At 67.2% G+C, this 112,005-nt stretch carries 101 protein-coding genes and 1 tRNA gene; 64 read left to right on the top strand and 38 right to left on the bottom strand.

Annotated features, from left to right (window positions below; all coding sequences use genetic code 11):
- Window positions 1-92: 92 nt before the first annotated feature.
- Together AC3WR5_RS15110 and AC3WR5_RS15105 are read left to right on the top strand one after the other, a co-directional pair.
- On the top strand, window positions 93-3,176 hold the full coding sequence (locus AC3WR5_RS15110) for a sensor histidine kinase (protein ID WP_492485576.1): 3,084 nt from the start codon (window positions 93-95) through the stop codon (window positions 3,174-3,176).
- Between the two features lie 366 nt (window positions 3,177-3,542).
- On the top strand, window positions 3,543-4,193 hold the full coding sequence (locus AC3WR5_RS15105) for a response regulator (protein ID WP_492485575.1): 651 nt from the start codon (window positions 3,543-3,545) through the stop codon (window positions 4,191-4,193).
- 539 nt (window positions 4,194-4,732) lie between these two features.
- Here AC3WR5_RS15105 and AC3WR5_RS15100 read toward each other — a convergent pair.
- A tRNA-Met gene (locus tag AC3WR5_RS15100) sits at window positions 4,733-4,809 on the bottom strand.
- A 163-nt stretch (window positions 4,810-4,972) separates the two neighbouring features.
- Between AC3WR5_RS15100 and ftsY the strand changes: the two genes are divergently transcribed.
- Window positions 4,973-6,208 (top strand): signal recognition particle-docking protein FtsY, encoded by a 1,236-nt coding sequence (gene ftsY / locus AC3WR5_RS15095; RefSeq protein WP_492485574.1) that lies wholly within the window; start codon window positions 4,973-4,975, stop codon window positions 6,206-6,208.
- Window positions 6,209-6,239: 31 nt separating this feature from the next.
- Here ftsY and AC3WR5_RS15090 read toward each other — a convergent pair whose 3' ends face one another.
- Complete coding sequence (locus tag AC3WR5_RS15090; RefSeq protein ID WP_492485573.1) at window positions 6,240-6,560, bottom strand: thioredoxin family protein; 321 nt, start codon at window positions 6,558-6,560, stop codon at window positions 6,240-6,242.
- Window positions 6,561-6,626: 66 nt separating this feature from the next.
- The gene (gene ffh / locus AC3WR5_RS15085; protein WP_492485572.1) at window positions 6,627-8,036 is read right to left on the bottom strand and encodes a signal recognition particle protein; all 1,410 of its coding nucleotides are present in this window, start codon (window positions 8,034-8,036) and stop codon (window positions 6,627-6,629) included.
- Between the two features lie 71 nt (window positions 8,037-8,107).
- Between ffh and AC3WR5_RS15080 the strand changes: the two genes are divergently transcribed.
- From AC3WR5_RS15080 to AC3WR5_RS15045, 8 genes are all read left to right on the top strand, one after another.
- Window positions 8,108-8,920 carry a cytochrome C assembly family protein gene (locus AC3WR5_RS15080; protein ID WP_492485571.1) on the top strand — a complete coding sequence of 271 codons (813 nt, stop codon included), beginning with the start codon at window positions 8,108-8,110 and terminating at the stop codon, window positions 8,918-8,920.
- 15 nt (window positions 8,921-8,935) lie between these two features.
- Window positions 8,936-9,196: a PP0621 family protein gene (locus tag AC3WR5_RS15075; RefSeq protein WP_492485570.1), complete on the top strand. Its 261-nt coding sequence runs from the start codon at window positions 8,936-8,938 to the stop codon at window positions 9,194-9,196.
- The gene (locus tag AC3WR5_RS15070) at window positions 9,193-11,076 is read left to right on the top strand and encodes a sensor histidine kinase (RefSeq protein WP_492485569.1); all 1,884 of its coding nucleotides are present in this window, start codon (window positions 9,193-9,195) and stop codon (window positions 11,074-11,076) included. Before AC3WR5_RS15075 ends, AC3WR5_RS15070 begins: the two co-directional genes overlap by 4 nt.
- The gene (locus AC3WR5_RS15065; RefSeq protein ID WP_492485568.1) at window positions 11,073-12,581 is read left to right on the top strand and encodes a sigma-54-dependent transcriptional regulator; all 1,509 of its coding nucleotides are present in this window, start codon (window positions 11,073-11,075) and stop codon (window positions 12,579-12,581) included. Before AC3WR5_RS15070 ends, AC3WR5_RS15065 begins: the two co-directional genes overlap by 4 nt.
- A 23-nt stretch (window positions 12,582-12,604) precedes the next feature.
- Window positions 12,605-13,165, top strand: a complete 561-nt coding sequence (ampD, locus tag AC3WR5_RS15060) for a 1,6-anhydro-N-acetylmuramyl-L-alanine amidase AmpD (RefSeq protein WP_492485567.1) — start codon at window positions 12,605-12,607, stop codon at window positions 13,163-13,165.
- Between the two features lie 438 nt (window positions 13,166-13,603).
- Window positions 13,604-16,546: a ribonucleoside-diphosphate reductase subunit alpha gene (locus AC3WR5_RS15055; RefSeq protein ID WP_492485566.1), complete on the top strand. Its 2,943-nt coding sequence runs from the start codon at window positions 13,604-13,606 to the stop codon at window positions 16,544-16,546.
- A gap of 214 nt (window positions 16,547-16,760) precedes the next feature.
- Window positions 16,761-17,999, top strand: coding sequence for a ribonucleotide-diphosphate reductase subunit beta (locus AC3WR5_RS15050; protein WP_492485565.1), 1,239 nt, complete (start codon window positions 16,761-16,763; stop codon window positions 17,997-17,999).
- Between the two features lie 259 nt (window positions 18,000-18,258).
- Entirely contained in the window at window positions 18,259-18,864 is a 606-nt protein-coding gene (locus AC3WR5_RS15045) for a hypothetical protein (protein WP_492485564.1), read from the top strand.
- Between the two features lie 176 nt (window positions 18,865-19,040).
- Here the strand turns inward: AC3WR5_RS15045 and AC3WR5_RS15040 are convergent, their stop codons facing one another.
- The 12 genes from AC3WR5_RS15040 to AC3WR5_RS14985 form a co-directional block, all read right to left on the bottom strand.
- Entirely contained in the window at window positions 19,041-19,949 is a 909-nt protein-coding gene (locus AC3WR5_RS15040) for a carbohydrate kinase family protein (RefSeq protein WP_492485563.1), read from the bottom strand.
- A gap of 73 nt (window positions 19,950-20,022) precedes the next feature.
- Window positions 20,023-21,183 carry a zinc-ribbon and DUF3426 domain-containing protein gene (locus AC3WR5_RS15035; RefSeq protein ID WP_492485562.1) on the bottom strand — a complete coding sequence of 387 codons (1,161 nt, stop codon included), beginning with the start codon at window positions 21,181-21,183 and terminating at the stop codon, window positions 20,023-20,025.
- A 127-nt stretch (window positions 21,184-21,310) separates the two neighbouring features.
- Window positions 21,311-22,210 (bottom strand): 50S ribosomal protein L11 methyltransferase, encoded by a 900-nt coding sequence (prmA, locus tag AC3WR5_RS15030; protein ID WP_492485894.1) that lies wholly within the window; start codon window positions 22,208-22,210, stop codon window positions 21,311-21,313.
- A 97-nt stretch (window positions 22,211-22,307) separates the two neighbouring features.
- Entirely contained in the window at window positions 22,308-23,657 is a 1,350-nt protein-coding gene (gene accC, locus AC3WR5_RS15025; RefSeq protein ID WP_141288006.1) for an acetyl-CoA carboxylase biotin carboxylase subunit, read from the bottom strand.
- A 7-nt stretch (window positions 23,658-23,664) separates the two neighbouring features.
- Entirely contained in the window at window positions 23,665-24,120 is a 456-nt protein-coding gene (gene accB, locus AC3WR5_RS15020) for an acetyl-CoA carboxylase biotin carboxyl carrier protein (RefSeq protein WP_141288007.1), read from the bottom strand.
- 310 nt (window positions 24,121-24,430) lie between these two features.
- On the bottom strand, window positions 24,431-25,018 hold the full coding sequence (locus AC3WR5_RS15015; protein WP_492485561.1) for a TlpA family protein disulfide reductase: 588 nt from the start codon (window positions 25,016-25,018) through the stop codon (window positions 24,431-24,433).
- Complete coding sequence (locus AC3WR5_RS15010; protein ID WP_492485560.1) at window positions 25,008-25,625, bottom strand: hypothetical protein; 618 nt, start codon at window positions 25,623-25,625, stop codon at window positions 25,008-25,010. Before AC3WR5_RS15010 ends, AC3WR5_RS15015 begins: the two co-directional genes overlap by 11 nt.
- A gap of 49 nt (window positions 25,626-25,674) precedes the next feature.
- Window positions 25,675-26,457: a transglycosylase domain-containing protein gene (locus AC3WR5_RS15005; protein WP_492485559.1), complete on the bottom strand. Its 783-nt coding sequence runs from the start codon at window positions 26,455-26,457 to the stop codon at window positions 25,675-25,677.
- Between the two features lie 25 nt (window positions 26,458-26,482).
- On the bottom strand, window positions 26,483-27,331 hold the full coding sequence (gene aroE / locus AC3WR5_RS15000) for a shikimate dehydrogenase (RefSeq protein WP_492485558.1): 849 nt from the start codon (window positions 27,329-27,331) through the stop codon (window positions 26,483-26,485).
- A 23-nt stretch (window positions 27,332-27,354) separates the two neighbouring features.
- Complete coding sequence (locus AC3WR5_RS14995; protein WP_141289916.1) at window positions 27,355-28,251, bottom strand: energy transducer TonB family protein; 897 nt, start codon at window positions 28,249-28,251, stop codon at window positions 27,355-27,357.
- A 51-nt stretch (window positions 28,252-28,302) separates the two neighbouring features.
- On the bottom strand, window positions 28,303-30,351 hold the full coding sequence (locus AC3WR5_RS14990) for a ribonuclease catalytic domain-containing protein (RefSeq protein ID WP_492485557.1): 2,049 nt from the start codon (window positions 30,349-30,351) through the stop codon (window positions 28,303-28,305).
- Window positions 30,348-30,983: a YqiA/YcfP family alpha/beta fold hydrolase gene (locus tag AC3WR5_RS14985; protein ID WP_492485556.1), complete on the bottom strand. Its 636-nt coding sequence runs from the start codon at window positions 30,981-30,983 to the stop codon at window positions 30,348-30,350. The genes AC3WR5_RS14990 and AC3WR5_RS14985 overlap by 4 nt, the downstream gene beginning before the upstream one ends.
- A 235-nt stretch (window positions 30,984-31,218) precedes the next feature.
- Here AC3WR5_RS14985 and AC3WR5_RS14980 point away from each other — a divergent pair, with 235 nt between their 5' ends.
- A complete protein-coding gene (locus AC3WR5_RS14980) occupies window positions 31,219-33,933 on the top strand; it encodes a zinc-dependent metalloprotease (RefSeq protein ID WP_492485555.1) in 2,715 nt (904 codons plus the stop codon).
- A gap of 18 nt (window positions 33,934-33,951) precedes the next feature.
- On the opposite strand, the gene mpl is transcribed toward AC3WR5_RS14980, so the two are convergent.
- From mpl to thiD, 4 genes are read right to left on the bottom strand one after another with little or no spacing between them, the layout of a single operon-like run.
- A complete protein-coding gene (gene mpl / locus AC3WR5_RS14975; protein ID WP_492485554.1) occupies window positions 33,952-35,319 on the bottom strand; it encodes a UDP-N-acetylmuramate:L-alanyl-gamma-D-glutamyl-meso-diaminopimelate ligase in 1,368 nt (455 codons plus the stop codon).
- 50 nt (window positions 35,320-35,369) lie between these two features.
- Window positions 35,370-36,233 carry a D-hexose-6-phosphate mutarotase gene (locus AC3WR5_RS14970; RefSeq protein ID WP_492485553.1) on the bottom strand — a complete coding sequence of 288 codons (864 nt, stop codon included), beginning with the start codon at window positions 36,231-36,233 and terminating at the stop codon, window positions 35,370-35,372.
- On the bottom strand, window positions 36,230-37,546 hold the full coding sequence (hemL, locus tag AC3WR5_RS14965; RefSeq protein WP_492485552.1) for a glutamate-1-semialdehyde 2,1-aminomutase: 1,317 nt from the start codon (window positions 37,544-37,546) through the stop codon (window positions 36,230-36,232). The genes AC3WR5_RS14970 and hemL overlap by 4 nt, the downstream gene beginning before the upstream one ends.
- On the bottom strand, window positions 37,536-38,495 hold the full coding sequence (thiD, locus tag AC3WR5_RS14960; protein WP_492485551.1) for a bifunctional hydroxymethylpyrimidine kinase/phosphomethylpyrimidine kinase: 960 nt from the start codon (window positions 38,493-38,495) through the stop codon (window positions 37,536-37,538). The genes hemL and thiD overlap by 11 nt, the downstream gene beginning before the upstream one ends.
- A 197-nt stretch (window positions 38,496-38,692) precedes the next feature.
- Between thiD and AC3WR5_RS14955 the strand changes: the two genes are divergently transcribed.
- From AC3WR5_RS14955 to AC3WR5_RS14925, 7 genes are all read left to right on the top strand, one after another.
- Window positions 38,693-38,845 carry a rubredoxin gene (locus tag AC3WR5_RS14955; protein WP_492485893.1) on the top strand — a complete coding sequence of 51 codons (153 nt, stop codon included), beginning with the start codon at window positions 38,693-38,695 and terminating at the stop codon, window positions 38,843-38,845.
- A 22-nt stretch (window positions 38,846-38,867) separates the two neighbouring features.
- A complete protein-coding gene (locus AC3WR5_RS14950; RefSeq protein WP_310733327.1) occupies window positions 38,868-39,338 on the top strand; it encodes a response regulator in 471 nt (156 codons plus the stop codon).
- 63 nt (window positions 39,339-39,401) lie between these two features.
- Complete coding sequence (locus AC3WR5_RS14945; RefSeq protein WP_141287808.1) at window positions 39,402-39,767, top strand: response regulator transcription factor; 366 nt, start codon at window positions 39,402-39,404, stop codon at window positions 39,765-39,767.
- Between the two features lie 24 nt (window positions 39,768-39,791).
- Window positions 39,792-40,319, top strand: coding sequence for a chemotaxis protein CheW (locus AC3WR5_RS14940; RefSeq protein ID WP_141287807.1), 528 nt, complete (start codon window positions 39,792-39,794; stop codon window positions 40,317-40,319).
- Between the two features lie 51 nt (window positions 40,320-40,370).
- On the top strand, window positions 40,371-42,731 hold the full coding sequence (locus AC3WR5_RS14935; RefSeq protein WP_231010231.1) for a methyl-accepting chemotaxis protein: 2,361 nt from the start codon (window positions 40,371-40,373) through the stop codon (window positions 42,729-42,731).
- 144 nt (window positions 42,732-42,875) lie between these two features.
- Complete coding sequence (locus AC3WR5_RS14930) at window positions 42,876-49,400, top strand: hybrid sensor histidine kinase/response regulator (protein WP_492485550.1); 6,525 nt, start codon at window positions 42,876-42,878, stop codon at window positions 49,398-49,400.
- A gap of 59 nt (window positions 49,401-49,459) precedes the next feature.
- Window positions 49,460-50,497, top strand: a complete 1,038-nt coding sequence (locus AC3WR5_RS14925) for a GGDEF domain-containing protein (protein ID WP_492485549.1) — start codon at window positions 49,460-49,462, stop codon at window positions 50,495-50,497.
- Window positions 50,498-50,530: 33 nt separating this feature from the next.
- Here the strand turns inward: AC3WR5_RS14925 and AC3WR5_RS14920 are convergent, their stop codons facing one another.
- Window positions 50,531-52,075 carry a cryptochrome/photolyase family protein gene (locus tag AC3WR5_RS14920; protein ID WP_141289476.1) on the bottom strand — a complete coding sequence of 515 codons (1,545 nt, stop codon included), beginning with the start codon at window positions 52,073-52,075 and terminating at the stop codon, window positions 50,531-50,533.
- A gap of 75 nt (window positions 52,076-52,150) precedes the next feature.
- Here AC3WR5_RS14920 and AC3WR5_RS14915 point away from each other — a divergent pair, with 75 nt between their 5' ends.
- The 6 genes from AC3WR5_RS14915 to AC3WR5_RS14890 are packed head-to-tail and all read left to right on the top strand — an operon-like array spanning window position 52,151 to window position 56,699.
- Window positions 52,151-52,729, top strand: coding sequence for a YqgE/AlgH family protein (locus tag AC3WR5_RS14915; protein WP_492485548.1), 579 nt, complete (start codon window positions 52,151-52,153; stop codon window positions 52,727-52,729).
- On the top strand, window positions 52,726-53,139 hold the full coding sequence (gene ruvX / locus AC3WR5_RS14910) for a Holliday junction resolvase RuvX (protein WP_231010232.1): 414 nt from the start codon (window positions 52,726-52,728) through the stop codon (window positions 53,137-53,139). The genes AC3WR5_RS14915 and ruvX overlap by 4 nt, the downstream gene beginning before the upstream one ends.
- Window positions 53,136-53,639 (top strand): bifunctional pyr operon transcriptional regulator/uracil phosphoribosyltransferase PyrR, encoded by a 504-nt coding sequence (gene pyrR, locus AC3WR5_RS14905; protein ID WP_492485547.1) that lies wholly within the window; start codon window positions 53,136-53,138, stop codon window positions 53,637-53,639. Before ruvX ends, pyrR begins: the two co-directional genes overlap by 4 nt.
- Complete coding sequence (locus AC3WR5_RS14900; RefSeq protein ID WP_492485546.1) at window positions 53,639-54,601, top strand: aspartate carbamoyltransferase catalytic subunit; 963 nt, start codon at window positions 53,639-53,641, stop codon at window positions 54,599-54,601. The genes pyrR and AC3WR5_RS14900 overlap by 1 nt, the downstream gene beginning before the upstream one ends.
- Complete coding sequence (locus AC3WR5_RS14895) at window positions 54,598-55,914, top strand: dihydroorotase (protein ID WP_492485545.1); 1,317 nt, start codon at window positions 54,598-54,600, stop codon at window positions 55,912-55,914. Before AC3WR5_RS14900 ends, AC3WR5_RS14895 begins: the two co-directional genes overlap by 4 nt.
- The gene (locus AC3WR5_RS14890; RefSeq protein ID WP_492485544.1) at window positions 55,914-56,699 is read left to right on the top strand and encodes a lysophospholipid acyltransferase family protein; all 786 of its coding nucleotides are present in this window, start codon (window positions 55,914-55,916) and stop codon (window positions 56,697-56,699) included. Before AC3WR5_RS14895 ends, AC3WR5_RS14890 begins: the two co-directional genes overlap by 1 nt.
- Window positions 56,700-56,728: 29 nt before the next feature.
- Here the strand turns inward: AC3WR5_RS14890 and gpmA are convergent, their stop codons facing one another.
- Entirely contained in the window at window positions 56,729-57,475 is a 747-nt protein-coding gene (gene gpmA, locus AC3WR5_RS14885; protein ID WP_492485543.1) for a 2,3-diphosphoglycerate-dependent phosphoglycerate mutase, read from the bottom strand.
- A 103-nt stretch (window positions 57,476-57,578) separates the two neighbouring features.
- On the opposite strand from gpmA, the gene AC3WR5_RS14880 reads away from it, so the two are divergent.
- The 4 genes from AC3WR5_RS14880 to AC3WR5_RS14865 all read left to right on the top strand — a co-directional run bounded on the left by AC3WR5_RS14880 (window position 57,579) and on the right by AC3WR5_RS14865 (window position 60,027).
- A complete protein-coding gene (locus tag AC3WR5_RS14880; RefSeq protein ID WP_141288504.1) occupies window positions 57,579-58,007 on the top strand; it encodes a rhodanese-like domain-containing protein in 429 nt (142 codons plus the stop codon).
- A gap of 122 nt (window positions 58,008-58,129) precedes the next feature.
- On the top strand, window positions 58,130-58,390 hold the full coding sequence (gene grxC / locus AC3WR5_RS14875; protein ID WP_141288503.1) for a glutaredoxin 3: 261 nt from the start codon (window positions 58,130-58,132) through the stop codon (window positions 58,388-58,390).
- 156 nt (window positions 58,391-58,546) lie between these two features.
- Window positions 58,547-59,014, top strand: a complete 468-nt coding sequence (gene secB, locus AC3WR5_RS14870; protein WP_492485542.1) for a protein-export chaperone SecB — start codon at window positions 58,547-58,549, stop codon at window positions 59,012-59,014.
- 26 nt (window positions 59,015-59,040) lie between these two features.
- The gene (locus AC3WR5_RS14865) at window positions 59,041-60,027 is read left to right on the top strand and encodes an NAD(P)H-dependent glycerol-3-phosphate dehydrogenase (RefSeq protein WP_492485892.1); all 987 of its coding nucleotides are present in this window, start codon (window positions 59,041-59,043) and stop codon (window positions 60,025-60,027) included.
- Here the strand turns inward: AC3WR5_RS14865 and trmL are convergent.
- Entirely contained in the window at window positions 60,024-60,494 is a 471-nt protein-coding gene (gene trmL, locus AC3WR5_RS14860; protein WP_492485541.1) for a tRNA (uridine(34)/cytosine(34)/5-carboxymethylaminomethyluridine(34)-2'-O)-methyltransferase TrmL, read from the bottom strand. The two genes, AC3WR5_RS14865 and trmL, sit on opposite strands and share 4 nt — an antisense overlap.
- 28 nt (window positions 60,495-60,522) lie before the next feature.
- A complete protein-coding gene (locus AC3WR5_RS14855) occupies window positions 60,523-61,266 on the bottom strand; it encodes a ComF family protein (protein WP_492485540.1) in 744 nt (247 codons plus the stop codon).
- Window positions 61,267-61,322: 56 nt separating this feature from the next.
- On the opposite strand from AC3WR5_RS14855, the gene AC3WR5_RS14850 reads away from it, so the two are divergent.
- From AC3WR5_RS14850 to AC3WR5_RS14820, 7 genes are all read left to right on the top strand, one after another.
- Window positions 61,323-62,219 (top strand): methyltransferase domain-containing protein, encoded by an 897-nt coding sequence (locus tag AC3WR5_RS14850; protein ID WP_492485539.1) that lies wholly within the window; start codon window positions 61,323-61,325, stop codon window positions 62,217-62,219.
- Between the two features lie 363 nt (window positions 62,220-62,582).
- Window positions 62,583-63,752, top strand: coding sequence for a cytochrome c oxidase subunit II (coxB, locus tag AC3WR5_RS14845; protein ID WP_492485891.1), 1,170 nt, complete (start codon window positions 62,583-62,585; stop codon window positions 63,750-63,752).
- A gap of 29 nt (window positions 63,753-63,781) precedes the next feature.
- Entirely contained in the window at window positions 63,782-65,404 is a 1,623-nt protein-coding gene (gene ctaD, locus AC3WR5_RS14840) for a cytochrome c oxidase subunit I (RefSeq protein ID WP_141288519.1), read from the top strand.
- A 30-nt stretch (window positions 65,405-65,434) separates the two neighbouring features.
- Complete coding sequence (locus AC3WR5_RS14835; RefSeq protein ID WP_425551828.1) at window positions 65,435-65,548, top strand: cytochrome oxidase small assembly protein; 114 nt, start codon at window positions 65,435-65,437, stop codon at window positions 65,546-65,548.
- A gap of 44 nt (window positions 65,549-65,592) precedes the next feature.
- Window positions 65,593-66,219: a cytochrome c oxidase assembly protein gene (locus AC3WR5_RS14830; protein WP_492485538.1), complete on the top strand. Its 627-nt coding sequence runs from the start codon at window positions 65,593-65,595 to the stop codon at window positions 66,217-66,219.
- 109 nt (window positions 66,220-66,328) lie between these two features.
- Window positions 66,329-66,574: a DUF2970 domain-containing protein gene (locus AC3WR5_RS14825; protein WP_141288517.1), complete on the top strand. Its 246-nt coding sequence runs from the start codon at window positions 66,329-66,331 to the stop codon at window positions 66,572-66,574.
- A gap of 40 nt (window positions 66,575-66,614) precedes the next feature.
- Window positions 66,615-67,511 carry a cytochrome c oxidase subunit 3 gene (locus AC3WR5_RS14820; protein ID WP_492485537.1) on the top strand — a complete coding sequence of 299 codons (897 nt, stop codon included), beginning with the start codon at window positions 66,615-66,617 and terminating at the stop codon, window positions 67,509-67,511.
- Between the two features lie 55 nt (window positions 67,512-67,566).
- Here AC3WR5_RS14820 and AC3WR5_RS14815 read toward each other — a convergent pair whose 3' ends face one another.
- A complete protein-coding gene (locus tag AC3WR5_RS14815) occupies window positions 67,567-67,788 on the bottom strand; it encodes a twin transmembrane helix small protein (protein WP_211361429.1) in 222 nt (73 codons plus the stop codon).
- Window positions 67,789-67,839: 51 nt separating this feature from the next.
- Here AC3WR5_RS14815 and AC3WR5_RS14810 point away from each other — a divergent pair, with 51 nt between their 5' ends.
- From AC3WR5_RS14810 to AC3WR5_RS14790, 5 genes are read left to right on the top strand one after another with little or no spacing between them, the layout of a single operon-like run.
- Complete coding sequence (locus AC3WR5_RS14810) at window positions 67,840-68,583, top strand: SURF1 family protein (RefSeq protein ID WP_492485536.1); 744 nt, start codon at window positions 67,840-67,842, stop codon at window positions 68,581-68,583.
- A complete protein-coding gene (locus AC3WR5_RS14805; protein WP_492485535.1) occupies window positions 68,570-69,241 on the top strand; it encodes an SCO family protein in 672 nt (223 codons plus the stop codon). Before AC3WR5_RS14810 ends, AC3WR5_RS14805 begins: the two co-directional genes overlap by 14 nt.
- Window positions 69,241-70,386: a COX15/CtaA family protein gene (locus tag AC3WR5_RS14800; RefSeq protein ID WP_492485534.1), complete on the top strand. Its 1,146-nt coding sequence runs from the start codon at window positions 69,241-69,243 to the stop codon at window positions 70,384-70,386. Before AC3WR5_RS14805 ends, AC3WR5_RS14800 begins: the two co-directional genes overlap by 1 nt.
- Window positions 70,383-71,312 (top strand): heme o synthase, encoded by a 930-nt coding sequence (cyoE, locus tag AC3WR5_RS14795; RefSeq protein ID WP_170200979.1) that lies wholly within the window; start codon window positions 70,383-70,385, stop codon window positions 71,310-71,312. Before AC3WR5_RS14800 ends, cyoE begins: the two co-directional genes overlap by 4 nt.
- Before the next feature lie 31 nt (window positions 71,313-71,343).
- Window positions 71,344-71,955, top strand: a complete 612-nt coding sequence (locus AC3WR5_RS14790) for an SCO family protein (RefSeq protein ID WP_492485533.1) — start codon at window positions 71,344-71,346, stop codon at window positions 71,953-71,955.
- A 66-nt stretch (window positions 71,956-72,021) separates the two neighbouring features.
- Here the strand turns inward: AC3WR5_RS14790 and rpoH are convergent, their stop codons facing one another.
- Window positions 72,022-72,939 (bottom strand): RNA polymerase sigma factor RpoH, encoded by a 918-nt coding sequence (rpoH, locus tag AC3WR5_RS14785; protein ID WP_141289501.1) that lies wholly within the window; start codon window positions 72,937-72,939, stop codon window positions 72,022-72,024.
- A 312-nt stretch (window positions 72,940-73,251) separates the two neighbouring features.
- On the opposite strand from rpoH, the gene AC3WR5_RS14780 reads away from it, so the two are divergent.
- Together AC3WR5_RS14780 and AC3WR5_RS14775 are read left to right on the top strand one after the other, a co-directional pair.
- Window positions 73,252-74,370, top strand: a complete 1,119-nt coding sequence (locus AC3WR5_RS14780) for a hypothetical protein (protein ID WP_492485532.1) — start codon at window positions 73,252-73,254, stop codon at window positions 74,368-74,370.
- A gap of 148 nt (window positions 74,371-74,518) precedes the next feature.
- Window positions 74,519-75,817, top strand: a complete 1,299-nt coding sequence (locus tag AC3WR5_RS14775) for a hypothetical protein (protein ID WP_492485531.1) — start codon at window positions 74,519-74,521, stop codon at window positions 75,815-75,817.
- Here AC3WR5_RS14775 and AC3WR5_RS14770 read toward each other — a convergent pair.
- Window positions 75,814-76,788 (bottom strand): hypothetical protein, encoded by a 975-nt coding sequence (locus AC3WR5_RS14770; RefSeq protein WP_492485530.1) that lies wholly within the window; start codon window positions 76,786-76,788, stop codon window positions 75,814-75,816. The two genes, AC3WR5_RS14775 and AC3WR5_RS14770, sit on opposite strands and share 4 nt — an antisense overlap.
- Before the next feature lie 220 nt (window positions 76,789-77,008).
- Between AC3WR5_RS14770 and AC3WR5_RS14765 the strand changes: the two genes are divergently transcribed.
- Complete coding sequence (locus tag AC3WR5_RS14765; RefSeq protein ID WP_492485529.1) at window positions 77,009-78,133, top strand: hypothetical protein; 1,125 nt, start codon at window positions 77,009-77,011, stop codon at window positions 78,131-78,133.
- A gap of 60 nt (window positions 78,134-78,193) precedes the next feature.
- Here AC3WR5_RS14765 and AC3WR5_RS14760 read toward each other — a convergent pair whose 3' ends face one another.
- The 3 genes from AC3WR5_RS14760 to ychF all read right to left on the bottom strand — a co-directional run bounded on the left by AC3WR5_RS14760 (window position 78,194) and on the right by ychF (window position 81,048).
- Complete coding sequence (locus tag AC3WR5_RS14760) at window positions 78,194-78,916, bottom strand: site-2 protease family protein (RefSeq protein WP_141289296.1); 723 nt, start codon at window positions 78,914-78,916, stop codon at window positions 78,194-78,196.
- Window positions 78,917-78,935: 19 nt separating this feature from the next.
- A complete protein-coding gene (locus AC3WR5_RS14755) occupies window positions 78,936-79,853 on the bottom strand; it encodes a DUF2167 domain-containing protein (RefSeq protein WP_492485528.1) in 918 nt (305 codons plus the stop codon).
- A 103-nt stretch (window positions 79,854-79,956) separates the two neighbouring features.
- Entirely contained in the window at window positions 79,957-81,048 is a 1,092-nt protein-coding gene (gene ychF, locus AC3WR5_RS14750) for a redox-regulated ATPase YchF (RefSeq protein WP_492485527.1), read from the bottom strand.
- Between the two features lie 121 nt (window positions 81,049-81,169).
- Here ychF and AC3WR5_RS14745 point away from each other — a divergent pair, with 121 nt between their 5' ends.
- From AC3WR5_RS14745 to AC3WR5_RS14715, 7 genes are all read left to right on the top strand, one after another.
- Window positions 81,170-82,285: an FAD-dependent monooxygenase gene (locus AC3WR5_RS14745; RefSeq protein ID WP_492485526.1), complete on the top strand. Its 1,116-nt coding sequence runs from the start codon at window positions 81,170-81,172 to the stop codon at window positions 82,283-82,285.
- 18 nt (window positions 82,286-82,303) lie between these two features.
- A complete protein-coding gene (locus AC3WR5_RS14740; protein ID WP_492485525.1) occupies window positions 82,304-83,050 on the top strand; it encodes a DsbC family protein in 747 nt (248 codons plus the stop codon).
- A 113-nt stretch (window positions 83,051-83,163) separates the two neighbouring features.
- On the top strand, window positions 83,164-83,637 hold the full coding sequence (locus AC3WR5_RS14735; protein ID WP_492485524.1) for a DUF3429 domain-containing protein: 474 nt from the start codon (window positions 83,164-83,166) through the stop codon (window positions 83,635-83,637).
- Window positions 83,638-83,673: 36 nt separating this feature from the next.
- Complete coding sequence (locus AC3WR5_RS14730) at window positions 83,674-85,401, top strand: M61 family metallopeptidase (RefSeq protein ID WP_492485523.1); 1,728 nt, start codon at window positions 83,674-83,676, stop codon at window positions 85,399-85,401.
- Between the two features lie 89 nt (window positions 85,402-85,490).
- Entirely contained in the window at window positions 85,491-86,609 is a 1,119-nt protein-coding gene (locus AC3WR5_RS14725) for a DUF3108 domain-containing protein (RefSeq protein ID WP_492485522.1), read from the top strand.
- A gap of 175 nt (window positions 86,610-86,784) precedes the next feature.
- A complete protein-coding gene (locus AC3WR5_RS14720) occupies window positions 86,785-87,573 on the top strand; it encodes an enoyl-CoA hydratase (RefSeq protein WP_141287012.1) in 789 nt (262 codons plus the stop codon).
- Between the two features lie 116 nt (window positions 87,574-87,689).
- Window positions 87,690-88,277 (top strand): protein phosphatase CheZ, encoded by a 588-nt coding sequence (locus AC3WR5_RS14715; protein ID WP_492485521.1) that lies wholly within the window; start codon window positions 87,690-87,692, stop codon window positions 88,275-88,277.
- Window positions 88,278-88,304: 27 nt separating this feature from the next.
- Here AC3WR5_RS14715 and AC3WR5_RS14710 read toward each other — a convergent pair whose 3' ends face one another.
- Together AC3WR5_RS14710 and lysS are read right to left on the bottom strand one after the other, a co-directional pair.
- Window positions 88,305-88,961, bottom strand: coding sequence for a pyridoxamine 5'-phosphate oxidase family protein (locus AC3WR5_RS14710; protein WP_141287016.1), 657 nt, complete (start codon window positions 88,959-88,961; stop codon window positions 88,305-88,307).
- Between the two features lie 86 nt (window positions 88,962-89,047).
- Complete coding sequence (gene lysS, locus AC3WR5_RS14705; RefSeq protein ID WP_492485520.1) at window positions 89,048-90,568, bottom strand: lysine--tRNA ligase; 1,521 nt, start codon at window positions 90,566-90,568, stop codon at window positions 89,048-89,050.
- A gap of 188 nt (window positions 90,569-90,756) precedes the next feature.
- Here lysS and AC3WR5_RS14700 point away from each other — a divergent pair, with 188 nt between their 5' ends.
- The 3 genes from AC3WR5_RS14700 to AC3WR5_RS14690 all read left to right on the top strand — a co-directional run bounded on the left by AC3WR5_RS14700 (window position 90,757) and on the right by AC3WR5_RS14690 (window position 93,741).
- Window positions 90,757-92,040 (top strand): nucleotide sugar dehydrogenase, encoded by a 1,284-nt coding sequence (locus tag AC3WR5_RS14700; RefSeq protein WP_492485519.1) that lies wholly within the window; start codon window positions 90,757-90,759, stop codon window positions 92,038-92,040.
- A 163-nt stretch (window positions 92,041-92,203) separates the two neighbouring features.
- Window positions 92,204-93,148, top strand: coding sequence for a Gfo/Idh/MocA family protein (locus AC3WR5_RS14695; RefSeq protein ID WP_492485518.1), 945 nt, complete (start codon window positions 92,204-92,206; stop codon window positions 93,146-93,148).
- On the top strand, window positions 93,145-93,741 hold the full coding sequence (locus AC3WR5_RS14690; RefSeq protein WP_492485517.1) for an acyltransferase: 597 nt from the start codon (window positions 93,145-93,147) through the stop codon (window positions 93,739-93,741). Before AC3WR5_RS14695 ends, AC3WR5_RS14690 begins: the two co-directional genes overlap by 4 nt.
- Here the strand turns inward: AC3WR5_RS14690 and AC3WR5_RS14685 are convergent, their stop codons facing one another.
- From AC3WR5_RS14685 to AC3WR5_RS14675, 3 genes are all read right to left on the bottom strand, one after another.
- Complete coding sequence (locus tag AC3WR5_RS14685; RefSeq protein WP_492485516.1) at window positions 93,742-94,830, bottom strand: S41 family peptidase; 1,089 nt, start codon at window positions 94,828-94,830, stop codon at window positions 93,742-93,744.
- A 69-nt stretch (window positions 94,831-94,899) separates the two neighbouring features.
- Entirely contained in the window at window positions 94,900-95,604 is a 705-nt protein-coding gene (locus AC3WR5_RS14680) for a response regulator (protein WP_492485515.1), read from the bottom strand.
- On the bottom strand, window positions 95,605-96,978 hold the full coding sequence (locus AC3WR5_RS14675) for an ATP-binding protein (protein ID WP_492485514.1): 1,374 nt from the start codon (window positions 96,976-96,978) through the stop codon (window positions 95,605-95,607).
- 74 nt (window positions 96,979-97,052) lie between these two features.
- Here AC3WR5_RS14675 and AC3WR5_RS14670 point away from each other — a divergent pair, with 74 nt between their 5' ends.
- The 10 genes from AC3WR5_RS14670 to AC3WR5_RS14625 all read left to right on the top strand — a co-directional run bounded on the left by AC3WR5_RS14670 (window position 97,053) and on the right by AC3WR5_RS14625 (window position 108,121).
- Window positions 97,053-98,147 carry a DegT/DnrJ/EryC1/StrS family aminotransferase gene (locus tag AC3WR5_RS14670; protein ID WP_492485513.1) on the top strand — a complete coding sequence of 365 codons (1,095 nt, stop codon included), beginning with the start codon at window positions 97,053-97,055 and terminating at the stop codon, window positions 98,145-98,147.
- A 10-nt stretch (window positions 98,148-98,157) separates the two neighbouring features.
- Complete coding sequence (locus AC3WR5_RS14665) at window positions 98,158-99,414, top strand: lipopolysaccharide biosynthesis protein (protein WP_492485512.1); 1,257 nt, start codon at window positions 98,158-98,160, stop codon at window positions 99,412-99,414.
- On the top strand, window positions 99,411-100,010 hold the full coding sequence (locus AC3WR5_RS14660; protein WP_141288545.1) for an acyltransferase: 600 nt from the start codon (window positions 99,411-99,413) through the stop codon (window positions 100,008-100,010). Before AC3WR5_RS14665 ends, AC3WR5_RS14660 begins: the two co-directional genes overlap by 4 nt.
- A complete protein-coding gene (locus tag AC3WR5_RS14655) occupies window positions 100,007-101,101 on the top strand; it encodes a glycosyltransferase (RefSeq protein WP_492485511.1) in 1,095 nt (364 codons plus the stop codon). Before AC3WR5_RS14660 ends, AC3WR5_RS14655 begins: the two co-directional genes overlap by 4 nt.
- Window positions 101,098-102,414: a glycosyltransferase family 4 protein gene (locus tag AC3WR5_RS14650; protein ID WP_492485510.1), complete on the top strand. Its 1,317-nt coding sequence runs from the start codon at window positions 101,098-101,100 to the stop codon at window positions 102,412-102,414. The genes AC3WR5_RS14655 and AC3WR5_RS14650 overlap by 4 nt, the downstream gene beginning before the upstream one ends.
- Window positions 102,411-103,580 (top strand): DegT/DnrJ/EryC1/StrS family aminotransferase, encoded by a 1,170-nt coding sequence (locus tag AC3WR5_RS14645; protein WP_492485509.1) that lies wholly within the window; start codon window positions 102,411-102,413, stop codon window positions 103,578-103,580. Before AC3WR5_RS14650 ends, AC3WR5_RS14645 begins: the two co-directional genes overlap by 4 nt.
- A gap of 13 nt (window positions 103,581-103,593) precedes the next feature.
- Window positions 103,594-104,187, top strand: a complete 594-nt coding sequence (locus tag AC3WR5_RS14640) for a sugar transferase (RefSeq protein ID WP_492485508.1) — start codon at window positions 103,594-103,596, stop codon at window positions 104,185-104,187.
- A 22-nt stretch (window positions 104,188-104,209) separates the two neighbouring features.
- Window positions 104,210-105,340 carry a glycosyl hydrolase family 18 protein gene (locus tag AC3WR5_RS14635; protein WP_492485507.1) on the top strand — a complete coding sequence of 377 codons (1,131 nt, stop codon included), beginning with the start codon at window positions 104,210-104,212 and terminating at the stop codon, window positions 105,338-105,340.
- 22 nt (window positions 105,341-105,362) lie between these two features.
- Window positions 105,363-107,240, top strand: coding sequence for a polysaccharide biosynthesis protein (locus AC3WR5_RS14630; RefSeq protein WP_492485506.1), 1,878 nt, complete (start codon window positions 105,363-105,365; stop codon window positions 107,238-107,240).
- A 146-nt stretch (window positions 107,241-107,386) separates the two neighbouring features.
- On the top strand, window positions 107,387-108,121 hold the full coding sequence (locus tag AC3WR5_RS14625; RefSeq protein WP_492485505.1) for a sugar transferase: 735 nt from the start codon (window positions 107,387-107,389) through the stop codon (window positions 108,119-108,121).
- 224 nt (window positions 108,122-108,345) lie between these two features.
- Here the strand turns inward: AC3WR5_RS14625 and AC3WR5_RS14620 are convergent, their stop codons facing one another.
- The 4 genes from AC3WR5_RS14620 to AC3WR5_RS14605 form a co-directional block, all read right to left on the bottom strand.
- A complete protein-coding gene (locus tag AC3WR5_RS14620) occupies window positions 108,346-109,404 on the bottom strand; it encodes a sulfotransferase family protein (RefSeq protein ID WP_492485504.1) in 1,059 nt (352 codons plus the stop codon).
- Window positions 109,401-111,416: a sulfatase gene (locus AC3WR5_RS14615; RefSeq protein ID WP_492485502.1), complete on the bottom strand. Its 2,016-nt coding sequence runs from the start codon at window positions 111,414-111,416 to the stop codon at window positions 109,401-109,403. The genes AC3WR5_RS14620 and AC3WR5_RS14615 overlap by 4 nt, the downstream gene beginning before the upstream one ends.
- Entirely contained in the window at window positions 111,413-111,688 is a 276-nt protein-coding gene (locus tag AC3WR5_RS14610) for a hypothetical protein (RefSeq protein WP_492485500.1), read from the bottom strand. Before AC3WR5_RS14610 ends, AC3WR5_RS14615 begins: the two co-directional genes overlap by 4 nt.
- A partial coding sequence (locus AC3WR5_RS14605) for a hypothetical protein (RefSeq protein WP_492485498.1) occupies window positions 111,688-112,005 on the bottom strand: 318 nt, incomplete at its 5' end. The genes AC3WR5_RS14610 and AC3WR5_RS14605, both read right to left, overlap by 1 nt.

The raw sequence follows: 112,005 nt of genomic DNA, 5'->3' as shown, positions 1-112,005 counted from the left end.
GAATTGACGGCGGCGGCTCGATTCATGCTTGTTCTCTCCCCCGCCCTGAATCCTCGTCCGCGCCGCCAATGGGAAGAAATCTCGTCCGAGTTTTGCTGGTTGGAATTTTTTGGCTTGGACCCATTCCGGTCTTGGCAGACCCATCTCCCATTCCACTCATCAGGCAGTTCCAACACTCAGCTTGGCGCCAAGCCGACGGGGCTCCGTCGAGCATTGCTGGCATCACGGAGGACCGTGAGGGCTTCCTCTGGCTGGGCGCCAAAAGTGGCCTCTACCGTTTCGACGGAGCGACGTTCGAACGCTTCAATTCCCTGGGCGGAGTTCGCCTTCCCGCCAACAGTGTCCAATCCGTGCGCGCGTTCCCTGACGGGCGCTTGTTCATCGGATATCAGATGGGCGGCGTGAGCGTGTTCAAGGACGGGGCGCTGAAGACATACGGGCCTGCCGAGGGACTGCCTACCGGCACGGTCCAATTTTTTCGTCAGGCGCCCGACGGCGCAATTTGGGCTGGCTGTGGGCAGGGCATCGCGCGCTTCGACGGGAAAAGGTGGCAGCGGACCGAACGAAAGGACAAGGGGCACTTTGGCCTCCTGCTGGAGATAGACGCGCGCGGCACCATCTTCACTGACGACGCCAAAGGCGTTTGGTATAGGCGAGTCAACGACGAAGACTTCGTTTTCCTGCCGGGGTCTGAGGGTGAGCTCGCGATGGTCATGGCCGGCGCGGATGGTCGTCTATGGATGATGACGGCTGACAAGCGCAAGTTGCGCGAGGTCATGTACGGAGACGGCTCGTACAAGGTCGGCCAGTCTCAACTCGCACTGCCGGCTTCGGCGTACTCGGACCGACTGGTCGTTGATGCCGACGGGGCGGGGTGGATTCTTTCCGACGAAGGGGTGACCAGAGTCGTTGACCGTTCTGGAGCCGGCGACCTTACACAAGGGACTTTTGAGAGCTTTCCACAGGCGCAGGGCATGTCAGGCGGCACGACGACCTACATGTTCGAGGATTCGAAGAGAAACATGTGGATTGCAACGACGGGAGGGCTGGACCGCTTTCGGCGCGGAGCGGTGCAGATGCAGTTCCCGGTTGCGAACATGCAGTACCCAGTGGTGGCTCGGTCCCAAGCCGGCGGCGCTTGGGTCGGCACTTCAGACCACGGACTGCTCAGGCTGAACAAGGAGAAGGCCGAATTTTTGAAAATCGGCCCGAAGGAGGAAATCTTCGCCATCGCATCGGCGAACGATGGGGGAGCTTGGGCGGCCTCGTATGACCGGCTTTGGCACGTCACCGACGGTCAACGACTCGAGCTCATGCCGCCTGACGGCGTTGGGCCAAGACGAGGCGGCGCGAATCACGACCGCTATCAGGCGATAGTCGAGGATGCTCAAGGGATTCTCTGGGCCTCAATCACCCGCGCGGGCGTGTTCCGGCGAGTGGGAGACCAGTGGCGTCATGCGTCAGAGTTCCAGGGCGTGCCCAAAGGCACGGCGATAGCCATGGCGGCGGAGACGGGCGGCGGCGTTTGGTTGACCTACATGGCGGGGCGGGCACGGCGTGTGGGCGCTGACGGGCAAGTTTTATCCGTAGAGGAAGAAGACGGCTTGACGGTCGGGAACGTCCTTTCCGTCCACGCAAGCAGCGCTGGAACCTGGTTTGGGGGGGAGCGAGGCCTGGTCCTGCGAACGCCCGATGGACACATGTTGCCAATTCGCCTGGAAGCGGCGCAGCCGGAGCTCTCGGGCGTGACCGGCATCGCGCTGTCTCCTTCGGGCGACCTGTGGCTCGCCGAGGTCAACGGCGTCGTCAGAATCTCTCAGGCCGAATGGATGCGTGCAGCGACAGAGAAGAACTACGCCGTGAAGGCGCGTCGCTACGACTTCAGGGATGGATTGGAAGGTGCCATCCCGCAGTTGCAGAAGACGCCGACGCTGGTCGTATCGAATGACGGGGTGGTCTGGGTTGCCACCCAGGCGGGACTGGGCCGCATCGACCCCGCCGAGGGGCTTGCATCGAACCAGGCTCCGAAGGCATTTGTCCGGCAGGTTCTCGCCGACGATGCCGAATTGATTCGGCAGCCCGGCCTGCAGGCCCCGGCGGGCGTCTCGCTGCTCCAAATTGGCTACACGGCACCTCAGCTGTCAGACGCAACTCGTCTGCGCTTTGCCTACCGTTTGGTCGGCTACGACAATGACTGGCACGAGGCAGGCAATCGACGTCAGGCCATCTATACGCATCTGCCCCCAGGCAACTACGAGTTCCTGGTGAGGACCACAACGAATGAAGGTTTGGAGGCGGCAGAGCCAGCTTCGCTGAAGATATCCGTGCTTCCGTTCTATTGGCAGACGCGATGGTTCTACGTCTTGGCTGGTGCTGCGCTTTTGGCCTTGCTGCATCTTGCGTATCGACTGCGGCTGCGTGCCGTGGCCTCTTCAGTTCGAGCGAACATCGAAGCGCGGACCATCGAACGGGAGCGCATTGCGCGCGACCTGCACGATACGGTGCTGCAGGGTGTCACCGCGCTCACTCTGCAGGTGAGGGCGGCCGCGGAGCAGCTTCCAACCGAGAACCCGACAAAAGCTCGGCTGGAGGCGGCACTTCAAGGGGCACGCTCAGTGATGCGAGAGGGGCGCGAACGTTTGGAAGGCTTGCGTGGGGCGCCGAACCTGGAGCGCCTGGCCTCGGGCGCGCTTTCTGAGGCTGTGGCCGAAGCATGTGTCGAACTGGGCCGCCTGCATGTTGAGGCCTCTTATCAAGTCGCGGTTGAAGGCGACGAAGTGGGCATGGAGTTCGACAGGGCCGTTGAGGTCTACAGCATCGCGCGGGAGGCGTTGACCAACGCGTTCCGGCATTCGTCTGCGACACGCATTGAGGCTTTGCTCCTGTACACCCCGGGCGCCTTGCGATTGACGGTAAGCGACAACGGCATCGGACTGCCTTCCGACAGAGCAGATGAAGCACTGAAGGCTGGCCATTTCGGCCTCGTCGGCATGCGCGAGCGCGCCAAATCTCTGGGAGGTGCGCTTGAGATCTTGGGCGGCAGCCCTGGTACGACCGTGCAGCTCACCCTCCCTGTGGCTGAACGCTTGCACAAGCCGAGCCAGTTGGTTCAGCGCCGGCGCCGCATCGAAACCACAACAATCCTTCGGGCGGAGCGCCATGCGTCTACAGAGTAGCGACCGGGGCCGGTCAATGCCAACGCTGCGGCCACACAGCCTGAGAGAACGATGGCGTGGAACGGGGAGGCTTCGGTGTACCAAGCAACCGATAGGACAACTGTTGCAGTCACTGCTGCAGCGCGCGTTCGGTAACCTACCAACAGCAGAATCGCGGATAAAAAGCCGAAGAGTCCAACGACTTGACCATCGCTCAGCTTCACCACAATCCAGATCAGGCAGCAGAACAGCGTGGCTCGTAGCACCAAAAGTCCAAGACTTTTCTCAGCGCCGAAGATGAGGAGGGACGGATGGGACATCCAAAGAGTATCTGCAACCAGGGCGGTACGCGCATGCCTATTGATAGGCAAGAAATAGAGAGACCAAATGGTGATGCCCACTGATGACCGGGGCCATGTTTCCGCAATCGCACTGTTGGCCGTCGACGACCACCTGCTCATCCTGAATGGCATTGAGGCCGTGGTGCAACAAAGCCCGGACATCCGCTTCGTAGGTGGAGCGACGACGGCGACAGAAGCGGTGGAGCAGCATCGGAAACTGCGCCCTGACGTGACCTTGATGGACGTGAGTCTGCCCGACATCAATGGAATCGAGGCGCTGAAGCGCATACGCGAAGCGGATCCGCAGGCCAAGGTCATCATCCTCACGACTTATCGCGGTGACATGTTGGCAGTCCAGGCGCTCAAGGCTGGCGCATCAGGATTCATCTTGAAAAGTGCTTTGGAGATGGAGCTGGTGGACGCAGTGCGTCGAGTCCACGCCGGCGAGAAATTCATCTCCGCCGAAGTGGCTCGCGATATCGCACTTCGTGTGGACGAGCCTGGCCTGTCCGCGCGCGAAGTCGATGTCCTCAAGCGCGTCGCCGCGGGCGGTTCGAACAAGGCCATCGGACGTCAGCTCGAGATCTCCGAGCAAACTGTCAAGGGCCATCTCTGCCGCATCCTCGCGAAGTTGGGGGCCGCCGACCGTGCCCACGCCGTGGCAATTGCCGTGCAGAGAGGTGTTTTGTGCCTATAGCAAACGCTCTCCCGGCACGTCGCTTTCCTTCGTCTTCGCTGCGGCCTTTCACAGCGCCCTGAAATCTTCTTCGTCAGCGTGCGCGGCGGCGCCGCCTCGTTGGTGGCTGCCCCGTCCGTGTCGGTCACCCTGGACACCGAGTCCAGGAAGCGCGAAAGGTGGTGCGCGCCAATGTCATGAACGCGGAGATGCCGCCTGGTCCGATGGTCCGGGTGCGGATGTTGTTACCCCGGGGTCTGAGAATTTCGTCGCGGTCGCTCATCGTGAGAGCCAGCGCCAACCTTGTGTTGGCCCAGGCCGTGATGGCGCGTGCCTGGCCGGGATTCCTGGTCCGCAACGAGCAGCGGACCTCACGACGTTTTCGGCTGGCCTGGCCTGGGCCTGAAGGCCAGGCGCTCAAGAGGACGCGAAGAAAGTCGGTGCCGCGCGGTTTGCGGTACAGCCCTGGTGTCGAAATGGAGCCCAAGTGGCACCCTCAAATGGCACCCCTAGAAAAGAAAAAGGCTTGTAAGTCGTCGACTCACAAGCCTTCCAGATTTTGGTGGCGCTTCAGGGATTCGAACCCCGGACCTGCGGATTATGATTCCGTCGCTCTAACCGGCTGAGCTAAAGCGCCAACAGCCTTCTATTCTAGGGTGGGAAAAGCGAATTGGGCAAGACTTTTGGGAAAAAAGTTTGCCGGGCGGGTTGGCGCTGGGCGCGCTGCAGCGGCGCAGCCTGGGGCCGTGGAAGGGGGAGGGAAGTGCGAGTCTGTTGTGGTGACCGGTGACAATAGGCGGATGTTCAGTTTTTTCCGCAAGAAGCCGGCCGCGCAAGATGCCGCCTCGCCGGCCGAGGCCAGCGCCCCTGCCGCTCCGGCGCCTGCCGTTGAAGCGCCGCCAGCGCCATCGGCACCGTCTGCCTGGAACACCTTGACCTCGTGGGTCACCGGAGCGCCGGTCAAGGCGCCGGAGCCTGTGGTGCCACCGCCTGTGCCGGCGCGAGAGGCGGTCGCGCCGCCGCCTGCCGCGCCGCGTCCTGTGCCCATCATTGCGAAGGCGCCTGTGGTGCCAGCTGCCGTGCCGGCGCCGCCGCCGGTCGCTGCCCTGGCACCGGCGACACCGCCGACCGAGCCCACGCGGGCCAACTGGCTGAAGAAGCTCACGCAAGGGCTGTCGCGCACCGGCTCCAGCATTGCCCAGGTCTTCACCGGCACGCGCATTGACGACGAGCTCTACGAAGAACTGGAAGCGGCGCTGCTGATGGCCGACACGGGCGTGAAGGCGACCGAGGCCTTGCTGCTGGACCTGAAGCGGCGCGTGAAGGACGCGAAGGCGACCGAGCCGTCGCAGGTCAAGGCGCTGTTGGCCGAGGCGGTGACGGCGCTGCTGAAGCCGCTGGAAGGCGCGCTGGTGGTGGGCGAGCACCAGCCGACCGTGATCATGGTGGTGGGCGTCAACGGTGCTGGCAAGACGACCAGCATTGGCAAGCTGACACGCCACCTGGCGGATGCCGACCAGAAGGTGCTGCTGGCCGCGGCCGACACCTTCCGGGCGGCGGCGCGTGAGCAGCTGGCGGTGTGGGCCGACCGCACGAAGGTCGAAATCATCAGCCAGGAAAGTGGCGACCCTTCGGCGGTGACTTTCGATGCCGTCAGCGCGGGCAGGGCGCGTGGCTGCGATGTGGTGATTGCCGACACGGCCGGTCGGCTGCCCACGCAGCTGCACCTGATGGAAGAGCTGAGGAAGATCAAGCGCGTGATCGGCAAGGCCCAGCCGGACGCGCCGCACGAGGTGCTGCTGGTGGTGGATGGCAACACCGGCCAGAACGCGCTGACCCAGGTCAAGGCCTTTGACGATGCGCTGGGGCTGACCGGGCTGATCGTCACCAAGCTGGACGGCACGGCCAAGGGCGGCGTGCTGGCGGCGATTGCCCGCGAACGGCCGCTGCCTGTCTACTTCATCGGCGTGGGCGAGAAGCTGGAAGACCTGCAGATGTTCCGCGCGAGCGAGTTCGCGCAGGCTTTGCTCAGCTGAGCTGACACGGCGCCGCCCGGGAGGGCTGGCGCTACAGCAGGGCCAGCGCCTCGGCGATGGCGTCTTGCCCGCCGGGCCGCACCACGCGGGCGAGTTCCTGGCCGTCGCGCAGCAAGATCAGCGTGGGCCAGAGCTTGACCTTGAACGAGCGGCCCAGCGCACGGCCCGGGCCGTCCTCGATCTTCAGGTGGCGCAGGCCGGGACGGGCCGCCAAGGCTGCATCGATGAAGGGCTGTGCGCCGCGGCACCAGCCGCACCAGTCGGTGCCGAACTCCAGCAGCGTGGCGCCGCTCAGCGCATCGACTTCGGCCCGACTGGGCGCTTCGGGTTCATAGGGCACGGAGGTGGGCATGGCGAGGTCTCCAGGCAGTGTTCACGTCATGGATGGACCCTGGAGACGCGCCAGGGTTCAGCGGGTTCAGAAACCCATGCCACCGCCCATGCCGCCCATGCCACCGGGGCCACCCATGCCTTTCATGCCGCCCATGCGCTTCATCATCTTCATCAGGCCGCCGCCCTTCATCTTTTTCATCATGCCCTGCATCTGGTCGAACTGATTCAGCAGGCGGTTGACGTCCTGGATCTGCACGCCGGCGCCGGTGGCAATGCGGCGCTTGCGGCTGGCCTTGCTCTTGCCATCCATCAGCAGGCTGGGTTGGCGGCGCTCCTTGGCGGTCATCGCGTTGAGGATGCCTTCCATGCGCTTCATGTCGCGCTCGGCCTTGTCCATGTCGGGCTGGCCGGCCTTGGCGGTCATCTGCGTGGGCAGCTTGTCCATCAGGCTGGACAGGCCACCCATCTTCTTCATCTGGCTGATCTGGGCCAGGAAGTCGTTCAGGTCGAAGCCGCTGCCGCTCTTGAGCTTTTCAGCGAGCTTCTGCGCGGCCTCGACGTCTACGCCCTTCTGCACTTCCTCGACCAGCGCGACGATGTCGCCCATGCCGAGGATTCGGCCGGCGTGGCGCTGCGCGTCGAAGACTTCCAGGCCGTCGATCTTCTCGGAGGTGCCGGCGAACTTGATCGGCGCGCCGGTGATCTGCCGCACTGACAAAGCCGCGCCGCCGCGCGAATCGCCGTCCAGCTTGGTCAGCACGATGCCGGTCAGCGGCAGTGCTTCCTTGAAGGCCTTGGCGGTGTTGATCGCGTCCTGGCCCTGCATCGCGTCGACGACGAACAGCGTCTCGACCGGGTTCAGCGTGGCATGCAGGTCGCGGATCTCGGCCATCAGCGCTTCGTCGATCGCCAGCCGACCGGCGGTGTCGACCAGCAGCACGTCGAAGTAATGGCGCTTGGCGTAGTCGATCGCGGCCAGCGCGATGTCATGCGGCTTCTGGTTCGGCTCGGACGGGAACCATTCGGCGCCGGCCTGCTTGGTGACCATCTTCAGCTGCTCGATGGCGGCCGGGCGGTAGACGTCTGCCGAGACGGTCAGCACCTTCTTCTTGCGCTTCTCGATCAGGTGCTTGGCCAGCTTGCCGGTGGTGGTGGTCTTGCCGGCGCCCTGCAGGCCGGCCATCAGGATGACGGCGGGCGGTTGCGCGTTCAGGTTGATGTCGGCCACGCCTTCGCCCATGGTCGCGGCGAGTTCCTTGTTGACCACCGAAACCAGCACCTGGCCTGGGTTCAGCGAGCCGACCACTTCCTGGCCCAGCGCCTTTTCCTTCACGCGGGCGATGAAGTCGCGCACCACGGGCAGCGCGACGTCGGCTTCCAGCAAGGCCATGCGCACTTCGCGCATCATCTCCTGTACGTTGTCTTCGGTGATGCGGGCCTGGCCGCGCATGGTCTTGACCAGGCGTGACAGGCGATCGGTGAGGGTAGTGGCCATGCGTGCGGGGCAGTGCGCTCCTTTGCGCCAGCACGGAGGGGCTGGCCGCAGGGCGCCGGTAAACTGTGTGGATGATTTTATCCGCCGCCCCCGCTGACCCCCTGGCCTGGTTGGCCATCGTCGGCTACCTGGCGGCGGCCTGGCCCGCGGCGCCGGGTCAGCGCTGGCCGCTGCGGGTGTTGGTGGCGGCATGGTGCCTGCATGCGCTGGCCCTGGTGGCCGGCACCGGCATCTGGGCGCCCGACGTGCCGGGCGAGCCGGAGCGAGGCCTCTTGATCGGCTTTGCGCCGGTGCTGTCGTTCACGCTGTGGCTGGTGCTGGCGGTGCACGTGATCGAGAGCCGCCTGTTGCCGGTGGTGGGCATGCGGCGTGTGCTGGCCTTGTTCAGCGCGGCTGCAATGCTGCTTGCCTGGCTGTTCCCCGGTGAGCTGCGCGCGGTGGCGCATTCGCGCTGGGCGCCGCTGCATTGGGTGCTGGGCCTGGCGTCCTACGGTCTGTTTGGCACCGCGGTACTGCACGGCATGATGCTGGACTCGGCCGAGCAGCGGCTGCGCAGCGGCGGGCCGGCGACCGCCGCTTTTGGCATGCCGCTGCTGCGACTGGAGCGGCTGACCTTCCGCTTCGTCGAGGCCGGCTTTGCGGTGCTGACGCTGGCGCTTGCGCTGGGCCTGAGTTTTCCAGGCTACTGGCGCTGGGACCACAAGACGGTGCTGTCGCTGCTCGGCTGGGCCACGTTTGCGGCGCTGATTGCCGGCCGGCAGTGGCGCGGCTGGCGCGGCCGGCAGGCCACGCGCTGGCTGTATGCCGGGGCTTTGCTGCTGCTGCTGGCTTACGTGGGTTCGCGCTTCGTGATGGAAGTGGTCCTGCAGCGCCAGCTGACCTGAAGGCCGCGGAGTGCCATGTCACGTGTCGTGTTGCTGATCTTGTTGGTGCTGGCGGCGATCTGGTGGGTCGGGCGTCGGCGCCGCCCGCCGCCCGATGCCGGTCAGGCGCCTGTCGCGCCGCCGGTTACCCCGCCTGTCGCCACCGCCAAACCCATGCTGCGCTGCGCGCAGTGTGGGCTGCACCTGCCGCAGGACGACGTGGTGACTGACTCGCAAGGCCTGGCTTATTGCAGCGAGGCGCACCGCACGCTGGGCCCGGCGGGCCATTCGTCATGAGTCTCTGGTCCCAGGGCGCGGACCGGCGCGCCAAGCCCCGCAACGATGAGAAGCATGACGGCGGCTCGTGGTTCGGCGGGCTGGGGGGCGACCACAGCAGCCTGGACAGCACCGGTGGCGTGGCCACCAGCCTGGGCGGGCGCTGGGGCGACACGCATTCGGCGTCGGAAGACAGCCATTTCCTGACCCGCCAGGTGCAGCGCCTGCTGCAGAGCGGCGACACCACGCACCGCCGTATCTTCCTCACCTACCTGCTGGTGCGTGCCGGCCTGGGCTTTGCGCTGGTGCTGGCGCAGGCGGTGATGGGCTGGCTGGCCGGCCGCGGGCCGAGCTGGATGCTGATCGTCTGCAGCGTGCATGCCACGCAGGCCATCATCTGGTGGCTGTGGCTGGGCCGTGCAGCAGCGCGCGCGCCGCGGCTGTCGACCCTGCACTGGTGGGCGACCATTGGCTTCGACGTGGCGGCCTTTGGTGCCATGCACTGGCTGGACACTTCGGCAGCGCTGAACTATGGCGCGCTGCTGGTGCTGCCGGTGCTGATGTCCGGCGTGCTCAGTGCCCGTGTGCCGGCGCTGGCCACCGCGGCCGCCGTCACGCTGCTGCTGCTGGCCACCGCGGTGCACAAGATCCTGCTGGGCGGCGACATGGGCAACCTGCTGTCGCAGGCCGGCATGGCAGGCGCGGGCGTGTTCGTAATTGCGCTGGTGGCCGGGCAGATGGCGGGCCGGCTGGCGCGCGAGGAGCGCGCTGCGCGTGGCAGCCTGGCGCTGGCGCACCAGCAGGCCGAGCTGAACCGGCTGGTGATCGACGAGATGGGCGACGGCGTGCTGGTGGTGGACCGGCGCGGCCGCGTGCGCGCGGCGAACCCGGCCGCGCGCCAGCTGCTGGCCGAAGATGGCAGCTGCCCGAAAGCGCCGTTCCACCTGGGCGAACAGCCGGGCTGGCGCAGCCTGCTGGACCTGGTGACGCAGGCCTTCGAGACCGGCGAATGGCCAGGCGGCACGCAGGACCTGACCATCAGCGCCAATGGCGAGGTGCCGCGTTCGATCCGCCTGCGGGCTCGTTTCACGCGTGGCGCGCGGCTGCTGGTGGCCGGCCAGGTGCGGGGCCGGCAGGAAGTGCTGGCGGTGCTGTTTGCCGAAGAGCTGCGCACGGTGCTGGCGCGCCAGCGGCAGGAGCGGCTGGTGGCCATGGGCCGCATCTCGGCCGGCATCGCGCACGAGATCCGCAACCCGCTGGCCGCCGTGGCGCAGGCCAATGCGCTGCTGCAGGAAGACGTGCTGCGGCCCGACCAGCAGCGGCTGGTGGGCATCGTGGCCGACAACGTCGAGCGGCTCAAGCGCATCGTCAATGACGTGCTGGAAGCCGCCCCCGGTGGCAGCGCGCCGTCGCGCACGCTGGACGGCAGTGCCGAGGTCGGCGCCATCATTGCCGACTGGGCCCAGACCGAGCGCTTGCCGCTGGGCGCCGGCAGCCGGTTGCAGGTGCAGTTGCCGGCCGAGACGCTGGGCGTGTCTTTCGACGTGGACCACCTGCGCCGCGTGCTGGTGAACCTGCTGGACAACGCGCTGCGCCATGCCACCGACCAAGCCGGCGCGGTGGTGGTCACGCTGGAGGCGCTGGAAGGTGCGTTTGCGCGGCTGGCCGTGGCCAGTGACGGTGAGCTGATCGCGCCCGAGGTCGAGCCGCACCTGTTCGAGCCGTTTCACTCGACGCGCAGCCGCGGCACCGGGCTGGGCTTGTACATTTGCCGCGAGCTGTGCGCGCGCCATGGGGCCATCATCGACTATGTGCGCCATGAAGGCGTGCGCCACGGCAATGTGTTCCTGATCGTGATGCGCCGCGACAGCCTCGCGGCGGAAGGCCGGCTGCACCTATGAATGAATCGCTGAGCGCCGGGAATGGCGTGCTGGTCGTCGACGACGAACCGGACCTGCTGACCCTGTATGAGCTGACCCTGCTGCGCGAGGGCCTGGAGGTTGAGACCGCGGCCAGCGTGGCCGAGGCCTGGGCGCTGCTGCAGCAGCGCGTGTTCCGCCTGGTCATCACCGACATGCGGCTGCCCGACGGCTTTGGCATGACGCTGCTGCACAGGCTGGAAGAGCAGAACCGTAGCGAGAAGGTCATCGTCATCACCGCTTATGGCTCGGCCGAGAACGCGGTGGAGGCGCTGAAGGCTGGCGCGTTCGACTACCTGACCAAGCCGGTCGACCTGAAGCAGTTCCGCGGTGTGGTGGCTGCGGCAATGGGCCGGGTGGTGCCGCAACCCGCGGTGGCAGCGCCGGGCGCGGTGGCGCCGCCGGTGTCGGCCGCGCCGCTGGCCAAACTGGTCGGTCGCTCGGATGCGATGCTGCAGGTGCGCAACCTGATCGAGAAGGTCGCGCGCAGCATGGCGCCGGTGCTGGTCGAAGGCGAATCCGGCACCGGCAAGGAGCTGGTCGCGCGGGCCATCCATGAGGTCAGCGCGCGTGCGGGCCAGCCCTTCATTGCGGTCAACTGCGGCGCCATTCCGGAGAACCTGCTGGAGTCCGAATTCTTCGGCTACAAGAAAGGCGCGTTCACCGGTGCCAACGAGGACCGCAGCGGCTTCTTCCAGGCGGCCAATGGCGGCACCTTGTTCCTGGACGAGATTGGCGAGCTGCCGCTGGCCATGCAGTCCAAGCTGTTGCGCGTGGTGCAGGAGCGCGCGGTGCGGCCCATCGGCGCGGTCAACGAACTGCCGCTGAACGTGCGCATCGTCAGCGCCACGCACAAGGACCTGGCCGCGGAAGTGGCGGCCAGCCGCTTCCGGCAGGACTTGTATTACCGGCTCAACGTGATCCGCATTCCGGTGCCGCCGCTGCGCGAGCGGCTGGACGACCTGGACAGCATCAGCAGCGCCTTGCTGGACCGCATCACGCGGGACGCGGGCGTCTCGCCGGTGCCGAGGTTGTCGGCCGGCGCCAGGCGCCTGCTGGCGGCCTACAGCTTCCCGGGCAATGTGCGCGAGCTGGAGAACCTGCTGCACCGCGCGCTGGCGATGAGCAGCAGCGAGCTGATCGAGGCGGCCGACCTGGGCCTGCCGGACACGCTCTTCGAGGACAGCGCGGGCGACGAGGAGCCTGCCGACAAGGCTGCGGCGCTGGCGGTCGAAAGCTTGGTGCCGGTCGAAGCGCTGGCGGCGCCCCGCGTTGCCAGCGGCCCGCCGCCGTTGCCGGATGACCTGGCGCTGTACCTGGATGAGGTCGAGCGCGGCATCCTGGTGCGGGCGCTGCAGCAGCACAACTTCAACCGCACGGCGGCCGGCGCGCGCATGGGCCTGTCGCTGCGGCAGATGCGCTACCGCATGGCGCGTCTGGGCATCACCGAGGCGGCGCAGGACGCTGGCGGTGACGACCTGTCGTGAGCGTCCCGCAAACGGGTGACGCAATGTGGCGTGACGGTTGGTGGTCCGGTGCGCGGGCTGTGCCGTCCCCCAACTTCGGTCCTCGCCCGGCGGGCACGTGCATCGACCTGGCGCTGATCCATTCGATCAGCCTGCCCCCAGGCCAATACGGTGGTGACGAGATCGAGCGCCTGTTCACCAACACGCTGGACTGGGATGCGCACCCGTATTTCCAGGGCATCCGCGGCTTGAAAGTCTCAGCCCATTTTCTGATCCGGCGGACTGGCGAGCCGCTGCAATTCGTCTCGTGTGACCAGCGGGCCTGGCATGCTGGCCGTTCGGCCTGGCGGGGCCGCGAGGGCTGCAACGATTTTTCGATCGGCATCGAGCTGGAAGGCCTGGAAGGCGAGACCTTCGAGCAGGCCCAGTACGACACGCTGGCGGGCTTGCTGCCGGCCCTGGCGGCGGCCTATCCGCTGCAGGGAGTGGTCGGCCACGAGCATGTGGCACCGGGCCGCAAGCAGGACCCAGGCCCCGGCTTCGACTGGGCCGCATTGCGCGTCCGGCTGGGCTGGCCGGTGAGCTGTTTTCCCGCGGCCGGCTGAGCCGCACAGCCCTTCCGAGCAGCTCGCGGCTTGCGCATTTCCGAAGGCGAGTCAAGCCCTTCCGGGCTTGGCGTGGTTGAAAAATAGACGCTACCGGTAGTGTCTGACAGGGTTTCCCAGCCTACATCTAGCGTCCGCTGTGATAACCTCGGGTTTCGGAAATTCGCCATGTTCAAGCACGTCGACATGCCTTTGCTTGACCCCGCCAGCCATGTGTTGGCGGGCTGCCAGCAGCACCTCTTCGCTTCTCCCTGGGGGTGGAGATGCAGCAGTCGACGAACGCCAGGCGCCGCGCCCACCTCAGGGCCGTGACGCCTGGCGATTGCCTTGCCACAGCCGGCCACGTCTGACCTGACGTTTGGCCTGACAGGCGCGGACCCGAAGCGGCCGCAGCGCCCGCACATCTTTCGTCTTCACCGAATCCACACAGGGGAATCCATGCAAGCTGTTTCCAGCACCGTCGACGCCGCCATTGCGCGTCCCAGCGCCGCCTCCACTGCCAGCGCCGCCGCGCCGGCCAGTGCCTTCCACGCCTACCAGATCATTCGCCGCAACGGCGCGGTCGTCTCGTTCGAGCCGAACAAGATCGCCGTCGCGCTGATGAAGGCCTTCCTGGCGGTGCATGGCACGCAAGGCGCGGCCTCGGCCAGCGTGCGCGAGACGGTCGACGTGCTGACCGAGAGCGTGGTTCGTGCGCTGATGCGCTCGCGTCCGGGCGGCGGCACCTTCCACATCGAAGACGTGCAGGACCAGGTCGAGCTGGGCCTGATGCGCGGCAGCCACCATGAAGTGGCGCGTGCCTATGTGCTCTACCGCGAGCGCCGGTCGCAGGAGCGTGCGCGCCAGGGCGTGGAGGCGGCGCCGGTGGCCGTGACCACCCTGACGGTGATCGACAAGGGCCAGCGCGTGCCGCTGGACGAGGCCAAGCTGCAGGCCCTGATCGTGTCGGCCTGTGCCGACCTGGGTGCTGACGTGAAGCCGGACCCGATCCTGGCCGAGACCCGCCGCAACCTGTACGACGGCGTGCCGATCGACGAGGTCTACAAGGCCGCGATCCTGGCCTCGCGCACGCTGATCGAGAGCGACCCCGGCTACACCCGCGCCACCGCCCGCCTGCTGCTGCACACGATCCGCCGCGAGATCCTCGGCGAGGAGCTGACGCAGGCCGACATGCACACCCGCTATGCCGAGTACTTCCCGAAGTTCATCAAGAAGGGCGTTCAGGCCGAGTTGCTGGACGAGAAGCTGCTGCAGTTCGACCTGGCCAAGCTGGGCGCCGCACTGAAGGCCGACCGCGACTTCCAGTTCGACTACCTGGGCCTGCAGACCCTGTTCGACCGCTACTTCCTGCACATCGAAGAGCAGCGCATCGAAATGCCGCAGGCGTTTTTCATGCGCGTGGCCATGGGCCTGGCGCTGAACGAGATCAACCGCGAAGCGCGCGCCATCGAGTTCTACAACGTGTTGTCGAGCTTTGACTTCATGTCCTCGACCCCCACGCTGTTCAACGCCGGCACCCGCCGCTCGCAGCTCTCGTCCTGCTACCTGACGACGGTGGCCGACGACCTGGACGGCATCTATGAAGCGCTGAAGGAAAACGCGCTGCTGTCGAAGTTTGCCGGCGGCCTGGGCAATGACTGGACCAACGTGCGTGCGCTGGGTTCCTACATCAAGGGCACCAACGGCAAGTCGCAAGGCGTGGTGCCGTTCCTGAAGGTGGTCAACGACACGGCCGTGGCGGTCAACCAGGGCGGCAAGCGCAAGGGCGCCGTCTGCGCCTACCTGGAAACCTGGCACCTGGACATCGAAGAGTTCCTGGAACTGCGCAAGAACACCGGCGACGACCGCCGCCGCACGCACGACATGAACACCGCGAACTGGGTGCCTGACCTGTTCATGCGCCGCGTGATGGACGGTGGCGACTGGACGCTGTTCAGCCCGTCGACCTGCCCGGACCTGCACGACCTGTTTGGCACCGCCTTCGAGAAGGCCTATGTGGCCTACGAGGCCAAGGCCGACCGCGGCGAGATCAAGCTCTTCAAGCGCATGGCCGCCCGCGACCTGTGGCGCAAGATGCTCTCGATGCTGTTCGAGACCGGCCACCCCTGGATCACCTTCAAGGACGCCTGCAACGTGCGCTCGCCGCAGCAGCACGTGGGCGTGGTGCACTCGTCCAACCTGTGCACCGAGATCACGCTGAACACCAATGAAGACGAGATCGCCGTCTGCAACCTGGGCTCGGTCAACCTGGCCCAGCACTTGAAGGATGGCAAGGTCGACCAGGAGAAGCTGAAGAGGACCGTGTCGACGGCGATGCGCATGCTCGACAACGTCATCGACATCAACTACTACGCGGTCAAGAAGGCGCGTGACTCCAACCTGCGTCACCGCCCGGTCGGCCTGGGCCTGATGGGCTTCCAGGACGCGCTGTACGAACTGCGCCTGCCCTACGCCAGCCAGGAAGCGGTCGAGTTTGCCGACCAGTCGATGGAAGCCATCTGCTACCACGCCTATTGGGCGTCGACCGACCTGGCGGCGGAGCGTGGCCGCTACTCGACCTACCACGGCTCGCTGTGGGACCGGGGCATCCTGCCGCTGGACTCGCTGAACCTGCTGGCCGAGCAGCGTGGCGGCTACGTCGAAGTGGACCGCAGCATGACGCTGGACTGGGACGCGCTGCGCCAGCGCATTGCCACCCACGGCATGCGCAACAGCAACTGCGTGGCCATCGCACCGACCGCGACCATCTCCAACATCATTGGCGTGGACGCGTCGATCGAGCCTTGCTTCGGCAACCTGTCGGTCAAGTCCAACCTGTCGGGCGAGTTCACCGTGGTCAACGAGTACCTGGTGCGCGACCTGAAGCAGCTCGGCCTGTGGGACAACGTGATGGTCATGGACCTCAAGCACTACGACGGTTCGCTGCGCCGCATCGACCGCGTGCCCGAGGACATCAAGCGCCTCTATGCCACCGCCTTCGAAGTGGAAACGCAGTGGCTGGTCGAGGCCGCGGCGCGTCGCCAGAAGTGGATCGACCAGGCCCAGTCGCTGAACATCTACATCGCCGGCGCATCGGGCAAGAAGCTGGACGACACCTACAAGCTCGCATGGTTGCGTGGCCTCAAGACCACCTACTACCTGCGCACCGTGGGTGCCACGCACGCAGAGAAGAGCACGGTCGCGGCGGGTGCGATGAACAGCGTGCCCTCGTCCGGCGGCATCGGTGGTTCGCATGCAGCGAGCCATGCCGCGCCAGCGATGTCGGCGCTCGACGCAGCGGCCGCACAAGCCCAGGCCATGATGGCCGCGCAGCAGGCCACGCCTGCGACTGACATCAAGTTCTGCGGCGTCGACGACCCGACCTGCGAAGCCTGCCAGTGAGCTTGAAGTGAACGTGAAGCGCACCGCATGCAAGGCCTGCGATGCGCTTCTCTTCATCGGCTCATCGAGTGTTCACACCACGCGCTGCGTGAAGCCTGCCGCATCGCTCGCATCGAGACGATGTTGAGAGGCAACACGCAGGCGTTTGCGCTGTCAAGAAGTGCTTGGTGTTTGAACACAACACTCTGATAATTCCACCCCAAGGAAACACGCCATGCTGGTCTGGGAAGACGACGCTCGTACCCCGCCGAATCCTGTTCAACGTACCGCGCCCGAGCCGACTGCCGGCGCACGGACAGCCGACCTGTCGCCGTCTGCGTTGACCCCCTCTTCATCGTCCGCTGCGTCGGCGATGTCCACTGCGCAAGCCACTGTCCAAGCTGCCGCCGCTCGCGCTGCGGTGGTCACGGCCTCGCATGCGGCCCCTGCATCCAGTGGCCGCGTCAACGCTGCCGACAAGCGCATCATCAACGGCCAGACCGACGTCAACCAGCTGGTGCCGTTCAAGTACAAGTGGGCCTGGGAGAAATACCTCGCCACCTGTGCAAACCACTGGATGCCGCAAGAGGTCAACATGTCGCGCGACATCGCGACCTGGAAGGATCCCAACGGCCTGACCGAAGACGAGCGCCGCATCGTCAAGCGCAACCTCGGCTTCTTCGTCACTGCCGACTCGCTGGCCGCCAACAACATCGTGCTGGGAACCTACCGCCACATCACGGCGCCCGAGGCTCGCCAGTTCCTGTTGCGTCAGGCCTTCGAAGAAGCGATCCACACCCACGCCTACCAGTACATCGTCGAGTCGCTGGGCCTGGATGAATCGGAGATCTTCAACGCCTACAACGAGGTCAAGTCCATCCGCGACAAGGACGAGTTCCTGATCCCGTTCATCGGCGCGATCATGGACCCGAACTTCAAGACCGGCACGCTGGAAAACGACCGCACGCTGCTGAAGAGCCTGATCGTTTTTGCCTGCCTGATGGAAGGCCTGTTCTTCTACGTCGGCTTCACGCAGATCCTTGCACTGGGCCGCCAGAACAAGATGACCGGTGCCGCAGAGCAGTACCAGTACATCCTGCGCGACGAGTCCATGCACTGCAACTTCGGCATCGACCTGATCAACCAGATCAAGCTCGAGAACCCGCAGCTGTGGACCGCGGACTTCAAGGCCGAGATCACCGCGCTGTTCCTGAAGGCGGTGGACCTGGAGTACGCCTATGCCGAAGACACCATGCCGCGTGGTGTGCTGGGCATGAACGCTTCGATGTTCAAGGGCTACCTGCGCTACATCGCCAACCGGCGGGCCACGCAGATCGGCCTGGATGCGCTCTTCCCGAACGAGGAAAACCCGTTCCCGTGGATGAGCGAAATGATTGACCTGAAAAAGGAACGCAACTTTTTTGAAACCCGCGTCATCGAGTATCAATCCGGTGGCGCATTGAGCTGGGATTGAAGGTGAACAAGAGGCCGGTCCTGTACCGGCCTCTTGTCGCATTCAAGAGGCTTGCCAGAGAGCAGTCCTTCCCAGCATGTTGAGAGATCAAGATCCGCGACGCGTGCAGCACGGACATCAGAAACCGTGCGGCGAGTCGTCTCCCCATTCACCGCACCGAGGGGGCACCCGGCTTTGGCCGGGACAACACCGCGGGCGGTGAATTGCCGGGCTGTATCGAGCGGCCCGGTATTTTTGCAACTTGATCAAGGAGTTTGAAATGGCAACTGCGAAGAAGGCCGCTCCGGCCAAAAAGGCGGCTCCGGCCAAGAAGGCTGCAGCTCCGGCAAAGAAGGCCGCTCCGGCCAAGAAGGCGGCAGCACCGGCGAAGAAGGCCGCTGCACCGGCGAAGAAGGCTGCGCCGGCCAAGAAGGCAGCAGCTCCGGCGAAGAAGGCTGCACCGGCCAAGAAGGCGGCAGCTCCGGCGAAGAAGGCTGCACCGGCCAAGAAGGCGGCGGCTCCGGCGAAGAAGGCTGCACCGGCCAAGAAGGCGGCAGCTCCGGCGAAGAAGGCTCCGGCCAAGAAGACGCTTGCACCGGTGAAGCCGGCAACCAAGGCCGTGGCGCCAGTGAAGCCGGCGACCAAGTCGGTGTCTTCGAAGCCTGCGGCCAAGAAGGCTGCGCCCGCCAAGAAGGTCGCCGACGCGCCTGCGAAGACCGCCACGGCCAAGGCCCCCGCCAAGAAGGCTGCAAAGAAGGCCGCTGCCAAGAAGGCTGCGCCCACCCCTGCGCCTGCGCCTGCGGCTTCTGCCCCCGCCGCGCCTGCAGCCAAAACTGCGCTGAGCCCCGCGGCCGCCTGGCCGTTCCCTACGGGCAACAAGCCCTGAGCCTTTGGGCCGGCGTGAAGCCGGCCCTTGGCTCAACTCCCAAAGCCCGGCCTTGCGCCGGGCTTTTCTTTGGGTGCCCTGCCGGCCCTGTGCCGGGCTTTTCTTTAAGTGTCCTGCCGGCCCTGCGCCGGGCTTTTTTCCTCGATCGGGCGTCGCCGCTCTGGCGTCCCCCGTCGTCAGCCGAGGCCGAGCGCCGTGCGGTCCACCACGTGGTTCTGGCCGCCTCGCTGCGCGATCTTCAGCGCGCCCATCTGGTTGCCCAGTGCCACGCAACGTGCCAGCGGCCAGCCCTGCTCCAGGCCGAACAGCAGCGCGGCGCGGAAGGCGTCGCCGCAGCCGGTCGGGTCCACCACTTCGGTGGCCTTCACGCCTGGCACCAGCGTGCGCTCGCCCTGGATCCACAGCTCGCAGCCCTCTGCGGCCAGCGTCACGATGATGCCGGCCAGGTGCGAGCGCGACATCTCTGCCAGGCTTTGCCCGGTGCGCTCGCTGAGCATGCGGCCTTCGTAGTCGTTGACGGCCACCCAGGTGGCTTGCGCGACGAAGGCGCGCAGCTCTTCGCCGTTGAACATGGGCAGGCCCTGGCCCGGGTCGAACACGAACGGGATGCCGGCGGCATGCAGGTCTCGGGCGCGGCGCAGCATCGCGTCGCGGCCGTCCGGGCCGATCAGTGCCAGCTTGATGTCGCCGCGCGCCGGCAGGCCGATCTCGTGCGCCTGCTGCATCGCGCCGGGGTGGAAGGCGGTGATCTGGTTGTTGTCCCGGTCGGTGATGATGATGGCCTGGGCGGTGTAGTTGTCAGGCACCTGCAGCAGGCTGCTGGTGTCGATGCCCAGTTGCTGGAAGCGCGCCAGGTAGTCGCCGCCGTCATTGCCCAGCGCGGCCAGCACGACAGGCTCGCCGCCAAGGGCCTTCAGCGTGTAGGCGATGTTGCCGGCGCAGCCGCCGTATTCGCGCCGCAGCGTGGGCACCAGGAACGAGACGTTCAGGATGTGGACCTGCTCGGGCAGGATCTGCTCGGCGAAGCGGCCGGGGAAGGTGGTGATGGTGTCGAAGGCGAGGGAACCGCAGACGAGGCTGGCCATGGTGTGTTGTCGGATGGAGGAAGGGCGGCGCAGCGGCTTGGGGCCGGCGCCGGGCATCAGGAAACGATGGGGCTCAGGGGTAGAAGACTTCCAGCGTGTAGCCGGCCACGTGCAGCTCGCCAATGTCCAGCCGCAGGTCCAGGTGCCAGGCGCCGTCGGCTTCCAGCGTGTCGCCGTGGCCCAGCTCGGCTGGCAGCAGCACCTTGCGCAACAGCACGCTGCCGCTGTCAGAAGAAATGCTCAACTCCAGCGCCGGAGTGCGCACCGGGTGCTCGGCGCGATTGTGCAGGTCGGCGTCCAGCCGCAGCACGCCAGGCTTGTCGGTGGCGCTGAGGTGGCTGGCATCCAGCACGATCTGGTCGAGCGCGTAAGGGCTGGCCACGCGGCAGCGCAGGGTCTGGCAGGCGGCGTTGAGGGCGGGCCGGAGACTGGGCCAGCGGGCGGCCAGCACGTCGCGCTGGTAGAGCGCCAGTTGGCCCAGCAGCAGCAGGCCCAGCAGGCCGCATGCGCTGGCCAGCACCGCGCGCACGGCAGGATGCCGCCAGCGGGCCGCGCGCTCGGCCTGGCGAATGAACTCGGGCTGGCGCGGCAGGTGCGGGTCGCGCTGCCGGCCGGGTGCAAAGCTGCTGTCCGGGGTCTCGCTGGCGTCGAAAGGTGCGGCCAGGGCGTCGGTGTCCAGCAACCTCGCTTCGTCTTCCAGGGCGGACGGGCTTTCCGCGACGAAGGACGAAACCGGCTCTGTGGCGACGGGGGGAACTGGCGGCGGCGGCGGTGGCAGCGCCTCGGCCGCTTCGCGTTCGGAGGGGCTGCGCGTGAAGGTGAAGTCGGGCCGCTCGCCGCGTGTTGGGCGTTCGGACAGGGCATCCAGCGCGGCCGGCTCGGTGGCTTCGAAGGCACGTTGCGCGGCCTCGTCGTCGTCCAGGTCGGAAAACACCACCGAGGACGATTGCGGCATCGGCGCCTGGGCGCTTGTTGCGCTGGCGGTGTTGACAGCCTGTGTCGCCGCGGAGGTGGCGCCGAATGTCGACCGGTCGACGATGGACGGCCCGAAGCCGTGCGCCGGCACGGGCGGTGGCGCGACGGGTTGCTGTGGAGGCAGCTCGAACAGCCCCTCCAGCGCGTTGAAGACCTCGTGGCACTGGCCGCAGCGCACCCAGCCCTGCGAGACCTTCAACTGGTCTTGCACCACACGGAAAACCGTGCCACAGGCAGGACAACGGGTGGCCAGACTCATGCGGGGAATGATGCCATGACGGCAGGGGGATTCCGGGCCGTGGCCGGTTGAGCAGTGCCCATCGCGGTGGCCCGTGCGGCGACGGCACAACGCGTTGCGCAGCCGCGCTGCGCAAGGTCTGGGCGGGTCACAAGCGCTGGCCGCCCATCAGGATCCATCCGTCGTCCTGGTTCAGCACTTCCAGCTTGACCCAGGGTGCGTAGGCGGCCTGCAACTCGGCGGCCTGTCGGTCCAGGATGCCGGCCAGCACCAGGTGCGCGCCGGGGGCCAGGTGGGCGCTGAGCAGCGGTGCCAGCAGCTTCAGCGGCGTGGCCAGGATGTTGGCCAGCACCAGCGGGTATTTGCCCTGCGCGAGTTCCGGCAGGCCACAGCGCAGCGTCACGCCATTGGCTGCCGCGTTGTGCTCGGACGAGGTCACCGCGGCCGGGTCGATGTCGACCGCGTCGACCTGCTTCGCGCCATGCAGCGCCGCGCCGATGGCCAGGATGCCGGAGCCGCAGCCGTAGTCCAGCACCCTGTCCCAACTGGCCGACAGCGCCGGTGCGTGCTCGGCGATCCAGCGCAGGCACATGCGGGTGGTCGGGTGGGTGCCGGTGCCAAACGCCAGGCCCGGATCCAGGCGGATCACCCGACTCGCCGCAGCGGGGGGTTCATGCCAGCTCGGCACGATCCAGAACGCCGGCGTGATCTCGACCGGCTCGAACTGCGACTGCGTCAGCCGCACCCAGTCCTGTTCGGGCACTTCACCCAGGCTTTTCACGCCCAGGCCGGCGGCCCAGTCCTGGGCCAGCAGCAGCGTGCTGGCCTGCACGGCGAGGTCCTCGGTGTCGAACAAGGCCTTCAGCGTGGAGCGGTCCCAGCCGGGCTTGGGCGCCGGCATGCCCGGTTCGCCAAACAGCGCATGCTCGGCTTCGGTGTTCGCGTCGGCATCCTCGACCGACACGGCCAGGGCGTCCAGCTCGTTCATCAAGGCCTCGGACACCGGTTCGACCAAAGTCTGCGGCGCGCTCAGCACCAACTCGAACAAAGCCACTTCGGCATTCCTTTTTTCCAAGGGGCAACGGCCAGGCGTGCGGGTGCGCGCCTGGCCGTTGTCGGGGTCACAAGAAGGTGGCGCCGCGCCTTTAGCGCGTGTGCTCGCTCATCCAGTGTTCCAGGTAGTGGATGCTGGTGCCACCCTGGATGAACTTGGCATCGGCCATCAACTCGCGGTGCAGCGGGATGTTGGTCTGGATGCCTTCGACCACCATCTCGCTCAGGGCGGTGCGCATGCGGGCCAGCGCCTGCTCGCGGGTGTCGCCGTGCACGATGATCTTGCCGATCATCGAGTCGTAGTTCGGCGGCACGTAATAGTTGGTGTACGCATGCGAATCCACGCGCACGCCCGGGCCGCCCGGCGGATGCCACATCGTGATGCGGCCTGGCGACGGCGTGAACTTGTACGCGTCCTCGGCATTGATGCGGCATTCGATGGCATGGCCGCGCATCTCGATCTGACGCTGCAGGAAAGGCAGCTTCTCGCCAGCGGCCACGCGGATCTGCATCTGCACGATGTCGATGCCGGTGACCAGTTCCGTCACCGGATGCTCCACCTGCACGCGGGTGTTCATCTCGATGAAATAGAACTCGCCGTTCTCGAACAGGAACTCGAAAGTGCCTGCGCCGCGGTAGCCCATCTTCTTGCAGGCCGCTGCGCAGCGGTCGCCGATCTTTTCGATCACGCGGCGTGGAATGCCTGGTGCCGGCGCTTCCTCGATGATCTTCTGGTGGCGGCGCTGCATCGAGCAGTCGCGCTCGCCCAGCCAGACGGCGTTCTTGTGCTCGTCGGCCAGGATCTGGATTTCCACATGGCGTGGGTTCTCCAGGAACTTCTCCATGTAGACCTGCGGATTGCCGAAGGCCGCGCCCGCTTCTGTGCGCGTCATCTGCACGGCGTTCACCAGCGCTGCTTCGGTGTGCACCACGCGCATGCCGCGGCCACCGCCGCCGCCTGCTGCCTTGATGATGACCGGATAGCCCACGGTGCGGGCGATCTTGATGATCTCCTTCGGGTCTTCAGGCAGCGCGCCTTCCGAGCCCGGCACGCAAGGCACACCGGCCTTGATCATGGCCTGCTTGGCCGAGACCTTGTCGCCCATCAGGCGGATCGATTCGGGCGTCGGGCCAATGAAGACAAAACCGCTTTGCTGCACCCGCTCGGCGAAGTCGGCGTTTTCCGACAGGAAGCCGTAGCCTGGGTGGATTGCTTCGGCATCGGTCACTTCCGCGGTGGAAATGATGGCCGGCATGTTCAGGTAGCTCAGCGACGAGGCCGCCGGGCCGATGCAGACGGCTTCCTCAGCCAGCCTGACGTACTTGGCGTCGCGGTCGGCCTCGGAATAGACCACCACCGCCTTGATGCCCATTTCCCTGCACGCGCGCTGGATGCGCAGCGCGATTTCGCCTCGATTGGCGATCAGTATTTTTTTGAACATGGTGCGATCACTCGACCATGAACATCGGCTGGCCGAATTCGACAGCCTGGCCGTTCTGCACCAGCACCTGGGTCACCGTGCCGGTGATTTCGGCTTCGATCTCGTTCATGATCTTCATCGCTTCGATGATGCAGACCGGCTGACCGAGCTTGATGACGCTGCCCACTTCGACCAGGGGCTTGCCACCCGGGGTGGACGAAGCGTAGAAAGTGCCGACCATTGGCGACTTGATGGCCACGCCGGTCGCGGCAGCCGGCGCAACCGGTGCGGCGTCGGCGGCTGGCAGCGCCGGGGCAGGCGCCATGGGGGCGCTGGCCATCGGCATCGGCATCATCGGCGCAGCAAAGGCGGCGCCGCCCGATTTCACGATGCGCACCTTGCCTTCGTTCTCGGTGATTTCCAGCTCGGCGATGTTCGACTCTGACACCAGATCGATCAGGGTCTTGAGTTTGCGCAGGTCCATGGGAATTTTTTCTCCTGTCAGGAAGAAGGAAAGGGCCCCGGTCACGGCCGGGTGGCACGTCTTGGAAGGTGCTGGCACATGCAAGCGCCGTGCCGTCACCAAATCGACTGCACGCTACGTGCAGCAAAGCGCTGGATTATGCGGAATCTGGCGCTAACTGGAAGTTACGCCCCCTATCTTTAGGAGGCATCTTGCTCGCTCCAGCAGCTGTCAGGCCACGCTGGCTTGACTGAGGAAGCGCGGACTTTACGCGCTTTGGTCGGTTTTTGCGATGAATTGGACCAAAATAATGTAGATGAGCGCTTGGTCCTCAGCGCTTGCGCAGCGCAGCTGCCCAGCCGAGCAGCTCAGCTTCCGTGGTCGCTCCCAACTTTCGGCCGTGCACTTCACCTTCGGCGGAGATGAGCACAGTAAAGGGCAGGCCGCCGGCGCTGTTGCCCAGATCCCGCACCAGATTCAGGCCTGTGGCGCCGGCCAGCGCAATCGGGAAGCTTACAGGAGTTTGCGTCAGAAAATGCTTGACGGGCTCCGCCTGATCGATGGCCAGGCCCAGCACCTGACCGCCCTGCGGCTGCCAGGTCGCCGCAAAACGGTCCAGCTCCGGCATTTCGGCCACGCAGGGCTTGCACCAGGCAGCCCAGAAATTGACCAGCAAAGGCCGGCCCTGGAAGGCCCGCAAGGCCAGTGGCGGACCGGCCGGCGTCGGCAATTCGAGCTGCCACAGCCGTGCCAGCGCGGCGGCGGTGGGGTCTGGCGACGAGCCCCAGCGCTGCCAGCCCACGCCAGCGCCCAGCGCGCCCACGGCGGCCAGGCCCAGCAGCCAGCGGCGCGAGGTGGCGTCGCGAACCGTTCCGTCTTTGGCGTCCGCGCCAGCCGTGGCTTCGGCTTCAGTGCGCATGGTCTTGCGCCTCGCTGGCCAGCAGGCGGCGCAAGGCGTTGGCGTCGCCGCGCCAGCTGCGGCCGTGGGTATCGGGTTTCAGCGCGCCGCGCAGTGCCAGGTACTCGTGCACGACAAAGTGCAGTGTCACCGGCTCGGCCAGCCCGGGCGTGCGGTCGACGGTGCTCAGCACCAGCGCTTCGTGTTCGCCTGCGCCGCCGCTGTCGAAATCCAGGCCGGCGTTCAGGAAGGCAATTTCGGCGGCTTTTTCATCGTCGCAATACAGGTCGAGGATGAGGTTGGACAGCCGGGTGGCCGTGCCGCGCCAAACGGCGCCGCCCAGGTGCGGGCGGAATTCGCCAAGCTGGTCCAGCCGTGTCATCCAGCGCAAAGCCAATTCGCGCAGCGCACGCAACTCGGCCGGCTGGGTGTCGGCGCAGAACAGCGCGAGGTAGTCGCGCACCTCGTCTTCGACCTGTTCGTTGGACGGCAGCTCGCCCTGGCGGCTGCTGCGGCGGCCCAGGTCACGCGCCGCCTTGCGCTTGGCGGCGCTGTATTCCATCCCTTCTTCGACCACCAGCCTGGCGGCGGTCGCGGCAATCTGGGCAGTGGCTTCCGTTTGGCTCATGCAGCGCTCCTGGGCAAAGGGTTCACGGCGGCGCGGCCGCAGGCGCCGATCAGGGCAGCTCGACCGCGCCCATGCGGGCGACGATGGTGCCCGATCGGCCGAGCACATACGCCGAGCCGGGTTGTTTCTCGAAGCGCTTGGGGGCTGGCAGCATCACCGCCAGCCGGGCTGCTGCCGGCGCCGACAGCTTGCTGGCGTCCACATGGAAGTAGTGGCGCGCGGCAGCCTCGGCGCCAAACACGCCTTCGCCCCACTCGACGCTGTTGAGATAGATGGCCAGGATGCGGCGCTTGCCCAGCAGGCCTTCGAGCATGAAGGTGATGACGAACTCCTGCGCCTTGCGCAGCGTCGTGCGTTCGCCTGAGAGGAACAGGTTCTTGGCCAACTGCTGGGAGATGGTCGAGCCGCCGACGACCTTGGGCACCGCACGTGTGGGCGGCTTGGCGGGTGCCGTCTTGCGCGTGGCCTCGCGCTGCTCGATGCGCTCGTTGACCTTCTCGGCCCGCACCTCGGCTTTCTGGTTGCGGTCCCAGGCCTTCTCGATCGCATCCCACTCCACGCCCGCATGTTCGACAAAGCCGGCGTCTTCGCTGGCGATCACCGCACGCTTGAGATTGGGCGAAATCTCTTCATCGGCCACCCAGTCCTGCGACCAGCTCAGCTGGTGCGTCTCGCGCAGCAGCCGCCAGGCTTCGCTGCGCTGGAAGCTGGTGGACTGCGGGTCTATTACCAGCATCAGCGCCACGCGCAGCAGGAAATACAGCTGCAGCGCGGCCGTGCTCAGCACCAGCAGTGCGAGCAAGCGGGCGAGCTGGCCCCAAGCGGCCTTCATGCCGCGCTTCTCGATCCGGCGGTTTTCATGCCGCTGCATCCACCTCGGCGCGCAGCCGGGCCAGCACGTCGCCAGTCTCGGGTCGCATGCCGCGCCACAGCGCAAACGCTTCGGCTGCCTGTTCGACCAGCATGCCCAAGCCGTCGCGGCCACGCGCGCCGTGCTGGGCCGCCCAACCGAGGAAGGGTCGCGCGGCGGGGCCGTACATCAGGTCGACCGCCAGGCAATCCGAGCCCAGCACCTTGGCTGGCACCGGCGAGGCCTGGCCGGCCAGGCTGCTGGCGCTGGCGTTCAGCACCAGGTCAAACGCGCTGCCTGGCTCGTCCAGGCCGTCGGCCTGCAGCGCCACGCCGTGTTCGGCTGCCAGCGCACGGTGGCTTGCCGCCAGGCGCAGCGCCTTGTCCGGGCTGCGGTTGACGATGCGCAGCTCGGCCGGCGCTTCGGCCAGCAGCGGTCCCAGTACGCCGGCTGCGGCACCGCCGGCGCCGATCAGCAGCACGCGGCTGCCGGCAATGGTTTGCTGCGCGTTGCGCACCAGGTCGCGCACCAGGCCGGCACCGTCGGTGTTGTCGGCCCACCAGCCCTGGCCTTCTCGACGCAGGAAATTGGCAGCACCGGCCAGGCGGGCGCGTGGCGAAGCCTGGTGCGCCAGCGCAAAAGCCTCGAACTTGAACGGCACCGTGACATTGCAGCCCAGGCCGCCAGCGTCGGCAAAAGCCTGCAGCGATGCGGCAAAGCCATCCACCGGCGCCAGCAGCGCTTCGTAGCGCAGCGCCTGGCCGGTGGCCTCGGCGAACCAGCCGTGGATGCGCGGCGAGCGGCTGTGCGAGATCGGATTGCCGAAGACGGCGTAGCGGGCCAAGGATTCGGGCATCGGTGCAAAGGCGGTCGGGGAAGTCACTGGCGAATCGTCGCTTCGGCAGTCGCTTCCAGCCCGTCGGTGCGGGTGAAGCGAAAGCGGGAGGTGACGACGATCTGGTCGGCCTGGCGGCGCATCGCATCGGTGAACTTGCCGAAGGGCCCGGCGGCATGCACGATGGCCACCGCGCGGCGGTTCAGCTCGGCTGACTTCGAGGGGCGCACCACGTCGGCGTCTATCACCTGGCCGGCGGCGTCAATGGTCAGGTTCATCGTCAGCTCGCCGTACAGTTTCTGGCCCTTGTACTGCGGGAAGTCGCGCGTGCCGCGTTCCTCGATCTTGCGGCGCAGGCTGTCGTAGTAGATCGCGTAGACCTCCTCGCGCGTGGCCGGGCTGATGTAGCGCTTCTTCGGCCGCGCGTTTTCTTCGTTGATGCGCTTTTCGATCTCGGCGAGCGTTCTCAGCATCTGCCGCCGACGCTCTTCGCGCTCGGCTTCTTCGCGCGACATCACCGGCTTGCTGGGGTCCGGTGGCGGCAGCAGTGCGAGTTCACGGCGGATGTCGGCCAGCAGCTGTTGCTGCACGTCCTGCATCTGCTTGATCTGGCGCTGCGCATCATCCAGCGCTTCGCCGGGCAGCGAGAAAGGCGAGGGCGGCAGCGGCGAGGTGGCGCGGCCGGTTTCGGCTTCGCCACCACCGGCCAGGCTGGCCTGGGCGATCGCCTGCGCCTTCTCAGGCCGCTCATCGCTGCGCGCATTGACCAGCACCACCTCCAGCGGCGTGTCCTCGAAGATGCGGTTGAAGCGCTCCGGGTCCACGAAGCGCAGGCTCAGCAGCACGGCATGCACCGCGACCGAGACCAGCAGCGCGGTCTGCAGCACCGAGGGGCGCCATGAAGTGCGGGGCGGTGGGGCGGCGGCGGCAGGCGAACTCATCGTCGGCAGGCGAGGTGGGCGGTGGCGGGGTGGAACTGCGGAAGGTCGGGCTCAGCCGGCGTCGGCAGCCGGCGCCGGTGGCGCAGCATCGCCATCGCTGAGGTCGATGGCCAGCGTCAGGCCACCAGTGGCCGGCGCCTCGTCCTGGTCGTCCATGGGCTCGTCGGCGCCTTCGGTCGGTGCTGCACCTGGGTCGTCCAGGCGCACCAGCAGGTTGGCGTGCAGGTCCAGCGTCAGCAGGTCCAGGCCGGTGATGCGCACGCGCACGCGGGCATTGCGCGGCATGGCCTCGGTGCCCAGCGCGCGGAAGACCAGCGGCAGCGTCTCGGCCCGTACCAGGCCGTCCTTCATCACGCCGGCATCCAGCTCGGTCACCTCGTTCTGCTCCAGCCAGCGCAGCGTCCAGAAACGCTCGATGGCCTGCTGGAAACCGTTGTACGCGCTGTAGGCGCCGTCGAAGGCCGAGATGACCGAGAACAGCGTGGCGTCCTTGGGCTTGAACGGCGCGACCAGTGCGGCGGTGCGGCCATGGCGCGCGCAGGCAATGATCTGCCACTGGTTCACCAGGTCCACATAGCGGCGCAGCGGCGAGGTGGCCCAGCTGTACTGCGCCACGCCCATGCCGGCATGCGGCGCGGGGCGCACGCCCATGCGCACTTTCACGCCCGGCGCCATGCTGGCCTGGCTGCGGTAGATGCCGGGCACGCCCACATCGCCCATCAGTCCGCCCCAGGTGCTGTTGGCCAGGATCATCGCCTCGGAGACGATCAGGTCCAGCGGCGCACCGCGCTTGCGCTCGGTGATGATGACCTTCTCACTGCCGGCGGGCTCGCTGCCGCTGCCGTCGAGCTTGAAGTTGTAGTCGGGGCGGTTGAAGTTCTCCGGCTTGCCGCGCACCACTTCGCGCGCCGCCTTCAGGTGCCGCGCCAGGCGGAAGCAGAAGGCCAGCTCGGGCGCAAACGCATAGTCGGCCGGCGCCTCGCCGGTCAGCGAGGCTTCGGTGATCACCGCGTCCAGCTGGTCGTGGCGCAGGTTGGCCCCAATCGGCACGCGCTCCAGCCTGGTCTCGGTGCTTTTCACTTCCAGCGTGGCTTCGTCGAAGCGCACGTACAGGCTCACCGCCGGGCAGTCGCGGCCTTCGATCAGCGTGTAGGCCTGCACCACCTCGTCGGGCAGCATGGTCAGCTTCCAGCCCGGCATGTAGACGGTGGACAGGCGCTCGCGGGCCACTTTGTCGACCGGGGAATCGGGTTGAATGGCCAGGCCGGGTGCGGCGATGTGCACGCCGAAGGTGATCTCGCCCGAGCCCAGGCCGGTGACGGACAGCGCGTCGTCGATCTCGGTGGTCTGCGAATCGTCGATGGAGAAGGCCTGCACGGCGGCCAGCGGCAGTTCGTCGGCAATCTGCGGCGCCTGCAGTGCGGGGAAGCCGGTGCCTTTGGGGAACTGCTCGAACAGGAAGCGCTGCCAGTGGAACTGGTAGGGGCTGTTGATCGCGCCAGCCTCCTTCAGCAGGTCCAGCGGCGCCCGCTGGCTGCGCTTGGCGGCCTCGACCACGGCCTTGTACTCGGGCGCGTTCTTGTCCGGCTTGAAGAGGATCTTGTAGAGCTGATCGCGGATCGGCGCGGGCGTGCTCCCTGCCGCCAGTTCGGCCGCCCAGGTGTCGATCTGCGCGGCCTGCTGGGCCTTGCGCTCGATGGCCAGCAGCGCGGCCTTGACGATTTCTTCCGGCGCCTTCTTGAACTGGCCCTTGCCGGCGCGGCGGAAGTAGTGCGGCGCCTCGAACAGGCGGAACAGCGCGGCGGCCTGCAGTTCGAGGCCGGCCTGGGCCGAGAAATAGTCCTTCGCGAACTCGGCAAAGCCGAACTCGCCTTCGGGCGCAAATTCCCAGGCCAGGTCCAGGTCGATCTCGGCGGCCTTGGCCTGCGCGGATGCGATCAGTTCTGCCGGCTGCGGCTTCTCGAAGCGCAGCAGCACATTGGCGGTTTTCACTTTGACGCGCTTGCCCGATTCCAGCTCGATCTGCATCGAACTGTCGGCCTCGGACATCACACGGCCGGCGAGGAATTTGCCAGCATCATCAAACAGGGCGTAAGTCACCGGCGGATTGTCGCTGAAGGCATGGGACCCGCCGCTGGCGCGTCCAACAAGCCCAGAAAGTCCAGCACAAAGGCCAGCGGGCCGGCGAATTCGCTCAGTGCATGGTCACTGCCTTCCAGCAGCAGGGTGCTGGCACCTGCGTGGCGGGCGCTCATTTCCTGCCAGTCCAGTACCTCGTCGCCTTTGGCGATCACCGCCGCGTAGCGCTCGGGCCGGGTCAGTGAGACTGGCTTCATCGCCTCCAGCTCCGGGATGAACTCGGCGCGGAAGTAGAAGCGTTGCTCCGGCGTCTGCCAGGTGCTTTGTTCGCCAATGTGCTTGGCCAGGTCGCGCGCCGGGTTGACCGCAGGGTTCAGCAGCACCGCCGGGCAGCCCAGCCGCTCGGCCAGCACGCTGGCGTAGAAGCCGCCCAGTGAGCTGCCGATGATGGCCATGCGCGCCTTCGGCCAGTCGGCCACGCCCTGCAGCGCCAGCGTGATGGCCTCGGCCGGCGAGGGCGGCAGCTGCGGGCACCAGAACTGCAGCTCGGGCCGGTGCTCGGCCAGCCAGCGGCCCACCACCTGGGCCTTCATCGACTGCGGGGAAGAGCGGAAACCGTGCAGGTAGAGCAAATGGCTGGGCGGGGCGGGCATCACGCCAGTGTAGGTGGCGGCCCTGGGCATGGGCCTTGCTGAGGAAACTCGGCATTGACGGCGTTGGCCGGCCCCTACAAAGTGCGCGGTTTTGCAACCGGGCGGGCCAGCAGGCTGCCGACTTGCCGGAACTTGACTTCAGGCCAACGGTCCACAAGATCGCGGCCTCCTTTTGGCGGTTGTTCCGCCTTTCTTCCTGCCAGCCAGAACCCGGCTGGCTTCGTTCATCGCCTTCATGCCCATCCAACACCTTGCCTTGTCCCGCCGGCTGCGCCCGGCGCGTTCTGTTCTGACCGTGGCCGCGCTGCTGGCGCTGAACGGTGCCGCGCTGGCCATGGTGCCGCCACAAGCCGTGGCCCAGGCGGCCTCCGGCGCCGCAGCCACGCCGCCGGCTGCCGCTGCCAGCGCGCCAGCCGGCGCCAAGCCTGTGGACCCGGCGGCGCCCAAGCCCTTTGCCGACGTCAGCCGTGACGCCACCCGCACCGACGGCTTCCTGCCGTTCTGGCGCAAGGAGGAGAAGGTCTGGCTGGAAATCGCCCCCGAGCAGCTGAACAAGCCCTTCCTGCTGACGGCCAACATCGCCCAGTCGGTTGGCGAGCGTGGCCTGTATGCCAGCCAGATGGGGCCGGACTGGATGGTCGAGTGGCGGCGCATCGGCAACCTGGTGCAATTGGTGGCGCTGAACAATGAATTCCGCCCGGGCGCCGACACTGCCTCGCGCGAAAGCGTGCGCCAGGCCTTCTCCGAAAGCCTGATCGGCTCGGCGGCGGTGGCCAGCGCGCCGCACCCCGAACGCAAGAGCTTCCTGATCGACGCCAGCTTCCTGCTGGCCGACATGGTGGGCTATTCCACCCGGCTGGAGGCCGCCTTCCGCCTGCCTTATGGCCTGGACCGCGGCAATTCCTCGTTCGACCAGTTGCGCGCCGATGCCAGCCTGACCTCGCTGAGCGCCAAGCTGCACTTCAGTACCCCGCGCCTGCCGGCCCCGCCGATGACGCCGCCGCCGGTACCGATGCCGCCGCCGCCGACCACCACGCCGGACCCGCGCAGCCTGTTCGTCACGGTGGTCTACAGCATGGCCAAGCTGCCCGAGCAGCCGATGGCCGCGCGCCTGGCCGATCCGCGGCTGGGTCACTTCACCGAAGACTTCACCGACTTCAGCGGCGACTTCAAGCCCAACCAGCGGGTGCACTACATCACCCGCTGGCGGCTGGAGAAGAAGGATCCGAACGCGGCGCTGTCCGAGCCGGTCAAGCCCATCACCTACTGGCTGGACCGCAACATTCCCGAGCGCTACCGCGGCGCGGTCACGGCTGGCATCCTGGAGTGGAACAAGGCCTTCGAGAAGATTGGCTACAAGGACGCCGTGGTTGTCAAGCAGCAGCCGGACGATGCCGACTTCGACACGATGGATGCCGAGCATGCGTCCATCCGCTGGTTTGTCGGCTCCGACGTGGGCTTTGCCATTGGCCCGAGCAAGCACGACCCGCGCAGTGGCGAGATCCTGGACGCCGACATTGGCATGAGCGATGTGTTCGGCCGCGGTGCGCGCCGCCTGATCGTCGAAGACCTGGGTGGCAGCAGCGCGAACAGTGCCGCGCGCGCTTCCGTGCTGTCAGCCCGTGAAGCCGCCGAGCGTTGCGACTACGAACACGAGTCTGCCGCCGAAATGAGCTTCGCGATGGACCTGCTGGAATCGCGTGGCGACATCGCACCCGACAGCCCAGAGGCCGACGCCTTCGTGCAGGCCGTGATCAAGGACACCATCATGCACGAGGTGGGTCACACGCTGGGCCTGAAGCACAACTTCAAGGCCTCCACCACCATCAGCCAGGCGCAGCTGAAGGACAAGGCCTGGACCGAGGCGCATGGCGTCTCTGGCTCGGTGATGGACTACAACGCCTACAACCTGCCGCTGCGAGGCGAGACCGCGGCCGCACCGAACAACAGCACGCTGGGCCCGTACGACTACTGGGCCATCGAATACGCCTACAAGCCAATCGCGCCCGAGCAGGAGGCGGTCGAGCTGGGCCGCATTGCCGGCCGCAGCACCGAGCCGGCACTGGCCTACGCCGACGATGCCGATGCCGAAGGCGGCCCCATCGGCGGGCTGGACCCGCTGGCCAACCGCTTCGACCTGGGCGATGACCCGCTGGCGTACTACAAGAAGCGGCTCACGCTGTCCAGGGAGCTGTGGGAGCGCGTGCAGGCCCGCACGCCGCATGCCGGCGACGACCCGCTGCGCGCGCGCCGTTCGCTGGCCAGCGGGTTCCGCCAGCTGCGCAACCTGCCGGAGATGACGGCCAAGTACGTGGGTGGCATGGAAACCGTGCGCGACCTGCCCGGCACCACCGGCCGGCCGGCCTACAAGCCGGTGGCCCCGGCGCGCCAGCGCGAGGCGCTGAAGTTCCTGGCCGACGGCGTGTTCAGCGTCGACAGCTTCCAGTTCCGCCCCGAGTTCCTGGCCTCGCTGAGCCCGGACTACACCGAGTGGGAACGCGACAAGCCGGTGCCCATCCCGGCCATCGTGCTGGCGCTGCAAAGCCAGGCGCTGGACCGGCTGATGGCTGCCAGCACCGCGCAGCGTGTGCTGGACCTGCCGGCCTACCTGAGCCCGGCAGAACGCAAGGGCACGCTGACGCTGGACGAGGTCTACGGCACGCTGCAGTCTGCCGTGTGGAGCGAGCTCAAGAGCGGCAAGGAGATCGACAGCATGCGCCGCAACCTGCAGCGCGAGCACCTGAAGCGGGTGGTCACCGTGCTGACGCGCGGCGGCGCCGGCTTGCCGGCGGATGCGGTCAGCCTGGTGCGCTGGCAGGCCGTCAAGCTGCAGACCGAGCTGCGCACGGCGGCCAACAAGCCGACGCTGTCGGTCGACAGCCGCGCCCACCTGGCCGAAAGCCTGTCCAGCCTGAACGAGGCGCTGAAGGCCACGATGAACCGAAGCTGAGCCGCAGTCCTGGGTCTTTCAGGCCCTGACGGCCAGCGCGGCGAGCAGCTTCTCGTGCACGCCGCCAAAGCCGCCGTTGCTCATGCACAGCACATGGTCGCCCGGTTTGACCGCGGCCACCACGGCCTTGACGGTGGCTTCGATGGTCGGGCAGACGACGGCCTGCTCGCCCATTGGCGCCAGCGCCTCGGCGGCGTCCCAGCCCAGGCCGCCGCTGTGGCAGAAGGCCAGGTCGGCTTCTTCCAGTGCCCAGGGCAGCTGGGCCTTCATCGAACCGAGCTTCATGGTGTTCGAGCGCGGCTCGAAGACGGCCAGGATGCGGTCCAGGCCGACCTTGCGGCGCAGGCCGTTGATGGTGGTGCGGATGGCGGTGGGGTGGTGCGCGAAGTCGTCGTAGACCTGCACGCCGCCGGCCTCGCCGCGCAGCTCCAGCCGGCGGCGCACGTTCTGGAAGCTGCTCAGGGCTGATGCGGCGGCTTCGGGCGCCACGCCCACATGTTCGGCTGCGGCAATCGTCGCCAGCGCGTTGAGCTGGTTGTGCTCGCCCAGCAGCGGCCATTCGACGTGGGCGATCTTCATCGAGCCGCGCAGCACATCGAAACTCTGCGGCTCGCCGCGCGCGCGCAGCGTGCCGGGCTCTTCCTTGCGCGCGCCAAAGCGCTGCACCGTGCTCCAGAAGCCTCGCTCCAGCACACGCTGCAGCGCGTCTTCACGCGCGTTGACCACCAGCCGACCCTGGGCCGGCACGGTGCGCACCAGGTGGTGGAACTGGGTTTCGATGGCGGTCAGGTCGGCAAAGATGTCAGCGTGGTCGAACTCGAGGTTGTTCAGGATTGCGGTGCGCGGCCGGTAATGCACGAACTTGCTGCGCTTGTCGAAAAACGCGGTGTCGTATTCGTCCGCCTCGATGACAAACGGCGCGCTGGGCGCGGTGCTGCCCAGTCGGGCCGAGAGGCCGAAGTTCTGCGGCACGCCGCCGACCAGAAAGCCTGGCTCAAGCCCGGCCTGCTCCAGCACCCAGGCCAGCATCGAGGTGGTGGTGGTCTTGCCATGTGTGCCGGCCACGGCCAGCACATGCCGGCCCTGCAGCACGTTTTCGGCCAGCCATTGCGGGCCGCTGGTGTAGGCCGCCCCGGCGTCGAGGATGGCTTCTATCAGCGGATTGCCACGGGTCACGACGTTGCCGATGACGAACATGTCGGGCTTCAGCGCCAGCTGCTCTGCGCCATAGCCTTCGATCAGCTCGATGCCCAGTGCGCGCAGCTGGTCGCTCATTGGCGGGTAGACGTTGGCGTCGCAGCCGGTCACGCGGTGGCCGGCCTCGCGCGCCAGTGCCGCCAGGCCACCCATGAAGGTGCCGCAGATGCCGAGGATGTGGAGGTGCATGTTGGAGAGGGGCAGGGCCGAGGCGTCATCGCCTCGGCCAGGCGGAAATCTTAGGCGCGCAAATGCTGCATGCCGGCCCATTCTTCACCGGGCGCCAGTTGCACCGGCTCGGCAATGCGGGCGGCCTCGATGCAGAGGAAATGCTGCCAGTCGTCGTCCGGCAGGTCCGCGATCTTCGCAGCACCGCTCTCGCCGGGGTTCCAGATGACCACGTCGTCGAAACCCTGCATCGCAATCGAGGCCTTGCGGCCGATCTCGCGCAGCGTCAGCGCCCGGTTCACCTGGCGGTAGACGCGGTCGATGGGGCCGGCGAGCGTCAGCACGTCGCCCCATTGCTGGCCGGTCTTGTGGGTGGCGTCGGGCGCGTTGTCTTCGAAGTCGCAGCCTTGCAGGCCTTCGACCTGCAGCTTGGTGGGGTCGATGCAGCGCAGGTAGGTGTGCAGCGCGGCCTGGAAGCTGAAGGGCTTGTCGCCGGTGTTGGTCACCGCCAGCTCCAGGTCCAGTTCCTTGCCGGCCAGGCTCACCGTGAGTTCCAGCTCGAAGCGGTACGGCCAGTGCACGCGGGTTGCGATGTCGTCGGTGAAGCGCAGCACGCCGATGGCATGGCCGGCACGGACCACCGATTCGGTGGCCTGCCACGAACGTGTGCGCACCAGGCCGTGGCGCGGCAGCGGCCCACGCTCATTGAACTGCGGGAAGATCACAGGCACGCCGCCGCGGATCGCGGCCCCGGCGCCGTAGTTGGCGCTGGGCGACAGGTAGAGCTGCTCCTCGCCGCCGGCCGGGATCCACGAAGCCACGTGGCCGCCGTGCAGCAGCACCGTGGCGCTGGCCCCGTCCGGCGAGCGCAGTCGCAGCGCGGGCTGGCCGAGGAAGCTGCCGAGCACGACCGCAGGATTCAGGTCTTCACTCATGCTGGGGCAAACGCGCTGCGGGCTGCGGTCACGGTGTCGGCCAGGTCGGCTTCGCTGTGGGCGGCGCTGACAAAGCCGGCCTCGTACAGCGCAGGCGCGAAGTACACGCCGTGGTCCAGCATCTGGTGGAAGAAGCGGTTGAAGCGGGGCTGGTCGGTGGCCAGCACTTCGGGATAGTTCTGCGGCAGCTGGCTGCCGAAGAAGAAGCCGAACATGCCACCTTCGCTGTCCACCGCAAACGGCACGCCGGCCGCTTCGGCCGCGCCGGCCAGGCCTCGTACCAGGCGCTGGGTCTTGTCGGCCAGCGCTTCGTAGAAGCCGGGCTTGGCAATTTCCTTCAGCGTGGCCAGGCCGCAGGCGGTGGCCACCGGGTTGCCGCTCAAGGTGCCGGCCTGGTAGACCGGGCCCAGTGGCGCGAGCTGCTGCATGACCTTGCGGCTGGCGCCAAACGCGGCCAGCGGCATGCCGCCGCCAATGACCTTGCCAAACACCGAGATGTCCGGCCGGAAGCCGGGGATGGCCTTGGCGTACAGGCTTTGCGCCGAGCCGAGGGCCACGCGGAAGCCGGTCATCACCTCGTCGAACACGAACAGCGCGCCGTACTGATCGCACAGTTCGCGGATGCGCTTCACAAACGGCACGCTGGCGCGCACGAAATTCATGTTGCCGGCGATGGGCTCGATCATCACGCAGGCGATCTCGTTGCCCTGCGTGCGGAAGGCTTCCTCGATCTGCGCGACGTCGTTGTAGGCCAGCACGAGGGTGTGCTGCACCACTTCCTGCGGCACGCCGGCGGAGGTCGGGTGGCCGAAGGTGGCCAGGCCCGAGCCGGCCTTGACCAACAGCGCGTCGGCATGGCCGTGGTAACAGCCTTCGAACTTGACGATCTTGCTGCGGCCGGTGGCGCCACGTGCCAGGCGGATCGCGCTCATGCCGGCCTCGGTGCCGGAGCTGACCAGGCGCACCTGCTCGATGCTGGGCACGTGGCGGATGATTTCCTCGGCCAGCTCGACCTCGCGCTCGGTCGGCGCGCCGAAGCTGAAGCCGTCATGCGCGGCCTTCAGCACGGCGTCCAGCACGGCCGGGTGGCCATGACCCAGGATCATCGGGCCCCAGGAGCCGATGTAGTCGATGTAGCGCGTGCCCTCGGCGTCCCACATGTAGGCGCCTTCGGCCCGGGCGATGAAGCGCGGTGTGCCGCCGACGGCGCGGAAGGCGCGCACCGGCGAATTGACGCCGCCGGGAATGGATTGCTGGGCGCGCTCGAACAGGCTGGCGTTGCGGCGGTTTTGGCTGGGATTCTCAGTGGACACGGCGCGAGCCTCCCGGCGGCAGTGTGGCATCGTCCGGCGTCACGGCGCCAGGCTCGCCTGGCAGCACGGGCGGCTCTTCCTCGTCGGGCGGCAAGGCCCAGAAGAAGCGGTCCGGCACCACATGGCCCATGCCGGGGCGGAAACCCGCGTCCAGGCTCTGGTCCAGGAACTGCAGTGCTTCGCCGACGGCCGCCTGCAGTTCGCTGTTGACCGCCAGCAGCGAGGCCAGCGCGGCGGACAAGGTGTCGCCAGCACCGACAAACGAGACTTCGAACAGCTCGAACTTCTCGCCGGTCAGGGCGCCCTGGGCCGAAGCCAGAACGTTGTCGATGAACTGACCTGCCTTGGCCGGCAGCATCACGCCGGTCACCAGCACGAAGCGCGTGCCGTGTTCGGCCGCGGCCACGGCCAGCTCGCGCGGCGAGGCCGGCCGCTCGTTGTCCCATTCGGGCAGCAGGAAGTCGGTCAGGGTCTTGTGGTTGCCCACCAGCACCTCGGTGGCCGGCAGGATCAGCTCGCGGAAGGCGTCCAGGTAGCTCTGCTGCTCGTCCTCGTCGACCCAGGACAGGTTGGGCAGGTAGGAAACCAGCGGCACCTCGGCATAGTCGGACAGGATCTCGGCCACGGCGCTGACGTTTTCGGCCGAACCGAGGAAGCCGACCTTGAAGCCGGTGACGGTCACGTCTTCCAGGATGCTGCGGGCCTGCTCGACGATGGCGTCGCCCTCGATCACGTGCTGGTCGAAGATCTCGGCGGTGTCGCGCATGATGATGGTGGTCACCACCGGCAGTGCGTGGGCGCCCATCGCGGCGATGGTGGCGATGTCGCCGCCCAGGCCGCTGGCGCCGCTGGGGTCGCTGGCGTTGAAGCTCATCACGCAGGCCGGCGACGGCGCTTCCTGCAAGGCGTCGTCGGCGGCGCCGGCGTCGGAGGGAATGTCTGTGGTCATGGTGATGGCCTGGCGCAAGGCGTTCGGCGGAAGGCGCGAACCGGCGGGCCGGCACGATGTGTGGATTGTTGGAGCTTTGTTTGAGCTGTGTTGTGTATGTGCCGACAAACCCTTGGGATTTCGCCTCGGGCCGTCGCTATACTCCGGGCCGATTGTAGTGATCTGGCATCGAACCCGTGAGCGAAAACCGAACCTGGATGTGCCTCATCTGCGGATGGCTTTATGACGAGGCGACCGGGGATCCTGAGCACGGCCTCGCCCCTGGCACCGCATGGGCCGATGTGCCCATGAACTGGACCTGCCCGGAGTGCGGCGCACGCAAGGAAGATTTCGAAATGGTTCAGATCTGAAGACCGCGCACATGCATGCTGCATGGCACGACGCGGGCTCGCCAGGCGCACAAAGACGCTATTCGTTGAGGGGCGCAAGGTGACCACATTAGGTCTGACGGAAACGCCGTCGGCAGTGACCAAGGTATTGGTCATCGATGACAGCAACACGATTCGCCGCAGCGCGGAGATTTTCCTGCGCCAGGGCGGCTATGAAGTCTTGCTGGCAGAGGACGGCTTCGATGCGCTCGCGAAGGTCAATGACCACGAGCCGCACATCATCTTCTGCGACATCCTGATGCCGCGGCTCGATGGCTACCAGACCTGCGCCATCATCAAGCGCAACCCCCGTTTTGCCGATGTGCCGGTGATCATGCTGTCCTCGAAGGATGGCGTGTTCGACAAGGCGCGTGGCCGGATGGTGGGTTCCGACGATTACCTCACCAAGCCTTTCACCAAGGATCAACTGCTGCAGGCAGTGGCGCAGTTCCGCGCCCTCGCCACGCAGCGTTGAAACCGTGGCGGGCCCGCCTCTTGCTGGCGGGTATCCGCGGCCGCCTGCTTTTTGGGTAGTCCCATGACCATTCAGAACATTCTCCTCGTTGACGACTCGAAGACCGAGTTGCACTTCCTGACCGAGCTTTTGACCAAGCGCGGCTTCTCGGTGCGCACTGCCGAGAGTGGTGAAGAGGCCATGCGTCGGCTGGCCGAGGCCAAGCCGGACCTGATCCTGATGGACGTCGTGATGCCCGGCACCAACGGCTTTCAGCTGACGCGGGCCATCACCCGCGATCCGCGCTTCTCCGACGTGCCGGTGATCATGTGCACCAGCAAGGGGCAGGAGACCGACCGGGTCTGGGGCCTGCGCCAAGGCGCACGCGATTACGTCGTCAAGCCGGTGAATGCCGATGACTTGATGGCCAAGATCCAGGCCCTGGGCTGAGCCCCCGGCCCGCTCGCGACAACGATGTCCAACAAGGAAGCCCTCAGGGAATTGCAACTCCGGCTTGCCAGCCGCTTGCAGGCGGCGCGTGAGCAGCCGCGTGAAGCCGGGTGGCTGGCGGTGGAATGCGGCTCCGCTGGCCTGCTGCTGCCGCTGGGCCAGGCGGGCGAGATCCAGTCCGCCAGCGTCGTGACGCCGGTGCCGCATGCGGTGCCCTGGCTGGCCGGCGTGGCGAATGTGCGCGGCCAGCTGCATGCCGTGCTGGACCTGGCCGTCTTCCTGGGCCTGCGCGAGCCGCAGCCGGGTGTCGCGCCGCGTACCGGCGGCCAGCTGGTGGTGCTGAACCAGTCGATGCGCGTGAACTGCGCGCTGTTGATCGACCGTCTGGCGGGCTTGCGTGACAGCGAACAGCTGCAGCGCCTGCCGGAGGGCGACACGCCGAGGCCGGCCTTTGCGCCGCGCCAGTGGCGGGGCGCTCAAGACCGTGTGTGGGATGAGCTGGACCTGTCTGCGCTGGTCCACGATCCGTTGTTTCTGGATGTGGCCGCCTGACGATGGCGGTCCCCTGCTGCCGCTTGCTGCGGCAACCCCTGTGAGGAAGACATGAGCCTGCTCGATCAGTTCAAGGACAAGTTTGGTGCCCGCCCGACCGAGGAGGAGACGTCCCGAGCCGAGTCCGTGCCTCAGCCGGCCGCAACGCCTGCCGTGGCTGCCCATGCCGACCAGGAAGTCGACCTGCTGCTGAGCCAGATCGACCAGCGCCTGGGCCAGCAGGCCCAGGCGGCGATCGAGCCCGATGTTGCACTGGCCGCGGCCGCTGCTCCGGCTGCGCCCGTTGCCGAGGTGAGCGAAGAAGAGGCTGCCGCTTCGCGCCTGGCGCCCGAGCTGTCGACCTTCGGCGAGGCCAGCACTGGCTTGCCGTTGATCGGCCGGCGTCCGGCGCTGGAGCAGCAGCGGCTGCTGCTGGGCTTGATCGGCGGTGGTGCGGCGGTGTTCGTGATCACCGGCGCGCTGGCGCTGGGCGCCGCGAACCGCCAGGCCAGCCAGCTGTCCGCCACCGGCCAGGCGCTGATGCAGTCGCAGCGGCTCGCGAAATCGGTCTCGCAGGCGCTGATCGGCAGCCCTGCGGCCTTCCCCGAAGTGCGCGAGAGCGGCGAGGTGCTGGCGCGCAACGTGCGCGGCCTGAGCGCCGGCAGCGAAACGCTGGCCGCCGCGCCCGCGGCCACGCAGGAAGTGGTCTCGCCGCTGCTGCCGCTGGTGGACCGCGCCGAGAAGAACGCCGGCATCGTGCTGGCCCAGCAGACGGTGCTGACGCAGGTCGGCCAGGCGTTGCGCCTGATCAACCGCCAGTCGTCCGACCTGCTGGAAACCGCTGAAACGGTGTCCTCGCTGAAGCTGCAGACCAACGCTTCGGCGGCCGAGCTGTCCGCCGTCGGCCAGTTGGTGATGTTGACCCAGCGGATCGGCAAGAGCGCCAACGAATTCCTGACGCTGGAGGGCGTGAGCCCCGAGGCCGTGTTCCTGCTCGGCAAGGACTTGAATTCGTTCCGCGAAATCGCCGACGGCCTGTTGCACGGCAACCCCGAGCTGCGCCTGCCTGGCACCAAGGACCCGCAGACCAAGGAACGGCTGGAACAGCTGGTCGCCCAGTACGAGCAGACGCGGGCGCAGGCCAGCGCCATTCTTGGCAACCTGCAAGGCCTGGTCTCGGCACGTGAAGCCCAGACCGTGATCGTGGCCGACTCCGAGCCGCTGCGAAAAGGCCTGGAACAGGTCCAGTCCAGCCTGGAAGGCCAGGGCGGCCTGAGCGCTGGCTACCTGCTGGCCTTGCTGCTGTCGGCAGCGGCCATCATTGCCGGCGGTGTCGGCTTCCTGCGCTTGTATGTGCGCAACCAGGCCTTGCGTGCCCAGCAGGCCGAAGGCCAGCGTCTCGCGGCCGAGGAGCAGGAGCGTGAAGCCAAGCGCGTCAACGATGCGAACCAGGCCGCGATTTTGCGTTTGATGAACGAACTGCAGACGGTGGCTGAAGGCGACCTGACGCAGCAGGCCACGGTGACGGAAGACATCACCGGCGCCATCGCCGACTCGGTGAACTACACGGTGGAAGAACTGCGCAGCCTGGTGGCTTCGGTGCAGGGCACTGCGGCCCGGGTGACGGACACCACGCAGCAGGTTGAACAGACCTCGACCGAGCTGCTGGCCGCCTCGACCGAACAGTTGCGCGAGATTCGTGAAACCGGCGAGTCGGTGCTGCAGATGGCATCCCGGATTAACCAGGTGTCTGCGCAGGCGCAGGAGACCGCGGCGGTGGCGCGCCAGTCGCTGGACGCGGCGACCACCGGCCGCAAGGCGGTGGCCGACACGATTGGCGGCATGAACACGCTGCGCGAACAGATCCAGGAAACCTCCAAGCGCATCAAGCGGCTGGGTGAGTCCTCGCAGGAGATTGGCGAAATCACCGAGCTGATTTCCGACATTACCGAGCAGACCAACGTGCTGGCCCTGAACGCCGCCATCCAGGCCGCTTCGGCCGGTGAAGCGGGCCGGGGCTTCTCGGTGGTTGCCGAAGAAGTGCAGCGGCTGGCCGAACGCTCGGCTGATGCGACGCGGCAGATCGCAGCGCTGGTGAAGACCATTCAGACCGACACCCAGGACGCCGTGGCCGCCATGGAACAGTCCACGCAAGGTGTGGTGCAGAACGCCCAGTTGTCCGACGCGGCCGGTAGCGCACTGACCGACATCGACCGTGTGACGCGCGAACTGTCGTCGCTGATTGAAGGCATTTCCAGCGAAGCGCGCAGCGAAGCTGAGTCCGCCAACGTGGTGGCCGCCAACATCCAGCACATTTTCGCGGTGACCGAGCAGACCGGCGAGGGCACGCGCTCGACCGCTCAGATGGTCCATGACCTGTCGCGTTCGGCGGACGAATTGCGCCAGTCTGTGGACCGGTTCAAGATCGCCTGATGGATGCGCTGCACGGCCTGTTGGGGGTCGTGTTTTCGCGGGTCGGCGGTGCCGACGCGGTGACTCAAAGCCAGAGCCGGGCCTGACGCGAACACGCGGCGGGTCCGGCGGGCTCATTTCATGGACAGGAATTCCGGCAACACCATGGACCAAGCACAAGACCACGAACTGCCGGGTGACCTGAGCGCGCTGGCCTGGGTTCAGGATGAACTCCGCCGCACGCTGGACAACGCGCACAAGGCCTTGCGCCGCCATCTGCGCAGTCTTGAAAGCACGGCGGGCGACGAAGGCGGCAGCGCCCCGACCGCCTTGCTGCAGGCCCGCAGCCTGATCCACCAGGGCGTGGGCGCACTGGAACTGATCGGCGTGGCCGCACCGGCCCGCTTGCTGCGCGGCAGCGAGCAGGCCCTGCAACGGCTGAGCCTTGGTCAGGCGACCTTCGACCTGGCAGCGGTGCAGACGCTGGAGCGTGTCTCGTTTGCGGTGCTGGACTACCTGCGCCGCCAACTGGCCGGCAAGCCGGCCTCCGAGCTGAGCCTGTTCCCGCAGTACCGTGACGTGCTGGTGCTGGCCGGTGCCGAGCGGGTGCACCCGGCCGACCTGTGGAGCGACACGCCTGCGCTGCCGCTGCCTTCGGACAATGCGCCTTCGGCTCTGCCCGAGGCGCAGATCCGCCAGGCCATCGAGGCCAGGCTGCTGAAGTATTTCCGTGGCGATGCCGCAGCCTCGCGCCGCATTGGCGAGCGCTTTGGCCAGTTGGCGGATGCCGGCCACGGCCGGCTGGCCCAGCTGTGGGCGCTGGCCGCCGCTTTCTTCGAAGCCCAGGCCCAGGGCCTGCTGCCGGCCGACCTGTACGCCAAGCGCATGGCCTCGCGCCTGCTGGCCCAGCTGCGCGCTGCCGAGCGTGGCCAGACCGAAGTGCCGGATCGCCTGCTGCAGGACCTGCTGTTCTTCTGCGCCCGCGCCAAGCCGGCGGTCAATGCGCCGCGCCTGGCCGCGGTGGTCAATGGCCACCAGCTGCAGCCACTGCCCGAGGTGGACTACGAGCAGAGCCCGCTGGGCCGCTTCGACCCGGCGCTGGTGCCGGTGGCGCGCCGCCGCGTGGCCGCGCTGAAGGAAACCTGGTCGGCCGTGGCTGCGGGCGAGCTGGCGGCGATGCCCGGCATCCCGGAGCAGTCCACGCTGGTTGCCGACTCGATCCACCAGATCTACCCCGACGGCGCACGCCTCGCGCAGGCGCTGCAATCGGCGCTCGAAAGCACCGTGCGCCGTGGCGAGGCGCCGCGGCCCGAGCTGGCGATGGAAGTTGCCACCACGCTGCTGTGCCTGGACGCTTCGCTGGACGAAGTGGACCCTGACCAGCCCGAGCTGCAGCACCGCATCCAGCGCCTGGCCGACCGGCTGGAGGCCGCGTCCAAGGGCTTGCCGGCCGCGCCGCTGGAACCCTGGGTCGAAGACCTGTACCGCGACGTGTCGGACCGCCAGTCCATGGGCAGCGTGGTGCAGGAGCTGCGCGCCTCGCTGGCCGAGATCGAGCAGCAGCTGGACCGCTTCAACCGCGAGCCCGAACAGCGCGACGTGCTGCTGGGTGTGCCCGGCCAGTTGGGTGCGATGCGCGGCGTGCTGTCGGTGCTGGGCCTGGACCAGGCCGCGCAGGCGGTGCAGCGCATGCGCGACGACGTGCATGCCGTCATCGACCAGCATGCAGATGCCGCCAAGGCCACCGAAGAACTGGCCGACAACCTCGGCGCCTTGTCCTTCCTGATCGACATGCTGGGCGTTCAGCCGCAGCTGGCCAAGTCGCTGTTCCGCTTCGACGCCGACACCGGCCGCTTCTCGGCGCTGATGGGCCGGGCCCGCAGCGCCGCTGCCGAGCCGGCCGTCGAGCCGCGCCTGGCCGACCAGCTGCAGACCCTGGCCCGCGACGCGGCCAAGGACGAGCTGTCCAACGAGGACCTGGGCCGCCACCTCGAAGGCCTGGCCGACCAGGCCGTGGCTGCCGACCAGCCTTCGCTGGCCGTGGCCGCCACGCAGGCGCGCCAGGCCTTGGCCAAGGCCCAGGACGCGGTGGAGGAAGAGGCCGCACGGGCCGACGTGGTGCAAGCCTTGTCGGACCTGGCAGCTGCCAGCCAGCCGCCGGCCGAAGCGTCGGCCTCCAAGCAGATGCCGCTGGACGATGACGACGACATGCAGGCCGTCTTCATCGAAGAGGCACAGGAAGTCATCGAGCAGGCCGGCGAAGCGCTGGCCCGGCTGGCGCGCGAGCCGCAGGACCTCGAAGCGATGACGGCCGTGCGCCGCGCCTTCCACACCCTCAAGGGCAGCTCGCGCATGGTCGGGCTGAAGGCGTATGGCGATGCCGCCTGGGCCTGCGAACAGCTGTTCAATGCCCGCCTGGCCGACGCCGTCGTGCAGGCCGACCCGCCGCTGCAGAACTTCACCGCCCAGGCGCTGGCCGAGCTGCGCCAGTGGGTCGAGGCGATTGCCGCCGGCCAGGCGCCGGCCGACGTGGGCCCGGCCCTGATCGCTGCCGCACTGGCCCTGCGCCAGCCGGCCGCCGTGCCGCTGCAATCCATCGAGCCGCCGGCACCGGAGTGGACAGCCCCTGCTTTCGACGAAGCGTTTGCCGAGCCCATGCCGGTGGCCAAGCTGCCGCCGGAACCACTGTCCGACGAAGCCTTGCCGCCGCTGGCAGCAGGCGAAGTGTCCGGCTTCGAGCCGATCGACAGCCTGCCTGGCGAACTGCTGCCCGCTGGCGACGCCATGCCGGTGCCTGACCACGTGTGGGACGGCGACGTGCTGCCCGAAGCCCAGCCGCCCGCGCTGTCCGAAGCGCTGGCCGCTTCCGGCGACTGGCTGCCGGAAGCCGGGGCGGAGCCGGAACTGGATGCCGGCGACGACGCGCCGCTGCCGATGGGCGAGGTGCTCGCCCGTGGCCCTGCGGACCTGACCGAGCTCAATCTGCCGGACCTGAACCTGGACGCGCTGGAAGGCGATGCAGCGCCGGCCGACTGGGCCCAGCAAACCGCGCCGCTCGAACCGCTGGCCAGCCTGCCTGAAACCTTCGAGCCGCAGGCCCCGGCCGATGTGCCGGAAGTCCTGGAACTGCCAGACCAGCCGGACTGGACGCCGGCCGAGCTGACCCAGCCTTTCGAGCCGATCGAGCTGCCGGTGTTGGACCAGGCACTGGACGCACCGCAGCTGGAGGCGGGCCTGGACGCCGAGCACCTGGACCTGCCGTTGCCCGAGTTCGGCGAGCCGCAACAGGCGCCGCTGGTCGACACCGAAGCTGTGCAGGCGATCTCGCTGCTCGAAGGCGATGTGATCGAGCCGCCGCTGCCATTGGTGACCGCCGAGGACGAGTACGCACCCAACGACTGGCCCGAAACCACGCACCAGGCGGGCGGCGACCTGCGCCTGCCCGAGGTTGACCTTGAGCTGGACCTGGAAGATGCGACGGTCACGGCGCAGCCGCTGGAAACGCAGCCTGAACCGGTGTCGCAAGCGCCCGCGCTGGACGCACCGGTCGACGATGCCGAGCGCTACAAGGTGGTTGGCCCGCTGCGCATCCAGATCACGCTGTTCAACATCTTCCTCAACGAGGCCGACGAACAGTCGCGCCGCCTGACGGTGGCGCTGTCCGAGTGGCAGCACGAACTGCACCGGCCGGTGGGCGACACCGCGGTGGCGCTGGCCCACTCGCTGGCCGGCAATTCGGCCACCGTGGGTTACCAGGACCTGTCTTCGCTGGCGCACCGGCTGGAACATGCGCTGGAGCGTTCCTGCGCCCGTGGCATGGGTCAGGAGGCCGAGGCCGCCTTGTACCTGGACGTGGCCGACGAGATTCGCCGGCTGCTGCACCAGTTCGCTGCTGGCTTCCTGAAGCCGGTGCCGATCGAGCTGATCGAGCGCCTGGACCGCCACGAGGAAGCCGACGCCCTGCAGCACAACAGCCGCGCTGCCGAACTGGAAGGCCTTTCTGAGGCTGAGCACGACCTGGACCAGGATCAGGACGAGCCGGACGACGGCTTTGGCGGTTCGGTCACGCAGATGGCGTCGCTGAACCCGCTGGGCGAGGTGCGTTTCAGCGCGCTGGAGCCGCTGGCCGCCGAACCTGCGCCGGAAACCCATGCCACGCCGTCGCGTGGCGACAGCGAGCGCCTGGGCGCCACGGCTTCTCTGGCCGAGGACCTGGAAGCGCGCGACGCGATCGACGACGAGCTTTTCGAGATCTTTGTCGAAGAAGGCGAAGAGCTGCTGCCGGTGCTGGCCGAACAGATCCGCCAGTGGGAACGTCTGCCGGACGACCTGGACGCGGGTGTTGGCGCCTTGCGCGCGCTGCACACCTTCAAGGGCGGCGCCCGGCTGGCCGGCGCGATGCGCCTGGGCGAGCTGGCGCACCGGCTGGAAACCGCCATTGAGCGCTTGACCGTGCGTGGTGGCGTGGATGCCGCCGTGCTGGCCCAGTTGCACCAGGGCGTGGACGCGCTGAACGAGGAGTTCCAGCGCCTGCGCCTGGGCGGTGGCTCGGCGGTGCCGGGCGACGGCATCTCACGCCACATGGGCGACACCGAAATGCAGGCCATGGGCTTCGCCAACACGACGGACCGGCCTCACGAACTGGCGCCGCTGCGAGGCGATGCGCTGACCTTCCAGGCACCGCAACAGCACTTCGTGTCCGAACAGCCGCTGCAGCCGGCCGAGGCTGTTGCCGAAGTGCCGGCCGAGCTGCCGGCCGTGGTGCAGGTGGACTGGCAGCGCCTGGCGCGCCGCACCGGCCTGCGCGAAGGCGTGCAGGCGGGCCTGCCGGTCGAGCAGGCGTCAGCCGGCTCGGTGCGCGTGCGTGCGCCGCTGCTGGACCGCATGGTCAGCCATGCCGGCGAGGTCGGCATTGCGCGTGCCCGCATCGAATCCGACATGGGCCAGATGCAGCTGGGCCTGAAGGAACTGACGGACAACCTGGAGCGGCTGCGCCGGCAGCTGCGCGACCTGGAGCTGCAGGCCGAAACCCAGATGGCCACGCGCATGGAAGCGGCCCGCCACTCCAAGCAGGACTTCGATCCGTTGGAAATGGACCGTTTCACCCGCGTGCAGGAACTGACGCGCATGATGGCCGAGTCGGTCAACGACGTGGGCACCGTGCAGCGCGGCCTGCAGCAGACGCTGCAGGACACCGAAGACCAGTTGGCCGTGCAGGCACGGCTGAACCGCGACCTGCAGGACGACCTGCTGCGCGCGCGCATGGTGGAGTTCGACACCCTGTCCGACCGGCTCTACCGCGTGGTGCGCCAGGCCGCCAAGGAGTCCGGCAAGCAGGTGCGCCTGAACCTGCAGGGCGGCGGCATCGAGCTGGACCGCGCGGTGCTGGACCGCATGGCGCCGCCGTTCGAGCACCTTCTGCGCAATGCGGTGGTGCACGGCATCGAAAGCGGCTCGCTGCGCGAGGCCATGGGCAAGTCGGCCAGCGGCACGATTGACGTGACGCTGCGCCAGGCTGGCAACGAAGTGCAGATCGAGGTGCGTGACGACGGTGCCGGCCTGAACCTGGCCCGCATTGCCGAACGCGCCACCGCGATGGGCCTGCTCAACGAGCACAGCCGGCCGACCGAAGCAGAGTTGGCTGGCCTGATCTTCACGCCAGGCTTCTCGACTGCCGACCAGGTGACCGAGCTGGCTGGCCGTGGCATTGGCATGGACGTGGTGCGTTCCGAGGTGACCGCGATGGGCGGCCGGATCGAAACCGCCAGCTCGTCCGGCCAGGGCACGGCCTTCCGGATGGTGCTGCCGCTGACCACGGCGGTGACGCAGGTGGTGGTGGTGAATTCCGGCGCGCAGACCGTGGCGCTGCCGTCGACGCTGGTCGACATGGTGCGCCGCGTGCCGGCGGCCGAGGTCGAGGCGGCCTACCAGACGGGCCTGCTGCGCCATGGCGAGGTCGACGTGCCGTTCTTCTGGCTGGGCAGCCTGCTGCAGCAGTCGCTGCGCGGGCCGGTTGAAGGCAAGAGCCTGCCGGTGGTGGTCGTGCGCTCGGCGGCCCAGCTGGTTGCGGTACACGTCAGCCAGGTCGTGGCCAACCAGGAAGTGGTGGTCAAGAACCTCGGGCCGCAGCTCTCGCGCCTGCCGGGTCTCGCCGGCATGTCGCTGCTCCCGACCGGTGACACGGTGCTGATCTACAACCCGGTGGCGCTGACGGCGGTGTACGGTGCCGAAGTGCGCCAGCGCCTGCTGGCTGCGCCGGTGGATGCCGCGACCCACGCGGTGCTGCCGGAAGTGGTCGAGCCGGTGCGCCTGGCGCCGCTGGTGATGGTGGTCGACGATTCGCTGACGGTGCGCCGCGTGACGCAGCGCCTGCTGCAGCGCGAAGGCTACCGCGTGGTGCTGGCCAAGGACGGGTTGGACGCACTGGAAAAGCTGGCCGATGAAGCGCCGGCGGTGATGCTGTGCGACATCGAGATGCCGCGCATGGACGGTTTCGACCTGGTGCACAACGTGCGCAGCGATCCTCGCCTGGCCAAGCTGCCGGTCGTGATGATCACCTCGCGCATTGCCGAGAAGCACCAGGAGCATGCGCGTGAGCTGGGCGTGAACCACTACCTGGGCAAGCCCTATGACGAAGACTTGCTGCTCTCGCTCGTGCGCGACTATGCTGGCGAGACGGCTGCGGCCTGAGCGCAAGGGGCGCCAGGCATAGACGGTTGGAGCAGGGGGTTCATGCAACCGCGCTGTCGATGCGACCGATTGTCGAACGGCTCGCCGAACTGACCGGCCTTCGGGACCGGGACGCGCTCGATGTCAGCTTGCTCAGCGCGCTGGCCGAGCTCTCCGGTGCGCGCCGGGTCGCGTTGCACCGCCTGGTGGGCGAAGACCCGGGACGGCGCTGGCTGATGCGGGCCCACGTTGAGGCTGCAGCGGATGGCGGCCACACCGAGGTGCAGATCGAGCCGCTGTGGGCCGACCTGCGTGGCCAGCCGCGTTTCGACGAGCGGCCCGATTGGCGTGACTGCCTGTTGTCGCAGCAGACACGCGCCTGGCGGCCGACCGAGGCCGCCAGCCTGTTCCCGCTGTGGGTTGACGAAACGCCGGTGGCCATCATCGAGCTGGAGACGGCCCAGGCGCTGACGCCGACCATGCGCAAGCATGCGCTGGCGCTGCTGCAGGTGATGCGCAACCAGCTTGGCATGCTGGACTACAGCGAGCGCGACACGCTGACCAGCCTGCTCAATCGCAAGAGCTTCGACGAATCCTTCTACCGCGCCTCGGCGCCGCTGCCGGTCGCGGTGTTGACCGACGACGAAGCGCGCCGCCGGGAATCGCCGCTGCGCTACTGGCTGGCCGTCGTGGACATCGATCACTTCAAGCTGGTCAACGACGGCTTTGGCCACCTGATAGGCGACGAGGTGCTGCTGCTGGTGGCGCGGGTGATGCGCGGCAGCTTCCGCTTCTACGACCAGCTCTACCGTTTCGGCGGCGAGGAGTTTGTGCTGCTGCTGCGCTGCGGCAACGAGCAGGACGCGATGCTGGCTTTCGAGCGCTTCCGCACCCGCGTCGAGGCCTACCTGTTCCCGCAGGTCAAGCACATCACCGTCAGCATCGGCTTCACCGACGTGCGCACAGGCGACTCGCCGACGGCGGCCGTCGAGCGCGCCGACCAGGCGGTCTACTACGCCAAGCACAACGGCCGCAACCAGGTGCGCTGCCGCGAGGCCTTGCGGCGCGACGGCCTGCTGGCCGACGAAGAGAAATCCAGCGACGTCGAGCTGTTCTGACGCGCCCACTGCGACCGACGCGCTGGCGGCGCGTCAGTGGTTGCGGATCGCCGTCAACCGCTTGCTGGTCTTGCGCGGCGGGCTGTCCCTGGCCTGGACCGGGCCGCCACGCGCAGCGGCAAAGCGCGCCAGCGTTGCTTCGCGCGCCTCATCGTGGGAGACGACGGGCAGCGGGTAGTTCTCGCCCAGCGTGACTTCAGCAGCAGCCAGTTCCAGCGGCAAGGCCTGCCACGGCGCATGAATGGCCTTGGCCGACAGCGCGGCCAGCTGCGGCAGGTAGCGCTTGATGAACTTGCCCTCGGGGTCGAACTTCTCGCTCTGCGAGACCGGGTTGAAGATGCGGAAGTAGGGCTGGGCGTCGCAGCCGGTCGACGCGGCCCACTGCCAGCCGCCGTTGTTGGCAGCCAGGTCGAAGTCGTTCAGCCAGCGTGCGAACCAGGCCTCCCCCCGGCGCCAGTCCAGCCCCAGGTCCTTGACCAGGAAGCTGGCCGTCACCATGCGCAGCCGGTTGTGCATGTAGCCGGTGCGGCTGAGCTGCAGCATGGCCGCGTCCACCAGCGGATAGCCGGTGCGGCCCTCGCACCAGGCTTCGAACAGCGCGTCGGCTTCCTTGCCGTGTGCCCATTTGATGCGGTCGTATTCCGGCTTGAAGGCGTGGCCGTCCACGCGGGGGTGGTGGTGCAGGATCTGGTGATAGAAATCGCGCCAGATCAGTTCGGACAGCCACACCTCGGCACCGCGCGAGCCGGCCTGCATGCGCTGCCAGGCTTCGCGCGCCAGGTGGCGGATCGAAACCGTGCCAAAGCGCAGATGCGGGCCCAGGTAGCTCGGGCCCTTGACGGCGGGGAAGTCGCGCGCGCGGTCGTAGGCGTCAATGCGGGCCAGGAAGTCCGCCAGCAACTCGTGGGCGCCGCTGCTGCCCGAAGGCAGGCGCATCTGGTGCAGGTCGGTGCGCTCGAAGCCGATGTCGTGCAGCTCCGGCACGCCGGGTTCGCCCAGCTCGGCCGGCCATGGCGCCAGCGCCCCGGCATGGCGGGCCACTGGCCAGGCCTTGACGAAAAACGGCGTGAGCTTTTTGAGCCAGGCGTTCTTGTAAGGCGTGAATACGCTGTAAGGCGTGCCGGTGGCGGTCATCACCTCGGCCCGCTCGAAGACCACATGGTCTTTGCTGGTGTAGAGCGACACGCCTTGCGCGGCCAATTCGCCGCGAACCTGGTTGTCGCGTGCCAGCGAGGCCGGTTCGTCGTCATGGCTGGCGAACACCGCCTGCACGCCAAGTTGTGCAGCCAACTGCGGCAGCAGCGCGCGGGCCTGGCCGTGGCGCACGATCAGCCTTACCGGCTGGACGCCGTGCGAAAGCCCCAGGCTGTGCAGCTGGTCATCCAGGTCGACCAGGCTGTCGCGGATGAACTCGACGCGGCGGTCGGCGCGCGGCAGCGGCGCCAGGATCTCGTCGTCGAACACGAAGGCGCACCAGACCTGGCGCGCGGCACGCAAGGCGGCGTAAAGAGCAGCATGGTCGTCCGCCCGCAGGTCGCGCCGGAACCATACCAGCGCCCGGTCCAGGGAATTGTGCATGGTCCGCAGTGTCTTCTGAATTTCCGGCGGGGCCGGAAACAGTGCGGGGATCGGCCCTGAAATAGAATGCCGGCCATGGCGGCCGACGGCATCAACCTCACCAACCAGTTTTTGATCGCCATGCCCGGCATGGCCGAAGACGCGTTTGCGGGTGCCGTGATCTACCTGTGCGAGCACAGCGAGAAAGGCGCGCTGGGCCTGGTGATCAACAAGCCGATCGACATCACGCTGAAAAACCTGTTCGAGAAGGTGGACCTGGCGCTGGATGAAGAAGGACTGGGTGCGCAGCCGGTCTTCTACGGTGGCCCGGTGCAGACCGAGCGCGGCTTCGTGCTGCACGATCGCCAGAACGACGACGGCAGTGCCTACAACTCCACGCTGAGCGTGCCCGGCGGCCTGTCCATGACGACCAGCAAGGACGTGCTGGAAGCGCTGGCCAATGGCCAGGGCCCGAAGCGGGTGCTGATCACGCTGGGCTACAGCGGCTGGTCGGCCGGCCAGCTCGAAGAGGAGCTGGGCCGCAACAACTGGCTGACGGTAGACGCCACGCCGGAGATCATCTTCGACACCCCCGTGGCCGACCGCTACCGCCGCGCGCTGGCCGAGCTGGGCATCGACCCGCGCATGCTGTCGACCGAAGCGGGGCATGCATGACGCCGCCAGGGCGCATCGCTTCGTCATCCTCCTCTTTCCTGGCCTTTGATTTTGGTGTGAAGCGGGTGGGCACGGCGACCGGCTCGGCGCTGCTGCGCCAGGGCCAGCCGCTGCGCACCATCGCCGCCGAGGGCGATGCGCGTTTCACGGCCATCGCGGCGCTGATCAAGGAATGGCAGCCCGATGCCCTGGTGGTCGGCGTGCCCTTTCACCCGGACGGCGCCGAACACGACAATACCCGCCGCGCGCGGCGCTTCGCGCGCCAGCTGCAGGGCCGCTACGGCCTGCCGGTGCACGAGGTGGACGAGCGCTACACGACCACCGAGGCGCTGGCCGCAGGTGCGGCGGACGCCGACGCCGCCTCGGCCGTTCTGATTCTTGAGCAGTTCTTTCGGGAGCACCTTTCATGAGCACCCTTTCACTCGACGCCGAGGCGCTTTACACCGAGCTGCGGCAAGGCGTACGTGCGCTGCTGCGGCCGGAGCTGTCGCTGGTCGGCATCTGGTCCGGCGGCGCCTGGCTGGCCGAGCGGCTGCAGGCCGACCTGGGCCTGGCCGGCGGCCACGGCGTGTTGTCCAGCTCGCTGCACCGCGACGACTTCGGCGAGCGCGGCATGTCCGCCAGCATCACCAGCACGCAGCTGCCGTTTCCGGTCGACGGCCGCCACATCCTGCTGGTCGACGACGTGCTGTTCACTGGCCGCACCATCCGCGCCGCGCTCAATGAGTTGTTCGACTACGGCCGCCCGGCCAGCGTGCAGCTGGCGGTGCTGGTCGACCGCGGTGGGCGCGAGCTGCCGGTGCAGCCGGCCTACGCGGCCGCGCGCATCGTGTTGCCCGCAGCGCAGCGCCTGTCGCTGGCCCGCGGTGACGATGGCCGTTTCACCTTCACTGTCCAAGAGGAGCACTGATGCTCTCCAAGCGAAATCCGCAGCTCAACAAACACGGCGAGCTGATCCACCTGCTGTCGATCGAAGGCCTGCCAAAAGCGGTGCTGACGCAGATCCTCGACACCGCGGGCACCTTCCTGTCGGTCAATGACCGCGACGTGAAAAAGGTGCCTCTGTTGCGTGGCAAGAGCGTGTTCAACCTGTTCTTCGAGAACAGCACGCGCACCCGCACCACCTTCGAGATCGCCGCCAAGCGACTGTCGGCCGACGTGATCAACCTGGACATCGCCAAGTCCAGCACCGCCAAGGGCGAAAGCCTGGTGGACACGATTGCCAACCTCTCGGCCATGCACGCCGACATGTTCGTGGTGCGCCACAGCGAAAGCGGTGCGCCCTACCTGATCGCCCAGCACTGCGCGCCCCATGTGCACGTGGTCAACGCCGGTGACGGCCGGCATGCGCACCCGACGCAAGGCCTGCTGGACATGTACACGATCCGGCACTTCAAGAAGGACTTCTTCAACCTGACCGTGGCCATCGTCGGCGACATCGTGCATTCGCGCGTGGCGCGGTCCGACATCCACGCGCTGACCACGCTGGGCGTGCCGGAGATCCGCGCGGTCGGCCCGAAGACGCTGGTGCCCGGCGACCTGAAGGAGATGGGTGTGCGCGTCTGCCACGACATGGCCGAAGGCATCCGCGGCGCGGACGTCATCATCATGCTGCGGCTGCAGAACGAACGCATGAGCGGCGCGATGCTGCCCAGCGCCGGCGAGTTCTTCAAGAGCTTCGGCCTGACCGACGAGAAGCTGGCGCTGGCCAAGCCCGACGCCATCGTGATGCACCCCGGCCCGATCAACCGCGGCGTGGAGATCGACTCGGCTGTGGCCGACGGCACGCACAGCGTGATCCTGCCGCAGGTCACCTTCGGCATTGCCGTGCGCATGGCCGTGATGTCCACCCTTGCAGGAAACGAAGCATGAAGGTCCTGATCCGCAACGGCCGGGTGCTCAACCCCGCCACCGGCCGCGATGAGCTGGCCGACCTGGCCGTGGCCAACGGCCGCATCGTCACCATCGGCAGCGTCTCGCCTGATTTCCAGGCCGATCGCGACATCGACGCCAAGGGACTGGTGGTCGCCCCTGGCCTGGTGGACCTGGCCGCGCGCCTGCGGGAACCCGGCCATGAGCACGAAGGCATGCTGGAGAGCGAGCTGAACGCGGCGGCGGCCGGCGGCGTCACCAGCCTGGTCTGCCCACCGGACACCGACCCCACGCTGGATGAGCCCGGCCTGGTCGACATGCTGAAGTTCCGTGCCCGCAAGCTCAGCCTGTGCCGGCTGTTCCCGCTGGGGGCGCTCACGCGCGGCCTGCAGGGCGAGGTGCTGACCGAGATGGTCGAGCTGACCGAGTCCGGCTGCGTCGGCTTCTCGCAGGCCGAGGTGCCAATCGCCAACACCCAGGTGCTGCAGCGCGCGCTGCAGTACGCGGCGACCTACAACTACACCGTCTGGCTGCGGCCGCAGGACGGCTCGCTGGGCGGCGGTGTCGCGGCCAGCGGCGCTGTGGCCACGCGGCTGGGCCTGTCGGGCGTGCCGGTGATTGCCGAGACGATTGCGCTGCACACCATCTTCGAGCTGGTGCGCGTGACCGGCGCGCGGGTGCACCTGTGCCGCCTGTCCAGCGCTGCGGGTGTCGAGCTGCTGCGCCGGGCCAAGGCCGAAGGCCTGCCGGTGACCGGCGACGTGAGCATCAACTCGCTGCACCTGACCGACGTGGACATTGGCTACTTCAACTCGTCCATGCGCCTGAACCCGCCGCTGCGCCAGCAGAAGGACCGCGAAGCGCTGCGCGCCGCGCTGGCCGACGGCACGCTGGACGCACTGGTGTCCGACCACACGCCGGTCGATGCCGATGCCAAGACCTTGCCGTTTGGCGAGGCCGAGCCGGGCGCGACCGGGTTGGAGCTGCTGCTCAGCATGGCGCTGAAGTGGGGCCGGGAAAGCAAGCTGAGCCTGCCCGAGACGCTTTCGCGCATCACCAGCAAGCCGGTGCAGGTGCTGGGCGACACGCTGGGCTCGCTGGTGCAGAGCGCCGGCCAGCTGGTCGAAGGCGGCGTGGCCGACATCTGCCTGTTCGACCCGGATGCGCTGTGGCAGGTCAAGCCCGGCGTGCTGAAGAGCCAGGGCAAGCACACGCCGTTCGACTTCGCCACCAGCGGCACGGCATTGCCAGGCCAGGTGCGCGCCACGCTGGTGGCCGGCCACCTGGCCTACCAGGCGCCCGCGCTGGCCTGATGGCGGGCGATGCAGTGCAGGGCGCCGTGCCTGGTGCCGAGGGGGGGCTGCTGAACGGCCTCACGGCGCTGGCGCGCATGGTCCGGCTCTTCGGTCATGTGATGCGTGGGCTGGTGCTAATCAAGCTGCAGTTCGGTGGCATGACGCAGGCCCAGCGGCACGTGGCGGTGCAGGCCTGGAGCCTGCGGCTGTTCGCGATGATCGGCATGCAGCTGACGGTGCATGGCGAGCCTGCCGCCGAGCCTGCGCTGATCGCCGCCAACCATGTCTCGTGGCTGGACATTGCCTGTGTGCATGCGGCGCTGCCGCGGGCGCGCTTTGTCTCCAAGTCCGATGTGGCGCACTGGCCGATGATCGGCACACTGGCCTACGGCGTGGGCACGCTGTTCATCGAGCGCGAACGCAAGCGCGACGCGCTGCGCGTGGTGCATCAGGTGGCCGAGGCGCTGCGCGATGGCGACAGCGTGGCCATCTTCCCTGAAGGCACGACCGGTCCGGGTCCGACGATGTTGCCCATGCATGCCAACCTGCTGCAGGCGGCCATCAGCGTGGGCGCGCCGGTGCAGCCTGTGGTGTTGCGCTACCGCGAGCCTGGCCTGGGCTTCAGCGTGGCGGCGCAATACATCGGCGACACCTCGCTGATCCAGAGCATCTGGCGCATCGCGTCGGCGCGCGGCCTGGCGGTCGAGGTGCACTTCCTGCCGCTGCTGCCCACCGCCGGGATGGACCGCCGCGCGCTGGCCGAACAACTGCGCGAGCAGATCCAGCAGCGGCTGGACACCTGAAGCCGCGCCCGGCCCTCGTCCACAGCTCTTCAGGCCTTCTTGCCCTGGTTCGCCACGGCGGCTGCAGCGGCCGCGGCGGCTTCGGCGTCGCCCAGGTAGTAGCGCTTGATCGGCTTCAGGTCGGCGTCCAGCTCGTAGACCATCGGGATGCCGTTGGGGATGTTGACGCCGACGATCTCGTCGTCCGAGATGTTGTCCAGGTACTTGACCAGCGCGCGGATGGAGTTGCCATGCGCGGCAACCAGCAGGCGCTGGCCGGACTTGATGGCCGGGGCCAGCGTGTCGTCCCAGAACGGGATCACGCGGGCCACGGTGTCCTTCAGGCATTCGGTCAGCGGCACCTGCTCGGGCGAGAGCTTGGCGTAGCGCACGTCCTGGCGCTGGCCACGCGGGTCGTCGGCTTCCAGTGCGGGCGGCGGCGTGTCGTAGCTGCGGCGCCAGATCAGCACCTGTGCATCGCCGTACTGCTTGGCCATGTCGGCCTTGTTCAGGCCTTGCAGGCCGCCGTAGTGGCGCTCGTTCAGGCGCCAGTCCTTGACGACCGGCAGCCAGGTGCGCTCCAGCGTGTCCAGGCAGTGCCACAGCGTCCAGATCGCGCGCTTGAGCACCGAGGTGTAGGTGACGTCGAATTCGTAGCCCTCGGCCTTCAGCAGCTCGCCAGCGGCGCGGGCCTGGGCCACGCCGGTGTCGGTCAGCTCGACGTCGGTCCAGCCGGTGAAGCGGTTTTCCAGGTTCCAGGTGGATTCACCGTGGCGGATCAGCACGAGCTTGTACATGGACTTTTGGGGCGCGGTGTGGCGCGCTGGTGGCAGCTGCAAAGGCCCGAATTCTATAATTCGCGATTCCTTTCCTTACGGCCCTTGGCCGCCGAGACACGCCATGGGCAGCACGCAAGAATTCTTTGTTCAAAACTGGTACCTGATCGCTGCCGCACTGGTGTCGGGCGGGCTGCTGGCCCTGCCGTCGCTGCGCCGGGGGGCGCAGGGTGGTGGCGTCTCGCCGGCCGAGGCAGTGCGCCTGATCAACCGCGAGAAGGCCGTGGTAGTGGACGTGTGCGAGCCGGCCGAATACGCCGCCGGCCATGTGGTGGGTGCGCGCAGCGTGCCGCTGGACACGCTGGAGAAGGCCGGCAAGGAATTGCCGTCCAACAAGACCCTGCCGCTCGTGGTCGTCTGCGCCAGTGGCGCACGGGCCAACAAGGCCGCTGCGCTGCTGCGCCAGCGCGGCCATGAAAACGTGCAGGTGCTGGCCGGCGGCATGCGCGCCTGGCGCGAGGCCAACCTGCCGGTGGAAACCAGCAAGGCCTGAGTGGGCTTGGGCTGGCTTGTGCCGGCGCATGTCCTGATGCCGCCTGCGGCCTTGCCGTGCGGCCCTGCAAGCCGAGGGGCCGCGGCGGACAATTCAGGCCTGTCCTGACCAAAGCTGACGCCATGAACAAAGTCCAGATGTACACGACCCAGGTCTGCCCGTTCTGCATCCGCGCCAAGGCCTTGCTGAAGCAACGCGGCGTGGAATCCATCGAGGAGATCCGCGTTGACCTGGAGCCCTCGCAGCGCAACCTGATGATCGAACGCACCGGCCGCCGCACCGTGCCGCAGATCTTCATTGGCGACACCCATGTGGGCGGTTGCGATGACCTGATGGCGCTGGACCAGCGCGGTGGGTTGCAGCCTCTGCTGCAAAAGTCCTGAAACCCGTCCGCGGCCGGGTGCAGGCCCTGCGGCGCTGCGCCTTGGCCAGTGTCACAGGCGCTGCGCCTTGGCCAGTGTCACAGGCGCTGCGCCATAATGCCGCCCGCAGCCCGCCACCATCCCGGGGCGGGCTTTGTCTTTTCCCGAAAGCGCTTCATGGCCGAACAAGACCAGACCCCCGTGTTCCAGCTGCAACGCATGTACCTGAAGGACTTGTCGCTGGAGCAACCGAACTCCCCGCAAATCCTGCTGGAGCAGCAGCAGCCGCAAGTCGACATCCAGCTGGGCATGGGCGCCGAGCCGATCGCCGAAGGCATCTTCGAGGTCAGCGTCACCGCGACTGTGACCACCAAGGTCGGCGAACGCACGCTGTTCCTGGTCGAGGCCAAGCAGGCCGGCATCTTCGAGATCCGCAACGTGCCGGACGCGCAGCTGTCGGGCATCGTCGGCGTGGTCTGCCCGCAGATGATCTACCCGTACCTGCGCGCCATCGTCTCGGACGTCTGCACCCGCGCCGGCTTCCCGCCCATCCTGCTGGCCGAAGTCAACTTCCAGGCCATGTTCGAAGCCCAGCAGGCGCAAGCCGCTGCCGGCACCGCAGGCAACCCCGCAGCGATCAACTGATCCTCGTGCCAAGCGCTGCGCCGCCGCTGCGCATCACGGTGCTTGGCGCCGGTGCCTGGGGCACTGCGCTGGCGATTGCCGCCGCACAGCGCCACGAGGTGCTGCTGTGGGCGCGGGACGCGGCACAGGTGGCCGAGATGGCCGCTGCGCGCTGCAACACCCGTTACCTGCCCAAGCTTGCGTTCCCGGCTGGCCTGTTGCCCAGCGCCGACTGGGCGCGAGCGATGGCGCATGCAGCCGATGACGGTCTGTTCATCGTCGCGACGCCGATGGCCGGCCTGCGCGCCACGCTGGCCGCGCTGCCGGCACAGGCGCGGGTCTTCTGGCTCTGCAAGGGCTTCGAGGCCGGCAGCGGGCTGCTGGGCCACCAGATTGCCGAGCAGGAGCTGCCGAATGCGCGCGCAGGCGTGCTGTCCGGCCCCAGCTTTGCGCAGGAAGTGGCCGCGGGATTGCCGACCGCACTGGTCGCCGCGAGTGCCGACGAGGCGTTGACCCGTTTGGCCGTGGATGCCTTCCATGGCGGCGCCTTGCGCGTCTACATGTCGCCCGATCCCATCGGGGTCGAGGTCGGCGGGGCGGTCAAGAACGTGCTGGCGATTGCGACCGGCATCGCAGACGGGCTGGGCCTGGGCCTGAACGCCCGCGCCGCGCTGATCACCCGCGGGCTGGCCGAGATGTCACGCCTGGGCGTTGCGATGGGCGCACGCGCCGACACCTTCATGGGCCTCACGGGCCTGGGCGACCTGGTGCTCACAGCCACTGGCGACCTGTCGCGCAACCGCCAGGTTGGCCTGGCACTGGCCGAAGGGCTGGACCTGCCGGCCGCGTTGGCACGGCTGGGCCACGTTGCTGAGGGCGTCTACAGCGCCGCCACTGTGACCGCGCGTGCCCGGGCCTTGGGCGTGGACATGCCGCTGTGCGAAGCGGTGAACCAGGTCCTGAGCGGTGGTTGCACGCCGGCCCAGGCCGTGACCCAGCTGATGCAGCGCGATGCCCGCGCCGAAACGCTTTAGATACTGCCCTCGAAGCCGCACTGCCGCCAGGCTTCGAAGACCGACACCGCGACCGCGTTGCTGAGATTCAGGCTGCGCTGATCCGGCCGCATCGGCAGCCGCAGGCGCTGTTCGGCCGGGAAGGTCTCGCGCAGTGCCGGCGGTAAGCCGGCGGTTTCCTGGCCGAAAACCAGCACGTCGCCTGCTTGCCAGGCCACCTCGCTGGGCCGGCGCCGGCCGTGGGTCGTGAAGGCAAAGCAGCGCGCCGGGTCGGGCTGCTCGGCGTCCAGGAAGGCCTGCCATGAAGCATGGCGATGCACGGCGGCGTACTCGTGATAGTCCAGCCCGGCGCGCTGCAGCAGCTTGTCTTCCATGCGGAAGCCCAGTGGCTCGATCAGGTGCAGCGCGCAGCCCGTGTTGGCCGCGAGGCGGATCACGTTGCCGGTGTTGGGCGGGATTTCGGGGTGGACGAGCACGATGCGGAACATCGCGGCATTGTCGCGTCTGTCGCCGCACTCAATCCTTCGGCGCCGCGGTCGGTGTGCGTGCAAGCACCCAGAGCCAGACTTGCGCTGCGCCGGCTTGCTGCAGCGTGCGTGCCGCCTCGAACGCGGTGGCGCCGGTGGTCATCACGTCGTCGACCAGCGCCACGCGCTTGCCGGCCAGCAGGCGGCTGCCGGCGGTGCTGAGCAGGAAGGCGCCGCGCAGGTTGGCGCGGCGCGCGGCCGGGTCGGCCAGAAGCGACTGGGTTTCGGTGGCGCGCCAGCGCAGCAGCCAGTCCGCGTGCGCTGGCCTGTCCAGCGCCTTGCCAAGACGGCGGGCCAGTTCCCAGGATTGGTTGTAGCCGCGTTGCTGCGCCCGTTTTTCGAACAGCGGCACTGGCAGCAGCAGCTCCACGGCTTTGGCGCTGTGCTGCTTGTCTTGCTGGATGGCTTCAAGCAATGGCTTGACCAGCAGCCCGGCCATTTCGGGCCGGCCGCCGAACTTCATTGCAGCGATCAGGCCGTCCCAGGGGAAGCCATAGTCCAGCGCGGCCAGCGTGCCGGTGACCGGCGGCGGCTCTTCGATGCAGCGGCCGCAGCGCGGTGCCTGCGAGCTGGCAGCTGTCAATGCGTCCGCAGCCAACGCCAGGCCGCAGCCCGTGCAGCGGCTCTGCGGCGCGGCAAAACGCTGCAGGCAGGGGCTGCACAGGCCGCCGCGCGTCCACTGGCGGCAGATGGGGCAGGGGGCGGGCCAGCGACCCGTGGCAAGCCAGGACATGTGGGCCTCAATATACTGGCGCGCCCGAAAAATTCTCAGCCTCCGAGCCGGTGTCCATGTCCGCTTCTTCGTCCCGGCTCGATCCAGCCGCCCTGCGCCGCGTGATGCAGCGCCGTCTTCAGGCTGGTCAGATGCCCTGGCTGCATCAGGAGGTTGCGCGCCGCATGGCCGAGCGGCTGTCCCTGATCCTGCGCACGCCGGCCCAGGTGCTGGACTGGTCGCTGGACGCCGGCCCGCCGTCCGAGGCGCTGGTGGCTGCCAACCCCGAGGCCACGATCACCGTGGTGGACGCCACTGCCAGCGATGCCGCTGCCACGCCGCAGCGCCCCGGTTGGTGGGCGCGCTTTCGCGGGGCGTCCGCCGCATTGCCGCGCGTTGCGCCCGCGGCGGTGCCTGCCGAGAGTGCCGACCTGCTGTGGTCCAACATGCTGCTGCATCACGAGGCCGAGCCACCGCAAACGCTGCGCGCCTGGCGCCAGGCGCTGAAGCAGGATGGCTTCGTGATGTTCTCGACCGTGGGCCCTGGCTCGCTGGCGATGCTGCGCGCGGTCTATGTGGCGGCGGGCTGGCCTTTGCCGCATGCGCCGTTTGTCGACATGCACGACCTGGGCGACATGATGGTCGAGGCCGGTTTTGCCGATCCGGTGATGGACCAGGAGGTCCTGACGCTGACCTACGCCGACCCGACGCGCCTGCTCGAAGAGCTGCGCGAGTGGGGCGGCAACACCGAGCCACAGCGCCTCGCCGGCCTGCGCACGCCACGCTGGCGCGAGCGCTTGCTCGCGGCATTGCGTGCGCGGGCCGGTGCTGACGGCCGCATCGCGCTGGAGCTTGAGCTTGTCTACGGTCACGCCTTCCGTGCGCCGGACCGTGGACCACAGGTGGCCGCTGAGACCAGCGTCGGCCTGGATGCGATGAAATTGATGTTGCGCAAGTCCGGTGGCCGCAAATAGGCTCGGATAGAATTTCCTGATTGATATTGATCAGTCCTGGGTGCCCGGATCTTCGTCGGTCGATCGATTGAAGACCGGTGGCCCGGTCAGTGTGGGCTGTTCGGGTTCGCGCGCGCGTCACTGTCCATACGCGGGGCGGTACTGGACCTGATGCGGCCGACCCCCGATTCGCGGTAGCCTGCTCGCCGAGCCCGGTTGCGATGGCCGCTGGGCCGGACTGCCCGATATGCGCTGCCGGGCTGGCGGTCCGCTCGCCGCGGCTGAGGGTGTGCGAGACGACGGAGAAGATCAGGGGCACGCTGCGGCAGTCAGTGTGATCATGGGTTTGGAACGGAACTGACGACAACGATGATGATGACGACCATGCTTTGCAAGAACGTCACGCGCACAGCCCTGGCGCTGGTCGCCCCGCTGCTGGTTGGCGCGGCAATCGCGGCGCCGGTCAATGACCTGCCGGGTGGCCCGGGCGTCAACCAGATGGACCTGCAGGCCCCGGTGACACGCATTGCCACCGACATCCAGAACCTGCACTACGGGCTGATGATCGTCTGCCTGGTGATCTTCGTGCTGGTCTTCGGGGTGATGTTCTATTCCATCCTGAAGCACCGCAAGTCGCTGGGCGCCAAGCCGGCGAACTTCCACGAGAGCGTCGGCGTGGAGATCGCCTGGACCATCGTGCCGTTCATCATCGTCACGGTGATGGGCTTCGCGGCCACCAAGACGGTGGTCGCCGAGAAGGACACCAGCAACGCCGACCTGACCATCAAGGCCACCGGCTACCAGTGGAAGTGGGGCTACGACTACCTCAAGGGCGAAGGCGAGGGCATCAGCTTCCTGGCCACGCTGGACACCGCGCAGCGCGAGATGTCCGACGCCGGCGCGCCGCAGGGCGACAACTACCTGCTGAAGGTCGACAACCCGGTGGTCGTGCCAGTGAACAAGAAGGTGCGTGTCATCACCACCGCCAACGACGTGATCCACGCGTGGATGGTGCCGGCCTTCGGCGTCAAGCAGGACGCCATTCCCGGCTTTGTGCGCGACACCTGGTTCAAGGCCGAGAAGGTGGGCGACTACTACGGCCAGTGCGCCGAGCTGTGTGGCAAGGAACACGCCTACATGCCGATCCATGTGCGGGTCTTGTCCACCGAGGACTACAGCAAGTGGGTCGACGGCAAGAAGAAGGAGATCGCCGCCAAGGCCGACGATCCGGGCAAAGTCTGGGAACAGGCCGCGCTGATCGCCCGCGGCGAGAAGGTCTACACCGCCAACTGCGCCGTCTGCCACAAGCCAGACGGCAAGGGCGCCGGCCCGATCAAGCCGCTGGACGGCTCGCCCAAGGTGCTGGATGCCGACAAGACGGTGCAGGTCCATGTGCTGCTGAACGGCCAGAACAATGGCGCCATGCCGTCGTGGAAGCAGCTCTCCGACACCGAGATCGCCGCGGTGGTGACCTACACCAAGAACAGCTGGAGCAACAAGACCGGCCAGACGGTGCAGCCGGCCGAAGTCGTTGCGGCCCGCAAGCAGCCTTGAATCCCCGAGCGATCTGAAAAGGAAAAGTCATGAGTGCTGTTCTCGACCATCACGGGGATCACGGCCACGCGCACGACGACCATGGGCATCCCCATGGCTGGCGCCGCTGGGTCTTTGCGACCAACCACAAGGACATCGGCACGCTGTACCTGCTGTTCAGCTTCACGATGCTGATCATCGGCGGCATCCTGGCGCTGTGCATCCGGGCCGAGCTGTTCAAGCCGGGCCTTCAGTTCTTCAACCCCGAACTGTTCAACCAGTTCACCACCATGCACGGGCTGATCATGGTGTTCGGGGCCATCATGCCGGCCTTCGTCGGCTTCGCGAACTGGATGATCCCGCTGCAGATCGGCGCGGCGGACATGGCTTTCGCGCGCATGAACAACTTCAGCTTCTGGCTGCTGATCCCGGCCGCGCTGATGCTGGTTTCATCGTTCTTCATGCCCGGTGGCGCACCGGCGGCGGGCTGGACGCTTTATGCGCCGCTGACGCTGCAGATGGGCCCGTCGATGGACGCCGGCATCTTCGCGATGCACATCATGGGCGCCTCGTCCATCATGGGTTCGATCAACATCATCGTCACCATCCTGAACATGCGCGCGCCCGGCATGACGCTGATGAAGATGCCGCTGTTCGCCTGGACCTGGCTGATCACCGCCTACCTGCTGATCGCCGTGATGCCGGTGCTGGCCGGCGCGATCACGATGACGCTGACCGACCGCCACTTCGGCACCAGCTTCTTCAATCCGGCCGGCGGTGGCGACCCGATCATGTACCAGCACATCTTCTGGTTCTTCGGGCACCCGGAGGTCTACATCATGATCCTGCCGGCCTTCGGCATCGTCAGCGCCATCATCCCGGCGTTCGCGCGCAAGAAGCTGTTCGGCTACACCTCGATGGTCTATGCGACCGGCTCGATCGCCATCCTGTCCTTCATCGTCTGGGCCCACCACATGTACACCACCGGCATGCCGGTGACGGGCCAGCTGTTCTTCATGTACGCGACCATGCTGATCGCGGTGCCCACGGGCGTGAAGGTCTTCAACTGGATCGCCACGATGTGGCGCGGTTCGATGACCTTCGAGACGCCGATGCTGTTCGCAGTCGGCTTCCTGTTCGTGTTCTCGATGGGCGGTTTCACCGGCCTGATCCTGTCGATGGCGCCGATCGACCAGCAGCTGCAGGACACCTACTACGTCGTCGCCCACTTCCACTACGTGCTGGTGGCCGGCTCGCTGTACGGCATGTTCGCCGGCTATTACTACTGGTCGCCCAAGTGGACCGGCGTGATGTATTCGGAGACTCGCGGCAAGATCCACTTCTGGGGCTCGCTGATCTTCTTCAACGTGACCTTCTTCCCGATGCACTTCCTGGGTCTGGCCGGCATGCCCCGCCGCTATGCCGACTACCCGATGCAGTTCGCCGACTTCAATGCGCTGGCCTCCATCGGCGCCTTCGGCTTCGGGCTGATGCAGGTCTATTTCTTCCTGTTCGTGGTCGTGCCTGCGATGCGCGGCAAGGGCGAGCCTGCGCCGCAAAAGCCTTGGGAAGGTGCCGAGGGCCTGGAATGGGAAGTGCCGTCGCCGGCCCCGTTCCACACCTTCGAAACCCCGCCCAAGCTGGACGCCAGCGCCACGCGCATCATCGGCTGATCGCATTTCCGAGTACGCACCTCCGTGGCCCTGACCCCCGAACAACGCAAAGCCAACCTGCGGCTGGCCCTGATCCTGGCGACGATCTCGATCTCGCTGGGTGTCGGCTTTGTGCTCAAGGTCTTGCTGACCCAAGGCCACTGAGTGCAGGCCCGCTTGCTTTCCTCTGACGGTCTGCCGCTTCATCCATGAAACTGACCGCCCTGCGCCGCGACAACCTGCAGATGACGGCCAAGCTGCTGGTCGTGACGTTTTGCATGTTCGCGTTTGGCTATGGGCTGGTGCCGCTGTACAAGCACATCTGCGAAGCGCTGGGCATCAACGTGCTGTCACTGGCCGAGCCGAATGGCGGTGGCGGCGCGCGCAAGCTGCCGGCCAATACGCAGGTGGACATGAGCCGCACCGTGACGGTGGAGTTCGACGCCAATGCACGCGGGCCGTGGGAGTTCAAGCCGGCGGTCAATTCGCTGCAGGTGCACCCGGGCGAGATGGCGACCGTGATGTACCAGTTCCGCAATGTGCAGGACCGCACGATGGCCGCGCAGGCCATTCCCAGCTACGCGCCGCACCAGGCCTCGCCGTATTTCAACAAGCTCGAATGCTTCTGCTTCAACGAGTACGTGCTGGCGCCCGGTGAAGGCAAGCAGTGGCCGGTGGTGTTCTACCTGGACCCGAAGCTGCCCAAGGACGTGACCACGATCACGCTGTCCTACACCTTCTTCGAGGTCGGCGGCAAAGTGCCAGCGGCACCGGCTGGCCACACCGCACAGGCGCCGGTGCCTGTGCTGGCGGATGCCGTGCGAGCGCCGTCATGAACCCCTTTGCATCATCCTGTTCCGCGCGGGCCGGGCGCCGGGCCGCTCCCAAGCTGGCCCGCATCCCGTCGGGGGATCGGCCGACGTATTCGTTGGACGAGGGGCTGACATGACCGACAAGCCCGCTGCTGAACCTTCGCTGCTGGCGCGCAAAGGCTCGTTCCTGGGCACGCTGAAGGCGGTCGCCTGGTCCTTCTTTGGTGTGCGCCGCGGCACGGATTACGAGCGCGACCTGGGCCAGCTCAATCCGCTGCACCTGGTGGTGGCGGCGGTCATTGGCGCGGCGTTGTTCGTGCTGGCGCTGGTGCTGCTGGCGAACTGGGTGGTGGGCAGCGGCGCGGCCGCCAGCGCCTAGCAATTTCAAAGTTTCGAGAGAAGACGAGGAGACCCCGAACATGTCCGCTCACATGCCCGCTGCCGGCAGCCTAGGCACCGCGCCGTACTACTTCATTCCGGCGCCATCGCGACACCCGGTGATGGCGGCCATTGGCCTGTTTTTCGTCATCCTCGGTGCCGGCCAGTGGGTCAACGGCCACGGCTGGGGCGCGTATTCGCTGGCGGCCGGCCTGCTGATCTGGCTGACCGTGCTGTTCCAGTGGTTCAGCCAGGCGATTGGCGAAAGCGAATCGGGCCAGTATTCGGACCGCATCGACGTTTCCTACCGCTGGAGCATGAGCTGGTTCATCTTCTCGGAGGTGATGTTCTTCGCGGCCTTCTTCGGCGCCTTGTACTGGGCTCGCGTACATGCGCTGCCGTCGCTGGGCAGCATCGAGAACCAGCTGCTGTGGCCGGACTTCAAGGCCGTGTGGCCCAGCACCGCCGCCGGCATGACCGCTTCGCCGGCAGGCACAGTGGCGCCGTTCACCACGATGGGCCCGTGGCCCATCCCGACCATCAACACCGGCATCCTGCTGACCTCCGGCGTCACGCTGACGATTGCCCACCACGCGCTGATCGCTGGCCACCGCAGCAAGACGGTTGCCTGGATGTGCGTGACCGTGCTGCTGGGCATCCTGTTCCTGGGCTTCCAGGTCTACGAGTACCACCATGCCTACACCGAGCTGAACCTCAAGCTCAGCTCCGGGATTTATGGCTCGACCTTCTTCATGCTGACCGGCTTCCACGGTTTCCACGTGTTCGTGGGCATGCTGATGCTGCTGTTCATCACCATCCGCCTGAGCAAGGGCCACTTCACGCCGCAGCGCCACTTCGGCTTCGAAGGCGCCGCCTGGTACTGGCACTTCGTGGACGTGGTTTGGCTGGGCCTTTACCTGGTCGTCTACTGGATGTGAGCTCGCTCGGCGATTGACAGAAACGCCGCTCGACGCGGCGTTTTTTGTGCCGGCTTCACCGCCCCAGCGGAATGCCGCGCGGCTCGATCCAGCCCATCTGCCAGGCCAGCAGCACCAACAGGAACAGCGTGATCGATAGCCCCACGCGCAACGCCAGGGCCCTCGCCATGCGCTTGTGTTGGGCCCCGTCGCTGCCAGGCCGGCGCAGCATGAACACACCGGCGCTGGCCAGCACCACGACAATGGCGAACAGCGCCAGCAGGATCACGATTTTCATGCCGAGCATTATTTGCGTTCACCGGACCCAGGCATGGGCAGGGTTTGCCGCATGGCAATGACGGCCGGCCAACGTCGCGGACTGGTGTTGCTGGCGGCCTTGTTGGGCATGGCCTTGATGGCCCGCATGGGCTTGTGGCAACTGGACCGGGCCAAACAGAAGCTGGTGCTGCAGGCGGAGATCACCGAACACGGCCGGCTGCCGGCGCTGGGCAACGACAGCCTGGCGCGCACCCAGTTGCAGGCCGACGAGCAGGCCTATCGCCCCATCACGCTCACAGGCCACTGGGTGCCCGGCGCCACCGTCTTTCTCGACAACCGGCAGATGCAGGGACGGCCCGGATTCTTCATGCTGACGCCGCTGCGCCTGGCCGCTGGCGACGCGGTGCTGGTGCAGCGCGGCTGGGCGCCGCGCGACCAACTGGACCGCACGCGCCTGCCACAGGTTCCGACACCCGAAGGTGAAGTGCAGGTCACCGGCCGCGTGGCACCGTGGCCGTCGCGGCTGACGCAACTGGGCGAAGATGCGCCCGGGCCGATCCGCCAGAACCTGGACCGTGAGGCTTTCGCCGCGCAGCAAGGCCTGTCGCTGCGGCCGCTGTCGGTGCAGGCCCTGGCGCCGATGGCCTTGGGCGGTGTGCCTCAGGACGATGGCTTGCTGCGCGACTGGCCACAGCCGGCGGTCGACGTCGCCAAGCATTACGGTTACGCAGCCCAATGGTTTGTTTTCTGCGCCATGATCGCGGGTCTTTATGTCTGGTTCCAACTCATTCGACCCCGCCGTGCCCGCGCATGATCCGCTGGCCATGACGGTGCACACGCCAGCCGTGACGCTGCCAGACGCACAGCGCAAGCGGGGCCGCGCGACCATGCTGCTGGTGCTGCTGGCCTGCCTGGCACCGGTGGCGGCGTCCTACTTCCTGTATTTCGTGGTGCGGCCGCAGACGCGCAGCAACTATGCCGAGCTGATCCAGCCCACGCGCGGCCTGCCGGCCGACCTGCCGCTGCGCAGCCTGGGCGGGCAGCCCGTACCCGCCGGCAGCCTGAAGAACCAGTGGCTGATGATCGTCGTGGCCGGAGGTGATTGCGACAGCCGCTGCGAAGCGCTGCTGTACGACCAGCGCCAGCTGCGCGAGATGATGGGCCGCGAGAAGGACCGCATCGACCGCGTCTGGCTGGTGGTGGACAACGCACCGCTGCGCCCGCCCATCGCACAGGCCATGCAGGCCGGCGTGCCGGCGACGGTGCTGCGCGTGCCACGCGAGGCCTTGACAGCCTGGCTGCAGCCGGCGCCAGGCCAGGCGCTGGAAGACCACCTCTACCTGATCGATCCGATGGGTGAGTGGATGATGCGCACGCCTGTGCCGCTGGCGCCGGAGAAGTTCAAGAAGGACCTGGAGCGCCTGCTGCGCGCCTCGGCTTTCTGGGACCGGCCGGGCCGGGAGCCGCGCTGATGCTGGACCCGCGCTGGGCGGTTTTCGTGCCGCTGCTGCTGGGCGCGGCCACGCTGGCGCTGCTGCCGCTGGGCTGGGTCTGGCTGCGCCGCCGCGGAGCGGATACGCCGGCCCGGCTGGCTGCGCTGACGGCCTTGACGCTGTTCCTGACCTTCGACCTGATTGCCTTCGGCGCCTTCACCCGGCTGACCGATTCGGGCCTCGGTTGCCCGGACTGGCCTGGCTGTTACGGTGAAGCCAGCCCCTTGCATGCACAGGAAGAGATCCAGGCCGCGCAGGCCGCGATGCCCACCGGCCCGGTGACCTGGCACAAGGCCTGGATCGAGATGGTCCACCGTTACCTGGCGATGGTCGTCGGCGCCTTGTGTCTGGTGCTGGCGGTGCTCAGCTTCATGGCCCGAAAACGCCTGCCGCATTCGCTGGCCTGGCCGGTGCTCACGCTGGTCTGGGTCATCGTGCAAGGCATGTTCGGCAAGTACACCGTGACGCTGAAGCTCTACCCGGCCATCGTCACTGGCCACCTGCTGGGCGCAATGGTGTTGCTGGCCTTGCTGATGCTGCAGCACCAGGCCTACCGCGACCGTGCATTGTTGCTGTCGCCTGCCTTGCGGCGCGGGGCGGGCGGCGTCCTGGCGCTGCTGGTGCTGCAGATCGCGCTGGGCGGCTGGGTGAGCACCAACTACGCCGTCGTGGCATGCCAGGGCTTTCCGCAGTGCAACGGCCAGTGGTGGCCGCAGGCCGATTTCCACCAGGGCTTCACGCTGCTGCGCGAACTGGGCCGGTCCGGCCATGGCGGTTACCTGGCGCTGGACGCGCTGGTGGCCATCCATTGGGTGCACCGGCTGGTGGCGGCGCTGCTGGGCGTGGCCATGCTGGCGCTCATCGTGGCCTTGTGGCGCCGGGGTGGCGAAGCCCGCGGCTACGCGCAAGCCTTGCTGGCCTTGCTGGCGCTGCAGCTGGCCAGCGGCATTGGCAACGTGGTCTTGCAGTGGCCGCTGTTGGGGGCATTGGCCCACAGTGCCGGCGCGGCTGCACTGTTGGCGACAATGGTGGGCTTGCTCGCCCGCGCCAGGTTGGCGCGAGTGCAGCAGGTGTCATCTTCTCCGGCCGCTGCCGCGTCGCGCGGCCCTGCCTTGTCCACATGAGTCCGCCCATGGCCGCCGCGCCCGCTGTTTCGTCTCCCGCCCCGATGTCCAAATGGGCCCAGTACCGGGCGCTGACCAAGCCGCGCGTGGTGCAGCTGATCGTCTTCTGCGCCGTCATCGGCATGCTGCTGGCCAGCCCTGGCATCCCGCCCTGGCGGGTGCTGGTGGCTGGCACGCTGGGCATCTGGCTGGTGGCGGGTGCGGCGGCGGCGTTCAACTGCCTGATCGAGGCCAAGATCGACCAGCGCATGAAGCGCACCGCCTGGCGGCCGACCGCCAAGGGCGAGCTGGCGCCGCGCGACACCTTGCTGTTCTCGGGCGTGCTGTGCCTGGCCGGCTGCCTCATGTTGTGGATCTGGGTCAACCCGCTGACGACCTGGCTGACGCTGGCCACCTTCGTCGGCTACGCCGTCATCTACACCGTGGTGCTGAAGCCGCGCACGCCGCAGAACATCGTCATCGGCGGCGCATCGGGCGCGATGCCGCCGGTGCTGGGCTGGGCAGCGGTGCGGGGCGACGCCGGGCCGGAAGCCTGGCTGCTGTGCCTGATCATCTTCCTGTGGACTCCGCCGCACTTCTGGGCGCTGGCGCTGTACCGCGCCGACGACTACCGACGCTCCGGCCTGCCGATGCTGCCGGTGACCCACGGCGCCGAGCTGACGCGGCTGCATGTGTTCCTCTACACCATCGTGCTGCTGGCCGGCACGCTGATGCCGTTTGTCTACGGCATGAGCGGCTGGATCTACCTGGCCAGCGCGCTGGTGCTGGGCTTCTGGTTCATTGCCTACGGTTTCCGGCTGTGGCGCAATTACTCCGACGCGCTGGCCCGCCGCACCTTCTTCTTCTCCATCCTTTACCTGGCGCTGCTGTTCGCCGCGCTGCTGGTGGACCACTACCTGAGTCCGCTGCTGGCCGGCTTGCGCTGAGCCGGCTGCGTCGCAACCCGATGTCCGTTCGATGAACCCTCAAGCAACTGCCTGGTCCCGCCGCCACTGGCTGGCGGCGACCGCCGCGCTGGCGCTGGCCGCCTGCGACCGCCCAGGCCCCACCGCCGGCTTCAAAGGCGTGGACATCACCGGCGCCGAGTACGCCAGCGGCCTCAGCCTGCAGGACGTGGACGGCCAGCCGCGCACGCTGGCCCAGTACAAGGGCAAGGTGCTGGTGGTGTTCTTCGGCTACACGCAATGCCCGGACGTCTGCCCGACGACGATGGGCGAGCTGGCGGCAGTCAAGCAGCAGCTTGGCGAGCAGGGCAAGGACGTGCTGCCGATCTTCGTCACGCTGGACCCGGAGCGCGACACCGGCCCGGTGCTGAAGGCCTACATGGCCAACTTCGGGCCGGACTTCATCGCGCTGCGCGGCACGCCGGAGCAGACGCTGGCGGCAGCCAAGGGCTTCAAGGTGTTTTTCGCGAAGGTGCCTGGCAAGACCGAAAGCAGCTACACGCTGGACCACACCGCCGGCTCCTACCTGTTCGACCGCCAGGGCAGGGTGCGGGTGTTCACCCGCTATGGCGGCGGGCCGGACGTGCTGGCGCAGGACCTGAAGCAGTTGCTGGCCGAAGGCTGAGGCCGGCTGGCCCTACAACGAAAACGGCTCCCGAGGGAGCTGTTTTGCATCGCAGGGCGGAAGCGTTCAGGCCGCTTCCAGCGCCTTGCGCATCTTCTTCATCGCCGCCACTTCGATCTGGCGGATGCGCTCTGCGCTGACGCCGTAGTCGGCCGCCAGCTCATGCAGCGTCATGCCGCCGGAGCTGTCGTCGTTGACCTTCAGCCAGCGTTCCTCGACGATGCGGCGGCTGCGGGGGTCGAGCTGGTCCAGCGCATGGGCAATGCCGTCGCTGCCCAGCCAGTCGCGGCCACGTGCTTCCAGCACCCGGGTCGGCTCCTGCGTGTCGTCGGCCAGGTAGGCGATGGGGGCGAAGGTTTCCTCGCCTTCGTCGCCCTGCGGCTCGAAAGCCACGTCGCCACCCGACAGCCGGGTTTCCATCTCGACGACCTCTTCCGGCTTGACGTTCAAGTCGCGGGCCATGGTCGCCACTTCGTCAGGCGTCAGCGTCGCGCGGAAACTCTGGTCGCCAGACTTGCTCTTCAGCGTCTGCTTCATCGAACGCAGGTTGAAGAACAGCTTGCGCTGGGCCTTGGTCGTCGCGACCTTGACCATGCGCCAGTTCTTCAGGATGTACTCGTGGATCTCGGCCTTGATCCAGTGCAGCGCGTAGCTGACCAAGCGCACGCCTTGTTCCGGGTCAAAGCGGCGCACCGCCTTCATCAGGCCGACGTTGCCTTCCTGGATCAGGTCGCCTTGCGGCAGGCCGTAACCCAGGTACTGGCGCGAGACCGACACGACCAGGCGCAGGTGCGACAGCACCAATCGGCCGGCGGCCTGTACGTCGTCCTTGTCGCGCAACTGGCGCGCGAACTCACCTTCTTCTTCCGGCGTGAGCAGCGGAATGCGGTTGACCGCGGTGATGTAGGCATCCAGGTTGCCGATCGGCGGCACCAGGGCCCACGGATCACGCAAGGCCAGGGCGTTGGTGGAGGTCATGGTCATGTGGTGGTGGACTCGTGTGCCAGGAAATTGGTTCCGCGGATATTAGCACTCCCTCCGGTTGAGTGCTAAGGCGGGTCATGTGGGGTCGCGTGGGTTCGAGTTCCAGGGTTTTTGCTCCCCTAGAAAGAAGGGTGAAAAGGTCGTAAAAATCTCTGGGAGAACTCTTGAAGAAAATATGACAGATGGCTAAAGTCAGTTCACGGTGCCGGGTGTGGTGATGGATTGCACGCCGGCAATGAGCTTGTGGGCCAGCAGCGCGCCGGCCTGCGTGTGGATGGATTGAGTCTGAACATAGAGGGGTTGGAGATGTTGATGAGCAAGTCCTTGCCGGCTGCCGGCGTGATCGCTGCGGCCATCGCCGCGTTGCTGCCTTCGCTGGCGCAGGCCCAAACCGCCACCGCGGTGCAGATCTGCGAATGCCTGGTGACCGACCTGTCCACCGATGGCCAGTCCGCCACCGGCCAGATGTACGGCACCTACGAGACCTTCCACTGGAACGCCAGCACCGGCCTGACCCTGCTGGGCCGCAACATGGCCACCGAGATCGGCATTCCGCCGCCTGGCCTTCCTGCCATTTCCGGTGATGGCAAGAAGGTGGCGGCCACGGTGATGAACGACGCCAACACCTACGGCACCCAAGCGGTGTGGACCGCGGAAAAAGGCTGGACCGTGCTGAAGCCGCTGCCGGCCGATGGCGGCGTGATGGACACCGACGACGGTTCGGTCTGGGGCATGTCGCGCGACGGCAAAGTCATCACCGGCCTGTACTGGCGCCCGAACCAGAGCGGTGGCAGCGCACATGGCAGCGTCTGGAAGGCCAAGGTCGGCATGGTCGGCATGCCGACGGCTGGCGGCTCGGCTCGCATCGACGATGCCAACAAGGACGGCAGCGTGCTGGCCGGCTGGGAAGAAGACCCCAACACCGGCAGCCGCCTGCCGGCCGTGTGGGTGAACGGCGAGCGCACCTGGCTGGACCTGAACTACGGCGAAGCCGAGGCAGTGAACGGTGACGGTGACATCCTGGTCGGCCAGGCGCCGGACCCGGAAACCGGCATCCCGGCGGCCGCCCGCTGGAAGTGGAACGGCAAGAAGTGGGAGACCAAGATCCTGGGCATCCTGCCCAACAGCGATTGGGGCGGCATGGCCTATGCCAATGCGCTGTCCGACGATGGCAAGCTGGTCGGCGGCCTGGCCCGCACCACCTTCACGCCGGCCACCAGCGGCTTCCTCTGGACCAAGGCCACCGGCCTGGTCCTGGCGGCCGACTTCCTGAAGACCCATGGCTACTCGTCCAGGGGCTACAACCTGACCAACGTGATCGCCATCACGCCCAAGGGCGACAAGCTGGTCATCGTCGAAGTCATGAAGCGCTCGCCGTACACCCAGCGCAGCATGTTGATCACGCTGCCGGACGCGGCCATCGCGCCTTGAGTCCAGCATCCGCTCGCGGTCCTCGTGACCGATGCGGGTGTTTTTCGGGCCTGCCGCAGCGGCAGGCCCGTCTTTGCTGGCGCCGTCGCCGGGGTCACTTCACCGATACTCGGGACCACCTAGTCCCGCACCGCTGGCCGCTGTTTCGATGTCTTCCCTCGCGCTTTCCCCGCTGTCCTCGTCGGATGCCACGGCCGCTGAGCCTGCCGACCTGCCGGCCCGTGGCACGTCGCCGGTGACGGCCGTTGCGACTGCGCTGCGAGCCGCGTTGACGCCCTTGATCGCCGAGCTCGCCGGCATGCCGCCGCGGCCGATCCGGCTGATGCGCAGCGCTGGACTGGACAAGAGCCTGGCCAGCCGGCTGGTGCAGGCCACGCGCGCCGAGTCCGACGCCGAATTCCTGCACCGCCTGCCATCGCCCACCGGGCTGCGCATGCTGATCGACGGTGCCCAGGGCCATGCCGACGAGGCGCTGGTCAGCCCGCTGGCCGCAGCCATCGACGCCTTCCAGTCGCTGCTGGACCGGCTGCCCGGTGGTCGCCAGGGACTGGATGCCCAACTCGGCGCCAACGAGGAAGACGTGCGCGCCCGCCGTGAGCACATGGCCCGCCAGGCCTCGTTCAAGGCCGTGTCCTTTCTGTTCGGCCACTACGCCGAGACCGTCAGCACCGCCTTGTTCATCGTGCCGAGCCCGGACGGCCGGCACCTCGATTTCATCGAAGTGCATCGCCGCATCGGCCTGCAGCGGGTCACACCCGGCACTGCGGTGCCGCTGCTGAGCCTGCATGTGCAGGACGAGGTCGCGCCCGATGGTGAAGAGCCGCGCATGCGCAGCCTGGCAGGTAGGCCCGGCACCGACGACGCGGCCGATTTCATCCTCGCCGAAGCCAGCGGCCAGCCGCTGCCGGCGCTGCAGCTGGAACGTGAAGGGCGCATCAACACCTTCGTGCTGCCCGGCGACAGCGCTGCCATCCCCAGTCCGCTGACCACCGCCTTCCGCGCCGACCGCGGGCACCAGCTGGACGATGCCGCCAGCAGCCAGATCCTGCGCATCTACATGCTGCACACCCCGTGCCACCGCCTGGTGCGCGACGTCTTCATGGCCGAAAGCCTATGGCCGCGGGCCCGCCCGCGCATCACCTTCTTCCTGCCCGGCCCCACCGGCGTGCCGCTGGCGCCACCGGACCCGACCCATCGGCACTACCGGCAACTCAACCTCAGCGCCACCATCGACCCGCTGCCGCACGGCATGCCCGACGACGGCAAGCCCTGGGCGCTGGCCGGCGTGCCGGACCACCAGGACACGCTGGCCCTGGCGCTGCAGCGCGCAGGCTTGTCTGGCCAACGCTTCCGCGGCTGGCGCTGCGAGATGGCCTACCCGGTGCCGCTGATCGAGATGCAGATCGTGATCGACAACATCGATCCGGCCGCCAGCGCTGCGAGCTAGAAGCTCAGGTCTTCCGGCAGCGCATAGCGGAAGCGCTTGGGATCGAACGCCAGCTCCCAGGTCTTCTGCGGCCGCTGTTCGCCATTGACCAATCCGCCGCCCGTGACGCTGAAGCTCAACAAGCCCTTGGCCGGCACCGGGCCGGCGCGGTAGGTCCAGCGGGCGTGGCTGCAGCGCCGCTGTTCTTCGGCTGCGGCCGTTTCCTCGTCGTCCACCTTGCCGTCGGCTTCGGTGACCGCTGTGCCGGCCTGGCCTGCCGTGGGTTCGCATGCGCTGCCAGGGCCGTCTGCCAGCGAGGCCGGGAAGCGGACCAGCTCGGCGATGTCGACCTCGTGCGGCGCCATCACCACCTGCCAGGTCGCCGCCGGCTTGTCCGCCGCCTTGGCGTCGTAGTGCGTGGTCAGCACCCAGCCCCAGGTCTTGGCGCCCAGCGCCATGAACTTCACGTCCTGCGGCTGCAATGGCCTGGCACCTTGCTCCTGCCGCAGTGGCGTGCTGACCTCCAGCAGCGAACCGTCGCGCTTGGCCATGTTGCCCTTGACCTGGAACAGCCCGGTCAGCGTCGGCTCCGCCTGGGTGGGCCGCAGCGGCGTGCCGGCGGCGACGAAATACAGCTCGTCGTCACCTTGCGCGCCGTCTTCCGGCCCCACCTTGGCCTGCTGCACCACCTGCATCAGGTAGTGCACCTGCTGCGGCCCGGTCCACAGCCAGCCCTTTTGCTCCGCAGAGTAGGCACCATAGTTGCGCTGCATCACCGCTTCGATGACTTCGTCGGCCTCGATGCGGATGGGCACATGGTGGCGCTGCGTCTGCACCCAGAAAGCCGTGCCCGCAGCCGCCAGCGCCGCAACGCCCAGCAGCGCATGCGTCAGCCAGCCAGGCCGCTTGCGCCGCGGCGCCGCCGGGCTTGGCGTCAGCCGGGAGTCTTGCGAAGAATCCAGTGAGCTGGAGTCGTAGTCGTCTATCGGCATGGCTGCCCATTGTGGCTGCATTGGCCGGGCCAGTTTTCAGGCGGCCTTGGAGCGTGCAGCGAGCCGACTGACAATCTCTGAGAGAACTCTTGTAGATTTTTTGCCGTTTCATTAGTTTCGTTACATTGCGCGTTGGCGCGCTGCGTCCGGCAGTTCTAGATGCGGCAGATCAAGGTTGGGGCTGACCCGGAGTCGGCTTGTCTTTTCGAAGGTGTGAAAGATGAATACACGCAAGTTCATGCAAGGCGCAGGCCTGGTGGCCTCGTTTGCGATGCTATCGCCCTGGGTCGCGCAGGCGCAGGAGGCGGTGGCCCAGGTGGTTTGCACCGACTGCTACCTGGAAGGCATGTCGGCCGACACCAAGTTCGCCACCGGCCGCATGCTGGACAACTACGAGACCTTCCTGTGGTCGCACAAGACCGGCACCACCGAGCGCCTGGGACGCAGCGTGCTGGACGTGCTGGGCGTGTCCGGCGGCCATCCGGTGATCTCGGGCGACGGCAAGGTCGTCGCGTCGATGATCCTGTCGGACGACGGCACCTACGGCACCGCCGGCCGCTGGACCCGCAAAAAGGGCTGGTCCACGATCCAGCCGCTGCCGGCCGACGGTGCGGTGATGGACGCCACCGACAGCTCGGTCTGGTCCATCTCCGGGGACGGCAAGACCATCGGCGGCCTGTACTGGCTGACCAGCGGCAAGGCGCACGGTTTCTACACCGACGCCAGCGGCATGGTGGGCCTGCCCACCGACGGCGGCTCGTCGCGCATCAACGCCATCAACCAGGACGGCACCGTGCTGGTGGGCTGGGAGGAAAGCCCGACCAGTGGCACCTGGCGCACGCTGATCTGGTCGCATGGCAGCAAGACCGTGATGGGCGCCGCGGACGACCTGCCAGGCACCGCCGAAGCGGTCAACGCCGCCGGCACGATGGTGGCCGGCCAGAGCCTGGACACCAACACCTTCTTCAACTCGGCCGCGCTGTGGCGCTGGAGCGAGAAGAAGCAGACCTGGAAGAGCGAGATCCTGGGCGTGTGCCCTGGCACCACGATGGGCGGCATGGCCAGCGCCGCCGCGTTGACCGATGACGGCAAGATCGTCACCGGCATGTGCCGGCTGTACTTCAGCCCCGTGTCCAGCGGTTTCATCTGGACCCAGAAAGCCGGCATACAGACCGCCAAGGACTACCTGGCAGCGCGGGGCTACAGCAACAGCGCCTACGACATCATGCACGTGCCGCTGGTCTCGGCCGACGGCAAGGCCTTCGCGCTGTGGGAAAAGAAGAAGACCTCGCCGTACACCATCCGCGGCGTGATCGTGCGGCTGAAGAAAACCGCCTCCGAGTGAGCCTGTGACGGTGGGGGAGGCCGCCGGTTTCGACGGAGGCCGGCCGCCTTCCCCAGTCTTTCAGCCCGCGACGTGCGCGAGCATCTCGTGCACGTCGTGCGCCATGACGGCCAGGAAACCCGCCAGTGCCAGGTAGCAAAAGCCGTATTCCAGCTTCACCGCGGTGGACACGGCGTAGTAGCCATTGGCCTCGGCGCTGTTCGGGTCGTACTTCCAAGCCTTCCATGCCTGCGGCGCTGCGAGCAAGGCCATCAGGATGAGCAACGGGCTCGGCCGCCACAGGAACAGCGCGACCAGCACCGGCACGCCCAGCAGCCAGATGCGCGGCGACAGCACCGCGGTGATGCGGCCGCCGTCGAACGGCGAGATCGGGATCAGGTTGAACAGGTTCAGGAAGAACCCGCTGTAGGCCACCGCCAGCAGCCAGTGCGTGTCGTGGCCATCGCGAGCGAAGAAATACGCCACCAGCGCGCCCACCGTGCCCAACAGCGGCCCGGCCAGGCCGACAAAAGCCTCGGTCTCGGCGTTGTGCGGCTGGTCCTTCAGTTCGACCCAGGCGCCGACGAAGGGAATGAAGGTCGGCAGGCCGACGTTCAAGCCTTTGTGCCGCGCGGCCCAGAAATGGCCCATCTCGTGCACGAACAGCAGCACCACAAAGCCGGCGGCATAGCGCCAGCCGTAGACCCAGGCATAAAGCACCAAGGACAGCAGCATCGTGCCGCCGGTGGCCAGCAGCTTGCCGAACTTCAGGCCTGAGAACAGCAGGAACAGCAGCTTGATCATGGTCGGCTCCGCCGTGGTTTCAGGCTGCAGGGCCCTTGTTGCGGCGGAAGAACTTCATGATGCCGCCGCCAAAGGCCAGCGTGCCGATGAAGAACAGCTTGGCGAACTTGGCCACGAATGCAAATGCCAGCGCCAGCAGCCCCAGCTTCTTCGCGCCCACGCCCAGTACCAGCGCCGCCAGGCCGTATTCGGCCACCTTGTCGGTGCTGCTGTTGAAGTCTGTGTAGCGCTTGCCTTCGTTGAAGTCCAGCGCACCCAGCAGGCGTTGCGCTTCGACCTTGTCGGTTGGCAGGGACTTCAGCGCGGTCACCAGGTTCAGGCTGATGTAGCCCTCGCGGCCCAGCGCATAAGTGTTGTAGTTGACGCCGGGTTCGTCCCCCGCCGGCGCATCCTTGCTGCGCGAGGCCATGGCCCAGACCAGGCGGTGCGTGCCCTCGTCGTACTTCGGCGGCTCGGCCCAGCCGGTGATCTCCATCGCCGGCACGCCCAGCTTCACACGCTCCTGGTTGCTGGCTTCGGTGCCTTCGCGGTAGGACTGCAGCAGCTCATCGGCCTTCCACTCCTTGGCGTCGCCATCCTTCACGTAGCCCGAGGCCTCGTAGCGCAGCGTGGCAAACCAGTCGCCTTCGCCCTTGGGGAAGACCAGGCCTTGCAGGTCCGAGTATTCGCCCGGGTTGCCCATGGCCCGCATGACCCTGGCGGCTTGCGGCTGCGGAATGAAGACCTCGCCGGCAGGCAGGTGCAGCGTGGCCTGGCCGGCCAGCGCGATGTCCTGCGGGCCGGCCTTGGCGACGCCGCGGGCTTCGCTCCAGGCCTGGGCGGCCTCGGTCGCGCGGGCAGATTCGGCAGGCTTGTCCTGCGCGTGGGCCGAAAAAGCCGCTGCCGACAGCAGCAGGGCGGGCAGCAGGCGCTGCCACGGCGTGGCGGTGGTGTACATGGGTTCCTCCCTCTTGAAAAACTGGCTCTGCTGCCCGCTGCCATCGTGGGCGATGGTCGTTGCGGGCGGCCGGCGGTTCGAGCCGCCGGTCCTTCGATCTATCTCAGACGTTGAACAGGAAGTTCAGCACGTCGCCGTCCTTGACGACGTATTCCTTGCCTTCGGCGCGCATCTTGCCGGCGTCCTTCGCGCCTTGTTCGCCCTTGAACTTGATGAAGTCGTCATAGGCGATGGTCTGGGCGCGGATGAAGCCGCGTTCGAAGTCGGTGTGGATCACGCCTGCCGCCTGCGGCGCGGTGTCGCCGATGTGGATGGTCCAGGCGCGCACTTCCTTCACGCCGGCGGTGAAATAGGTCTGCAGGCCCAGCAGCTTGAACGCAGCGCGGATCAGCCGGTTCAGGCCCGGTTCGTCCTGGCCCATCTCGGCCAGGAACAGCGTGCGGTCCTCGTCTTCCATTTCCGACAGCTCGGCTTCGGTCTTGGCGCAGATCGCGACGACCGGGGCGTTCTGCTTGGCGGCGTATTCCTTCAGGCGGTCCAGGAAGGGGTTGTTCTCGAAGCCGGATTCATCCACGTTGCCGACGAACATCGCCGGCTTGGCGGTGATCAGGCACAGCGGCTTGACCAGCACCCACTCTTCCTTGCTGAAAGGAATGGCGCGCACCGGCTGGGCCTGGTCCAGCGCGGCCTGGCACTTCTCCAGGATCTTGACCAGTGCCGCGGCTTCCTTGTCGCCCGAGCGGGCGTTCTTGTTGTAGCGGTGCAGGCTTTTCTCGACAGTGCCCAGGTCGGCCAGGCACAGCTCCGTCTGGATGACCTCGATGTCGGAGATCGGGTCGACCTTGCCGTTGACGTGGATCACGTTCTCGTCTTCGAAGCAGCGCACCACGTTGACGATGGCGTCCGTCTCGCGGATGTGGCTCAGGAACTGGTTGCCCAGGCCTTCGCCCTTGCTGGCGCCGGCCACCAGGCCCGCAATGTCGACGAACTCGACGATGGCCGGCAGGATGCGCTCGGGCTTGACGATCTCGGCCAGCGCCTGCAGCCGCGGGTCCGGCAGTTCCACCACGCCCACATTGGGCTCGATGGTGCAGAAGGGGTAGTTCTCGGCAGCGATGCCGGCCTTGGTCAGGGCATTGAAAAGGGTGGACTTGCCAACATTGGGCAAGCCGACGATGCCGCACTTCAGGCTCATGGGGGACTTTCGGAGAGGAGAGAGAGGGACAGGCCTGCAGGCGAATCTCCGTTCGTCGCTGAAAGAAAACCGTCGCGGCACTGTCAAAAGAAGGATTTTAGGGCGTCCCTACAATGGCCGTATGACCGCTTTCGACGTGCGCATCCTGGGCTCCGGCATTGTCAGCCGTGCCATGGCGCTGAGCCTGGCCCGCCAGGGCCTGCGTGTGGCGCTGCAGGCCAAACCGCCGGCAGAAGCCAGCGAGCGACGTCCGGACGTGCGGGCTTACGCGCTGAACCCGGCTTCGGTCACGCTGCTGGAAGGCCTGCGAGCCTGGCAAGCGTTGCCGGAAGACGCCCGCAGCGCGGTGCTGGACATGCGGGTGCATGGCGACGCGCATGGCGCAGCCATCGAGTTTTCCGCCTGGCAGCAGGCGGTGCCGGCACTGGCCTGGATCGTTGACGCGGCAGCGCTGGAAGCGGTGCTGGAATCGGCCGCGAGCTTCGCGCCGCTGGTCACGCTGCAGCCCGAACCCGGCAATGCGCCGCTGACGCTGATCGCCGAAGGCAAGGCCTCGATCGAACGGGAGCGGCGTGGCGTGGGTTTCGAGCGCCATGCCTACGGCCACCGCGCAATCGCGGCCCGGCTGGTAAGCGACCGGCCACACGGCGGCACTGCGCTGCAATGGTTCCGCAGCCCGGACATCCTGGCGCTGCTGCCGTTTGACCGGCCGCAGCCGCAACATGCCTACGGCCTGGTCTGGTCGCTGCCCGAGGCGCAGGCCGAGCAGTGGCTGGCCGCGCCGGTGGCCGAATTCGAAGCGGCGCTGAACCAGGCCACAGCCGGTGCTGCCGGCACGCTGAAGCTGGCCAGCGAACGCATGAGCTGGCCGCTGGCCATCGGCCAGGCGGACGCTGTCACCGGCCCCGGCTGGGCGCTGCTGGGCGACGCCGCCCACCAGGTGCACCCGCTGGCCGGCCAGGGCCTGAACCTGGGCCTGGCCGACGTGGCCGCGCTGGCGCAGGTGCTGGCCGAGCGCGAATCCTGGCGCGGCCTCGGCGACGCTGCGCTGCTGCGCCGCTACGCCCGCCGCCGCGGCCCGGCCCAGTGGGCCATGGCGCGCGCCACCGATGGTTTATGGAATTTGTTCACGCCCGATCACCCAGGGCTGCGGGAACTTCGCAACCGCGGCCTGAGTCTCGTCAACCAGCTGGCGCCGGTGAAGCGCTGGCTCGCCAGCCACGCGCTGGATGTCTAAGCCCCACCAGGACCTGAAATGACTTCCTTCTCTCGCGCGGCCACCGCCGCATTGCTGGGCGCGTTGTCGCTGGCCTTCGCCGGCACCGCGCTGGCCGATGAAGCCGCGATCCGCAAGACCCTGGCCGACCGCATGCCCAACCTGCCCAAGATCGACGAGATCAGCAAGACCTCGATGCCCGGGCTGTGGGAGGTGCGCATGGGCACCGACGTGGTCTACAGCGACGACACCGGCAACTACATCATCGAAGGCTCGCTGTTCGAGACCAAGACCAAGAGCGACCTGACCAAGGCCCGCATCGACAAGCTGACCGCCATCGACTTCGACCAGCTGCCGGTCAAGGACGCACTGGTGGTCAAGCAGGGCACCGGCGCCCGCAAGATCGCCGTCTTTGCCGACCCGAACTGCGGCTACTGCAAGCGCCTGGAAAAGGACTTGCTGACGCTGAAGGACGTGACGATCTACACCTACGTCATTCCCATCCTGGGCGGCGATTCGCCTGCCAAGTCGCGTGACATCTGGTGCGCCAAGGATTCGATGAAGACCTGGCGCAACTGGATGATCGACGGCGCGCAGCCGCCGAAGTCGATTGGCGAGTGCGATTCCACCGCCATCAGCCGCAATTCCGAGCTGGCGCGCAAGTACAAGGTCAACGGCACGCCGGCCATCGTCTTCGAAGACGGCACTCGTTCGCCGGGCGCGATGCCGGCCGCGGCCATCGAGAAGCAACTGGGCGCCCAGAAGGTCAGCAGCAGCAAGGGCTGAGCACCGGCCCGGAAACCTGGCCAAAGGAAGCGGTGGGAAGCCTGTCTTTTTCCCGCTTCGGTGTTGCGCGGCAGCCGTTGCCGCAGCTTGACATGCGGTCACAATGGCGGTTCATGAGCCTCCTGTCCGCCTCCGGTCCTGCCCACCCCACCTTGCCAGAGGCGGCCGAGCCGCCGCCGAGGGCCCGCTTGCTTGCGTACCTGGGCCTGCTGCCGTTTTTCCTCGGTGCGCTGGTGATCTGGAACCTGCAAGGCGAGGACCGGGAACGCCTGGCCCTGGTCCTGGCCAGCTACGCGGGGGTCATCGTGGCCTTCCTCGGTGGCATCCACTGGGGCCTGGCGATGCGTGTCGATCCTCAGGCGCCGCGCAGTTTCGGCTGGGCGGTGGTGCCGCCCATCGTCGCCGGTGTCGGCATGGCGATGCCGGCTTCGGCGGGGCTGGCCTTGCTGGGTCTGGCGCTGGTGGTCTGCTACCTGGTCGACCGCCGCTTGTATCCCGCAGGCGGCATGGCCCACTGGCTGACGCTGCGTTTTCGCCTGAGCATGCTCGCAGCGCTGTGCTGCTTCCTCGGTGCCGCTGGCGCCTGAGCTTCGGCGGACCCTCCGTCAGACACCCACTGAACGATGATTGCCTACCGCATTGACGTGGCCGACGCGGCCACGCACCGTTTTCGCGTCACGCTGAGCGTGCCGGCACCCGAAGCCGAAACCACGCTGAGCCTGCCGGTGTGGATCCCGGGCAGCTACATGGTGCGCGAGTTCGGCCGCCACCTGAGCCAGCTGCAAGCCACGCAGGGCAAGCAGCCGGTGCTGCTGGAGCAACTGGACAAGACCACCTGGCGCGCCGCCTGCAAGGGCCGCGGCACGCTCACCGTGCAGTACGAGGCCTATGCCTTCGACACCTCGGTGCGCACCGCCTACCTGGACGACAGCCGCGGCTTCTTCAACGCCACCAGCCTGTGCCTTCGTGTGCACGGCCAGGAAGCGCAGCCGCACCAGGTGCAGATCGGCACGCTGCCCAAGGGCTGGGACGTGGCAACGGCCATGCCGGTGGCCGAAGGCAAGCGCAGCTACCTGAGCGCCGACTACGACGAGCTGGTCGACCACCCGTTCGAGCTGGGCACGTTCTGGCGCGGCGAGTTCGAGACGAATGGCGCGCGGCACGAGTTTGTCGTCTCCGGTGCCTGGCCGGGCTTCGACGGCGAGCGCCTGCTGGCCGACACCAAGCGCATCTGCGCAACGCAGATCGGCTTCTGGCACGGCAAGAAGAAGCCGCCGTTCAAGCACTATGTGTTCATGCTGAACGCGGTGGAAGATGGCTATGGCGGACTGGAGCACCGTGCCAGCACCGCCTTGATCGCCAACCGCCGCGACCTGCCGCGCGCCGGCATGGAAGGCCTGCCGGACGGTTACCTGACGCTGCTGGGCCTGATCAGCCACGAGTATTTCCACACCTGGAACGTCAAGCGCCTGAAGCCGCGTGAGTTCCTGCGCTACGACTACACGCAGGAAAACTACACCCAGCTGCTGTGGCTGTTCGAGGGCTTCACCTCCTACTACGACGACCTGATGCTGGTGCGTGCCGGCATCCTGGACGCGCCGCGCTACCTGAAGCTGCTGGCCCGCACCGTCAACGGCGTGGCCGCGTCGCCAGGCCGCCAGGTTCAGAGCGTGGCCCAGTCCAGCTTCGATGCCTGGGTCAAGTACTACCGCAGCGACGAGAACACGCCGAACTCGACCATCAGCTACTACACCAAGGGCTCGCTGATCGCCTTGCTGCTGGACCTGCGCTTGCGCGCCAACGGCAAGACCACGCTGGACGACTTGATGCGCCACCTGTGGGCGCAGCACCTGGCCAGTGGCGTCACAGAAGAAGCCGTGTTCGCCGCGGTCACCGAGCTGGACAGCGCCGCATTGGCCGACGAACTGCGCAGCTGGGTGCATGGCCGTGGCGAGCTGCCGCTGTTGGCTGCTCTGGCCGCGGCTGGCGTCGGCCAGGGCAGCGAAGCCGCAGGCTGGGCGCCGTCGTTCGGGCTCAAGCTCAGCGAAGGGCCCATCACCGGCGTGCAGGTCAAGGGCGTGCTGGCCGGCAGTGCCGCCGCAGCGGCAGGCCTGTCGGCAGGCGACGAACTGCTGGCCATCGACGGCTGGCGCATTCGCCGCTTCGACGACGCGCGCTCTTGGGTCGCCCCGGGCGCCGCGATGCAGCTGACGCTGGTGCGTGGCCAGCGCCTGCGCGAACTGACGCTGAAACCCGCGGCCACGCCGCTGGCCGCGCCGCTCACGCTGTCGCTGGTCGACAAGCCCGAGACCGCAGCGCTGGCTTTGCGCCAGGCCTGGCTGGGTCGCTGAGCGCGGCCTCGGCGCAAGATGCAGGCGGGCAAGGTGGCCTCATCGGCTGCCGGCCACCTGCCGATGGCCAGTGAACAGGTGAACACCAGGTGACGTCCGCCAAGCCTTCGCGGCGGCGCCGAGCGGCGCTGTGCGTGCTGGTGCCTGCCGTGCTTGGGCTGCATTTGTGGCTGGCCAACGGGGTGTTGCGGGACCGGCTGGGCGAAGGTGCGTCTGACAAGTCGCCTGCGGCCATCGAGGTGGCTTTTGTCAAGACGCTGGCGCCCAGCCTGCCGCCGGTGGCCGTGGCACCGCCGCCCGCGCCGCGTCCTCGGCCCAAGCCCGCCGCCGCCGTGCCGCGGCCTGCCGCGTCCGCCCCCGAGCCCGAAACCGCGCGGGCCGATCCGGCCATGGCGCCGGACCTGCCGGACGTCGGCGCGTCGCAGCCGGAGCTGGCGGCGGCTGAAGCGCCACCGGTGGTCGCCGAGGCGGCCTCCGCGGCCAGCGAGCCTGCGTCCGCGCCCGTGGTGGTCAGCGCCGCTTCCGCCGCCTCGGCGCCGGAGGCTTTCGACTGGCCGCCGTCGACCCGGCTGAGCTATCACCTGACACTGTCCAACTACAGCGTGCGGCCGATCTACGGCAGCGCCCGGGTCGAATGGCTGCGCCAAGCCGAGCGCTACCAGGTGCGGGTGGTTGCCAAGGTGCCGGGGCTGGTCGAGCGCCGCCTGCTCAGCGACGGGCTGCTCGGCCCCGAAGGCCTGGTGCCACAACGCTTCGACCAGGAAACCGAGGCGCTGATGATGTCCACCCGGCGCGAAACCGTGCTGTTCCGCAACGGTCGCGTGGAGTTCACCAACGGCAAGACCGCGGCCGTCGTGCCTGGCCTGCAGGACTCGTCCAGCCAGTTCGTGCAGACCTCCTGGTGGTTCCTGACCCACCCCGAGCTGCTCAAGCCCGGCCAGGTGCTGGAGGTGCCGCTGGCGCTGACGCGGCGCCTGGGCGTCTGGCGCTACATCGTGCAGCCACCAGAGATCCTGCAACTGCCGATGGGCCCGGTGCAGGCCTACATGCTCAAGCCCGAGTTGGCGAACCGCAAGGCCAACGAGCTGCTGATCACGATGTGGATCGCGCCCAGCCTGCAGTACCTGCCGGTCAAGGTGACGATGCAGCAGGACCCGAACATCGTGCTCGACATGGTGCTCGAAGGTTCGCCGCTGCAGTCGAAATGACGCACCCTGTCCTGCGGGTACGCAGGCCCACCCGCCGAGCGGGTTGCGCGGTCCGCTTGGGGCGGCCCGGCGCTGGACCGCGGCGCGCTGCACGCATGGCGATCACGTAAGCCTCGCTCAATTCCTTTGGCTTCGGCTAGCCTTGTGTTTTTCGAGTAAGAGCCAGGAGACCCTGATGGACTACGAATGCATCATGACCGAGGTGCGCGGCGAGAGCGCGCTGAAGACCGGGCTGATCACGCTGAACCGGCCCAAGCAGATGAATGCGCTGAACGACCGGCTCATGGACGAACTGGGCGCGGCGCTGCTGGCCTTCGACGCCGATGACGGCATTGGCTGCATCATCGTCACCGGCAGCGAAAAGGCATTTGCCGCCGGTGCCGACATTGCCGCGATGGCCACGCTGGGCCACATGGACGCCTGGAAGGCCGGTTACATCTCGCGCAACTGGGAAACCATCCGCCAGGTGAAGAAGCCGGTGATCGCCGCAGTGGCAGGCTTTGCGCTGGGCGGTGGCTGCGAGGTGGCGATGATGTGCGACATCGTGCTGGCAGCCGACAACGCCAAATTCGGCCAGCCCGAGATCAAGCTGGGCATCGTGCCGGGGGCTGGCGGCACCCAGCGCCTGCCGCGCGCGGTCGGCAAGGCCAAGGCCATGGACATGCTGCTGACCGGCCGCATGATGGGCGCCGAGGAAGCCGAGCGGGCCGGCCTGGTTTCGCGCATCGTGCCGCTTGCCGGCCTGCTGGACGAGGCCTTTGCCACGGCAGAGCTGATCAACGCGCTGGGCGCGCCCAGCATCGCGCTGACCAAGGAGCTGGTCAACGAAGCCTTCGAGAGCGGCCTGTCCTCGGGCGTGAAGGCCGAACGCCGGGTGTTCCATTCGCTGTTTGGCACCGAGGACCAGCGCGAGGGCATGGACGCCTTCCTGGCCAAGCGCAAGCCCGCGTTCAAGCACCGTTGAGGTGCGCTGGTGGGGGTTGGGAAGGCGGGCCAGGAAATGCTGCAATTCGGCAGCTTAATCCTGCTGGGGTGAGGCCGATAAGGACTCATCATCAGACTGAGATCTGGAACATCGCCATGCAGGTCGACGCAGCCCACGCCGCCATCCCTTCCCCGTGTCCCCAAGCCTCGCGCCCGCCGGTCGCCGCCGAGCTTCGCCAGGTCAGCCGCGAAATGCCGGACGCTTGCGAGCGGCTGGAATATGTCGGCAAGATGACAGAGAAGGCCGCCAACAAGGTGCTGGCATCCATCGACGCCGCCAAGCCGGCCTGCGAGCAACTGGTCAAGCGGGGCGAAGACCTGGCGGCGGTGATGCGCCGCCAGGCCGACCAACCCGAGATGACCGTCGAAAAGGCGCGGGCCTTGATGCGCATGTGTGCCGACTACGTCGACAACACCACCAAGTTCGCCCGTCAGCAGAACGACTGCCTGACCGACATCATGATGGCCCAGGATTTCCAGGACTTGTCCGGCCAGGTCATCAAGAAGGTCACCGACATCCTGCTGCGTGCCGAGGCCGAACTGCGCCACATCGTCGAAGACGAACTGCCCAGCGGCTGGAGCGAGGCAGACATCGTGCAGCCCGAGCTGGCAGGCGTGCAGACGCCGGACCGCGCGATGCAGCAGGACGACGTCGACGCGCTGCTGGCCGCGATGGATTTCTGAACGAGGCGCCCCGTCAGGGCTTCTTCGTCACGGTTGCAGCCAGCAAGGCTCGGCACCTGCCGAGAACTGGGCGCGCCGGTGGCCGCCGGGTGCCAGGCCCAACCAGTCCAGCTTGCGGACCTCGCCCATCACCATCGCAAAGTATTCACGGTTGCTGAGCGCGGGTGCCTGCAGCGCTGCGCTGGCCGCCAGAGCGGCCGGGTCCATCGCGGTGGGCAAGTCCTGCGGCGCCAGCGTGGTACCAGGGGCGCGCTGTGACAGGTAGTCCAGTGCGGCAGGCGTCAGCTTCAGCTGGGCCCAGCGCGAAGAGGCAGCCAGGCCTTCCTCCTGCACCTCGCAATTCAACGTCAACCGCAGTTGCCAGGCCAGGCGCGGGCACCACATCAGCAGCACCGCTTGCGGCTGGTGACGCAGGTGAGTCACCTTGGGTGCGCGAGCATCGGTGAAGAAGCACAGCCGGCGCATCGCAGGGTCCACCTCCCGCAGCACCACGTTGCGCGCATCCGGCAGGCCGTCCGGCCCGACGGTGGCCAGCGCGGCAATGCGCCAGCCATGGCCCTTGGTCGCCGCCGCCAGGCTGAGTTCCTGCCACAGCCTCTCTTCCAGCGCGGCCAGGCCGTCCGGGCCTTGCCATGCGGCCTCTTCCGCCAGCAGCGGGGTGGCAATGTCGGCGTTGTGGTTCATCGGTCCTTACCCAGGTCTACTGCAAAAGGCAAAAGCACTGAATGCAGACTCGAAAACGCCGCCGCGCGTTCCCTTCTTGCGCTTTCTTAACCTTCGCGGCGCAGCGCAGGGAAGAGGATCACGTCGCGGATACTGGGCGAATCGGTCAGCAGCATCATCAGCCGGTCGATGCCGATGCCGCAGCCACCCGTCGGCGGCATGCCGTATTCCAGCGCGCGGATGAAGTCGGCGTCATAGAACATGGCTTCTTCGTCGCCGGCGTCCTTGTTGGCCACTTGCGACTGGAAGCGTGCAGCCTGGTCCTCGGCGTCGTTCAGCTCCGAGAAACCATTGGCGTATTCGCGGCCGGTGATGAACAACTCGAAACGTTCGGTGATGGCCGGGTTGGCATCCGACGCCCGGGCCAGCGGGCTCACCTCGACCGGATAGTCGATGATGAAGGTCGGCTGCCAGAGCTTTTCTTCCACCGCAGCCTCGAACAGGCCGAACTGCAGCTGTGCCAGGCCCCAGTGCTTGGGCGGCTCTTCGCCCAGGCGCTTCAGCGCCGCGTGCACGGCTTCGGCCGAGTCGGCCTCGGCTTCCGTCAGCCCGGCGTGGGCAACCAATGAGTCACGCACCGACAGGCGGGCAAACGGCTGGTCCAGGTGCACTTCCTTGCCGGCGTAGGTCACGCGGGCAGAGCCGGTGGCCTGCTCGGCCGCATGGCGCAGCACGCCTTCGGTGAAGTCCATCAGGTCGTGGTGGTTCCAGAAGGCCGCATAGAACTCCATCATCGTGAATTCGGGGTTGTGCCGAACCGAGATGCCTTCATTGCGGAAGCTGCGGTTGATCTCGAACACCCGCTCGAAGCCGCCGACGATCAGGCGCTTCAGGTACAGCTCGGGCGCGATGCGCAGGAACATTTCCTGGTCCAGCGCGTTGTGGTGCGTCACGAAAGGCCGGGCGTTCGCGCCACCCGGGATCGGGTGCAGCATCGGCGTTTCGACTTCCATGAACTGGTTGGCCACCATGAACTGGCGGATCGAGCTCAGGGCCTTGCTGCGCGCGGCGAAGCGGTTGCGCGCCTTTTCGTCGGTGATCAGGTCGACGTAGCGCTGGCGGTACTTCTGCTCCTGGTCGGCCATGCCGTAGAAGTCGCTGGGCAACGGCCGCAGGCTCTTGGTCAACATGCGGATGGACGTGGCCTTGACCGACAGCTCGCCGGTCTTGGTCTTGAACAGCGTGCCTTCGCAGGCCAGGATGTCACCCAGGTCCCACTGCTTGAAGGCGGCCAGCACTTCGGGGCCGACGGCGTCCTGCGTGATGTAGAACTGGATGCGGCCAGTGGCATCCTGCACCGTGGCGAAACAGGCCTTGCCCATCACGCGCTTGAGCATCATGCGGCCCGCCACGCTGACCTTCACCGCCTGCGGCTCCAGCGCCTCGTTGGCCAGGCTGTCGTAGGCCTCGTGCAGCGCTGCGGCACGGTGCTCGGGCTTGAAGTCGTTCGGGAACACGGCCGTGCCGGCGGCCTTGGCCTGCGCGCGCATCCCCGCCAGTTTCTCGCGGCGTTCGGCGATCAGCTGGTTGTCATCGGGCGGCGCGGGAGGCTGGGTGTCGTGGCTCATGGCACAGGGCAGGCAGGCGAGGGCGCAGGGTGCGTCTCGCGGGGAACAACAGGATCGGTGGCGGGCGTCAAGCCGGGGCGCCACCGGAAGAACCCGCGATTTTAAGCGGCCGTGCCGGGGCGTCGCAGCGCCCGGTCCTAAAATCGCCGGCTTTGACACGCCTGGGCGCCGCTTCGGCCTCTTTCCTCATGCATCGCAAACTTGCCGTGGTCGGTCTGGGCTATGTCGGCCTGCCGGTCGCCGTGGCCTTTGGCCGCAGCCACCCTGTGGTCGGCTTCGACATCCAGGCCAGCCGCGTGGCCGAGCTAAAGGCCGGCCATGACCGCACTGGCGAAGTCACGCCCGAGGCCCTGCGCGCCGCAGACATCCGCTACACAGCCGACATCGCCGACCTGCGCGCTGCGGACTTTTTCATCGTCGCCGTGCCCACGCCGGTCGACAAGGCCAACAAGCCGGACCTGTCGCCGCTGATCTCGGCATCGCGCAGCGTGGGCCAGGCGCTGAAGAAGGGCGACATCGTCGTCTACGAGTCCACCGTGTACCCTGGCGCCACCGAGGAAGACTGCGTGCCGGTGCTGGAGCAGGTCTCCGGCCTGAAGCACGGCGTGGACTTCTTCTGCGGCTACAGCCCTGAGCGCATCAACCCTGGCGACCGCGAGCACCGTTTCGAGACGATCAAGAAGGTGGTTTCCGGCTGCGACGCCGCCACGCTGGACGTTGTTGCCGAGGTCTACGCGTCTGTCGTCACCGCCGGCGTGCACCGCGCGCCCAGCATCAAGGTGGCCGAGGCCGCCAAGGTGATCGAGAACACCCAGCGCGACCTGAACATTGCGCTGATGAACGAGCTTTCGGTGCTGTTCGCCCGCATGGGCATCGACACGGCGGAGGTGCTGGCCGCAGCCGGCAGCAAGTGGAATTTCCTGCCGTTCCGGCCGGGCCTGGTGGGCGGCCACTGCATTGGCGTGGACCCGTACTACCTGACCTACAAGGCCGAGCAGCACGGCTACATCCCGCAGGTCATCCTGGCGGGACGGCGCATCAATGACAACATGGGCCGCTACGTCGCGCGCAACACCGTCAAGCTGATGCTGCAAAAAGGCATGGACGTGCCGCGCTGCCGCGTTGGCGTGCTGGGCATCACCTTCAAGGAAAACTGCCCGGACATCCGCAACTCCAAGGTGGTGGACCTTGTGCGCGAGCTGCGCGACCACGGCACCACCGTGGTCGTGATGGACTCCTGGGCCGACGCCGCCGAGGTGCAGCACGAATGCGGCTTCGCGCTGGCCGAGCCGGCGACCGAGGCGCCATTCGACGCACTGGTCGTCGCCGTGGCGCACCGCGAATACCGCGCGCTGACCGTGCCGCAGTTGCGCACGATGCTGCGCGGTGAGCAGCCGGTGCTGGCCGACGTGAAAGCCCTGTTCCCGCGCGACGAACTGGCCGCAGCCGGCGTCAGCGTGTTCCGCCTATAGAGGTTGACAGTCTCTCGACCATGCCCGCTCGTCACGCCATAACGCGCCCGCTCGGCGTTGCAAATGCTCGCCATAGCGCGAGCTATGGCTGTGCTTTGCGCCTTGATCGGACACGTTCTGGCGCACCGCTCGGACACGTCCGAGAAACTCTCAACCTCTTGCCATGACCCAGAAAAACTTCGCCCTGATCGGCGCCGCCGGCTACATCGCGCCGCGCCACATGCGGGCCATCAAGGACCTGGGCCAGACGCTGGCTGTCGCCTACGACATCAACGACTCGGTCGGCATCATCGACAGCCTGCACCCGCAGGCCGAGTTCTTCACCGAGTTCGAGTGTTTCCTGGAACATGCGAACCAGCGCAAGCGCACGCCGGCTGAGGCGCTGGACTTTGTGGCCGTCTGCAGCCCCAACCACCTGCACCATCCGCACATCGCCGCCGGCCTGCGCCTGGGTGCCGACGTGATCTGCGAAAAGCCGCTGGTGCCTACCGTGGCGCTGCTGGATGAGCTGGAGCGTGTCGAGGCCGAGACCGGCAAGCGTGTCTTCAACATCCTGCAGCTGCGCCACCACGACGCGATCCTGAAGCTGCGCGACAAGGTCGCCGCTGCCCCCAAGGACACCAAGTTCGACGTCGAGCTCACCTACATCACCTCGCGCGGCAAGTGGTACGCGCAGAGCTGGAAGGGCGATCCGCGCAAGAGCTTTGGCGTGGCGACCAACATAGGGGTGCACTTCTTCGACATGCTGCACTTCATCTTCGGCCAGCTGCAGCACAGTGTGGTGCACCTGAACGAAGACGCGCGCGCCGCTGGCTTCCTGGAGTACGAACGGGCGCGCGTGCGCTGGTTCCTGTCGATTGACGCGAACGACCTGCCGTCGGACGTCCAGGGCAAGAAGACCACCTTCCGCAACATCGACATCTCCGGCGAGCAGCTCGAGTTCTCCGAAGGCTTCACTGACCTGCACACCGTGAGCTACCGCGAGATCCTAGCCGGCCGCGGCTACGGGCTGGCTGACGCTCGGCATTGCATCGAGACGGTCGCCGCGATCCGCACGGCCAGCGCTGCAGCGCTGGGCACGGATGCGCATCCGTTCCTGAAGCGATGAGCAAAGATTTCTGGGCTCACGATAGCGCCATCGTCGACGATGGCGCGCAGCTCGGCGCCGGCACCAAGGTCTGGCACTTCAGCCACGTTTGCACCGGGGCACGCATTGGCGAGAACTGCTCGCTGGGGCAGAACGTGTTCGTGGCCAACGATGTCACCATCGGCCACGGCGTGAAGGTCCAGAACAATGTTTCGGTCTATGACGCGGTGACGCTGGAAGACGATGTGTTCGTCGGCCCCAGCGTGGTTTTCACCAACGTCTTCAACCCGCGCGCCGCCGTGCCGCGCAAGGCCGAGTACCGGCGCACGCTGGTCAAGCGCGGCGCTTCGCTGGGTGCGAACAGCACGCTGGTCTGCGGCGTGACCGTGGGTGAATGCGCCTTCGTCGGCGCTGGTGCGGTTGTCACCAAGGACGTACCGGCGTTTGCACTGGTGACCGGCGTGCCGGCCAAGCAGACCGGCTGGATCAGCCGCCATGGCGAAAAGCTGGCGCTGCCAGTGCGCGCGGTGGATGGCGCCGAGGCCGTATGCCCGGCCAGCGGTGAGCGCTACCGGCTGGTCGGCGGTGCGTTGGCGCTGGTCGAAGGCGGCTGATCAGTCCAACTCGGCCAGCCGGCGCTTGAGCCGCTGCTGCCAGTCTGCGTCTTTCTCGGCGGCGATCAGCCGCTTCAGGATCTCAACCTGGGCCACGTCCAGCGCTTTCTTTTCAGAGACCTCAATGTGAGGCTTCACGCCCACGCCTTCCCAGTCGGTGTGTGTGACCGGGCTCACCGTGCGGCCGGCGGGCACGTTCATCATGAAGTGCGAAGTCAGCCGGCGGCGGTCGCCGGGGTGGGCGCCACCGCCGGTCACTTCGCCGACCAGCGTCGCGCGGCCGGTGTCCTTCAGCGCCATCGCGAAATCCTCGCCGGCCGAGAAGGTGTCCTCGCTGGTCAGCAGGTAGACCGGGCGCGCCTGGCCGTAGCGCTTGCCGGGCACCTGCGCGGTGGTCCAGCGCGCATCGGTGCGGTTGTTGTCCCGCGGCCAGACGATGTCGTTCAGGTGCGTGGGCTGGTCGAACAGGTAGCTGGCCAGCATCATCACGCTGTCCGGGTCGCCGCCTTCGTTGTGGCGCAAGTCGATGACCAGCGCCTGCGTGTCGGCCAGCAGCGTCATCGCGGCTTCGATCCGGCCGGCGACGAATGCCGGCCGGCCGAACTGGCGCAGGTCCAGGTAGCCGATGTTGCCGCGCAGCCGGCTCAAGCCGGCAAAGCCGAAGTTGAAGCGCTGCCATTCGACGAGGTCCCTGGCCTGTTCTTCTTGCGTCTGGTCCTGGCCCGTGTCTTCGGGAATGGCCTTCTCGAAGTAGCGCACCTCCAGGTGCTTGTCGTGCAGTTGCTGCTGCATCGCCTCGGTCAGGGTTTCGGCCAGCTTTTGCGCGCTGGTGATGCGGTCGAAATCGCCTTGCTGCAGGCGGGCCTGTAGCGCCTGCGCAAGCTGCGCCGCCTTGGCCTCGTCCACATAGTGACGCTGCATCTGCGCGTTCAGTTGCGTGACGACTTCCTGCCGCATCGTCGCGTCCAGCGGCATGTCTCTTTGCGGCGGCCCGGGCTGTGCCAGGCCTTGCTGCCAGGCCAGGCCGGCACCGGCCGCGGCCAGCAACACGGCGACGGCGGCCGTCAACTTCTTTGTCTTCGTCTTCATTGCGCTGCTCCAGTTGAGACCGCGTGATGGCGGTCGACAACAAGAGCTTCGCGGCCGAGTGTGGAGAAACTATGGAGATGAAGGCGCGGGCAGTGCTGCGGGCGGCGCTGGCAGTTCGACCCTGTAGCCCAGCCCGTAGACCGACTGCACCACATCGGCCTCGGGCCAGTGGGTGGCGATCTTGCGGCGCAGATTCTTGATGTGGCTGTCGATCGCGCGGTCGGTCACGTCCAGCGCGTCCCCGCGGATCAGGTCCAGCAACTGGGCGCGGGACCAGATGGCGCCTGGCCGCCGCGCCATCGCGGCGAACAAAGCGTATTCGGTGGGCGTGAGCTGCAGCGACTGCGAATGCATGGTCACGCTGCGTGTCTCCTCGCTGACGATCCAGGCCGGCTCGGGCGCTGCCACCTCGGGTTGACTGCGCCGCAGCACGGCCTTGATGCGCGCCACCAGTTCGCGTGGGCTGAAGGGCTTGCACAGGTAGTCGTCTGCGCCCAGGTCCAGCCCATGCAGCCGGTCGATCTCCTCGACACGCGCGGTGACCATGATGATGGGCACGTCCGAGCGTTCGCGCACCGCCTTGCAAAGCGACAGGCCGTCCATACCGGGCAGCATCAGGTCCAGCACGATCAGGTCCGGCATCTGCTGCTGCACGCGGGCCCAGGCTTCGCGGCCATCGGCCAGCACCTGGGCCTGGTGGCCTGCGGCGGTGATGTAGTCGGCCACGATGGCCGCCAGGTCCGCTTCGTCTTCCACGACGAGGATGCTCGCCATTCAACAACTCTCCAGCGGCAACACAATGCGGGCCCGCAATCCGCCCAAGGGCGACGGGCTGAACAGCAGCCGGCCGCCATTGGCTTCGATGATCTGCCGGCTCAGCGCCAGCCCCAGTCCTGCGCCGCCGGTGCGCCGGTCACGCGAGGCTTCGATCCGGAAAAAGCGCTCGCCCAGCCGCGGCAGCGAGGCCGCCGGCACGCCGGGCGCGCTGTCGTCGACGTCCAGTTGCAAGGCCTGGTCCTGCACCTGGCCGTGGACCTCGATGCTGCCGCCGCGCTCGGTGTAGCGCACGCAATTTTCCAGCAGATTGCCCAGCACCTGGCGCAGCCGCTCCGGGTCGCAGCGGACCCAGCTGGCCGCGGGCGCCAAGCCGATGCGGGCCTGCAAACCAGCTTCCGCCAGCCGCGGTGCAAAGGCCTGCAGCACTTCGACGGCCAGCGGCCAGGCATCCACCGGCACAGGTGCGTTGGTCAGCCGACCGACGTCTGCCCTGGCCAGATCATGCAACTCGTCGACCAGCCGGGCCAGTGCCAGCACCTGTCGGTGCATCAGCGCCAGGTGCTCGGGGGTCGCGTGGCGCACGCCGTCCTGCAATGCTTCCAGCTGGCTGCGCAACACGGCCAGCGGTGTGCGCAGCTCGTGCGAGGTGTTGGCCACCCACTGGCGGGGGCCGTCCTCGGCCGCCGCCAGCTGCGCAGCGAGTTGGTTGAAGCTGCGCGCCAGCTCGCCCAGTTCGTCCTGCCGGCCATCGGCCAGCCGCGCTTCGAAATGCCCGGCGCCCAGCTGCCGTGCGCCATCGACCAGCTGCCGCACCGGCCGGCGAAAGTTGGCCGCCAGCGCAGCCGCCGCAAGCGCCGCCAGCAAGAGGCTGATGCCCGCGAGCACGGCCAGCGGGCGCTGCTGCTGGACCAGGAAGGCGACCGCCAGGTTGTCGGCCGGGTTCTCGGCGCGCGCCAGCAGCAGCGAGCCGACCTTGGCGCCATCGACCACGACTGGGCGCTCCAGGGTGTCGATGGACGCGACGACGATCAGGCCGCGATGCACCTTCACACCCGCCAGCAGTTGCCGCTGCGCGTCCAGCAGGCCCAGGCGCTCGCCGAGCGCGGCCGGTGCCAGCGTGTCGCGCAGCCAGGTCGTGCGCTGGGCCGCATCGGCTGGCAGGAAGGACCAGTCGCCGTGCTGGCTGAAACGTTCAGCCAGCGTCTGGGCCAGCAGGTCCAGCGCGGCCCGGTCTGGTGCTGACGACGCTTTGGCTCCACCCGACAGGTTCCAGCGCACCAGGCCCACCCCTACCGCACCCACCAAGAGGAAGGCGGCCAGGATGGACGCGAACAGGCGCTGGCCGATCGAGAGCTTCAGGCGGGTGGACACGAGGCGAGATGGGGCGCGAGGTGCGTGGAAAGGGTCGCATCATGGCGGGCCTTGGCTTGTCCGACAATCCGCCTATGCAATTCACCGACCTGCAGGCCCAGTATGCGGCGCTGAAAACCGAGATCAATGCCCGCATGCAGCGTGTGCTGGACCATGGCCAGTACATCATGGGCCCCGAGGTGGCCGAGCTGGAAACGGCACTCGCGGCGCGCACGGGGGTGCGCCATTGCATCACGGTGGCCAGTGGCACCGAGGCGCTGCTGATCGCACTGATGACGCTGGATCTGAAGCCCGGCGACGAGGTCGTCACCACGCCGTTCACCTTTGCCGCGACGGCCGAGGTCATCGTGTTGCTGGGCGGCGTGCCGGTGTTCGTGGATGTGGAGCCGGACACCGGGCTGATCGACGCAGCACGCATCGAGGCGGCCATCACGCTGCGCACCCGCGCGCTGATGCCTGTCAGCCTTTACGGCCAGGTGGCCGACATGGCGGCGATCCAGGCTGTCGCCAACAAGCATGGCCTTTCGGTGATCGAAGACGCCGCGCAAAGCCTGGGCGCGACCTTCGGCGGCCACCAGTCCTGCGGCCTGTCCACCTGGGGTGCGACCAGCTTCTTCCCCAGCAAGCCGCTGGGCTGCTATGGCGATGGTGGCGCGCTGTTCACCAACGACGACGCGCTGGCGCAAGCCGCGCGCGAGATCCGCGTGCACGGCCAGAGCGCCCGCTACACGCACACCCGCCTGGGCGTGGGCGGCCGCATGGACACGCTGCAATGCGCCGTGCTGCTGGCCAAGCTGCCGCGCTTCGAGTGGGAGCTGCAGCGGCGCGCGGCGCTTGGCCAGCGCTACCGTGAAGCGCTGGCGGGCCTCAAGCTGGACCTGTTGGCGGTGCGCCCCGGGCGATGCTGCGTCTGGGGCCAGTTCACCGTGATGGTGGACAGTCGCGACGAGGTGGTTGCGTCACTGAAGGCCGCCGGCATTCCAACCGCCGTGCACTACCCACGCCCGTTGCACCGCCAGCCGGCCTACGAGCGCTTCACAGCGGCCTGCCCGGTCAGCGAACAACTGGCCGCGCGCGTGCTGAGCCTGCCGATGAGCGCTGACCTGACCGAGGCCGACCAGGACCGCGTGATCGCGGCGCTGGCGGCTGCTGTGGGCCATCGCGGCTGAACCGGCCCGGATGCGCGACACCCCCAAACCGCCGCTGCAAGGCCTGCTGCGCGCCAGCCTGACGCTGCTGGCCGGCGGCGCACTGGCGCAGGCGCTGCCGCTGCTGCTGGGGCCGTTGCTGACGCGGCTGTTCACGCCGGCGCAGTTCGGTCAGTACCATCTGTTTGCCGCGGTGGCGACCAACTTGGGTGTGGTGGCCTGTGCGCGCTATGAATTCGCATTGCCGTTGGCCCGTTCGGACGATGAGGCCCAGGCGCTGCGCGTTCTGTCGCTGCGCATCCTGCTGGGCGTGACGCTGGCCAGCGCACTGGGTGCGCTGGGCTGGGCCGCGCTGGGCGGCGGCGCCTGGGTCGCCTGGCTGCCGCTGGCCGTGGCGGCAGCGGGTGTGGTGTCGCTGGCCACGCTGTGGGCCACGCGCGAGCAGCGCTTCTCTGCGCTTGCCGCGGCGCGGGTGCTGCAGTACGGCGGTGCGGCGCTGGCGCAGGTGGCGGCGGGCTGGGCAGGCGTGGGTGTGGCCGGGCTGATCGCCGCGCCCATCGCGGCGACCTTGTTGGCCACGGTCTGGCTGCGGCTGCCGCTGAGCGGCAGTGCGCCTGGGCTCGGCGCCGTGGCGCGCCAACACCGTGTCTTCCCGCTGCTGAACACGCCGCATGCCTTCACCGGCGCGCTGCAGGACACGCTGGGCGTGGCCTTGATCGCTGCCAGCCTGGGCCCGGCCGCGGCCGGCTTCTGGGGCCTGGGCCTGCGCTACCTGAAGGCACCGGCCACGCTGGTGGGCAGCGCGGTCTCGCAGGCGCTGTACCCGAAGCTGGCGCTGGCCGGCGCGCGGCCCACGCGTGCGGCCCGCGCCGCGCTGCGCAGGGTGATGCTGGTGCTTGCCGCGCTGGCGCTGCCGCTGGTGGCGCTGCTGTGGGCGCTGGCGCCCTGGGGCTTTGCGTGGCTGTTCGGGGCCGAATGGCGCGAGGCTGGTGAGCTGGCGCGGGCGCTGGCGGTCTACATCGGGTTGCATTTCGTTTCGGCGCCGCTGGCGGTGGTGACGATGGCCTGGCAGGCGCAAGCCTGGGCGCTGAAGCTGGCGCTGGTGGGGCAGGTGGCCTTCGTGGCCGCGCTGGCGGCCGGGCTGCACTGGGGCGGGCTGACCGGGGCGGGCTGGGCGGTTTCGGGCGCGATGCTGCTGTACTTCGGCTACTACTTGCTGCAACTGGCGTTCTGGCCGGTGGACGATGACACGGCCATCGCGTCGGTGGTGAAAGAATCGCGGCCGTGACTTCGTTCAATGCTTTCCTGAATCGCTGCCGCCGGCGCCTGGTGCGCTCGCTGCTGTTTCGCATCGTCTTTGGCGAGCGCTCCGGCGGCAAGCTGCTGCCGCACACGCGCATCTCCCCCGCCGCGCACCTGGAGGCCGAGGACAAGCTGGTGATGGGCGACCACGTCTACATCGGCCCGTTCAACTACCTGGAAGCCAGTGGTGGCATCACGCTGGGCGAGGGGGTGCAGATCACCAGCCACTGCGCCATCGTGACCCACAGCTCGCACCGCTCGGCGCGGCTGATGGGCGAAGGTTTCGTGCGCTGGCCGGCGGCCGGTTTCGGCGAGCGGCCGGGCTGGATCGCCGGGCCGGTGGAGATCGGCGCGTACAGCTTCATCGGCCCGCATTCGCTGATCGAGGCCAACACGAGGCTGGGCCGCGGCACGCTGGTCTGTGCCGGCAGCTTTGTGCGAGGCGAGTTCCCGGATTTCGTGATTCTCGAAGGCCGGCCGGCCCGTGTGGTCGGCGACAGCCGGCGCGCTGACGAGCGGCTGCTGGAACGTTTCCCCGAACTGCGCCCGCTGTACGACGCATGGGCCGGGCCGGTGACGTGAGTCCCTTGCGAACGCCACTCCGTCTGGTGCTGATCGGCGACGGCGAGAGCCCGCACCTGCTGAAGTGGGTGCGGGCGCTGGCCGCGTTGTCGCAGCAGGTCGAGCTGCATGCCGTTTCCAGCCGCGGTTTCCTGCCGGAGATCGTGGCCTTGCTGCCGGCCGAGCGCCGGTTGGCGCTGGGCCATGCGATGCAGTTCGAAGGTGGCAATGGCGGGCTGCTGCGCCAGCTGCCGCGGCTGGCGCGTTGGCTGAAAGCCGTGCGGCCCGACTGGCTGGCGCCGCACTACCTGACTTCGCACGGCACGCTGGCCTGGCTGGCGGTACGGGTGTTCGGCGTGCAGGCCCGCATCGCCGGCTCGGCCTGGGGTTCGGACATCCTGGTCACGCCGGAGCGCAGCGCGTTGATGCGCTGGGTCACCGGCCGCGTGCTGCGGGCCTGCACGCTCTGCACCAGTGACTCGCAGCACATGACGGCGCGCATGCGGGCACTGGGCGCCGGGGAGGTGATGACCTTTCCATTCGGCCTCGAAGCGCTGCCGCCGGCACCTGGCGCGAAGGACACGAACCTGTTTTTCGCCAACCGCGGCCTGGAGCCCATTTACCAGCCGCAGCGCGTGCTTGCGGTGTTCGCCGCGCTGGCGGCGGACTGGCCCGAGGCGCGGCTGGTGCTCGCGCATGACGGCTCGCTGCGCGCCGGGCTGGAAGCACAGGTGGCCCGAGATCGCCAGTTGCAGGGGCGCGTGCGCTTCGTGGGCCGGCTGGACACCGCCACCCAGGCCCGCTGGTATGCCCGCGCCGGCTGGTACCTCAGCCTGCCGCAGAGCGATTCGGTCTCGGTCTCGGTGCTGGAAGCCATGGCCCACGGCTGCGTGCCCATCCTGTCTGACCTGCCGGCCAACCGGGAGCTGGTGGCCGATGGTCGCAATGGCGTGGTCCTGGCGGATGGCGAAGTGCCTTCCCACGCACGACTGACGGAGTTGGCGCAGCATGCCGGTGAAGTGGCTGCAGCCAACCGCGCCTGGGTTGCAGAACACGCCTTGTTTCCACGCAGCGTTGCAGCCTACGTGCAGCGACTGCAAGCCCTGTCATGAACATCCTGTACCTCAATCACTACGCCGGCTCGCCCGCGCTGGGCATGGAATACCGGCCGTACTACCTGGCGCGCGAATGGGTGCGCGCTGGTCATACCGTGACGATGCTGGCGGCCAGCTTCTCGCATGTGCGGGCGAAGCAGCCACAGCTCGACCAGAACGCCGGGCCGGACGGCACGCGCGAGACGATTGACGGCATTGCCTACCGCTGGTTCGACACCCCTGCCTACCAGGGCAATGGCATGGGCCGCATGCGCAACATTGCCAGCTTCCTGGCCCAGGTCTGGCAGCAGGCAGACGCGCTGGTGGCCGAGCTGAAGCCGCAGGTGGTGATCGCGTCCAGCACCTATCCAATGGACATCTGGATCGCCCAGCGCCTGGCGCGCAAGGCCGGCGCGAAGCTGGTCTTCGAGGTGCACGACCTGTGGCCGCTGTCGCCCATCGAGCTGTCGGGCATGTCGCCGTGGCACCCGTTTGCGCTGATCTGCAGCAGCGCCGAGCGCGCGGCTTACCGGGACGCAGACGTGGTGGTCTCGATGCTGCCCAAGGTGCACGAGCACATGGCCTCGCGCGGCCTGGACCTGAAGAAGCTGGTCATCGTGCCCAACGGCATTTCGCCCGAGGAATGGGAGGGCAGGCCCGAGCCGCTGAAGGCCGAGGTGGCCGCCTGCATCGGCGCCGCGCACAAGGCCGGCCGCCACGTGATCGGCTACGCCGGCTCGATGGGCCGGCCCAACGCGCTGGACACGCTGCTGGACGGCGCCAAGCTGCTGGCCGATTCGCCGGTCGAGATCGTGCTGGTCGGCGACGGGCACGAGCGTGAGCGGTTGGTCAGGCGCATCGAGCAGGAAGGCTTGTCCGCCCGCGTGCACTGGTGCGGGACCATCCCGAAGGCACAGATCCCGTCCTTCCTCGCTGCCATCGAAGTCGCCTACATCGGCTGGCAGCGCGTGCCCATCTACCGCTTCGGCATCGCGCCGAACAAGCTGATGGACTACATGATGGCCGGCTGCTCGGTGCTGCATGCCGTGGAGGCGGGCAACGATCCGGTGGCCGAAGCGGGTGCCGGCATCACCGTGCCCCCCGAGTCACCCGAAGCGGTGGCCGAAGGCATCAAGCGCCTGCTGGGCCTGCCAGCGGCCACGCGCAAGGCCATGGGCAAGCGGGGCCGAGCCTTCGTGCTGGCCGAGCATGCCTACCCGGTGCTGGCCAAACGATTCCTGGCGGCCTGCATGCCGCCGGCACCGCGCCCGGGGCAGGCCACAATCCAGGGTTTGCCGCCCCGTCCTTCCCAATTTCCCCGCCGCCCATGAGCACTGAATCGTTGCCCTTCCTGCCGTTCGCCTTGCCCGAGATTGGCGAGGAGGAGATTGCCGAGGTGGTGGACACGCTGCGCTCCGGCTGGGTGACCACCGGCCCCAAGGCCAAGCGCTTCGAGGCGATGTTCACCGAATTCTTGGGCGATGCGTCGCTGCAGTCCATCGCGGTGAATTCGGCCACTGCCGGCCTGCACCTGGCGCTAGAAGCGCTGGGCGTTGGCCCTGGCGACGAAGTCATCACGACCACGCACACCTTCACCGCAAGCGCCGAGGTGGCCCGCTACCTGGGCGCGGACGTGAAGCTGGTCGACATCGATCCGGCCACGCTGTGCATTGACCCGACCAAGATCGAGGCCGCGATCACGCCGCGCACCAAGTGCATCATCCCCGTGCACTACGGCGGCCTGGCCTGCGACATGGTGGCGATCCTGGCGATTGCGAAAAAGCATGGCCTGAAGGTGGTCGAAGATGCGGCGCACGCGCTGCCCACCACGCTGAACGGCGAGCTGATCGGCACGCTGCAGAGTGATGCAACCGTGTTCAGCTTCTACGCCAACAAGACCATGACGACAGGCGAGGGCGGCATGCTGGTGACCCGAAACCCGGAGCTGGCGGCGCGCGCCAAGGTCATGCGCCTGCACGGCATCAGCCGCGATGCGTTCGACCGCTTCACTGCCAAGGTGCCGAGCTGGTACTACGAGATCGTCGCGCCCGGCTTCAAGTACAACCTGACCGACATAGCCGCGGCGTTGGGGCTGCATCAGCTGGGCCGCGCGCGTGGTTTCCAGCTGCGCCGCGCCGAACTCGCCGCGCAGTACAACGCGGCGCTGGCCGAGTTGCCCGTCGTCCTGCCGCCGCAGCCGCCGGCGGGCGAGCTGCACAGCTGGCACCTGTATGCCATCCGCCTGGCCGAGGGCACCCGCATCGGCCGTGACGCCGTGATCGAAGCACTGTTCAAGGACGGCATTGGTTGCAGCGTGCACTACATCCCGCTGCACCAGCAACCGTACTGGCGCGACCGTTACCAGTTGCGTGCCGAAGACTTCCCGCAAAGCCAGCTGGCTTACGAGCGCATGCTGAGCCTGCCGCTGTACACGCGCATGACGGAGGCGGACGTGACGCGCGTGGTGGCCTCGCTGCGGCGCGCGCTGGTGGACTGAGGGCTTGGTTGCGGTGGCCAAACGGCTGTTCGACCTGCTGGCTTCGGCACTGGGCTTGGCAGCGCTGCTGTTGCCAGGGCTGGTCGTGGCCCTGCTGATCAAGCTCGATTCGCCCGGCCCGGTGTTCTTTCGACAGCAGCGCGTGGGCCGCTTCGGCGTGCCGTTTCGCATCCACAAGTTCCGCACGATGCGCGTGGACGCCGAAGCCGCCGGGCTGCTGACCATGGGCGCCGATGCGCGCATCACCCGCGTCGGCGCCTGGTTGCGCTCACACCGCGTGGACGAGCTGCCTCAGCTGATCGACGTGCTGCAAGGCACGATGAGCCTGGTGGGACCGCGCCCCGAGGTGCCGCGCTACGTCGCGCTGTATCCCGAAACGCTGAAGGCCCAGGTGCTGTCTGTGCGCCCCGGCATCACCGATCCTGCCTCGCTGCGCTTTCGCAACGAAGGCGAACAACTGGCCGCTGCGGCGGATCCCGAGCGTGAATACCGCGAGGTGATCCTGCCGGCCAAGCTGGCTTGCGCGGCCGAATATGCGGTGAGAGCGTCGCTGTGGACCGATCTGGGCGTGCTGCTGCGCTCGCTGCGCGTCTTGTTGCGAGGCTGAAGCCTTGCCGTCTGGAAACCCAATGACCTCCACCCAATTCATCGGCCAACCGACCCGGCGTCAGCTGCTTGGTGCTCTCGCCGCAATGAGCGTTGCAGGCGTGCTGCCGTCGCAGATCTCAGCCGCAACGGCTGCGCCACTGGTGCTGGCCTATACCGACGGCCAGGTGCCCGCGGCCTACACCAACCTGCAGGCGTTCTACGCGCAGCTGGGTGCCGTCGGGCTGGGCTCGACCTGGTCGCTGCTGGCCGACGGTTCGCTCAGCGACGTGGGCATGAGCAGCACCACGCAGAAGATCATCAAGTTCGCGAAAAAGAAGGCGCTGCCGCTGTACCCCACGGTGTCGGACTACAGCGACGCGCTGGGCGAATTCGACCCGGCCGTGTCGCGCGGCATCCTGGCGAACGCCGCGGCGCGGGAGGCCGCGCTGGGCGCGATGCTGCAGCTGGCCGCGGGGCAGGGCTTTGCCGGCATCGACCTGGACTGGGAAGCGGTGGAAGAGGGCAGTGCCGCGGCGTTTTCGTCCTTTGTTGCGGACCTGGCCTCGCGCCTGCATGCGCAAGGGCTGAAGCTGATCCTCAGCGTGCCGCCAAAGTTCGACGAGGCCTCGTCACCCTGGCTGGCCGGCTACGATTATTCGGCGCTGGGCACATCGGTCGACTGGCTGCAGGTGATGACTTACGACGAGGTCGGCCCGGGCTGGTGCACCACCGGCTTCAACCATGGCAAATGGCCTGGCCCGGAGTCTGGCCTGGACTGGCAGCAGGCGGTGCTGGGCTACACGCTGGCGCGTGTGCCCGCGGCCAAGGTGTTGTCCGGGCTGCCGGCCTATGGCTACGACTACAGCACCGGCAAGGTCGTGTACTGGTCCAAGTACGGCAAGACCATCGCTGCGCACGCTGGCGCTGTAACGGTGCGAGACAGTGCCTCGGCCACGCCGTCCGCCAGCTGGGGCACGGTGACACCGCAGCGCGATGGCAAGCCCTGGAGCAAGGCCACCCGCCAGCCCGTGCTGTGGTTCGACGACACACAAAGCCTGGCCGCCAAGACCGCGCTTGTGCGCAGCCTGGGCCTGGGCGGCACCAGCGTTTGGGCCATGGGCTATGAAGATGCGGCGTTCTGGGATGCCGTGACCGCCGGCCTCAAGCCCTGAGCCTGCGAAACCACTGAAGCCGATGACTGTCCCCACTGCTTCGCGCTGGTTGCGCCTGGAACAACTGCTGGCCCGGCTGCGGCCGCACCGCGCGCCGCTGAGCCTGGCGATCGACGCGCTGATGGTGGCACTGGCCTGGAACGCCACCTACCTGTTCCGACTCGGCTTCGAGCGCTGGTGGGATGCGCGGCCGTGGTATGACGGCTGGGTGCTGCTGGGTGTGGTCGCGGCTTATCTCGCTGCTTTTGCGCTGCTGAAGGTGCCGCAAAGCATGTGGCGCTTCTCCGGCTTCGGCGAGGTCAAGCGGCTGACGTTTGCGTGCGGCGCTGCCGGCCTGGCGAGTGCCGCAGCCGTCATGGGCCTGCAGCTCTACCAGGTGCCGCGTTCCGTGCTGGCGTTGCACCCGCTGTTCAGCCTGATGGCCGTCTGCATGGTGCGCGTGGCCTACCGCATGCTGTACGAGCACGCCCGTGCCCGCATTGCCGGCAGCAACGGCACCGAGCCGCGCCGCGCGCTGGTGCTGGGCGCCGGCGAGGCTGCCAAGCGGCTGCTGGCCGGCATTCAGCACCAGGGCTGGATCGTCACCGGGCTGCTGGACGATGACGCCGCCAAGCAGGGTGCGCGCATTGCCGGCGTGCCGGTGCTGGGGCCGCTGGAAGCCATCCGGGACCGCGGCGTGCGCGGCGATGCGACGCACCTGATCATCGCGCTGCCGTCGGCCACGGCCGCACAGCGCCGCCGCGCGGTGGAACTGGCCAGCGCGCTGGGCCTGCCGGTGCTCACCGTGCCGTCGGCAGAAGAGCTGCGCAGCGGCGAGGCCGCGGTCGACCGCGTGCGCGACATCGAACCCGAGGACCTGCTCGGCCGCGAGCCGGTGCAACTGGACGAAGCCGGCATCGGCGAAGTGCTGCGTGGCAAGACAGTGCTGATCACCGGCGGCGGCGGCAGCATCGGCTCGGAGCTCTGCCGCCAGGTGGCGCGCTTCCAGCCGGCGAAGCTGGTCATCGTCGAACTCTCCGAGTTCAACCTGTACACCATCGAGCAGGACCTCAGCCTGCGTTTCCCTGCGCTGCCACTGGTCAAGTTGATTGGCGACGTGAAGGACCTGGACGGACTGCGCGCCATCTTCGAGCGCGAACGCCCGCAAGTCGTCTTCCACGCGGCAGCCTACAAGCACGTGCCCCTGATGGAGGTCGACAACGCCTGGGCTGCGCTGCGCAACAACACGCTGGGCACGTACCACGCCGCGCTCGCTGCGGCCGAGGGCAAGGCGGAGCGTTTTGTGCTGATCAGCACCGACAAGGCCGTCAACCCGACCAACGTGATGGGCGCCACCAAGCGGGCTGCTGAGTTGGTGGTCTCCGCGATGGCCGCCGAACACGCCGGCACGCGCTTCATGGCCGTGCGCTTCGGCAACGTGCTGGGCTCGTCCGGCAGCGTGATTCCCAAGTTCAAGCAGCAGATCGCCGCCGGCGGCCCGATCACCGTCACCCACCCCGACATCATTCGCTATTTCATGACCATCCCCGAAGCCGCGCGCCTGGTGCTGCAGGCCGCAGCCATCGGTGAAAGCGGCCAGGTGCTGGTGCTGGACATGGGCGAACCGGTGAAGATCGTCGACCTCGCCAAGACCATGATTCGCCTGGCCGGCCGCAGCGAACAGGAGATTCGCATCGTCTTCACCGGCTTGCGGCCGGGGGAGAAGCTGTATGAGGAGTTGCTGGCGGACGGGGACTTGACGGTGGCCACCGCAGTCAAGGAATTGCGGCTTGCACAGCTGGACGACTCGCTTGAAGGTGCGCGGCGATTGCTGGCCTGGGTCGCAAGTTCACCGTTGCAGTCGGCCGATCTGGTGCGCGATGCGTTGAGCACCCTTGTCAAGGAATACAGGCGGCATTAGTCGACGGGAATGCACCGAATGCCCGACAACAGTGTTGTTTTCATTTCTTAACCTTTGGGTCGGCAGCGATAATGCTCGATTTTGGGCCTAACCCGCCCGATCCGAGGGCTTGTTGCGCACCGAGTCCCTTTGTCGAGAGGAACGACATGTACGTAGATGATGGCGCCCGCGATTTGGGTGGCTCGCATCCGGCATCCAGCGCAGGTGTTTCGGAAGCATTGAGCCTGGATGATGTCCAGGAAGCGCAACGGATTGGCCTCGGTCCCTTGAGCTTCGCGCTCAAGCGCTTGTTTGACCTGATCAGCATCGTCGTGATCCTTGCCCTGTTTGGCTGGATCATGGTGCTAGTGGCCATTGCGGTGCGATTCAGCAGCGGGCCCGGGGTGATCTATGGCCACCAGCGTGTGGGAAAAGACGGCAGGCTGTTCAACTGCTACAAGTTCCGCTCGATGGTTGCGGACTCGGATCAGGTGCTGAAGGATCTGCTCGACAACAGCCCCGAAGCTCGCGCCGAATGGGAGCGCGATTTCAAGCTCAAGGACGACCCCCGCATCACGCGTGTGGGTCGCTTCATCCGCAAGACCAGCCTGGACGAATTGCCACAGCTGTGGAATGTGGTTTGCGGCGAGATGAGCATCGTCGGGCCCCGCCCTGTGGTGCAGGCTGAGCTTGATCGCTATTACGGCGATGCCAAAGCGCATTACTACAGCGTGCCGCCCGGCCTGACCGGCCTGTGGCAGGTGAGCGGTCGAAACAACCTCGACTACGACCAGCGCGTGCAGCTCGACAAGGCCTATGTTGAGAACTGGAACGTGTTCTCAGACTTCATGATCGTGATGCGCACGGTCAAGGTGATGGTTGCGCGAGATGGCGCATATTGAACGGTTGCCATCTGAGGTGGTCGCAATCCCACCGGTGCTGAGCGTGGAAGGGGCTGGGCCAGGATGGGCCAGCAAGGTGAACGCCGCCAATTACTTGCGGTATTCGATCCGCTTGTATGCTTGCTCACTGGTGCGAATTTGATGCCGATTTTCAACGGCAACGTCTGATTGCAACTAGCTGGCTCCCACTTTGGTTGGGTTCACAGTTCGGGAATGGGCGGGCCTCAGAGGCCGTGACTATCGAGCGCAGCCTCTTGGGCGCTATTGAGCAGCTGAATTGCTTCTTGCCAAGCTGTGTTCAGGACAAGGGAGGCGCCAGACGAAGATTTGATCGCTCTGGATGGCAATTCCGCAGCGTGCTTTGCCGTTGCGCTGACATGCCAATGCCTGAGCAGGCTGTCTCTGACCTCTCCAGGGGAGGCGCGCAAGTCTTGCTGCCTCACCACTACCAATTCTCTGCGCGATAGGGTTGCTCGAAGTCGGGTAAGGCTGCGCGCCGCTTGCCGCAGGGCAGACTCAATGAAATGCTCCAGAACGCCGTTTGGTGTGCCAGCCAATCCGTATATGTTGATCATGCTTGGCCACATCTTCAGATTCGATTGGACGATCTCGGCCGGTGAGCGAGTGATCCAGACGATGTCTGAGTTTGGAAAGCGACGAAGCAGGGCTGGTGCGCGAAAGCTGTGATTGGGCGATTTCAGTATCAATCTCCGCCTTTGCTCATCCTGAGCCACGACCTGTCCAAGAAAGTCTCGCCACATGGCCTCCGCAATCCAGGTGGCCTGTTCGTCCCAGGCGTCTGGGTTCAGCAGCCACTCCAATGTGGTCAGCCTGCGCGGATCCAGGAAGCCTCGGTAGACACTGTGCCCGCCCAGCATTAGCCATGCAAACTCGTCTTCTTGCGGGGAGTCGGTAGCGATGACCATGTCATCCATTGGTCGGTCCAGTTGGGTCGAGTGACTTGGTCTCCCAGTGATGGCAAATGAACTGGGTGCCATGCATTGCCAGGTTCGCGGTGCGCAAAATTTGCGGTCTGCCATGAGCAGTTCATGGAGAGCGGTCGTGCCGGACCGCCAAAGCCCGAAGATCCAAATCGGATCCATGTCCAGCGATGCGGGCGGCAGCAGTCGCTTCTGCATTGCCAGATTCAGGTGGAAGAAGTGCCCGGCCCATTGGTAGCGCAGCATTGCAAGGCGTGAGCCACCGGAGAACGGACTTCCCTTGCGAAGCCAATCAACCAGGGCCGGAGAAGCCGCTGCGAAGTTGCGGCTTGCTTTGTTCACGGCAGAAGGGCTTTATTTTTTTCGACTTCTGATTCGATGGCTGCGCGTAGTCGAGCCGCCACCTCCGGATGCGCTGCGACCAAGTCTTGCTGCTCGCGCGGATCGTTGTCTAGGCGGTACAAGCGATCGCGCTGCCCGTGGGGGGTTGTCGCATCCATAGGGCCGATGCGGGTGGTCAATTTCCACGGATAGTCAACCGTCATGACGCTGCCCTGTTCCAACGCGCCTTCTTTCTGCGAGCGTTCGAAGTTCATCGAGTAGATGGGGCGAGGCTTCACGCTTTGGCCCGCCAGGGCGTTTGCGAACGAGCGCCCCTCCACCTCGCCCAATAGGGGGACGTTTGCTAGGTCGGCAATGGTTGGTAGCAGGTCGGCTTGCTCTGCTGGTAATGCAACTCTTTGTTCACCTTGTTGGCCTGGTTTGCGAATCAGCAGCGGAAGACGCGTGACTTCGTCGTAGAGCTCTGGCCCACCATGTCCGCCGTAGTCATGCCAGAAATTCTCGCCATGGTCCGCACTGATGACCACCACGGTGTTCGCCAACATGCCTGTCTTGTCGAGATTTTCCAGAAAGTCACCAATCGCGGCGTCTACGTACCTGATGGACTCGTCATAGCGTGGCAGCAGTTCTTTCCGTTGTTTTGCAGCGAGGGTGTGGCCGAGGTAGTGATACACCGGCGATGAATCCAGAATGGTGCGTGCCTGACCGCCTTGGTCGAACATGCCGACGTAAGGCGGGGGAGGCGCGTAAGGGTCGTGCGGCGGAGTCAGGTGAACCCACACGAAGGCCGGCTTGCCCTCGGCTTCACGCCATCGGGTCTCGGTCTGGTGCAAGGCGGCCCTGGGGTCGAAGTGATCTGTTGCAGGACAGATGCCGGCATCTATCAGCCAACTTAGCAAGAGGAACCGGGAGGTCTGCCAAATCGTGTTGGTGTCAAGGATGGCAATCGACTGCTGGTGCATCAGGTACTGTGCCAACACATCTGGATCATGAGGACATTTCTCTCGCCAGGGATTGCTGACATCGTGCGTGTCCACATCTGGCATCGTCTGCAGTTTCGGCGGCGATGCAAACGGGTTCGTGGAAACGGTGATGGTTCGATAGCCCGCCTTGTGGAAGGTCGCAAGTAAGGAGCGCCGGGCATGGCTTTCCAGCGGTGCTGACGGCGCGACAAACACGCGATGGCGCCAAGGCCGCTCTCCCAGCAGGACCGAGGCCATGGAAGGCGTCGTGACATTCGAGTTGGCGTAGAAATGCTCGAACACGCTTGCGGTCTTTGCGAACCTGTCCAATGCCGGAGTGGTCGGCAGGTGATATCCATACAGCGACAGATGGTCTGCGGAGAGCGTGTCAACTGTTAGCAAGAGGACATCCGGCTGGGTACGTGGGGCTTGTTGGGCAACTTCTTCAGGTTCACGGTTGTCCATCAATGGCCAGACAGGTGCTGTTGCCAAGCCGCAGAAGATCATCAAGCCGGACAAGCCACACCAAAAGCGGATCGCTTGCGGAGTCTGGACTGGTGCAGCCCCGCCTTTGGACCTGCGCCATCTGGCCCATGCGACAACCGACCCAATCATCCCCATGGTGAGCCAGAGGCCCATTCTGTGGTCCGTCACCCCGCGTGGAAGCCAATGCTGGTCACGCATCCAATTGAGAAGATGCGGCGTGACCCCAATGGCGTGCAGCCAAGCACGCAGGCCCTCAAGCATTGAGAGGCCCAAGGTGAGTGCATAGCCGAGTGAAAGGGCATCCACGATGCTGCCCTTCACGGCGCGGCGTGCGATCAGCGCAAAGATGGGCCCGACTGCCATGCAGGCCACGCCGAACGCGGCGCCCAGCACCAAGAAGACCGCTCCGAGTTCAGCAAAGATCTGGATGCTCTGAGGCACTGACGCGTAGTGAAGAACTCCGGGAAGCTCGGGCAGGTACTCAAGTGGCAGTGCGACACCGATGACCGCGGCCAACAAGCTGGCAAACGACGTGAAGATGGGCCGGTAACCAAGTGCATTCATGTTGCCGAATCATCCTCATCGCCTGCCAAGTGCGATTGGGCATCCGTCTTCGTCTTCGTCTTCGCCTTCGTTTGCGTGAGGCGTTGGAGCGCCGACTTCAGCCACATCTTCAAATAGCGCCAACCGGCTGTCACGGCAACGATCACCGGTAGCAGAATCTGGTAAATGAGGCCGCCTGCGTTCGGATCGAGATACGCCATGGCGTCAACGGAACTGAACAGCAGCCAGAGGGCGCAAGCCATGCGCAGGGAAGGCGAGGGGCGCAGTTGCATCATCGAAATTGGAAGAAGCATCGCCGTACTTTAATCTTGTCTTGCCTGTCTGCTGCCATTGTCAGCGCGTGGGGCGCCGAACCGGCGGTCCCCGTGTAGCGAATGACTTTGGGCAAAGCCGATGCCCCGGGCCGAAATGTGTTCTTGACGTCACGCTCGAGATGACGGAAATTCAACGCACGATGAGAGCGAAGCTCGCCCATCGACCAGCCTTCTTGTGCGGCCTGGTCGAGCTCAGTCCGTAAGCGTCCGGCCAAGTCACATTGAATTGGCGTAGCCGGACAAGGATGCTTGTGTCCACGAACAAATGCGTGGAC

The sequence above is a fragment of the Ideonella sp. FW305-24 genome (assembly GCF_058788035.1).
This window is presented reverse-complemented; position numbering and strand designations above follow the sequence as displayed.

Excerpts from the sequence above, each read along its gene's own strand:
- AC3WR5_RS14740 (WP_492485525.1), top strand. The coding sequence starts at position 82,304 with ATGACTTCCTTCTCTCGCGCGGCCACCGCCGCATTGCTGGGCGCGTTG.
- AC3WR5_RS14945 (WP_141287808.1), top strand. The coding sequence starts at position 39,402 with ATGACCATTCAGAACATTCTCCTCGTTGACGACTCGAAGACCGAGTTG.
- AC3WR5_RS14685 (WP_492485516.1), bottom strand. The coding sequence starts at position 94,830 with ATGAAGACGAAGACAAAGAAGTTGACGGCCGCCGTCGCCGTGTTGCTG.
- ychF (WP_492485527.1), bottom strand. The coding sequence starts at position 81,048 with ATGAGCCTGAAGTGCGGCATCGTCGGCTTGCCCAATGTTGGCAAGTCC.
- AC3WR5_RS14695 (WP_492485518.1), top strand. The coding sequence starts at position 92,204 with ATGACCCAGAAAAACTTCGCCCTGATCGGCGCCGCCGGCTACATCGCG.
- AC3WR5_RS15015 (WP_492485561.1), bottom strand. The coding sequence starts at position 25,018 with ATGCGCACTGAAGCCGAAGCCACGGCTGGCGCGGACGCCAAAGACGGA.
- AC3WR5_RS14790 (WP_492485533.1), top strand. The coding sequence starts at position 71,344 with ATGAACCCTCAAGCAACTGCCTGGTCCCGCCGCCACTGGCTGGCGGCG.
- AC3WR5_RS14775 (WP_492485531.1), top strand. The coding sequence starts at position 74,519 with ATGTCTTCCCTCGCGCTTTCCCCGCTGTCCTCGTCGGATGCCACGGCC.
- AC3WR5_RS14940 (WP_141287807.1), top strand. The coding sequence starts at position 39,792 with ATGTCCAACAAGGAAGCCCTCAGGGAATTGCAACTCCGGCTTGCCAGC.
- AC3WR5_RS14980 (WP_492485555.1), top strand. The coding sequence starts at position 31,219 with ATGCCCATCCAACACCTTGCCTTGTCCCGCCGGCTGCGCCCGGCGCGT.
- AC3WR5_RS14820 (WP_492485537.1), top strand. The coding sequence starts at position 66,615 with ATGTCCGCTCACATGCCCGCTGCCGGCAGCCTAGGCACCGCGCCGTAC.
- rpoH (WP_141289501.1), bottom strand. The coding sequence starts at position 72,939 with ATGACCATGACCTCCACCAACGCCCTGGCCTTGCGTGATCCGTGGGCC.
- AC3WR5_RS14810 (WP_492485536.1), top strand. The coding sequence starts at position 67,840 with ATGGCAATGACGGCCGGCCAACGTCGCGGACTGGTGTTGCTGGCGGCC.
- AC3WR5_RS15010 (WP_492485560.1), bottom strand. The coding sequence starts at position 25,625 with ATGAGCCAAACGGAAGCCACTGCCCAGATTGCCGCGACCGCCGCCAGG.
- AC3WR5_RS15105 (WP_492485575.1), top strand. The coding sequence starts at position 3,543 with ATGGTGATGCCCACTGATGACCGGGGCCATGTTTCCGCAATCGCACTG.
- AC3WR5_RS14970 (WP_492485553.1), bottom strand. The coding sequence starts at position 36,233 with ATGAGTGAAGACCTGAATCCTGCGGTCGTGCTCGGCAGCTTCCTCGGC.
- AC3WR5_RS14825 (WP_141288517.1), top strand. The coding sequence starts at position 66,329 with ATGACCGACAAGCCCGCTGCTGAACCTTCGCTGCTGGCGCGCAAAGGC.
- ftsY (WP_492485574.1), top strand. The coding sequence starts at position 4,973 with ATGTTCAGTTTTTTCCGCAAGAAGCCGGCCGCGCAAGATGCCGCCTCG.
- pyrR (WP_492485547.1), top strand. The coding sequence starts at position 53,136 with ATGAGCACCCTTTCACTCGACGCCGAGGCGCTTTACACCGAGCTGCGG.
- AC3WR5_RS14890 (WP_492485544.1), top strand. The coding sequence starts at position 55,914 with ATGGCGGGCGATGCAGTGCAGGGCGCCGTGCCTGGTGCCGAGGGGGGG.
- AC3WR5_RS14755 (WP_492485528.1), bottom strand. The coding sequence starts at position 79,853 with ATGTACACCACCGCCACGCCGTGGCAGCGCCTGCTGCCCGCCCTGCTG.
- AC3WR5_RS14760 (WP_141289296.1), bottom strand. The coding sequence starts at position 78,916 with ATGATCAAGCTGCTGTTCCTGCTGTTCTCAGGCCTGAAGTTCGGCAAG.
- cyoE (WP_170200979.1), top strand. The coding sequence starts at position 70,383 with ATGAGTCCGCCCATGGCCGCCGCGCCCGCTGTTTCGTCTCCCGCCCCG.
- aroE (WP_492485558.1), bottom strand. The coding sequence starts at position 27,331 with ATGCCCGAATCCTTGGCCCGCTACGCCGTCTTCGGCAATCCGATCTCG.
- AC3WR5_RS14690 (WP_492485517.1), top strand. The coding sequence starts at position 93,145 with ATGAGCAAAGATTTCTGGGCTCACGATAGCGCCATCGTCGACGATGGC.
- AC3WR5_RS14950 (WP_310733327.1), top strand. The coding sequence starts at position 38,868 with ATGGCACGACGCGGGCTCGCCAGGCGCACAAAGACGCTATTCGTTGAG.
- AC3WR5_RS14955 (WP_492485893.1), top strand. The coding sequence starts at position 38,693 with ATGTGCCTCATCTGCGGATGGCTTTATGACGAGGCGACCGGGGATCCT.
- gpmA (WP_492485543.1), bottom strand. The coding sequence starts at position 57,475 with ATGTACAAGCTCGTGCTGATCCGCCACGGTGAATCCACCTGGAACCTG.
- AC3WR5_RS15080 (WP_492485571.1), top strand. The coding sequence starts at position 8,108 with ATGATTTTATCCGCCGCCCCCGCTGACCCCCTGGCCTGGTTGGCCATC.
- accB (WP_141288007.1), bottom strand. The coding sequence starts at position 24,120 with ATGGACCTGCGCAAACTCAAGACCCTGATCGATCTGGTGTCAGAGTCG.
- AC3WR5_RS14815 (WP_211361429.1), bottom strand. The coding sequence starts at position 67,788 with ATGAAAATCGTGATCCTGCTGGCGCTGTTCGCCATTGTCGTGGTGCTG.
- AC3WR5_RS14935 (WP_231010231.1), top strand. The coding sequence starts at position 40,371 with ATGAGCCTGCTCGATCAGTTCAAGGACAAGTTTGGTGCCCGCCCGACC.
- AC3WR5_RS14645 (WP_492485509.1), top strand. The coding sequence starts at position 102,411 with ATGAGCACTGAATCGTTGCCCTTCCTGCCGTTCGCCTTGCCCGAGATT.
- AC3WR5_RS14855 (WP_492485540.1), bottom strand. The coding sequence starts at position 61,266 with ATGTCCTGGCTTGCCACGGGTCGCTGGCCCGCCCCCTGCCCCATCTGC.
- AC3WR5_RS14615 (WP_492485502.1), bottom strand. The coding sequence starts at position 111,416 with ATGAATGCACTTGGTTACCGGCCCATCTTCACGTCGTTTGCCAGCTTG.
- AC3WR5_RS15090 (WP_492485573.1), bottom strand. The coding sequence starts at position 6,560 with ATGCCCACCTCCGTGCCCTATGAACCCGAAGCGCCCAGTCGGGCCGAA.
- AC3WR5_RS14635 (WP_492485507.1), top strand. The coding sequence starts at position 104,210 with ATGACCTCCACCCAATTCATCGGCCAACCGACCCGGCGTCAGCTGCTT.
- AC3WR5_RS14720 (WP_141287012.1), top strand. The coding sequence starts at position 86,785 with ATGGACTACGAATGCATCATGACCGAGGTGCGCGGCGAGAGCGCGCTG.
- AC3WR5_RS14780 (WP_492485532.1), top strand. The coding sequence starts at position 73,252 with ATGAGCAAGTCCTTGCCGGCTGCCGGCGTGATCGCTGCGGCCATCGCC.
- mpl (WP_492485554.1), bottom strand. The coding sequence starts at position 35,319 with ATGCACCTCCACATCCTCGGCATCTGCGGCACCTTCATGGGTGGCCTG.
- AC3WR5_RS15050 (WP_492485565.1), top strand. The coding sequence starts at position 16,761 with ATGCTGGTCTGGGAAGACGACGCTCGTACCCCGCCGAATCCTGTTCAA.
- secB (WP_492485542.1), top strand. The coding sequence starts at position 58,547 with ATGGCCGAACAAGACCAGACCCCCGTGTTCCAGCTGCAACGCATGTAC.
- AC3WR5_RS14670 (WP_492485513.1), top strand. The coding sequence starts at position 97,053 with ATGCAATTCACCGACCTGCAGGCCCAGTATGCGGCGCTGAAAACCGAG.
- AC3WR5_RS15045 (WP_492485564.1), top strand. The coding sequence starts at position 18,259 with ATGGCAACTGCGAAGAAGGCCGCTCCGGCCAAAAAGGCGGCTCCGGCC.
- AC3WR5_RS14900 (WP_492485546.1), top strand. The coding sequence starts at position 53,639 with ATGCTCTCCAAGCGAAATCCGCAGCTCAACAAACACGGCGAGCTGATC.
- AC3WR5_RS14850 (WP_492485539.1), top strand. The coding sequence starts at position 61,323 with ATGTCCGCTTCTTCGTCCCGGCTCGATCCAGCCGCCCTGCGCCGCGTG.
- AC3WR5_RS14625 (WP_492485505.1), top strand. The coding sequence starts at position 107,387 with ATGTACGTAGATGATGGCGCCCGCGATTTGGGTGGCTCGCATCCGGCA.
- accC (WP_141288006.1), bottom strand. The coding sequence starts at position 23,657 with ATGTTCAAAAAAATACTGATCGCCAATCGAGGCGAAATCGCGCTGCGC.
- AC3WR5_RS14770 (WP_492485530.1), bottom strand. The coding sequence starts at position 76,788 with ATGCCGATAGACGACTACGACTCCAGCTCACTGGATTCTTCGCAAGAC.
- AC3WR5_RS14715 (WP_492485521.1), top strand. The coding sequence starts at position 87,690 with ATGCAGGTCGACGCAGCCCACGCCGCCATCCCTTCCCCGTGTCCCCAA.
- AC3WR5_RS14985 (WP_492485556.1), bottom strand. The coding sequence starts at position 30,983 with ATGCCCGCCCCGCCCAGCCATTTGCTCTACCTGCACGGTTTCCGCTCT.
- lysS (WP_492485520.1), bottom strand. The coding sequence starts at position 90,568 with ATGAGCCACGACACCCAGCCTCCCGCGCCGCCCGATGACAACCAGCTG.
- AC3WR5_RS14610 (WP_492485500.1), bottom strand. The coding sequence starts at position 111,688 with ATGCAACTGCGCCCCTCGCCTTCCCTGCGCATGGCTTGCGCCCTCTGG.
- AC3WR5_RS15035 (WP_492485562.1), bottom strand. The coding sequence starts at position 21,183 with ATGAGTCTGGCCACCCGTTGTCCTGCCTGTGGCACGGTTTTCCGTGTG.
- AC3WR5_RS14920 (WP_141289476.1), bottom strand. The coding sequence starts at position 52,075 with ATGCACAATTCCCTGGACCGGGCGCTGGTATGGTTCCGGCGCGACCTG.
- AC3WR5_RS14680 (WP_492485515.1), bottom strand. The coding sequence starts at position 95,604 with ATGGCGAGCATCCTCGTCGTGGAAGACGAAGCGGACCTGGCGGCCATC.
- AC3WR5_RS14735 (WP_492485524.1), top strand. The coding sequence starts at position 83,164 with ATGAGCCTCCTGTCCGCCTCCGGTCCTGCCCACCCCACCTTGCCAGAG.
- ampD (WP_492485567.1), top strand. The coding sequence starts at position 12,605 with ATGTGGCGTGACGGTTGGTGGTCCGGTGCGCGGGCTGTGCCGTCCCCC.
- AC3WR5_RS14930 (WP_492485550.1), top strand. The coding sequence starts at position 42,876 with ATGGACCAAGCACAAGACCACGAACTGCCGGGTGACCTGAGCGCGCTG.
- AC3WR5_RS14800 (WP_492485534.1), top strand. The coding sequence starts at position 69,241 with ATGCTGGACCCGCGCTGGGCGGTTTTCGTGCCGCTGCTGCTGGGCGCG.
- grxC (WP_141288503.1), top strand. The coding sequence starts at position 58,130 with ATGAACAAAGTCCAGATGTACACGACCCAGGTCTGCCCGTTCTGCATC.
- AC3WR5_RS14765 (WP_492485529.1), top strand. The coding sequence starts at position 77,009 with ATGAATACACGCAAGTTCATGCAAGGCGCAGGCCTGGTGGCCTCGTTT.
- trmL (WP_492485541.1), bottom strand. The coding sequence starts at position 60,494 with ATGTTCCGCATCGTGCTCGTCCACCCCGAAATCCCGCCCAACACCGGC.
- thiD (WP_492485551.1), bottom strand. The coding sequence starts at position 38,495 with ATGACCACAGACATTCCCTCCGACGCCGGCGCCGCCGACGACGCCTTG.
- AC3WR5_RS14915 (WP_492485548.1), top strand. The coding sequence starts at position 52,151 with ATGGCGGCCGACGGCATCAACCTCACCAACCAGTTTTTGATCGCCATG.
- AC3WR5_RS15065 (WP_492485568.1), top strand. The coding sequence starts at position 11,073 with ATGAATGAATCGCTGAGCGCCGGGAATGGCGTGCTGGTCGTCGACGAC.
- AC3WR5_RS15070 (WP_492485569.1), top strand. The coding sequence starts at position 9,193 with ATGAGTCTCTGGTCCCAGGGCGCGGACCGGCGCGCCAAGCCCCGCAAC.
- AC3WR5_RS14665 (WP_492485512.1), top strand. The coding sequence starts at position 98,158 with ATGCGCGACACCCCCAAACCGCCGCTGCAAGGCCTGCTGCGCGCCAGC.
- ruvX (WP_231010232.1), top strand. The coding sequence starts at position 52,726 with ATGACGCCGCCAGGGCGCATCGCTTCGTCATCCTCCTCTTTCCTGGCC.
- AC3WR5_RS14710 (WP_141287016.1), bottom strand. The coding sequence starts at position 88,961 with ATGAACCACAACGCCGACATTGCCACCCCGCTGCTGGCGGAAGAGGCC.
- AC3WR5_RS14650 (WP_492485510.1), top strand. The coding sequence starts at position 101,098 with ATGAACATCCTGTACCTCAATCACTACGCCGGCTCGCCCGCGCTGGGC.
- AC3WR5_RS15075 (WP_492485570.1), top strand. The coding sequence starts at position 8,936 with ATGTCACGTGTCGTGTTGCTGATCTTGTTGGTGCTGGCGGCGATCTGG.
- AC3WR5_RS15040 (WP_492485563.1), bottom strand. The coding sequence starts at position 19,949 with ATGGCCAGCCTCGTCTGCGGTTCCCTCGCCTTCGACACCATCACCACC.
- ctaD (WP_141288519.1), top strand. The coding sequence starts at position 63,782 with ATGAGTGCTGTTCTCGACCATCACGGGGATCACGGCCACGCGCACGAC.
- AC3WR5_RS14925 (WP_492485549.1), top strand. The coding sequence starts at position 49,460 with ATGCGACCGATTGTCGAACGGCTCGCCGAACTGACCGGCCTTCGGGAC.
- ffh (WP_492485572.1), bottom strand. The coding sequence starts at position 8,036 with ATGGCCACTACCCTCACCGATCGCCTGTCACGCCTGGTCAAGACCATG.
- AC3WR5_RS14995 (WP_141289916.1), bottom strand. The coding sequence starts at position 28,251 with ATGAGTTCGCCTGCCGCCGCCGCCCCACCGCCCCGCACTTCATGGCGC.
- AC3WR5_RS15055 (WP_492485566.1), top strand. The coding sequence starts at position 13,604 with ATGCAAGCTGTTTCCAGCACCGTCGACGCCGCCATTGCGCGTCCCAGC.
- AC3WR5_RS14630 (WP_492485506.1), top strand. The coding sequence starts at position 105,363 with ATGACTGTCCCCACTGCTTCGCGCTGGTTGCGCCTGGAACAACTGCTG.
- coxB (WP_492485891.1), top strand. The coding sequence starts at position 62,583 with ATGCTTTGCAAGAACGTCACGCGCACAGCCCTGGCGCTGGTCGCCCCG.
- AC3WR5_RS14880 (WP_141288504.1), top strand. The coding sequence starts at position 57,579 with ATGGGCAGCACGCAAGAATTCTTTGTTCAAAACTGGTACCTGATCGCT.
- AC3WR5_RS14745 (WP_492485526.1), top strand. The coding sequence starts at position 81,170 with ATGACCGCTTTCGACGTGCGCATCCTGGGCTCCGGCATTGTCAGCCGT.
- AC3WR5_RS14830 (WP_492485538.1), top strand. The coding sequence starts at position 65,593 with ATGAAACTGACCGCCCTGCGCCGCGACAACCTGCAGATGACGGCCAAG.
- AC3WR5_RS14700 (WP_492485519.1), top strand. The coding sequence starts at position 90,757 with ATGCATCGCAAACTTGCCGTGGTCGGTCTGGGCTATGTCGGCCTGCCG.
- AC3WR5_RS15005 (WP_492485559.1), bottom strand. The coding sequence starts at position 26,457 with ATGAAGGCCGCTTGGGGCCAGCTCGCCCGCTTGCTCGCACTGCTGGTG.
- AC3WR5_RS14730 (WP_492485523.1), top strand. The coding sequence starts at position 83,674 with ATGATTGCCTACCGCATTGACGTGGCCGACGCGGCCACGCACCGTTTT.
- AC3WR5_RS14895 (WP_492485545.1), top strand. The coding sequence starts at position 54,598 with ATGAAGGTCCTGATCCGCAACGGCCGGGTGCTCAACCCCGCCACCGGC.